Consider the following 115,343-nt stretch of genomic DNA (forward strand, 5'->3'; position numbering starts at 1 on the left):
TCGCCGTCTGGCCCGAGAGGTACGCGGCGCGCACCGCGTCCCAGTCCTGCTCGCCGGCGAACGAGTGCTCCGTGATGAGCTCGTCGTAGTAGCCGAACGACTCGACGCACTCAGGGGAGTCGAGCGTGACCGTGCCGTCCTCCTGGACGAGCTCGCAGCCGTTCGCGAGCGCGAGGCCCTGGAAGTCACCCTGTTCCGTCGTGAAGCCGGCGAACGGCGTGACGTCCGTGCCCTGCAGGGACTCGGCCGCCGCCATGATGCTGTCGTAGTCCGTCGGTGCGTCCAGGCCCGCCGCCTCGAAGAGGTCCGTGCGGTAGAACAGGACCGTCGGGTAGGAGTCGCTGGGGACGGCCAGGAGCGTGTCGTCCACCGTCGCCAGATCGAGCGCGGCGGGGTTGAAGGTCTCCGCGCCCAGCCCGTCGACGATCTCCCGGGGCGCCTCGGTGTCCAGCAGCTCGTTCGCCGCCATCGCGCCGACGCCGTCGAGGCCGAGCGCGGCCATCACGTCCGGCAGGTCGCCCGACGCCGCCGACGAGACGAGCAGCGCGTTGAACTGGGCCGCGTCGACCGGGACGACCTCGGTCTCGACGCCGGCGTCGGCGCCGAAGTCGGCCGCGATGTCCTCGAGGATCGCGACGCGGTCCGGGTTGTCCTCGAGCGTCCAGACGGTGAGGGTGCCGTCGCCCTCCGCGCCGTTCTCAGCCCCGCCGCCGCAGGCGGCGAGACCCGCCGCCGCGAGCGCGACCACCCCCGCTACACCAACAGTTCGAAAAGATCTCATCACGTCACACTCCCCCTAGAGTTACGGATGCCCCTTCCGAGGGTAGACGGCCTTGGGTGAATCGGGAGGTATGACACCCGTGCACGCGTGACCGGGGCAAGCAGAAGGCGGGTGCCCGACGCCGGGCACCCGCCTTCGCACTCCATGTCGCCGGGGCGTCGGTCGGTACTGTCTGTCGCCTGAGCCTGCGGTTCTCCGGGCGAGAGACCTCGTTCCTCGGCCCTCACCCTGCGCTGCACCTACGGCTCAGTCGGGGATCGCGCACACCCCGTCGACGCACGCCGGGCCGTCCTCGCCGACCAGCTTCAGGTGCGGCACGTCCGCGTGAGGCGCGGCGGCCTCCGCGGCGCTCATGCTCACCAGCTGGGTCCGGCGGGGGTTGGCGATCGAGCGGTACTGGCTCTCATGGACGTCCGTCATGGTGCCCTCCTCCGGGGGTAACGGTCTCGGCTGCGATGCTCGTAGAAGCCACAACGCTGTGGATGGTCTGCAAGTTTCCGTGATACCCCGTCGCAAAGTCCACGGATCAAGATGTGAGATGTGTCCCACTCGGGCATTTCGCCCGGCAGGCCACCCTCGCTCAGACCGCGGCACGCTCCGCGAGCGCCTGGTCCAGCGCCTGCACGAAGAGAGCCGGGTCCTGCGCCCCCGAGATCCCGTACTTCTCGTCCAGGACGAAGAACGGCACGCCGTTGATCCCGTAGGCACGCGCCTGCGCGATGTCCGCGGCGACGTCGTCGGCGTACCGGCCGTCCTCCAGCGCCGCGAGCACCTCGTCCCGGTCGAGACCCACCTCGGCGGCGAGGTCGGCGAGCTCCTCGGCGTGACCGACGTGGCGGCCGTCCGTGAAGTACGCCTTGAGCAGCCGCTCCTTCATCTCGTACTGCTTGCCGTGCGCCTTGGCGTGGTGCAGCAGCTCGTGCGCCTTGAGGGTCTTGGTGTGGCGGACGTCGTCGGTACGGAACTCCACGCCCTCCGCGGCAGCGAGCGCCGCCACGTGGTCCTGCATCTGCCGTGCCTGCGCGAGCGGGATGCGCTTGTGGCCGGCGAGGAAGTCGGTGACGGTGCCCTCGAAGTCGACCGGCGTGTCCGGCGAGAGCTCGAACGAGTGGTATTCGATCTCGACCTTCGGCGCCGAGCCGTCGCGTTCCGCGATCTGCTCCAGCGCGGACTCGAAGCGGCGCTTGCCGATGTAGCACCAGGGGCACGCGACGTCGGACCAGATGTCGACCTTCAGGGTTTCGCTCACGGGGAAGCCAACCACGGGCGCAACGCCAGGATTCCCGGCACTCGCCACGTTCTGGACGGGCGAATCACAAACGTGATGGAACGTTTCACGCCCGGTGCTCGTGGAGGCGATTGGCGGCACATGCCGCTCGCACCCCGACGAAGGGATGAACCGATGCGCACCAGAGCAGGTGCTGCAGCAGCGATCGCCACAGCGATCGTGCTGGGCGGAGGGACGTGGAGCGCCGTCGCGGCGCCGGACACGGGCCAGGAGCCCGCGCCCGGCCACACGGCGACCAGGACGACGGCGACGACCGCGACCGTCACGTTGCTGACCGGCGACCGGGTCACGGTCACCGAGCAGGCGGACGGGCGGACGGCGGTCGCGGTTCTCCGGGGGCCGGGCCGCGAGGGAATCGCGTTCCAGCAGTACACCGACGGCGACCACCTGTACGTGGTGCCCCTCGACGTGGCAGACCTCGTCCCCACGCGGCTCGACCGGGCGCTGTTCGACGTGACCGGGCTCGTCGCGGCCGGGTACGACGACGCCTCGCGGTCCACCCTGCCCGTCATCGTCCAGTCGGCCGGGACGCCGTCCGGCAGCGTCGCCGACGGCGCCCGGGCCGGGGGCTCCGGCGGCAAGGCCGACTGGGCCGCGGCGGGCCTCTCGCCGGACCGGACACTGGAGTCGGTCGGCGCGGTCGCGGACGGCCTGCCGAAGGGCCGGGCGACGAAGCTGCTGGCGGCGCTGGAGGCGCCGGCGGCCGCGGGCACGGCGCCCGCGATCGACCGCGTGTGGCTCGACGCCCCCGTCCGCTCGCTCGACGCCGACTCCATGCCGCAGATCGGCGCGCCCGAGGCGTGGGCGGCCGGGTACACGGGCGAGGGCGTCACGGTGGCCGTGCTCGACACCGGCATCGATGCCACGCACCCCGACCTGGACGACGTCGTCGTGGGCGAGCGCGACTTCACGGGCAAGGGCAGTGTCGTGGACGGCCAGGGGCACGGCTCGCACGTCGCCTCGATCCTCGCGGGCTCCGGCGACGCGTCGGACGGGGTGAACCAGGGTGTCGCCCCGGACGCCGGCCTCTTGGTCGGCAAGGTCCTGGACGACGGCGGGTCCGGCGAGATGTCGTGGGTCATCGAGGGGATGGAGTGGGCCGCGTCGTCGGGTGCGGACATCGTGAGCATGTCGCTCGGCGCCTCGGAGTACACGGACGGCACCGACCCTGCAGCCCGCGCGGTCGACGCCCTCAGCGCCGAGTACGGCACGCTCTTCGTCATCGCGGCCGGCAACGCCTCCGAGCACGGCACCATCGGAACGCCCGGATCCGCGTCGTCAGCGCTGACCGTCGGCGCGGTGGACGACGCGGACCAGGTCACGGACTTCTCGAGCCGGGGCCCGCGCGCCGGGGACCACGCGATCAAGCCGGACGTCACCGCCCCCGGTGACGGCATCGTCGCGGCCCGGGCCGCGGGCACCACGCTCGGCGACGTCGTGGACGACTCCTACGTCGCCGCGAGCGGCACCTCGATGGCGACGCCGCACGTCGCGGGCGCGGCCGCCGTGCTCAGGCAGGCTCGCCCCGAGCTGACCGGCCCGGAGCTGAAGGCCGTCCTCATGGGATCTGCGCAGCCCACCGGCGGCACGGTCTGGGACGAGGGCGCCGGGCGGATCCTCCTCCCGTCCGCGCTCGCTCATCAGGTCACCACGAACCCCGCCTCGCTGTCGCTCGGCGCGTTCACGTTCCCGCACGAGAGCGTCTCCGCGGGCACAGTCACGTACACCAACCCGACGGCCGACGACGTCACGCTCGCGCTCTCGATCGACGTCACCGACCAGGAGGGCGCGCCGCTCGAGGGCGCCGTCACGCTGTCCGCGGACTCCGTGACGATCCCGGCCGGCGGCACCGCCACGGTCGACGTCACGGTCGACCAGGGTCCGGGCGCTCTCGGCCGGTACAGCGGCGCACTCGTCGCGACGGGCGCGGACGGCTCAACGGTGCGCACCGCCGTCGGCTGGTACAAGGAGCCGGAACTGTTCGACCTGACCCTGCGGGCGACGGGTCGCGACGGGCAGCCGCACACGGGCGTGTCCTTGGCCACCGTGATGAACGCTGACGACGCCGGCGCGTACGGCGAGTTCCTCTTCCTCGAGGGCAGCGAGACCACGGTCCGCGTCCCTGCCGGGACATACTCCGTCGCGGGCTACCTCCTGACGGAGGGGGAGGAGCTCGGCCTCACAGAGGCGACCGCGGCGCTCGAGCCCGAGCTCACGGTCACGGACGACACCACCGTGGAGCTCGACGCGCGCCAGGCGCTGCCCGTCTCGGTGACCACGCCGCGACGGACGGACCAGCTGGCCGTCAGCCTCACCGACCAGCGAGGCGACACGCTCGGCAACAGCGTCGGCAGCACGATCATGCTCGAAGGCGAGCTGCCCGTCTTCGTCACGCCCACCGAACCTGTGACGACGGGCACCTTCTCCTTCGTCAACCAGTTCACCCTCGCCGAGCCCGTCGGTGCGGGCGAAGTCCCCTCCTACACCTACGACCTGCTCTTCCACCAGGAGACCGCCATGCAGCGCACGAGGTTCCGCGCCGACGCGTCCAACACCGCGGTGGCGACGGTCCGGTACTCGGCCCCGGGGCCGGAGGCCCAGCTGGACACCGTGCGGCCGGGCTGGGCGCCCGGCCACTTCTTCGCCATCGCGCTGGGCTACCCGGTCGAGCCGGGGACCGAGCGGACCGAGTACCTCAGCACCGGCGGCGTCCTGTGGGGTCACGACGTCGCGGTCATGGACGACGTTGACCTGCAGGGCTTCCTCGTCGGCGAGACGGTCGTCCCCCTTCCCCGGGAGAGGCTCGCCGAGAGGTTCGGCGGCGCGGTGCTCAGCACCCGGCTGGGCACGGGCGGCGTGGTCGTCCAAGCCGGCAGCACCCTCTTCGCGGGCATGAGCGCGTGGTCCGACGGCGGGGGCAACGGGTGGCTCGGCTTCGAGCCCGAAACCCGCCTCGACGTCTGGCAGGACGGCGAGCACGTCGGGGAGAGCGCCGAGGGCTACGTCGAGCTCGCCGTGCCCGACGGCGGTGCCCACTACCGCCTCGCCGTCGCCGGGGAGCGCGAGACCCCCTGGTGGGCGTTGTCCACCGGCGTGAGCACGGAGTGGGAGTTCACCGCCGCGCCCGTCGCCGAGGAAGAATTCTCCTACCTCCCGCTCCTGGACGTCGCCTACGAGATCGAGGACCTGACACTCGACAGCACGGCGCCCCGGAACGCCGAGGTCACGCTCCGCGTCTCGCACCAGACGGACCCTGCGTCCGACGGCGCGGCCGGTGCGGCGGTCGAGGGGGCCCGCCTCTGGTGGTCCGCCGACGACGGCGCCACGTGGCACGCCGCCGCGGTGTCCGCCACGGGTGACGGCACCTACACCGCGAAGGTCGCGGCACCGAAGGGCACGTCGCACGTCTCGCTCAAGGTCGAGGCCCGGGACGCCGCCGGTAGCACCATCAAGCAGACGGTGGTCCGGGCGTACAAGGTGGGCTGACGCTCTACCAACGGACGCCGGGCGGCGCCGAATGAGGACGTGCCGAGGATGTTGTGGCGCCAGGCTTGATGGGCCTGGCGGGAGGCCGCGAGGAACGAGCGGCCGGATGGTCGCCTGGCGCCACGACATCCTCGGGACGTCCTGTACCCGGCCCGTGGCGCCGGCCAGGCGACTCCGCCATGCTCGGACCATGCCGTTGACCCCCACCGCGGATCCCCAGCTCGTCCTGCTCCGCCACGGCGAGACCGAGTGGAGCGCGTCCGGGCAGCACACCGGGCGCACCGACATCCCCCTGACCGCAGCGGGCGAGGTGCAGGCCCGCGCGGCCGGTGCGACGCTCGCCGGATACGACTTCGCCGCCGTGCTCACCAGCCCCCTCGGCCGGGCGCGGCGGACCGCCGAGCTTGCCGGGCATCCGGGCGCCGTCGTGGACGAGGACCTCGCGGAGTGGGACTACGGGCCTGTCGACGGGCGCACCGCGCGTGAGGTCAGCGAGACCCTCGGGCGCGAGTTCCTCATCTTCGAGGACGGGGTGCGGATCCTGCCGCCCACCCCCGAGCACGGCGGCGGACGCCAGGGCGAGACGCTCGACGAGGTCGCGGCTCGCGCGGCGCGCGTCGTGCAGCGGGCCGAGGACACGCTGCGGCAGGGCGGGAATGTGCTCGTCGTGTCGCACGGGCACCTGCTGCGCGTGCTCGTCACGGCCTGGCTCGACGTCGACCCCCGGCTCGGCTCGCGGTTCGAGCTCGGCACCGCCGCGATCTCCCTGCTCGGGTACGGGCACCACCTGCGGACCGTGGAGGGCTGGAACCTCCCGCCGGACCACGCCCGCCCCGCCTGACGCGCGCCTCCCGCGAGGGTCCAGGCAGACCGGGGCGGCGGAAGCCGTACGAACCCTGACGCGCGCCTCCCGCGAGGGTCCAGGCAGACCAAGGTGGCGGAAGCTGTAAGAACCCTGACGCGCGCCTCCCGCGAGGGTCCAGGCAGACCGAGGTGGCGGAAGCTGTAAGAACCCTGAAGACACTGCCCGACCCGTCCCCGAAATTCCTGCGGCGGCATGGCAGCATGCACGCATGGCCATGCGGGAAGAGCACCTCGCCGACGGCGAGACCGTCGTGATGTCGCTGCGCACCCACCCCAAGGCGGTGCTACGCCCGGTGTTCCTGCTGGTGCTGCTGGTCGCCGTCGTGGTGGCGGTGTGGAACGTGCCCCTCGGGCTGCCCGCGATGCTGCTCTGGTTCGTGACCGCCGTCGTGGTGGTGCTCCTGCTCGCCGCCGTGCTGCCGCCGTACCTGCGCTGGCTCACCACCACGTACGTGATCACCAACCAGCGGGTCGCGCTGCGCACCGGCGTGCTCACGCAGTCGGGGCGGGACATCCCGCTCTACCGCATCAACAACGTCACCTTCGAGAAGCAGCTCAGCGACCGCTTCTTCGGCTGCGGCACGCTCGTCGTCTCGGACGGCACAGACCAGCCGGGCATGGTGCTGCACGACGTTCCCGACGTCGAGCGGGTGCAGCGCCGGCTCCAGGAGCTGGTGCACCGCGGCGACGACGGGTCCGACAACGGCGAGTTCCCGCCGAACGAGCCGCGCCGGATCTGATCAGTCGACATTGTCGATCGCCCGAGCCTGCGGTTCCGCTGCGGGCGAGTGCCTCGTTCCTCGGCCCTCACCCTGCACTGCACCTCGGGCTCAGTCGACGTTGTCGATCGCCGGAGCCTGCGGTTCCGCTCCGGGCGAGTGCCTCGTTCCTCGGCCCTCACCCTGCACTGCACCTCCGGCTCAGTCGACGTTGTCGATCGCCGGAGCCTGCGGTTCCGCTCCGGGCGAGTGCCTCGTTCCTCGGCCCTCACCCTGCACTGCACCTCCGGCTCAGTCGACGACCGAGCGGCCCGCGGCCTGCTCGGCGCGCCGCAGCATGTCGCTGCTCAGGGTGATGTCGCCCGTCGCGTGCGCCGACAGGAGCCGCTTCGCCAGGACCTCCAGGGCGTCCACGTCGGCGAGGCCGCGATCGTCCGGGCCCGGGTCGGCGCTGCCGCGCGCCAGACCGAAGCGCGCCGCGAACCAGTCGCGCACCGTGACGCCGTGCTCGGGGCGCACCAGTACCTCGACCGCGTCGCCTGCACCGATCTCGCCGCTGCGGACCACACGCAGGTAGGCGCCCGTGCGGTTCGCGCGCGTGAATCGGAGCACCCACTGCTTCTCGCCGAGGCGCCGGGCGAATGTCTGGCAGGGGACGCGCGGCTGGGTCACCTCGAGCACTGCCGTGCCGACCGACCACCGCTCGCCGATCACCGCGCCGTCGACGTCCACGCCGCTCGTGCGGAGGTTCTCCCCGAACAGGCCCGGCGTGACCTCATGTCCGAGCTCGGCGGCCCAGAAGTCCGCGTCCTCCTGTGCGTAGGCGTAGACCGCCTGGTCGGTGCCGCCGTGGTTCGCACGGTCGGCCTGCACGTCCGCGTACAGGCCGAGCGGCAGGACCTTGACGCGGCCGTCGACCGGCCGCTTGTCGATCGCGGTGATCCCGACCGTCCCGGCGTCGGCGTGCAGCTGATGAACCCGGCAGACCGCAACAAGCTCTCCCATGACTCCATCCTGCCAGGGTGAGGCGGACCACTGACATCAGGTCAGCAAGTGGAGCCCGGTTCCCGTTATCGTTGGACCTGGTCGCGGTCGACGCCCGCGTACCGGACGGGCCCGCCGCGCAGACCGGAACAGCTCCATCCGAAGCGCACCAGGAGGCCTCGCAGCCGTGACTGAGCCGACCGCCACCACCGGACCTCGCGATGTGACCAACGACGACGAGTTCTGCATCGAGCTCGACTCCCTGCCCCGGGAGGACGGCGCCCTGCCCCACGTGGTCGTGGTGGGCGGCGGGTTCGCGGGCATGGCCGTCGTGAAGGCCCTCGCGAAGGCGCCGGTGCGGGTGACCCTCATCGACCGCCGCGTCTACAACACGTTCCAGCCGCTGCTCTACCAGGTGGCGACCGGAGGCCTCAACCCGGGCGACGTCACGTACTTCCTGCGCGGGCTGCGCCTGTGGCAGAAGAACGTCAACGTGGTGCACGAGCACCTGGTGAGCGCCGACCACGTCGCCAAGAAGATCCGGCTCCTCAACGACCAGTGGATCTCCTACGACTACCTGGTGGTCGCGGCGGGCGTGACCACGAACTTCTTCGGCACGCCCGGCGCCAAGGAGTACGCGTTCCCGATGTACTCGCGGTCGCAGGCGCTCAAGATCCGCGACAACCTGTTCATCCGCCTGGAGAAGGCGACCAAGTCGCGCCGCACCGACGACGGCCTGCGGGTCGTGGTGGTGGGCGGCGGCGCCACGGGCGTCGAGGTCGCGGGCGCCCTGGCCGAGCTCCGCACGACGGGCCTCGCGCCCGCCTACCCCGAGATCCACGGCGACGCGTTCGAGGTGAAGATCGTCCAGCGCGGGCAGGAGATCCTCAAGGCCTTCGCGCCGAAGCTGCGCGAGTACGCGGCGGCCGAGCTCAAGCGCCGCGGGGTGTCGCTGCACCTCGGCGCAGGCGTGGCCGCCGTGGAGGAGGACGGCGTCGTCCTCACCGACGGCACCCGGATCCATGCGGACCTCACCGTGTGGTCGGCAGGCGTGCACCCGCACGAGGAGGTGTCCGGCTGGGACCTGCCGCTCGGCGAGGGCGGCCGGATCGTCGTGGGCGACGACCTCCAGGTCGAGGGCATGCCCGGTGTCTTCGCGGCGGGCGACATCGCGATCTCCCCGTCGGACCTGCAGCAGCTCGCACAGCCGGCGATCCAGGCCGGCAAGCAGGTGGCGCGCAACATCCGCGCCCTGATTGAGGGCCGACCGACCGCCCCGCTGCGCTACGTCGACAAGGGCACGATGGCGGTGATCGGTCGCCGCGCTGCCATCGCCGAGGTCAACGGCCCGGGCGGCCGCGGCCAGATCCGCCTGACGGCCGGCACCGCGTGGCTGGCCTGGCTGTTCGTGCACATCATGTCGCTGGTCGGGCCGCGCAACCGGATCACGACGCTCGCCGGCCTCGTGACCCGCTACGGCTTCCCGTTCCACCGTCACCCGATCCCGATCGTGGGCGACGTCCCGACGGTCCGCCCGCCCAAGAGGGCGGCTCCGTCGCCCGACGGCGAGGCTCGCCGCGAGCGGTCGGCGCAGGTCTCGTAGGGGGCTTAAGCGTTTAAGCCTCTTGCGCCGCCCTTCTGCGCGCGCGAGCGTGCGGCCGGAGGTGCGCGGGACGTCGTCGGGCAACGGGCCTGGCGCCGCGCGGACCCGGGAACGAGGACGTTTCATGAGACCCACCCTCGCCAGACCCGCACGGAAGGACGTCGCCGCGGCGCTGGGCGGCGTTGCCGCGACCGCCGCCGTCGCGGCGCTCCTCGTGGCGTCGCCCGGCGCGACCAGCCCCGCCGAGGCTGCGGCCACCGGCATCCACGTGAGCAACGGGAAGATCGTCGAGGCGGACGGGACTCCCCTGCTGCTGCGTGGCACCAGCCACGCCCACACCTGGTACGCCTCACAGACCCGCGCCTTCGCCGACATCTCCGCCGCCGGGGCCAACGCCGTCCGCGTCGTGCTCAGCGACGGCACCCGCTGGACCGAGAACGGGCCGGCCGACGTCGCCAACGTCGTCGACCTGTGCTGGGACAACCAGCTCGTCTGCATGCTCGAGGACCACGACACCACGGGGTACGGCGAGCAGGCCGGCGCCTCCACGCTCGCCACGGCCACCGACTACTGGATCTCGCTGCTGCCCACGCTGGAGGGCACCGAGGACCACGTCATGATCAACATCGGCAACGAGCCCTACGGCAACGACGCGGCCACCAACGCCCGCTGGGCGGCCGACACCACCTCGGCGATCCAACGTCTGCGCGCCGCGGGCTTCGACCACACGATCGTCGTGGACGCGCCCGCCTGGGGCCAGGACTGGCAGGGAGTCATGCGGGACAACGCGGCGCAGGTCTTCGCCGCCGACCCGGACCGCAACACGATCTTCTCCGTGCACATGTACGGCGTGTACGACACGGCCGCCGAGGTCCGCGCCTACCTCGACGCGTTCACGAGCGCCGGGTTGCCGATCATCGTGGGTGAGTTCGGGCACAACCACTCGGACGGGAACCCCGACGAGGACACGATCATGTCCTACACCCGCGCCCAGGGGATCGGCTGGTTCTCCTGGTCGTGGAGCGGCAACGGCGGCGGCGTGGAGTACCTCGACATGGTGACGTCGTTCGACCCGGCGCAGCGGACCTCGTGGGGGACGCGCGTCATCACCGGCACGGACGGGTTCTCGCAGACCTCCGTCCGGGCGGCGGTGTTCGGGGGTGGCGGTCCGACGCCGACCCCCACGCCGACGCCGACCCCCACGCCCACGCCCACCCCGACCCCTACGCCGACGCCGACGACCGGCTCCTGCAGCGCGACGCTCCGCGTCGTGAACGCCTGGCAGGGCGGGTTCCAGGCCGAGGTGATCGTGACGTCGTCGAGTGCGCGCACCGCGTGGTCGACCTCGTTCACGCTGCCGGCCGGCACGAGCATCTCCAACCTGTGGAGCGGGACGTTGACCACGTCCGGGACCCAGCACACGGTCGGTAACGCGGCCTGGAACGGCACGCTCGGCGCAGGGGCGTCGACGACGTACGGGTTCGTCGCGAACGGTCCGGCGCCGTCGACCGCGCCGGCGGTCACCTGCACCTGAGGCGCGCCTCCCGCGAGGGTCCAGGCGAACCAAGGTCGGCGGAAGCCAAGAAGGCCCTGAGGCGCGCCTCCCGCGAGGGTCCAGGCGAACCAAGGTCGGCGGAAGCCAAGAAGGCCCTGAGGCGCGCCTCCCGCGAGGGTCCAGGCGAACCAAGGTCGGCGGAAGCCAAGAAGGCCCTGACGACCACCCGGATGCCCTGCCCGCCCCGTGGCGGGCAGGGCATCCGCTTGCGCGCTTGCATCGATGGATGTCAACATAGAAACATGTCGATGCAGAGCGATTCCCTCGCCGCGTCGAACGCCGAGTCCCACGCGATCGGCCTCGACGCCGCGACCGCCGTGGCCGGCACCCTCAAGGCGCTGGCCGACCCGCTGCGCCTGCGGATGCTCTCCGCGATCGCCACCAGCTCCGGTGGCGAGGCCACCGTCGGCGACCTCGCCACGCTGACCGAGGTCTCCCAGCCCACGGTGTCCCACCACCTCAAGGTCCTCCGGGACGTCGGGCTGCTCACCGCGGAGCGGCGCGGCACCTGGGTCTGGTACCGGATCGAGCCCGCCTACCGCGGTGCCGTCACCACCCTCCTCGACCGCTTCGCGCCCGCCACGATCGACCTGCGACCCGACGAGCACCACCTACCGGGCCTGAAGAACGTCGACCACGAGCTCGACAGCCTGGCCACGTCCCTCGCCGAGCGCATCCCGGGCACGACGCTCGAGGAGTGCCTGCAGGTCGTGCGGGAGTCGTACGCGGCGCTCGCCCGGCGCGGCGGCCTCGCGACGCACCTCGTGCCCCTCACCGAGCACTTCGCGCGCCAGCGGCTCGTCGACGTCGTGAAGGCGCGCGAGACGGACGAGCACGTTCCGCAGGTGCTGTTCGTCTGCGTCGCGAACGCCGGGCGGTCGCAGCTCGCGGCGGCGTTGATGCACCACTACGCCGGGGACCGCGTGGTGGTCCGGTCGGCAGGATCGACGCCCGCCGCCGACGTGCACGCGACCATCCGCGGCCTCCTCGCCGAGCTGGGCGACCCGGACTCGGCGGACGACGTGCCCTATCCCAAGCCCCTGACCGACGACGCGGTCCGCGCCGCCGACATCGTCATCACGATGGGCTGCGGCGACGCGTGCCCCGTGCTGCCCGGCAAGCGCTACGAGGACTGGGCGGTGGGCGACCCCGCCCTCGCCTCACCCTCCGGCGTCGCCGCGATCCGTGACGAGCTCGACGCGCGGGTGCGCGCCCTGCTCGCCGACCTGCTGCCCGTCTGAACCACGACCACCCGCACCGGACCCCGCACCAGAGGAACCCCGATGACCGAGACCAAGCCGTCCGTACTGTTCGTCTGCGTGCACAACGCCGGCCGCTCCCAGATGGCCGCAGGCTTCCTGCGCGAGCTGTCCGGCGGCGCCGTCGAGGTGCGCTCGGCAGGCTCGATGCCGGCCCAGATGATCAACCCCGTCGCGGTGGAGGCGATGCTCGAGAAGGGCATCGACATCCGCGCCGAGCAGCCCAAGATCCTCACGAACGAGGCCGTCCAGGCGTCCGACGCCGTCATCACGATGGGCTGCGGTGACGCGTGCCCGTACTACCCCGGCAAGCGCTACGAGGACTGGGTGCTCCAGGACCCGGCTGGTCAGGGCATCGAGGCGGTGCGCCCCATCCGCGACGAGATCGAGAAGCGGATCCGCGGCCTCCTCGCCGAGCTCGACGTCGTGGCCGTCGCGTGACGGCGGCCGCGGCCGCGGAGGTGGACGCGGCAACGGCCTCGACGACCGGCCCCGCCGCCCCGGCGACCGCGGCACCCGTGCGGCTCTGGCGGCGCGCAGTCGCGGAGCTGCTCGGCACGGGCCTCCTCGTCGCGGTCGTCGTCGGCTCCGGGATCGCGGCACAGGAGCTCTCCCCCGGCGACACCGGGCTCCAGCTGCTGGAGAACAGCTTCGCGACCGGCCTCGGGCTCGCCGTGCTGATCCTCGTGCTCGGTCCCGTGAGCGGGGCACACCTCAACCCGGTGGTCACGCTCGCCGGCTGGCTGCTCGGCCGGTCGTCCGGCACCGGACCCCACCTCGCCGAGGCGGGCTTCTACGTCGCGGCACAGGTGGTGGGCGCGATCGGCGGGAGCCTGCTCGCGAACGCGATGTTCGGCGTTCCCTCACAGATCTCGGGCACGGACCGGGCGAGCGGGGGTCACCTCCTCGGGGAGGTCGTCGCGACCGCCGGGCTGGTGCTGCTGATCCTCACGCTGATCCGCACCGGCCGGGAGAACCTGGCCGCGCCGGCTGTCGGCGCCTATGTCGGCGCGGCCTACTGGTTCACGTCGTCCACGTCGTTCGCCAACCCTGCCGTCACCGTCGGACGCGTCTTCACGGACACGTTCGCGGGGATCTCACCGGAGTCGGTGGCGCCGTTCGTGCTGGCGCAGCTCGTCGGCGGCGCCCTCGGCGTGCTGCTCGCAGGAGTGCTGTACCCGACCGCCGCCCGTCGCGCCTGACGCCGCCCGGGCCGCCTGACCCAGCAGCCCAGGCGGCCCGGGCAGTCTCCCGGTCTCGGTATGTGACAGCCGGGTAGCGGCAGCGCTCCCGCTCCGCCACCATGGTGCGACTGAAGCCGACGCCGGCGCGACCCTCGCACCGGCCGCATCGGCGAGGAGCATCGTGAACCCCGACGAGCTACGTCGTGCACAGACCCGCACGATGGCGGACCCGGACCGGCTCCGCCTGTTCGCCGCCGTGCTCACGGCACCCTCCGGGCGACCGACCGCCGACGACCTCACGGCGCCCGGCGAAGACGTCGCCGTGGCACGCTCCCACCTGCAGGCGATGTCCGACGTCGGACTGGTCGCCCTGGTCGGCAGCGTCGCCCCGGGCGACGAGGTGGCCGGGCCGTCCGTGGCGCCGGAGGTGCCCGAGCCGCGCTACCGGGTCACGCCGCGCGGCATCGTCCGGTTCGGCGGGTCAGCGCTGGCACAGCCGCGCTTCCCCGACGACCCGGCCCTCGACGAGCACGATCACCCCGCCCTCTTGCGCCGGGTCACGGAGATCCTGTCCGAGTCGTTTGCGGACAGCGCGGGGCCGGGGACCGTCGACCGGCTCGTCCGCGAGAGCTACACCATGCTCGACGCGCAGACCGGCGGCGTCGGGCACCTGCCCGCCATCACGGCGTGGCTCGCGACCGACCGGCTCGCCGCGCTGAAGGCGCCCCTCGCGCCGCACCGATCTCTCGACGTGCTCTTCGTGTGCGTCCACAACCAGGGGCGGTCGCAGATCGCGGCCGCGCTCACCCGGCGGCTCGTCGGTGACCGGATCCGGGTGCGGACGGCGGGGACCCGACCCGCCGCCACCGCCGACCCGGTCGTGCGCGCCGTGCTCGCCCGGCGCGGGCTCGACGGGCTCGTGGAGTTCCCCCGCCCCCTCACGGACGAGCTCGTCCGCGCGTCCGGGTTCATCGTGACCATGGGCTGCGGCGACGCGTGCCCCGTCCTGCCCGGTCGCCGCTACCTCGACTGGCCGCTCGACGACCCGGCGGGGCGCTCCGTCGCCGAGGTGGAACAGATCGTGGACGACATCGCCGGCCGCGTGCGGGGGCTCGTCGCGGAGATCGAGGCGACGGCACCGGTCACCGCCGGGGCGGGGCCGGCCGGCGGGCAGTCGTCGTCGCAGAGCGAGGCCGCGGCGATCGCCGCGCTGGAGCTGCGGCTCGCGAAGTAGGGCGCCGCACGGAGAGGGCGCCGGCCGTGGCCGCCGTCAGCGGTGGACGATCGCCGGATGGCGCGGGTCGTCCACGCGGACCACGAGGTCCGCCGTGTCCTCGGGCGCGACCTCGTCGCGGTAGCGCTCGTAGGCGGGCAGCGTCCAACGCTCCCCCGGCGGGGTGCGGCGGACCTCCGTCGCAGGACGCAGGGCGAGGTGCACCGTGTGGTCGAGGTCAAGCCACCGGCCCAGCAGGAGCGACCCGTCGAGCACGAGGACCAGGCCCGGCATCGCTCGCACCGGGGCGGCGCGCGTCGCGCGGTCCGTGGACGGGTCCCGCAGGCTCGGCAGGTAGGACCCGGTCCCGTCCGGCCCGACGGCGGACAGCGCCTCCCGGTTCATGCCTGCCACGTCGATCCACGCGTCCAGCAGCGCGTCCGGGTCCTCGTGCCCGTGCTCGAGCCGCAGCGACCGCGGCCGCAGGAAGTCCCGGGCGTGCAGCCGCCCCACCGGCCGGCCCGCCGCCTGCAACGGCGTGACCAGCGCGTCCGCGAGCGCCTCGGGCCGCGTCGCAGGGTGGCCGTCCACCGCCAGGCGGACCGCCGAACCCGGGCTCTGCGCGGCCCGGTCCAGGACGAGGGCGACGACCCGGTCGACGAGAACCTTCTCGGACACGGGTTCGACGCGCACGGGGACATGCTGCCATCCCGGGTGAATGTCGGTGGTCCGGGGCAGGCTTGGGGGTGACCGTGATCGCAGAGAGGGGATCCCCATGAGCACCACGAAGACGGCGCCCGGCGTCGGCAAGCTCGACGCCGTCGTCCTCGACGTCCCGGACATCCGGGCCGCCGCAGCCTTCTGGACCGGTCTGACCGGCGCCAGGACCGAGCAGGACGAGGGCGACGACTGGCTCACGCTGGGCACGCCCGACGGGTGGTCGGTCGCCCTGCAGGCCGCGCCGGACCTCGTGCCACCGCAGTGGCCGGGCCAGGAGCACCCGCAGCAGCTCCACCTGGACCTGCAGGTCCCGGACCTCGCGGCGGCCACGGTCCACGCCGTCGAGCTCGGCGCGACGCTCCTGCGCGAGAACGACGAGTGGAACACGCTCGCCGATCCTGCGGGACACCCGTTCGACCTGTGCTACGCCGAGGGCAACCCCGGCACCACGATCATGGGCATCACGCTCGACTGCCCCGACGCGTCCGCGCTCGCGCAGTTCTGGGCGTCCCTGCTCGGCGAGCCCGTCGTGTACGACTCCGACGGCATCGCGATGCTCGGCGGCGACAAGCCGGTCCTGTTCCAGCAGGTCGAGAACTACACGCCGCCTGACTGGCCAGACCCGGAGCGGCCGCAGCAGCTCCACCTCGACCTGCTGGTGCGGGACCTCGACGCCGCGGAGGCCGCCGCGCTCGAGCTGGGGGCGACCAGGCTGCCCGGCGGCAGCGAGACCTTCCGGGTGTTCGCGGACCCGGCCGGCCACCCGTTCTGCCTCTGCCGCTGAGCCGCTACGCCGGCGCGAACGCCGGATAGCCCGCGATCTCCGCGTCGGGCCCCCACGTCTCGGACGCCCAGGCCGCCGCGCCGCCCAGCGCGGCGGCGAGCGCCGGGAAGTCGTCGCGGAGGTTGAGCGCGCCCCAGCGCCACCGGTACCCGAGGATCTGGCGGTACGACGGCGAACGACCCGCCGGGCCGACGTCGGCCCTGCCCTCCCGAGCGCTGTCGAGGAACCAGAACCCCGCGAGCACCGAGTAGACCGCGCACGCCTGCCGCACCTGCAAGGGCCACGCGGGGTCCCCGGCGAGCTGCGGCGCGTGGACGGCGAGACCCTCGGTGAACGCGGCGAGCAGGTCGTCGGTGAGCCCGGCGGGCGGGTCGAACACGCACCAGCAGGACGCGAACGGCAGCACCGTGTAGGCAGCGACGGCGGAGGCGTGCTCCACGCCCGTGCCCTCCAGGTCGAGGAAGAGCCAGCCGTCGGTCCCGACAACTGCGTTGTCGGGACAGGTGTCGCCGGGCCACACGACGGCCGCCTCGCCCGGGTCGGTGAGCCCTCCGATCGACGCCAGCTCCGCCTCCACCGCGGGCCGGTCCAGCCGGTCGCCGGCGGCCTCCGCGAGCTTGTCGAGACCGAGGCCGATGACGGTCTGCAGGTCCCAGAGCTCCTCCGCTGCGAGGTCGGCGGCGAGGCGTTCGCGGGCGTCGCCGACCGCGGACCGCGAGCGCCCGACGAGCTCGCCGAGCGCACGGGCCCAGGCGTGCGCGCCCTGCCACGCGCGTTCGCGGTCGTCCCCGAGGAGCAGGTCGGCGAGCGTGGGCAGGTCACCCAGGTCGGACATGACGAGCAGGTGGTTCGCCGGGTCGCGCGCGTACAGCTCCGGCGTGCGGTCCAGCACGTCGAGACCGACGGACTCGCGGCTGAACTCCGGTGCCGCGTCGAGGAACTGCTTGACCACCACCGTCGTCGTGCCGTCGGGCAGCGCGGCCCCGGTGGCCCCCGGCTGCACCTCGCCGACGGCGCAGCGCAGCACCCGCGAGCGCCGGGACCCGCCGAGGTCCACGGGGTCGGTCAGGCGCCGGCCCAGGGCGGCCGCGGCCAGGGCGACGGTCTCTTCGGGGGTCATCCGCTCATCCTCCTGGCCCCACCCGCCCGTGACCAGCATTTTCGCTACGGGCTGCACCACCCGGCGGAGCTCAGGGCCTCGGCGCGAGCTCCCGGCCCGCGGGCGCCCGCCGCGCCTCCGAGCGGCGCAGCTTCTCGCTGCGCTTGCGCAGTCGCCGCAGCACGCGCCGGTAGGCACCGGGCCGCACGGGGAGCGCCCACTCGCGCAGACGGCTCGCCCAGCCGACGGGCGCGTGCAGGTCGCGCAGCAGCTCGTCGATGTTGTGCATGGAGAACGGGATGATGTTGGTGCCGCGCGCGTGCCGCCCGTCGGTGCGCTCCTCCATCCACACGAGCCGCCGATCGATGGCGTTGTCCATGAGGATGTCGGGCGGCAGGCGGAGCAGACCGGTGAGAGTCCCGGCGATCCACGCGGCCCCCACCTCGGCGGACAGCGGGCTGAACAGCGACGAGTTGTACCCGGCGAACGACAGCCCGCTGACCCGCACGGGGTGGATCTGCCGGTACAGCCGGAAGTTGCCGCGCCGGTCGGTGACCAGCTCCTGCACGTCGGCCGGGAGGAAGGGCACCGTCTGGCGGAACCCGGTCCCGCAGACCACGACGTCGGCCGGGAGCACGGACCCGTCGTCGAGCTCGACGCACGGCCCGTCCTTGTCGAGCAGACGCGCGACGGCCCGGTCGCGTACGACACCGATCCGCCCCGAGGCCACGCGCTCGAAGAACCCCTCGGTCACGAGCGACACGTTGGCCCGTGCGATGTTCTCGAACCGGCCGGGCGGCACCAGCCCCAGCTCCTCCAGACGCAGCTGGTCGGTCACCATCGCCTGCACCTGGTCGAGCACGGCGTCGCGCGTCCCGACCAGCGGGCCGTGGATCAGCCGCTCGATGCCGACCGGGTCGACGTACCGGAACAGCCCCTCGCCCAGCCGCGTGAGCAGGAGGTACTTGTAGTTCAGGCGGCCGCCGAGCCGCGCCGGCATCTTCCACAGCAGGTTCCGGGCGACGACGGTGGTCGACGACGCGACGTCGGACACCGGCACGGCGACGTCGCACGCCGACTTGCCGTAGCCGACGACGACCACCCGGCGGCCCTCCGCCTCGGGCAGCGTGTGCAGCTCGGTGGTGTCGAGCAGGCGGCCGCCCGCGGCCTCGAACTCCTCCCGCCCCGGGAAGTCGGGGACGTAGGGCTCGCAGAAGATGCCGTTGGCGACCACGAGGTGGTCGACGCGCTCCGTCGCGATCTCGCCCGTGGCGACGTCGTGGGTCGTGACGTCCCAGCCCAGGACGACCACCGCGTCGTCGTCCACGGGGAGGCCCGTGGGGAGCGGCGGCAGACCCCGCACCGGCTCGGCGACGACGACCTCGGAGCCCAGGCGCAGCACGTCGCCCAGCGCGAAGCGGTCGACGTAGCTCTCGAGGTAGGCCTGGACCTGCTCGCCGGAGGGCCACTCGGGGTAGTCCCGCGGCATCGGGTGGTCGGAGAACGCGTAGGTGCCCTTGTCGTTCTGGGTGGTGAGGCCCGGGTAGCGACGGGTCGCGCTCCACACCCCGCCGACGTCGGGCGCCTTCTCGTGCACCACCACGTCGAAGCCATGCTCGCGCAGCACCTTCGCGGTGCAGAGTCCGGCGAAGCCGGCGCCGATGATGGCGATGCGCATGAAACCGACCGCTTCCGACGTGGATGACCGACATGTATGACAATTGCCCTGGCCATCGAGGCTATCGGTGCAACTTCTCCGCGTCGACCCCAGGTCGTGGTGAATTCTTACAGATGGCGGTGCGCCCAGCGGCCCGCGACGAGCGTGGCGGCCACTTCCACCCCTCGCAGGGCGTCGCTCCCGACCCCCAGGGTGGCGAGGTCCGCGTCCAGCACGGCGAGGTCTGCGGGCGCTCCGACCTGCGGCGCGACCCCCCGTCCGCCCGTCGAGGCGGCGAGCGCCTGCTCGAGCGTCAGGGCCTGCTCCGCGTGCCACGGCTCGCGGCCGTCGCGACTGCGGGTGACGGCCGACGCGATCGCGAACCAGGGGTCGAGCGGCGCGACCGGCGCGTCCGACCCGAAGGCGAGCGTGACCCCGGCGGCCACGAGCTCGGCAAGAGGGAACGCCCGGTCCGTGCGGCCCGGCCAGAGTTCGTCGGCGACGTCGCGGTCGTCCATCGCATGCTCCGGCTGGACGCTCGCCGTGATCCCGGCCGCGGCGAACCGGGACACGTCCTGCCGCCGCAGGAGCTGGGCGTGCTCCACCGAGCCGTGCGCGCGGCTCGCCTCGAACGCATCCAGGGCGAGCGCGTTCGCGCGGTCGCCGATGGCATGGATCGCGCAGTCGAGGCCCGCCGCGGCGGCTCGTTCCATGAGCGGCACTAGCTCGTCGGTGGGGACGTTGAGGAGGCCGTGCTCGTGCGTCCCCGCGTACGGCTCGAAGCAGTAGGCGGTGCGCGTGTTGAGGGAGCCGTCGGAGATCACCTTGAGCGGGCCCTGCGTGAGCAGCGGGTTCCCGGCGAGCACGTCGCCCGTGCGCAGGCCCTCGGCGAGGACGGCGTCGAGGTGCTCCGGCCACACGCCCGCCCGCACCCGCAGCCCGTCCCAGCCGAGCGCGGCGCGGCGCCGCCACACCGCGAGGTTGTCCGCCACCTCGAAGTCCGTGACGCCCACGACTCCCCGGCGTGCCGCGGCCCGGGAGGCCTCGACGACCAGGGCGTCCGTGACGTCGTCGGGCACCTGGACGATGCGCGGGCTCGCCGGGATCCACTCGTCCTCGCGCAGGAGCCCTGTGGGGTGCTCGATCCCCAGGAACCGCAGGCCGGCCGTGCTCGCCCACGCGGTGTGCAGGTCGCCCGAGAGGAGCACCACCGGGGTGTCGCCGGCGACGGCGTCGAGGTGGGCCGCGGAGGGCGGCTGGGCCCAGGTAGCCCAGCGGAACCCGAACCCGACCAGCGGCCGGCCCGGGGGCGGCGCCGTCGCGGGGTCCGTGAGGGCGTCCCGGACCAGCCGCGCGGCGTGCGCGGCCGAGGTCGCCGCCGCGACGTCGAGCCGACGGCGGACCAGCGCCCACTGCGTGAGGTGCGTATGGGCGTCCCAGAGGCCCGGGACCACGCTGCGGCCGTCGAGGTCGACGCGCTCGGGGACGGCGCCGGTTCCGGCGTCGGCCGGCGTGCCGGAGTCGGCCGGCGTGCCGGCGGGCGCGACGCGGGCGACGACGCCGTCCCGCACGAGGAGGTCGACAGGCTCACGGACCCCGGCGACGCGGGCGTTCGCCAGGAGGAGGTGGCTCACGGCGCCGGCCCTACTTCACCGCGAGCGTGCGCAGCGCCTCCACTGCGAGCGCATGGTCGTCCTCCTGCTCGAGGCCCGAGACCGTCACGACGCCGACGATGCCCACGCCCGCGACGCGGACGGGGAACGCGCCACCGTGGGCGGAGTACTCCTGGAACGGCAGCCCGTGGTCGGCGTTGAAGTCCGAGCCCTTGGCACGGGCGCGCAGCCCGACGAGGTACGACGAGGCCCCGAACCGGTGGACGACCCGCACCTTCCGCTCGATCCACGAGTCGTTGTCGGGGGTGGTGCCGGGCCGCGCGGCGTGGAACACCTGCTGCGTGCCCTTGCGGATGTCGATGGTGATGGGCAGGTCCCGCTCGGTGGCGAGCTCCACGAGCAGCGCGCCGAGGCGCCAGGCGTCCTCGTGCGTGAACGCGCTCAGCACGAGCTCGCGCTCCTGGTCCTCCACCTCGGCGACGATCGTCGCGACGTCAGTCATGCGCCCCATCGTCACACGCCCGCCCGGGGCGCCCGGCCGCCGGACGTCGCACGGACCGTCCGGTGGGTGGCCCGGCCGAGCCGGCGCGCGACGCGCGCTCACAACCGTTCTCGCAGGTCCGACCCGCCACCCGGCAACTGGACGAGTGTCCACCTAACCCGGGTGATTTCTCTAGCCGCCCCTGGACCAGCCGACCGCGGAGCGACCAGACTCGGCATGCACCACACGCCCTAAGGTTGGCCCCGCATGCACGATGACCTGGTATTCCACTCGACCCCCCGCTGGGTCGACGCCTTCCCGTGGCTCCGCGGCACCGACGCCGACGCCGCCTGGGAACGTCCGGCCGACGCCGCCGCCGGCCCGGACCTTGACGAGCGCATCGCGACCGTCGCGCACCTCGCCATCGAGACTCAGGCGTCCCGCACGCTGCACGAGGTCTTCCCGCTGCTCGCGCCCGGCCTGCTGCTGAAGAACCTCCCGCTCACGCCCCGGCTGCACAACGTGCTGCGCCGGCACCAGCTGCACACCGGCGCGGACCTGGAGTCGATCACGGTCGGCGACCTCCTGGCGTCGATGCAGGTGGGCCCGTGGACGGTGGACTCGATCTTCCGCACGCTCGCCGAGGTCTCGATCAGCCCGCCGGAGCCGGAGGCTCCTGCTCCGGAGCCCGAGGAGGAGGCCGACCTGACGCCGTCCGAGGCGCTGGAGCGCTCGGTCGCGTCGCTCGAGCCGCGGATGCGAGCGATCCTGCTGCGCCGGCTCTTCGCGCCGGTCCCGGCCACCCTGGCCGACCTCGGCGAGGAGTTCGGCGTCACCCGGGAGCGGGTCCGCCAGCTGGAGAAGAAGACGCTGGCCGTGCTGGGGGAGCCGCTGGGCCTGGCCCGCCCGACGGTCACGGCGATCTTCGACGCGTACCGCGACCGGGGTGTCGACGCCGCGGCGGTGCTGGGCGTCGAGACGCCGCCCCGCCCCACGACGGCCCCCGCACCGCCCCCGCCGCGATCACAGCGCCCGCTGTACCGGCACTTCTGACCCTCCCGCCGGTAGCATCCCCCGGGCGGGATGCCACGAGGCGGGAGAACCATGGCGAGCAGGACGATCGAGGACGTCGACATCGACGTGGACGCGGAGGTCCTCGCGTCGCTCGGCTGGACGTCCGCGTCCGTGCGCGCCCGCCTCGTCACCACGACGTTCGCGCGCTCGGACCACGCCCAGGAGGTCGTCCTCTCGGGCGAGCTCCACTTCAGCCCGCCCGGCGCGTTCGAGCGGTTCGACGACGGCGTCCGCGCCCCCGCCCTGGTGCTGGCCCTGAACCGGCGTGACTCGACGCTCCCGCCGATGCTGTCGCGGATCTCGTTCGCCCGGTCTCGCACGGCGGCGAAGCGCGCGGTGCGGGTGTCCACGTCGGAGGCGTGGACCTGCCGCTCTCCCGTGACGCCCGACCTGCTCACGGTCCGGCTCCTCGCGTACGACCTGGAGGACCTGGACGGCGAGGTCGTGGCGCCCCTGCGGCGAGCCCGCCGCGTCCCGGTGCGGGTCGTGGACGACACCGACCTGCTGTCCGTCTCGGCCCGGGTCGCCACGGCGTCCGCGTTCGTCTTCCCGACCGAGGACGTGGAGCGGCTACGGGTCCACCTCGACGGGTGGTACCGGTTCGGCACGTTCGAGGAGCTGAAGACGGACCACCTCGTCGGGCAGCTCCGGGAGGGGTCGTCGCCGGGCCGCGACGCCGCCGACGTCGCGTTCGAGGTCGCCCTGCCGGGTTTCGAGGTGGAGGTGCTCGACGCGACGGGCTTCATCCTGGTCTCGCGCAGCATCGAGCTGCACGGCCGTGTCCCGGTGGGCCGCGACACCACGCTGCCGACGCGGCTGCCCCGCTGGGTGGTCCAGGACGAGTGGGACGTCACCGAGCTGGCCGGCTCGCCGGCCCGCGTGACGGTCCGCGTGGTGGACGCCGACGACCTCTAGCTGACCTCGCTGCCCCTCCGGCTCATGGACAAACAGCACCTCAGGCGACAGATTGTGCCGCGCGCGAAGGATGCGATATATCTAGAGTTGGACATGCCATACCGGTATGAACAAGGACGAAGGGCACATCGCCTGTGCAGGGGCTCGTTTTCGACGATCGCTATCCCGACCGACCCGTCAGCCTGACCCGCTGGCTCTACCCCGAGCTACCCAGCACCCCGCGTTACGAGCACGCCGCGCTGCTCGCTCTCGTCACCCGGGACGCGGGGCGGCAGCGCCCCGGTCGTGTCACGGCCGACGTCGCCCGGGAGGGCAGCGCGCTCGCCGTCTGGGAGAGCCCCGACTCGCCCGGCGACGACACGCTCCTCTCCCGTGCCGCCGCCCGTCTCGACGACTGGGAGGGTCGCGGTCTGCAGCTCGTGAGCGTGCTGGACCGTGACTACCCGGCACGCCTGCGCTCGGCGCCCGAACCGCCGCCCTTCCTCTTCCACGCCGGGCAGTTCCCCGTCGGCGACGGGATGTCCGTCGTCGGGGCACGCGGCGCGTCCGCCTGGGCGCTGGAGATCGCCAGGGCGATCGCGCGGATCCTCGCGCGCGCCGGCCTCGCCGTGATCGGCGGCCTCGCCGCAGGCATCGAGGCCACGGCGCGGCGCGCCGCCCTCGACGAGGGCGGCCGCACGGTCCAGATCCTCGCCTCGGGCACGGACGCTGCGGGGTCCGATGGCGAACCCGCGGGCGAGCGGGAGCTCGTGCTCTCGCCCTTCCTGCCCGACGTGGCCCCGACGCGGGACTCCGTGCTGCGCCAGCGGGAGACGATCACGCAGCTCGCGGTCGGCACGATCGTCGTCGAGGCGACCGAGCGGAGCGAGGCCCGCGTTCATGCCGAGCTCGCCGGAGCCCACGGCCGGCCACTGATTCTCACGTCCGTGGTCGCCGAGTCGACCACCTGGGGAGCCGCGCTGCGGGGGCAGCCGGGCGTCCGCGTGGTCGACGACCTGCACGAGCTCGTCGCAGCGGTGCACGCGATCCAGGGGCTGGCGACCGTCAGGCGGGGCGCCGGGCCGCTCGCGGGCGACGGCGCGCGAAGCCCAGCCTGAACACCACCAGGGCACCGGCCGCGAGCACCGCACCGGTCATGTCGACCGCACCGGGGCCGAGGGTGAGCGCACGCGCGCCGACCACCGGCGCGAGGGCGATGCCGACGTACATCACCGTGGAGTACCAGGACAGGGCGATCCCCGCGGAGGCCGGGTCGACGTCGGCCAGACGGTGCTGCACGGCAACGAGCGCCACGTACGTCACCGCGCCCCAGACGGCGAAGGCGACGGCGGTCGCCGCGAGGGATCCGTCCGCCGGGACGAGGGCGGCCAGGACGACCACCTCGACCAGGAGCGCGCCGACGGCCGTGGTCCGGCTCCCGATCCGGTCCGTGAGGTGCCCACCGAGCCACGTGCCGACGATCCCGCCGGCCCCGTAGACGAGCAGGAGCGCCGCGAGGGCGGTGCCGTCGCCATGGGTCGCCCCTTGGGTGACGGCCGAGCTGAACAGGTAGACCACGTTGAACGCCGCGAAGAGCAGCAGCGTCGCACCGAGCGCCAGGGCGATGCGACCGTCGCGGAGCACCGCCAGGCGGGCCGAGAGGCCCGTGGCGACAGCAGTCGGCAAGCCGCGCACGGTGAGGCCGACAACGAGGGCAAGGACGGTCGCGACCGCGGCGAGCGCGGCCAGGGCGAGGCGCCACCCTCCGACGTCGGCGAGCGCTGTGCCGAGCGGTGACCCGAGGGCGGTGGCCATCGTGAAACCGAGGCCGACCACCGCGAGCGCCCGTCCCCGCTGCTCGGGGGGCACGAGGGCGGGCGCGGCCGCGGTGGCGGTGGGGACGAGGCCGGCCCCGCCGAGCGCAGCCACGACCCGGCCGGCCATGAACCACACCAGGGTGGGTGCGGCGACCGCGAGGAACGTGCCCACGGCGATGAGGACGAGGCCGGTCGCCATGAGCGTGGTCCGCGACGTGCGGGCGAAGACCACGGACACGACCGGGGAGGCGACCGCGACGACGACCGCGTACCAGGTGATCGAGTAGGAGACGGCGCCCGACGTGACGCCGAGGTCCGCGGCGATCTGCGGGAGGACTCCAGCGATGACGAAGGCGTTGGTGCCGACGACGAACAGGGCTGCCGCGAGGATCCCGAGGCGGACGTATCCGGTCCGGGCTGCATATGATTGTTCGACGATCGTCACACAGTTGAGGGTAGATGACTGTTCGATACTTGCCGAACCATGGATGAGGTGACGTGACCGGCTATCCGAGCCCCGACATGTCCGACGTCGAGCTGGTCGACGTGCTCAGGGCACTGGCTGACCCGGTCCGGCTGCATGTCGTGCGCCTCCTCGCGAACGGGGAGCCGCGGGCCAAGGCCCTCGATGAGTGGGGTCTCGACCTGACGAAGTCGACGATGGCTCACCACTTCCGGATCCTGCGCGAGTCCGGCCTGACGAACACGATCGTCGACGGGCGCACCCACGCCGTCCAGCTGCGCCGGGCCGAGCTGGACGAACGCTTCCCCGGCCTCATGGCGTCCGTCATCGGGGACGGCCGGTCGTAGACCCGGAATCTCGTCCCCGATCTGTCCGGGGCGCACCGACGGCGGCGTGCGGGACCGAGGTCGACCACATGCGCCAGCGCCCTCGACCTGTGCACAGCGGGCCTCCGGAGGTCTGCGGCCGCCGGCCGGCGCGGCAAAGACTCGTCTCGTCAGCACCGACGACGAGGAGATCCCATGACCGACGTGACCGGACCGAGTGTGGCGAGCGCCCGGCGTCGGGCGCCTGTGCCGCTGCACCCCGACCTGGAGAGCGCCTGGCTCGCCGAGCTCGCGAGCGCGCCCGGACCTGGCCTCCCGCACCAGCTGCACGTGCGCGGCACCGGACGCCACGGGTGGCTGCACGAGTGCGGGGCCGTGGCGGCGCTCGCGCCGCTGTTCCGGACGCCCGTCCACCTCGACGGCGGGATCACAGGCTTCCGCAATCTCGGCGGGCCGGTCGCGGCCCGGCTGCTCGAGGTGCTCCCCGAGGAGTTTCTCGCCACGGAGCGCCAGAACGACGGCCCGACGATCGGCGCCGCGCTGCGCACCGTCGCCGCCCACGCCGACGACGTCGTTGCCCACGGCTACCTCGTGTCACCGCGCCGCTGCGACGAGCGCGTCACGGTCGAGGGCGTCCTGGTGCGCGCGCCTCGCGACCTGCGGGTGTTCCGCACGCACGACGACGGGTGCGAGTGCGACGAGCTGGTCGCGCACGCCGAGGCCCTCGGCATCGACGACGCGCGCTGCCGCCCGCACGAGATCACGCCGTGGTTCAAGACAGGCGGCGAGGACCCGTGGTGGCGCCTGTGGTGGGACTGAGCGTGCCGTCCGCATCACGCCGGTGCGCGCTCGCCGCGCCGCCAGCGGTGGGGCGTCGTGCCGTACCGGTCGCGGAAGCGTCGCACAAGGTAGCCCGCATCCCTCAGGCCCGCGCGGCCGGCGATGACCCCCAGGGGCAGGTCCGTCTCCAGGAGGAGGCGCCGGACCTCGGTCAGGCGTCGCTCGGTGATCCACTCGAGGAGCGTGCGACCGGTCCGCTCGCGGACGAGCGTGGTCAGGTGGCCTGTGGTGTACCCGAGCTCCCCGGCGACGTCCGCCGAGGAGATCGGCTCCGCGAACCGCCGCTCGACGACCTCGAACACCCGGGCGACAAGCGGGTCCGCCGTCCGGCTGCCAGCGCCCAGGACGTCCGCGGCCAGCCGGGCCGTGGCCACGAGGAGCCGCGTGAGCGCGGCCGCGGCGGCGTCCGGCGCCCCGAGCCGCGCTGGGTCGGCGGTCTCCTCGGCGAGCTCCGCGAACCAGGCCGACCAGCGGCCGCGATCGGCAGGCGGTACGACCAGCCGGCCGTGGTCCGGCCCGTCCGCGGCATCCGGCGCGAACGGCCGCAGCAGCGGGTGATAGGCCCAGCCGAGCGGCGAGACGGCGGCGAGGGCGGGCACCGCCGTCGGCAGGAAGAAGGCGCTCCACCCCACGCAGTGCTGGAGTCCCGTCAACGTGCCCGACTCCATCACCCGACCGGACGCCACGGCGTAGACGTCGCCGGGGCGGACGGCGTGGTCCGTACCGTCGAACCGGACCGTGCCTCCGCCGGACTCGATGTGGACCAGCACCAGGAAGTCGTGCACGTGGCGCCCGCCGCCTGGGAGACCACCCGGATGGTGCGCGCCGTCGAACCGGACGACGGACACCGGCGGCACGCCCGGCCGCACGGCGTACCCGTAGACCGGCGTGCCGTCCCGGCGCCGCGTCCGCAGGCGGGCCGGGTGCGGACGGCCGTCGGGGGTGCGGTTGACGTCGGCCGCGACCGAAGAACGTCCCATCGCCACCGTCATCCGTCCCTTCCGCGTCTCCGCCACCGTCCGATCCTGGAGGTGACCGCCCTCCCGACGGTCTACCACGCTCCCCCGACGAAGGACAGGCCATGACCCCGCACGACGGCTCCGTACGGATCCTCGACGATCTCGCACCTGGCTCCGAACCCCGGCCGTTCCTTCCCGCGGCGGCACGGGACTGGCTCCTCCCCCTGTACGACCCCCTCACGCGCCTCGCCGGCGTGCGCCGCCGCCACGATCGCCTGGTGGACCTCGCCGCGATCTCGGCGGGGCAGTCGGTGCTCGACGTCGGTTGCGGCACCGGCAACCTCGCCCTCGCGGTGCTGCGCGCGGTGCCGGGCGCCCTGGTCACCGGCCTCGACCCCGACCCCAAGGCACTGCGTACCGCGGCCCGGAAGCTGACCCGGACCCGGGCGTCGGCCACGCTGGTGCGCGGATACGCCGACCACCTGCCCGCACCGGACGGGAGCCTCGACCATGTGGTGTCCGCGCTCGCGCTCCATCACATCGACGACAAGGAGTCGTTCGCCGCCGAGGCGTTCCGCGTGCTCGCCCCGGGCGGGCGCGTCACGATCCTGGACTTCGCCGGGGATCCCGGGGACGACGCCGACCACCGCCACGGCGGCTCCCGCGGTGGCCACCGCCACCGCCACGGCCTCGGCCGCCGCGCCGTCGAGCAGCGGTCCCGCGCGAATGCCGGCGATGCCCTGGCAACACTGCTGAGCGCGGCCGGGTTCGCCGACGCGCGCGAGGTCGCGCACGAGGACTCGCGGATCGGCTCGCTCACCTACGTCCAGGCGAACCGCCCCTGACAGGCTGGGAGCCGCGCCTCCGGAGACGACGCGGCCCGACGCCCGGCTTGCCATCCGTACGGAAGGCGAGCCCCGGCGTCGGGCAGCGTGAGCGATCTGCTACTGGGCCGCGCCCTGCAGGCTCGCGGTGACCGGCTCTTCCGTCACGATGACGCACTGGATCACGCGGTCGGAACCGATGGTCCAGCCGTCCGAGGTCGGGGTGAACGGGAAGTACTGGTAGATCGACTCGTCGTAGGTGAGCCCGACGAAGTCCGTGAAGGCGGGCAGGCAGAACTCCTCGGCCGCCGCGTCGACGGCCTCCTCGCCGGGGTAGTCACCGTCCGGGAGCGTCGTCTCGCCGAACACCTCGCCGGTGTGCGGGTCCGCGCAGGGGACCACGGGGACGGCGTCGAGCTCCGCCGAGTCGCCCTCGTACATCGCCTCCAGCGCGTCCATGTCGATGCAGTCGCCGACCTTGAGGGAGAAGATGTCTGCCTCCGCGGAGGCCGTCACCTCGCCGCCCGGCTCGTCGCGGGGCGCCTCCTGGGGCGTGCCCAGCTCGTCAAGGATCGCGCCGCAGCCGGAGAGCAGGAGGAGCGAGAGCGTAGCGGCGACAGCGCCCAGGGCGCGGCCACGACGCGTGGAGAGTGCAGAAACCACATTGACCCTTCGTCAGGTGCCGGTCGGGCGGCACACGGTTTTGAGAGGTGATTCGGCGGCCGCCGGGCAACCGCCCGGCCGACCCTACCGAAGGCTGAGCGTCCGCTGGGCGTGCCGCGGGCAACGATTCGATACCGGTTCTGACCAGCCTGAACATCCGGTAGGCATGGCCTGGACGTGCGTCACGGCAGCTCGCAGCCTGCGACGCCCGAGCGCACGAGGGCGCTCGACACGGCGAGCTCGGTCCGGGCCTTGAACCTCAGCTGCAGCACCGCCCCCGCATCGTCCTCGGCCTGGACGACGAGCCAGCCACCCACGGCGGGACCGTCCTCGACCACCTCGAACCCGTGGTCCGCGAGGACGGGGCCGACCGCCGCGACGACGTCGTCCCACTGCGCTCCGGTGGCCGCTACGTCCAGCTTCTCGACCGCCTCCCGTGTGGGGGACGAGTACGTGCACAACCCGTCCGGGGCCGCCTCGGCCAGGCCTGGCCCGTCCGCCGTCCAGTCGACGTCGCCCACGACGCCGGCGAATGCCGCCGCAACGTCGTCGAGCGCCGCCTCGTAGTGCGCAGGCGCCTCGTCGAGCGTGCGGCTCGCCTCGGGCCCCGGGGAGCACGCGGCGACCAGCAGCGAGCAGGTCGCGGCGGCGACCACTGCTCGCAAGCCCACGGCGGGACCGACGGTGCGCACAGACTCCCCTCTCGACGGCGGACGGAGCCAGGGTAGCCACCCGGACAGCCCCGGGGTATGGGGAGTACTCCCCTTGGCGATACCGCTGACCTGCCACTACGGTCGGGTCTGACGTGGGAGGTAAGCACAAATGTCCGGGATGTACGGCGCCGACGTGGCGCAGCTCAGGGCACTCGGCGAGACCATGGCGCGAGGCGCCGAGACGCTCGAGTCGATGCTCGGACAGGTGGGCTCCCAGGTCGTCGCAGCTCCGTGGTTCGGCCCGAGCGGGGACCAGTTCGTCGAGGAGTGGCACTCGCAGCACGCCAGTTCCCTGCGGGGCGCGATCGCCGCGCTGGAGGACGCCGGCCGGAAGGCAATCGCCAACGCCGACGCCCAGGAACGCACGAGCAACGAGCTCGACGGCGGGGGCGGGGGCCGAGGCGACGGCGGCTACGTGAGCCCGGACCCCAGCCGCGGTTCCGGCGGCGACCCGTCCGGGGGCCCGGGCAACAAGGAGAAGGAGCCGGAGGGCGGCGGCGATCTCGGCAAGCCCGAGGACATCGGCCAGGTCCCCACCGACGACGCCGCGATCAACCCGAACCAGATCGATCAGGGCAGCCTCGCCGACTGCTGGTTCCTCGCCTCCGCCGGTGCCGTCGCGAAGCAGGACCCGGAGTGGCTGCGCGAGCACATGCGGTACAACGCCCAGGACGGCACCTACACCGTCACGTTCTACCGCGACGGCGAGCCCGTGGAGATCACGGTCGAGGCGAACGTCATGAGCGACGCCGCGGGCGACCCCAGCGGCAACCCCTCGTGGATCTCCGTCTACGAGAAGGCGGCAGCCGTGTTCATGGGCGGCGAATACGGCGACATCGAGTACGACGACCCCGCCACGGCCCTCGAGATGATCACCGGCAAGGAGACGGACAGCGCGGACACCGACCCGTTCCTGCCGTGGTCCGACCCGCCGAGCTTCTCGTCCATCCAGGACCAGCTCGACTCGGGCAAGCCGGTGGTGGCGTCGTCGAAGGACGGCGGCGGGTGGTTCGGCGACGGCCCGTCCGACGACGAGGTCGTGGCCAACCACGTCTACGTCGTCGACGGCGTGTCGGCGGACGGGAAGACGATCACGCTCATCAACCCGTGGGGTCCCAGCGGGGGCACCGGCTCCGACGGCAACACCAAGCCGGGCACCATCACGATGACGGCCGACGAGTTCTACGAGAACTTCGGCTCCGTGACGACCGGGTCGTCGACCCGCGACTGACGCACCATGGACGAGAGGAGGTCACGCATGTCTGACGAGATCCGGGTCAAGCAGAGCGCGCAGCTGCGCATCGGTTCCACGCGGGTGGGAGTGATGATCGCCGGTCTGCGCGACGGCGTCCCCACCGCACGGCTCCTGGTCAGGTCCGACGACGGCCGCCGCGCGCGGGTCGACGTCGAGGCCGGCGGAACGGTGGACCTCTTCGACGAGGGCGAGCTCGAGCTCGTCGCCGTCGAAGGTGGCACCGTGCGGGGCGAGCGGAGCGCGGTGGTAGTGCGCCAGACGGTCGTCGGGAAGACGGTTCGATAGCTGCCGGCGGCCCGCCGACCCGGCAGCATGGGGGCTCTCCCCCTTGGTGACGCCCCTGACCTGCGTATACGGTCGGCGCGGACGGGATGGGAGCACAAGCATGTCCGGGATGTATGGCGCCGACGTGGCGCAGCTCAGGGCACTCGGCGAGACCATGGCGCGAGGCGCCGAGACGCTCGAGTCGATGCTCGGACAGGTGGGCCCGCCGAGCCTCTCGTCCATCCAGGACCAGATCGACTCGGGCAAGCCCGTCGTGGCGTCGACGAAGACCACCGGCGACGACGGATGGAAGGCCGACGACGACGTCGTGGCCAACCACACCTACATCGTCGACAGCGTCTCGGCCGACGGGGAGAAGATCACGCTCATCAACCCGTGGGGCCCCGACGGGGGCACCGGCAGGGACGGAGAACACAAGCCGGGCCACGATCACGCTGACGGCCGACGAGTTCTACAAGAACTTCGGCTCCGTGACGACCGGGTCGTCGACTCGCTGACGCACCGCGTGGCTGGCTCTCCGGGATAGGCTCAAGGCCTCCTCGTGAAATCGATTCGATAGGTGTCGGCGGCCCGGGGATACTGTCCACGGGCCGGCCTCCGACGGCGCAGCCGCCCGCCTCCGGGTGTCGATCGCGTGCCGCGCCGTTCGTCGTCCGGACGCCAGACCGAGCGACTCACCGACGGAGGCCCCGCATGACAACGTTGACCGACCAGGCCCGCCCGCCCGCCCCGGCGGAGCCGTCGCCGGCCGACCGGCGCCGCGCCCTGGTGGCCCTCGTCGCGCTGTCGGTGTCCGCGTTCACCTTCGTGACCGCCGAGAACCTGCCTGGCGGGCTGCTCACGCTCATCGCGCCGGACCTCGGTCGCACGACGTCCGAGATCGGGCTCCTGGTCACCGGGTACGCGGCCGTCGTCGTGGCCGCCTCCGTGCCGCTCGCCCGGCTCACCCGCTCCATCCCGCGCCGGACCGTCCTGGCGGCCACCACCGCGGTCTGCACCGTGGGCACGCTGTGGTCCGCGCTCGCCGTCGGCTACTGGGACCAGATGGCCGCCCGCCTGGTCACCGCCCTCGGCCAGGCGCTGTTCTGGGCCGTGGTGATCCCTGCCGCCGCGGCGCTGTTCACACCAGAGGTCCGCGGCAAGATGATCGCGCGCCTCACGATCGGCAACTCGCTGGGCCCGGTGCTCGGCGTCCCGTTCGGCACGTGGCTCGGTCAGCAGGCCGGCTGGCGCGTCTCGTTCCTCGCGATGTCCGCCGTCAGCCTGGCGGCGTGCCTCGCCGTCGTGGCGTTCATGCCGCGGGCCGAGGGGACGGCCAGCGACACGTCGCGCGGCTCGCACCCCAGCATGCGCCGCTTCGTCGTGCTGATGGTGGTCACGGCGCTGCTGGTCACGGGCTCGTTCGGGATGATCACGTTCGTCACCCAGTTCCTGCTCGACGTCAGCGGCTTCGCCGACGGCTACCTGGGCCCGCTGCTCCTCGGCCAGGGCCTGGCCGGCGTCGCCGCCACGCTCGTCGTCGGGCAGCTCCTCGACCGGCGGCCCTGGTCCGCGCTCGCCGTCGCCCTCGGGGCCTTGATCCTGGCGCTCCTCGTCCTGTGGGCGCTCGGCCAGGTCCCTGGCGTCGCCGTGGCCGGCCTGGCCCTGTTCGGCTTCGCGTTCAGCGCGATCCCGCCCGCGATCTCGCACCTCACGCTGCAGGTCGCGCCCGGCGCGACCGAGATGGCGACCGCGACGTCGAGCTCCGTCTTCAACGTCGGCATCGCGTGCGGCTCCGCGCTCGGCGCCGGCGTGGTCGCAGGGATCGGGGTCCAGGCGGTGCCGGTCGTGGGATCGGCGTTCGTGCTGCTGGCCCTCGCGGTCCTCGCCTGGGACCTGCGCGCGGCGCGCAGCGACGCTCGGGCCTGAGGGCTTTGCCCCGAAACGTCGAGTTTGGCGCCACGTCACCGGCCGTTCACCCACGGGCGGGTGGACGGGCCTACGGTGTCCTCGCACCAAGCCTGTTGTCCACAGTGATGTCCGCAGAGCTGTCCACGCCGAGGAGCACCCATGCCCCGCACCGCAGTCCTCCGCACCACCGGTCTGGTCCTCGCCGCCGCCCTCCTCGGCGGTGGAACGGCCGCCGCGAGCACGCCCGTCACCGCCGGGGACGCCGACCCGGCCGGGCTGTCCGACGCCGGCAGGTCGCCCTCCACGTCCGGCTCGTCCCGCGGGTCGCTCCGGGTCGCGACATACAACCTGTCCCTGAACCGCGCGGCCGCCGGGCAGCTCGTGGCCGACCTGTCGACCGGCACGAACGCCCAGGCACGCACCGTCGCCCAGGTGATCCAGCGGGCCCGGCCTGACGTCGTGCTCCTGAACGAGTTCGACTACGTCGAGGGCGGCGTCGCGGCCGACCTCTTCCGGACCAACTACCTCGAGGTGTCCCAGGACGGCGCCGCCCCGGTCGAGTACCCGTACGCGTTCGTCGCGCCGTCGAACACTGGCATCCCGAGCGGCTTCGACCTGAACAACAACGGGACCGTGGGCGGCGGAGACGACGCGTTCGGCTTCGGCGTCTTCCCAGGCCAGTACGGGATGGTCGTGCTGTCCCGGTACCCGATCGAGCTCGACGACGCGCGCACGTTCCAGCACCTCCTGTGGAAGGACCTGCCGGGAGCGGTGCTGCCGGACGACGCCGCCACCCCCGCGCCTGCCGACTGGTACTCGGCCGAGGAGCTCGCCGTCCTGCCGCTCTCCTCGAAGTCGCACTGGGACGTGCCCGTCCGGGTCGGCCGCGAGACGGTCCACATCCTGGCCGCGCACCCGACCCCGCCGACGTTCGACGGCGCGGAGGACCGCAACGGTCGCCGCAACCATGACGAGATCCGGTTCTGGGCGGACTACGTGACGCCGGGCCGCTCCGGCTACGTGTACGACGACGAGGGCGGGCGCGGCGGGCTGAAGCCGGGCGAGAGCTTCGTGATCGTCGGCGACTACAACGCCGACCCGCTCGACGGCGACTCGTACGACGGCGCGATCCACCAGCTCCTCGACAGCCGCCGGCTCCGCGACCCGCTGCCGACGTCGGACGGCGCGGTCGAGGCGAGCGCGCTCCAGGGCGGCGCCAACCTGACCCACGCCGGCGACCCCGTGTACGACACGGCCGACTTCGCCGACACGGCGCCGGGCAACCTGCGTGCCGACTACGTGCTGCCGTCGCGCGACCTGCGGGTCATTGGTGCGGGCGTGTTCTGGCCGGTCGCGGCCGACCCGCTGTCCCGCCTGACCGGCGTCTTCCCGTTCCCGTCGAGCGACCACCGGCTCGTGTGGGCGGACATCCTCGCGAAGTAGTAATGCCGTCCGACGGACCTACTACCTCGGAATCATCACGATGCCGAGGTAGTAGGTCCGTCGGACGGCGTTACTACTTCGCGGGAAGCCTGGGGATCAGCCCGCCTTCTCGACGTCCTCCGCCAGCGTGCCCAGGTACAGCGAGATCACCTTCGGGTCGGCCTGCAGCTCGCGGCCCGTGCCCGTGTACGCGTCCTTGCCCTGGTCGAGGACGTAGCCGCGGTCGCAGATCTGCAGGCAGCGCCGGGCGTTCTGCTCGACCATGATCACCGACACGCCCGCCTTGTTGATCATGCGGGTGCGCAGGAACGTCTCGTCCTGGCGCACCGGCGACAGGCCGGCGGACGGCTCGTCGAGCAGCAGCACCGACGGGTTCATCATGAGCGCGCGCGCCATGGCGACCATCTGCCGCTCGCCGCCCGACATCGCGCCGGCCCGCTGGGCGCGGCGGTCCCCGAGGGTCGGGAACAGGTCGGTGATGAACGAGAACCGCTCCTCGAACGTCTTGGGCCGCAGGAACACGCCCATCCGCATGTTCTCCTCGACGGTGAGCGAGGGGAACACGTTGTTCGTCTGCGGTACGAAGCCGACTCCGCGGGCCACGAGGGCGTTCGCCTTCATGCCCGTGATGTCGTCGCCGTTCAGCGTGACGGAGCCGGACCGGACGTGCACGAGACCGAACAGGGCCTTGAGCAGCGTGGACTTGCCGGCACCGTTGGGGCCGATGATGCCCACGAGCTCGCCCTTGCCGACCTGGATGGAGCACCCGTTGAGGATGTTCACGCCGGGCAGGTAGCCGGCCACGACGTCCTTCGCCTCGAGCAGCAGCTCACGGCCGCTCGTGGCAGACGACGTCGCGGTCGCCTCGGGTGCGTCGGTCGCCGTGTCCGGCGCCCCGGTCGTGACGTCGCTCATCGCTTCTCCTCCTCGGCCTCGAGCCGTGCGAGCACCGCGGGGTCGAGCAGCGCGTCGTCCCCGAGGTCGGTGTCGTGGTGCGCGCCGAGGTAGGCGTCCACCACGGCCTGGTCCTGCATCACGCTGTGGGGCGGGCCTTCGGCCACGACCCGGCCCTCGGCCATGACGACCACCCAGTCGGAGATGTGGCGCACGGCGTGCATGTCGTGCTCGACGAACAGCACGGTCATGCCCTCGTCCCGCAGGGCCTGGATGTGCCCGAGGAGCGACTGCACCAGGGCCGGGTTCACGCCGGCCATGGGCTCGTCGAGCATGATCATCGTCGGATCCGTCATGAGGGCGCGCGCCATCTCGAGGAGCTTGCGCTGGCCGCCCGAGAGCGAGCCGGCGAAGTCGTCCTTCTTGGTGTCGAGCTTGAAGCGCGCCAGGATCTCCAGCGCCTTCTCCGTGTTCTCCCGCTCCGCCCTGGCCCACAGCGGCTTCACGAGCGAGCCGAACAGGTTCTCCCCCGGGTTGCCGCGCGCGGCGAGGAGCATGTTGTCCAGCACGGTGAGGCGGGAGAGCGCCTTCGTGAGCTGGAACGTGCGCACCATGCCGGACTTCGCGACCTTGGCGGCCGCCATGCCTGCGATCGGCTTGCCGTCGAACATCCAATGGCCGTGGTTGGGCTTGTCGAAGCCGGTCAGCAGGTTGAAGAACGTCGTCTTGCCGGCGCCGTTGGGTCCGATCAGCGCGGTGATGGCGCCGCGCTGGACCTCCAGGTGCTCGACGTCGACGGCGGTCATGCCGCCGAACCGGCGCTGCACGCCGTCGGCCACGAGGATCGTGTCGGGCTTGCTGACGCCGACGCGCGGCTCGACGCTCGCCAGGGTGCGGGCCACCGTGTCGGTCGCCGGGTCGATCGCGTGCACCGCGGGCGCGGCCTCGGCGACCGCGACGTCCTCCGGGGTCACCGTCGTGTCATCGGACATTGAACGCCAGCTCCCTCTTGTTCCCCAGGATTCCTTGTGGCCGGAAGATCACCAGGATCATGAGCGTCACTCCCACGAGCAGACCGCCGAACTGCTCGACGAACGTGCTCGACACGACACCCTCGAGGCCGGTGCGCATGCCCGCACGGAGCAGCATGTAGACCGCGAAGAACAGCATCGAGCCGAGGACCGGGCCGAACAGGGTCGCGGCACCGCCGAGCAGCATGACCGTCCACACGAAGAACGTGACGGTTCGGCCCAGGCCGTCCGGGGCGATGGAGCGTGGTAGCACGAACACCAGGCCTGCGAGCGCGCCGAGCACGCCACCCAGGACCAGCGCCTGCATCTTGTAGGAGAAGACACTCTTGCCCAGCGCGCGCACCGCGTCCTCGTCCTCACGGATGCCCCGCAGGACTCGACCCCACGGGCTGCGCGTGATCAGCCAGACGAAGAGCACGGCGACGAGTACGAGGCCCCAGGCGAACAGGCGGGTCCACCACGAGTCGGAGCCCGTGTTGATGTACTCGAGCGGTCCGAGCGCCATCCGCCCGTCAGGCAGCGGCGACAGTGCCTGGAACGTCTCCTTGAACTGGTTGCCCTTGAGGCCGGAGGCACCACCGGTCCACTCCTGGAACACGGTGGAGCGGCCGAGCATGCGGATGATCTCCGCGGCCGAGATGGTCACGATCGCGAGATAGTCGCCCCGGAGCGTCAGCGTCGGCAGGCCCAGGATCAGGGCGAACAGCGCGCCCGCGGCCATCGCGATCAGGAAGGCCAGCCAGAAGGGGGCCCCTGCGATGGTCGCGATGCCGAAGCCGTAGGCCCCGAGCAGCATGAACCCTGCCTGGCCCATGTTCAGCAGGCCCGTATAGCCGAAGTGCAGGTTGAGGCCGATCGCCGCGAGCGCGTAGGCGGCCGTGGTCGGCGCGATGAGCTCGGCAAGCGCCTGGGTGAGGACTCGAGTCAGCTCGTCCATGGCGGTTCTCCTTTCAGCCGATCCGCTCGCGGCGACCGAGCAGGCCCTGAGGCCTGACCAGCAGCACGAGGATGAGGATGACGAGCGCCGACGCGTACCGCAGGTCGCTCGGCATGACGAGGTTGGACAGCTCGACGACGAGGCCGATGATGATCGAGCCGGCGAGGGCACCGAACGCGGTGCCGAGGCCGCCGAGCGTCACCGCGGCGAACATGAGCAGCAGGAGCTGCAGGCCGAGCGCCCAGTTGAACGAACCGAACGACATGCCGATGAGCATTCCGGCCAGGCCCGCGAAGCCCGTGGACATGATCCACACGATGCGGATGATCGTGTCGGGGTTGATGCCGGTCGCGGCGGCGAGGGCCGGGTTGTCGGACACCGCACGGGTCGCACGGCCGATCCGGGTCCGCGTGAGGAACCAGGCGATGAAGAGGATCACCACGACGGCGACGGCCATCGCCATCCAGGACGCGGTGCTCAGCGTGATCCCGAGGAGCTTCAGCGGGACCGGGTTCTGCGGCAGGACCCGCACCGAGCGCCCGCCGATCTGGGGCACCATCTGGATCGCGTACTGCATCGCCATCGACAGGCCGATCGTGACGATCATGAGCTGCATGACCGGCGTCCCGCGCTTGCGCAAGGGCCCCCAGAGCATCTTGTCCTGGAGCCACCCGGTACCCGCGCAGAGCGCGAGCACGAGCGGGACGGCGAGGACGATCGGCACGTTCCAGACGTTGATCGACAGGAAGCCGAGGACGGCACCGAGCGTGACCTGCTCGCCGTGCGAGAAGCTCGACATGCCGGTGGTGCCGTAGATGAGGCTGATGCCGACCGACGCGAGAGCCAGCAGGAGGCCGAACCGGATGCCGGAACCGAACTGCTGCCAGAACTGACCGAACGAGACCCCCTTCGCCGAGACGTCGCCGCCTTCCGCGCCGAGCGGCGCACCGGCGTCGCCCGCCGCGCCGGTCGCCGCCGGGCTGGACGCGTCGTCGCTCTCGCTGGCCGAAGCGCTCGGCGTGGACGCGGCCCCCACGGCGATCCGGAACGCGGCGCGGGCGGTCGACCCGGACTGGGCCGTGACCTGCCGCTCGGTCACGTCGGGGCTCATGCCCTCGGGCACCGTCGCCGGGTCGATGGCGACCGTGTAGCCGCCGACGGACGGGACGGCCACCGAGACGGGACCGTCCGCCGTGGAGGTGACGTCCACCTCGAAGTCGGCACCCGTGATCGTCCCGGAGACCCCGGGGACGAACGCGTTGTCGGCGTCGAGGACGATCATCGCGACGCAGGCGGTCTGGTCGTCAGGTGTGCAGGGTGGGGCCACGTCGGCGGCCGCCGGGGCCAGGGCGAGCGCCGCGGGGGCGACCAGGGTCGCCAGCGCCGCGGCAAGTACCGCAAGGAGCCGTCGCCCGGCGGGCGCGCGGGTCGGTCGGTCGGCTGTCATCGGCCGGGTCCTCCGTCAGGTCAGGGGGCAGGTCCCCGAGGAGTGCTCGGTGAGCTGCCCGATCTCCCCGGCGATGTAGCGACACTAAACAGGTCGTGTATCGCCGAGGTTTCACAAGCGTGCGGGAAGTGTAGCCGCGCCCCGTGTCGTGGCCCACGTCCGCCGGTCACATTCCTCCGTCGATGCCAGCCTTTGCCCGGCTATCACCCAGGTCTTCGTGTGCAAAGCGTCACTCCGGGCCTCGCGCGTACGCTGGCCCGGTGCCCGACGCCGTAGCCAGCCAGACCACGCAGCCCGCCGACGCCCCGGTCACCCCACCGGTGGCCGAGCGCCGGCCCGTCACGCGCACCCACCACGGCGACGTGGTGAGTGACGACTACGAGTGGCTGCGCGCCAAGGACGACCCGGACGTCGTCGGCCACCTGGTGGCGGAGAACGCCTGGACGCACGCTCAGCTGGCCCACCTGGCGCCGCTGCGTCAGCAGCTCTTCGAAGAGATCAAGGCCCGCACCCTCGAGACGGACCTCTCGCTCCCCAGCCGCGACGGGGGCTTCTGGTACTACGCGCGCACCGTGGAGGGCAAGCAGTACCCGATCCACGCCCGGTACGCCGTGAGCGGGCCGGACGACTGGACGCCGCGGGTCCTCGACCCGGGCGTCCCCGTCCCGGGCGAGGAGGTCCTGCTCGACCAGAACGTCGAGGCCGAGGGCCACGACTTCTTCTCCCTCGGCTCCCTCGACGTGTCCGACGACGGCACGCTGCTGCTGTACGCCACGGACACCGAGGGCGACGAGCGCTTCACGCTGCGGGTCCGCGACCTCGCGACCGGCCGCGACCTCGGCGACGAGGTGCGCAACACCGCCCCCGGCGCGTTCTTCACGCCAGACGGGCAGTTCGTCTTCTACCCGACCGTCGACGAGGCCTGGCGCCCGTACCGGATCTGGCGGCACCGCGTCGGCACGCCGTCCGCGCAGGACGTCCTCGTCTTCGAGGAGCCCGACGAGCGGTTCTGGGTGGGCGCGGCCCTGTCCCGGTCGAAGACGTACATCGAGATCGCGCTCGGCTCCAAGGTCACCAGCGAGTCCTGGCTCCTGGAGGCCGCGGACCCGACGGGCGAGCTCCAGGTCGTCCGGACCCGCCGCGAGGGCGTCGAGTACTCCGTGGAGCACGCCGTCCTGCCCGGCCCCGACGGCGAGCCCCAGGACGTGCTGCTCGTGCTGCACAACGACGGCGCGGAGAACTTCGAGCTCACGGTGCTCCCGGTCGCGGACCTGCCCGCGACGCACTGGGGCCGCGTCGTCGTGCCGCACTCCACCGACGTGCGTCTCGAGGGCGTCAGCGCGAGCGAGCGCTATCTCGTGCTGCACCTCCGGCGCGACGCGATCAGCCGCAGCGGCGTGCTGCGCCTCGGGGACCTGCCGCGCGCCTCCCGCGAGGGTCCCGGCGAACCAGGGCAGGCGAAAGCCAAGAAGACGCAGTCCGCCGCCGGCGAGCAGTGGGCCTTCGAGGAGCTCTCCTTCGGCGAGCCCCTGGAGTCCGTCGGTGCGGGCGTGGGCACGTGGGAGCAGCCGAACCTGCGCGTCGGCTACGCCTCCTTCGTCACGCCGTCGGCCGTGTACGAGTACGACGTCGCCACCGGGACGCGGACCCTGCTCAAGCAGCAGCCGGTGCTCGGCGGCTACGACCCCGCCGAGTACGCGCAGCGCCGCGAGTGGGCGGTAGCGGAGGACGGCACCCGCATCCCGATCTCGCTCGTCTGGCGCCGGGACAAGGTGACCGCCGCCGAGCACCCGGCCGAGCCCGCGCCCCTGATCCTGTACGGGTACGGCGCGTACGAGACCGCGATCGACCCGTACTTCAGCATCCCGCGCCTGTCCCTGCTCGACCGGGGCGCCGTGTTCGCCGTGGCGCACGTGCGCGGCGGCGGCGAGATGGGCCGCCGCTGGTACGACGAGGGCAAGCTGCTGCGCAAGCGCAACAGCTTCACGGACTTCGTCGCCGCGGCGCGGCACCTGGTCGCCACCGGCTGGACGGCACCGGACCGCATGGTGGCCGACGGCGGCTCCGCGGGCGGCCTGCTCGTCGGCGCGGCCGTCAACCTCGCACCCGAGCTGTTCGCGGGCGTGCTCGCGGACGTGCCGTTCGTGGACGCGCTCACCTCGATCCTCGACCCGTCGCTGCCGCTGACGGTCGTCGAGTGGGACGAGTGGGGCGACCCGCTCCACGACCCCGAGGTGTACGCCTACATGAAGTCGTACACGCCGTACGAGAACGTGCCCGCCGACGCGTCGCACTACCCGCGGATCCTCGCCACGACGTCGTTCAACGACACCCGGGTGCTGTACGTGGAGCCCGCGAAGTGGGTGGCCCGGCTACGGGCGGCCGGGGCGCCGGCGCTGCTGAAGATCGAGATGTCGGCCGGGCACGGCGGCGTCTCGGGTCGGTATGCGCGGTGGGAGGAGATCGCGTTCGAGAACGCCTGGACGCTCGACGTCCTCGGCCTCGCGGACTGACTACTTCCCGGCCAGCACCAGGCGGGTCACGTTCGCGGCCGTGCGCTCCAGCTCGGCCAGCACGTCCCGGCCCAGCTCCGCCAGCGTCCGCGGCCCCGGGGCGATCGAGAACGCGGCCGTGATCCCGGCCGCCCGCAGGTCGCCGAGCGGCGCAGCCACCTCCCCGGCGATCACGACGACGGGCACGCCCGCGGGCGTGCTGCGCCGCACCGCGTCGACGACCTTGCCGTGCAGCGACTGCGTGTCGAGCCGGCCCTCCCCGGTGAGCACGAGGTCCGCGCCCGCCAGCACGTCGGCCAGGCCCAGCGTCTCGGCGACGAGCTGCGACCCGGCGACCAGCTCGGCCCCGAGCGCGGCCGTCAGGACGAGCGGCATCCCGCCCGCCGCGCCCGTGCCGGGCAGGTTCCGGGCGTCCACGCCGGTCGCTGCCGCCAGGACGTCCGCCAGCCGGGCGAGGCCCGCGTCCAGGGCGACGACGTCGGCCGGCGTCGCCCCCTTCTGCGGGCCGAACGTCACCGCGGCGCCGGTCGGGCCGAGCAGCGGGTTCGTCACGTCGCACGCCACGCGCCAGCGCACCTTCCGGGCTCGCGGGTCGAGACCGCTCAGGTCGATCCCGTCGAGGGCCGCGAGCGCGCCGCCGCCGTCGGGCAGCCCGGCCCCCGCGGCGTCGAGGAACCGCGCGCCGAGCGAGCGGAGCAGGCCCGCCCCGCCGTCCGTCGTGGCGGACCCGCCGAGGCACAGCACGATCTCCTCGACGCCGGCCTCGAGCACCGCCGTGACCAGCGCGCCGACCCCGAAGGTGGTCGCCTCCAGCGGGCGGAGCGGCACGTCGGACACGGCCGGCAGGCCGTTGGCCTCGGCGGTCTCGACGACGGCGGTGCGCCCGTCCGGGCTGATCCCGTAGCGCGCCGTCACGGGCCGGCCGAGCGCATCCGTCGTCCGGCACTCGCGCGCCGGGACGCCCCAGGCTCCGAGGAACGCGTCGAGCGTGCCCTCGCCGCCGTCGGCGAACGGGAGGGTGCGGACCTCCACACCGGCGGCCGACCCGGCGAACGCCTCCCGGACGCCACGGGCCATCGCCTCGGCGACGGACACTGCGGACGCGGTGCCCTTGAAGGAGTCGGGGACCACGGCGACGCGGAACGGCCGGGCCTGCTGTGCGACGTCGGACATGGCAGGGAGCGTAGTCGTTCCCGTCACAGGCCGGCCTTGGCCTCCAGGACCTGCCGCGCCGCCTCGTCGACGCGGGCCGCGAAGGCGGCGTCCGCGCGGGCGCGTGCGACGAGCGCGTCCGCCATCGCCGGCGCCACCGCCGGGTCCGCCGACGCGAGCACCAGGTCGACGCCTGCCTCCACGGCGAGCACTGCCCGGTCGCCCGGCGACCACGCGGCGACCTGGTCCGCCGCCGAGAGGTCGTCCGTCATGATCACGCCGTCGAAGCCTGTGTCCCGCAGCAGACTCACGACGACCGGGCTGAACACCGCGGGTGCGGCCGCGTCGATCTGCGAGTACACGGCCGACGACATCATGACGAACCCGGCACCGGCGTCGACCCCGCTCGCGAAGACCTGCACCGACGGGTCGTCCGGCCCGGTCACGGTGTCGGTGACGCCCGCCGTGTCGTCCGTGTTGGCGGTGACGCGCCCGAGCCCCGGGAAGTGCTTGATCGCGGTCTCCACGCCCGCCTCCCGCTGCCCCTGGGCGAACGCGTTCGCCGAAGCGGTCACCGACTCCGGCGTGGTCCCGTAGTGCCGGCCGAAATACCCGATCGGTGCGTTGGCGGCCTGGTTGTCCGGCGGGACGAGGTCCATGACGGGCGCCAGGTTCAGGTTCACGCCCACCGCGGCGAGCTCCGCGCCCCAGGTGCGCGCGTCGGCCCGCAGGACCTCCGGCGGCAGCGCCGCCTGGTCCAGGGCGCGCGGCAGCTCCGTGAAGCCGTCGCCGCGCAGGACCTGGACGAGGCCGCCCTCCTGGTCGGTCGCGACGAGCATCGGCTGCCCGTGCGTCGTGTCGGGCCCGACCAGGTCGGTGAAGCTCGTGACCAGGTTCCGCACCGGCTCCTGCCCGGCGCGAGTGCGGCCCGCAAGGAAGACGTTGCCCACGTGGTGCTGGCGCACCGCGTCCCAGCTCGCGGGAGGCAGGTCGTGGACGTCCACGCCGACCATGAGGATCTGGCCCACCTTCTGCTCGAGCGTCCAGCCTGCCAGCGGGTCCGCCGGCGACGGGCTCGGCGTGGGGCTCGGGGTCGGGGTCGGCGACGGGGTGGGCGACGGGCTCGGCGTCCGGCCGGACGAGGGGCTCGCGGTGGGCGTCGGGGTCGGGCTGGGTTCCGGCGACGCCGTCGGCCGCCCCGCCGCCGAGGCCGGCGACTGCGGCGTAGGCCCGGGCTCCCCGGCCCAGCCGCAGCCGGCGAGCAGGAGGACGACGGCGAAGGCCGCGCCGGGCAGCGCGGCGGACGCCGCGCGACGTGGCGTCGTCATACCGGTCATGGCGGTCAGTCTGCCGCGCTCCGCCGGCCAGGTCTGCTCAGAGTGCCTTCTCGATCGCCTCGACGAACCCGTCCACATCGGTCTCGGTCGTGTCCCACGAGCACATCCACCGGACCTCGACACGGTCGGCCGTCTCGCCCGTCGCCCAGTCGTAGAACCGGTAGTCCGCCCGCACCCGGTCGGCGGCCGCGCGCGGCAGGGTCGCGAAGACGGCGTTCGCCTCCGTGGGCCGGGTCACGCGGACGGCGTCACCCAGCCCGGCGCCCTCGACGCCCGCACGCAGCCGCGCGGCCATCGCGTTGGCGTGCGCGGCGTTGCGCAGCCACAGCGGGTCGCCCGCCGACGCCGGCTCGCCCAGCAGGGCCAGGAGCTGCGCCGACACGAACCGCGCCTTCGACGCGAGCTGCATCGTCGCCTTGCGCAGGTACGGCACGGCGTCGGCCGGGCGCGCACTGCCGGTGGCGACCGGTACGACGTCGGACAGCACGACGACGGCCTCCCCGATCATGCCGCCGTTCTTGGCGGCGCCGAGCGAGAGGATGTCGACGCCGACGTCGGTGGTGAGCTCACGCAGGCCGACGCCCAGCGAGGCCGCGGCGTTCGCGAGGCGCGAGCCGTCCACGTGGACGGCCATGCCGTGGGCGTGCGCGGCGTCGGCGAGGAGCTTGACGTCGGCGAGCGGGTAGACCGTCCCGAGCTCGGTGGCCTGCGTCAGCGACAGCACGACGGGCTGGGCGCGGTGCACGTCGCCGGCGTCGGCGGCCCAGCGGTCGAGCGCGTCGACGCCGATCCGGCCGTCCACCGACGGCGACGCGAGGACCTTCAGGCCGCCCACCCGCTCCGGGGCGCCGTTCTCGTCGTTGTTGACGTGTGCGACGTCGCTCGTCACGACGCCGCCCCATCGCGGCGAGACGGCCATCAGCGAGATGACGTTCGCGCCCGTCCCGTTGATCACGGGGAACGCTCGGGCGACGTCGCCGAAGACCTCCCGCACGCGCTCGGCGAGGCGGGCGGTGACGAGGTCGTCGCCGTACGCGACCGCGGGGCCGTCGTTCGCGGCCCCGATCGCGGCGAGGACCTCGGGGTGGACGGGGGCGTAGTTGTCGGAGGCGAAGTGCTGCACGGTCCGATTCTCCTCCGCCCGCGGCGGCCGCCGGCACCGCCGTCGCCGGGCGGGCGTGGCGGTTAGGGTCGGCGTGTGCGAGTGCGGCTGCTGCGTTGGGTGTCCGGGGCCTACGTGGCCGTGGTGCTCACGATCACGATGTGGCCGGCTCCCGCGACCACCGACGCGCCCGAGTGGGCCCAGGCGGTGCTGCTCCTCCTGCACGACGCGGGGGTCCCGATGTCCTTCTGGGCGCTCGAGGCGCTGGCGAACGTGCTGATGTTCGTGCCGTTCGGCATCCTCGGGATGCTGCTGTCCCGGCGCCCGGCCTGGCTGGTCGTCCTCGCCGGCGCCGGGTTCACCACGGCGATCGAGCTCACGCAGCTCCTCGTCCCCGGGCGGGTCGCCACCCTGCAGGACGTCGTCATGAACACGGCGGGCGCCGCGGTCGGCGTAGCCTCGGTCCTGGCCTGGCGGGCGGCGCGCGCCCGCGCCGAGCCGGGACGACGACGGACCGGTCACCTCCCGTACGGGAGATGACCGGTCCGCTGTGTCTACCTCAGACAGTTGTCCGTCGCCTGAGCCTGCGGCTCAGGGTCACTCGATGGAGCCCTCGATGGCACGGGTCCACAGGATCGAGTTGTCGTCCTGGTACTCGTACACGCCGATGAACGCGGACGACGGGTCGTTGTCCTCGTTGATCGGGCCGATGCCGGACTTGCCGACGTACTGGATGTCCTCGCCGGCCTCGAGCGCCTCGACGCCCTCAGCGAAGGTGGTCACCTCGGTGCCGCCCTCGGCGCCGGACACGGCACGGAGGTTGGCGGCGATGGTCGCACCGTCGGTGGCGCCGCCCTTGACGGCGGCGAGCGCGGCCAGGATCACGGCGTCGTACGACTCGGCGGCGTAGGACCAGTCGGTCAGCGGCTCGCCGTTCTCCTCCTCGTACCAGGCCGAGGTGAGCTCCTTGAACTCGTCGTCGGCCTGCGCGCCCGGGATCGTGCCGACGACGCCCTTGAGGGTGCCGGGCTCGAAGTCCTCGGTGTAGGCGGCAGTGTTGCCGTCGCAGAAGTACGTGGTGCCGTCGAAGGTCCACCCCTGCGCGACGAGCTCGGAGACGATGGCCTTGGTCTCCTCGAACGCGATGACCGCGATCGCGTCGGGGCTCGTGGCGAGAGCCGCGGTCACGATGGCGGAGAAGTTCGTCTCACCCGGAGCGAACTCCTGGCCCGCGCCAGTGGCGCCGTAGACGACGGTGCCGCCGCCGGCCTCGACCGCCTTCTGCACGTTGTCGCGCAGGCCGGTGCCGTAGGCCTCGTTCTGGACGATGACCGCCACGTTCGTGTGGCCGTCGTCGAGGATCAGCGAGCCGAGGGCCGAGCCCTGGACCGTGTCCGGCGGGGCGGTACGGGCGTAGAACTCGCCGTAGCCCGAGAGGTCCGTGGCCGTGTTGGCCGGGGAGATCTCGATGACGCCGGCCTCGGCGAACTGGTCGACCACGTTCAGGGACACCGACGAGGACGCGGCACCGATCACGGCGGAGACGCCCTGGCCGATGAGGTCGGTCGCGGTGTTCGTCGAGACGCTCATGTCGGTCGAGTCACCGGAGTCACCCTGGATGACCTCGACGTCGCTGCCCAGGACACCGCCGGCCTCGTTGATCTCCTGCACGGCAAGGCCGACACCCGCGATCTCGGGCGGGCCGAGGAAGGCGAGCGAGCCCGTCACCGGGAGGATCGTGCCGATCTTGAGCGGCTCGGCCGAAGTGCCCTCCTCGCCGCCGTCCTCGGTGGAGGAGCAGGCCGCGAGGCCAAGGCTGAGGACCGCAGCGAGTGCGAGCCCCCGCGCGGCCGTCGAACGTCGAATCATTCTGTTCCCCTTCAAGCGGAGACGCGGCACCTTGCCTCGTCGTGATCGCTGAAAGTAGCCACCTTGTGTGACGTTCGTGTGTCGCGTCCGCCAGCCGGGATCGATCGTTACGATGATGTGACCGTCTCCGCACGCCCTCCCCACGGTCTCCCCACGCTCTTGCCATGTGTCAGTGGCGGAACTGGGTGAAGGCCGTCGTTGCCGGGTCGGACCCGATACGGCCGTCCGGGGAGTCGAGGCGGTCGATCGCCGCCATCTGGTCCGCCGAGAGCTCGAACGAGAACAGGTCGATGTTCGTGGCCTGCCGCTCCGGGTTGACCGACTTCGGGATCACGACGGTGCCCCGCTGCACGTGCCAGCGCAGGATCACCTGGGCCGGCGTCACGCCCAGGTCGACCGCGACCGCGGTCACCGCGGGCGCCTCCAGGTCCTGGCCGCGGCCCAGCGGCGAGTACGCCTCGGCCGCGACCCCCAGGCGCAGACCGGCTTCCCGCGTGGCCTCCTGGCGGTACGTGGGGTGGTGCTCGAACTGGTTGATCGCCGGGACCACCTCGCACTCCCGGACCAGGCGGTCCAGGTGCTCCGGCAGGAAGTTCGACACGCCGATCGCCCGCACGGCGCCTTCCGCGAGGAGCCGCTCGAACGCCCGCCACGTCTCGACGTACAGGTCCTTCGACGGGACGGGCCAGTGGATCAGGTACAGGTCGACGACGTCGAGGCCGAGCGCCGCGCGGCTCGCCTCGAACGCCCGCAGCGCGCTGTCGTACCCCTGCTCGCCGTTGCGCAGCTTGGTCGTGACGAAGACCTCGTCGCGCGGCAGCCCGCTCGCCCGGAGCGCCGCGCCGACGCCCGCCTCGTTGTCATAGGCTGCCGCCGTGTCGACGTGGCGGTAGCCCAGCTCGAGGGCTTTCTCCACCGTGACCTGCGTGCTCTCGTCCGGCACGAGGAACACGCCGAGACCCACCTGGGGGACGGTGACGCCGTTGTTCAGGGTGATCCGTGAGACGGTCATGGTCCCGTTCTAGCACCCGGCGCACATCTCGTCCGGCGCGAGTGTCCGGACTCACCCTGCCTGAGGCGGCAGATGTGGGTAGGGTGGGGTATGCAGTGCATCGATCGTTCTTCCAAGAGTTGACGACGACACCGTGAAATGCGATCCCGAAGGCCGGGGTCGTCGCCTCTTGCAAGGAGCAGTTATGGCATTCGGAACCGTCAAGTGGTTCAACGCGGAGAAGGGCTTCGGCTTCATCGCGCCCGAGGACGGCAGCGCGGACGTGTTCGCGCACTTCAGCGCGATCCAGTCGAACGGCTACCGCACGCTGGAGGAGAACCAGCGCGTGGAGTTCGACGTCAAGCAGGGCCCCAAGGGCCTGCAGGCGGAGAACATCCGCCCGATCTGATCCGCCCGGCGCTGACGCGCCTACGGACCTGAACACCGGCGGCCCGGTCACCTTTCGCAAGGAAGGCGACCGGGCCGTCGTCGTTCCCGGGGCTGCCCGACGGCGGCCCTCCACCCTGGCGGGAACCCCGCGATGACCGCGCTCGTTCCACCACAGGACCGTCCGACTCCTGAAGGGCACGACCATGGGCTTCCTCGACCGGCTTTTCGGGCGCGAGCCGCGCAACGACCGCAACAACCCGTACCAGGCGCCTGGCGCGGCGGACCGCTACCAGCCGCAGGATGCCCCCGCCTACGGGACGCCCGGCCCCGCGTACGGCTCGGCCGGTCACTCCGGGCGCAGCGAGGACGAGGTCGCCGTCGAGCGGTACAAGTACCTGCTGCGCACCGCGCCGCCGGATGCCGTCGAGCAGGCGCACACCGAGGCGTTCGCCCAGCTCACGCCTGAGCAGCGCCGCCAGGTGCTGACGCAGCTCAGCAACGACCTCCCGCCGTCCGAGCGCGCCACGTCCGACGACCCGCGGTCCCTCGCCCGGATGGCGACGCGGGCCGAGCTGCGGCGTCCCGGCACCCTCGTGCAGAACTTCGGCGGCGGCGTCGGCGGGGCCGGCTACGGCGGCCCGGGCGTCGGCGCGATGCTCGGCTCGAGCCTGCTCGGCACGATCGCCGGCGTGGTCATCGGCTCGGCGATCGCCGACGCGATGTTCGGGTCGGAGTTCGGCGACCCGAGCCAGGACTTCGCCGGCGACTCCGGCGAGGCCGACCCGGGTGCGGGTGCCGAGGCGGACCCAGGCGCCGACGCAGGCGCCGAGGGCGACTTCGGCGGAGACTTCGGGGGCGACTTCGGCGGCGACTTCGGCGGCGGCGACTTCTGACCGGCGGCGTCAGGGTGACGTCAGCGCGAGAAAGGCGCCGAGCTCCAGGACCTGGCGCACGCCGTCGGCCGCCATGTCGCCGGGCAGGTAGTCGGTCAGGCGCGGCGAGCTGATCACGACGGCGCGCCACTGAGCGCGGGAGACGGCCACGTTCACGCGGTGCCGCGACAGCAGGAAGCCCATGCCGCGCGGCACGTCGTCGGGCGTGGACGCCGCCGTCGTGAGGATGGCGACCGGTGCCTCCCGCCCCTGGAACAGGTCGACCGTGCCGACGGGCACGTCGCCGAGCCCGGCGTCGTGCAGGGCACGCCGCACCTCGTGCACCTGGGCGTTGTACGCCGCGACGACCACCACGTCCGCGGCAGTCAGCGGGCGCGGCACCGCCCCCGGCCCGGCGACCCACAGGCGCCCGACGACGGAGCTCACCTCGCGCACGACCTGCGCCGCCTCCTCGGGTGAGGCCTGCCGCCGGCCGGTGTGCGCGACGGGAACGTGGACCACGCCCGGCGGGACGCCGTCGAGCGACCGCTCGGCGGCGACGGGATGCGCCTCCAGGCGGTCCTCGTAGGCCAGCCGGGAGATGCGTGCGCACAGCTCGGGGTGCATGCGCCAGGAGCGGTCGAGGAAGTAGCCGAGCTCGCCGGGCAGCACGTCGTGCCCGTCGGCGAGCCAGCCGAGCGCCGAGCCCGCCACGGCCGGCTCCGGGTGCCGGCCCTGCGACACCTGCGGGAGCTGCTGCGGGTCACCGAGGAGCAGCAGCCGGCGTGCCGAGCGTGCCACGGCGACGGTGTCCGCCAGCGAGAACTGGCCCGCCTCGTCGACGACGAGCAGGTCGAGCCCTTCCTCCGGCCAGCGCGGGTGCGCGAAGTCCCACGCCGTGCCGCCCACGACGCTCCCCGGAACCGCCGCCCCGGCGAGCTCGTCGGCGGAGAGCTCGCGCCACGGAGCGGCTGCCCGCCCCGGCCGGTCCTGCCGCTTCTTCGCGACGGCATCGACGGGCACACCGGCCTTCTCCACGGCCGCGCGGAGCACGTTCTCCACGGCGGCGTGCGACTGCGCCACGACGCCGACCCGCCAGCCCGCGGCCACGAGCCGGCCGATCACCTGCGACCCGACGTGCGTCTTACCCGTTCCGGGCGGCCCCTGCACGGCGAGGTACGACCGGTCGAGCAGCGTCACTGCCTCATGGATCGCGTCCGCCGGGTCCTCGCTCGGCGCCGGCAGGGCCTCTCCTCCCACCAGGCGGGGCGGGCGGCGCAGCAGGAGGTCGACCGCAGGCCCGGCAGGCAGCGCCTCCTCGACGTCCCACACCGCGAGCGCGGCGGCGGCCGCGTCCTCGACGGCCCGCTCCTGCGCGTCGCGCGCCGGGCCGCGCTGCGGCGCGAGCGCGAGCGGCACCTGGTCGTGCGCGGGGGCTCCGCCGCCGAGCCGTTCGCGAAGCACGACGATGTCCAGCTCGCCGTCCTCGGGCGTCCGGACCTCGACGATCTCCCCGCCGCCGTGCAAGCCGCGCACGGCCCGCGCTTCCGGCTCGCCGACGACGGGCGGCAGCGGCGGGTCGTACAGCACGTGCACGGCGCTGCCGACCCCGAGCTCCCCGCCGTCGGCCCGCGAGCCGTCCAGCATGCGGCCGGTGAGCTCGACCAGCCGCGACGGGGCGCGCTTGCCTTGCTCGACCTCCCAACCGGACACGACGCGCGCCTGCTCCACGTGGAACGTCGCCCGCCGACCGGGCCACTCCTCGAGCGGCAGCTCGAGACGCGCGTAGTGCTCGTGCCAGAAGGGCTTCTCCTCGCGCTGGTAGTAGCCCACCGCGGCGCCGAGGATCGCGAGCCCCTGCTCGTCCGGCGTCCGCCGGCTCGCCGCGTCGGGCACCCGCTCCCGGATCGCCGCGGCCAGTGCTTCGCGCCGCTCGCGTGTCTCGCGGCGAGCCACCTGCCTCGGCTTCTCGACGGGCGGAGCCTCGTTCGGCACGCCCTCGCTCGGCGCCGCCTCGCTCACGGCGGCCAGGGGTGCCGCCCGGTCGGGCGCCGTGACCGCCAGCGGCCGCACCTCGGCGCCGTCCACGACGCCCCGCGCCCAGCGCAGCCAGTCCAGCAGCTTCAGCGTCGACCGGCAGTCGTACTGGTTGTACGCGAGGATCCGCGCGCGGACCTCCGCCGCTTCCTGCGTGCGGCCCTCCGCGACGGCGCGGACGTACTCGGCGTACTCGATCACGGACGACGCCGCGTCCTTGACGCCCTCGCGCGACGGGTCGTCCTGCATGTAGAGCGGCTCGAGCCGCTTGATGGACTTCGACCGGTGCGAGATGCGCAGGCTCGAACGGACGACGGCGTACAGGTCGACGAGCACGCCGTCACGCAGGAGCTGGTCGACGCGGTCCTCGCACACCCCGTGCCGGGCCGCGATCGACAGCAGGTGCGTCTTCTCGTACGGGGCGTAGTGGTAGACGTGCAGGCCGGGGTACGTGCGCCGACGGGCCTCGAGATCGTCGAGGAACGCGACGAGCGCCTCCCGCTCCCCCGCGAGACTGTCGCCCCAGTACGCGGTGAACCCCTCCGCGGGGTCGTCGTCGGGCCCGGGCACCCGGAACGGCGGCGTGCCGGGACGCACGACCAGCCCGAACAGGTAGTCGAGACCCGCCGACCTCGACTCCCCCACGGGGGGACCGCCCGGATCCTCCCAGAGCGGGTCGCCCTCGAAGTCGAAGAACACGTCTCCCGGACTCGGGTCGGGCAGGCCCTCGATCGCAGTGCTCCCGACGAGCATCCAGCGCAGCCGCCCGTCGGCGCCCGCGTCGACCCCCGCCCCGTCGGTCTCGCCGTCGTGCGGGTCCTCCAGCTCCACCGACCCGTGACCGGGCACGGTGCCGAGCTGTAGCCCCGCCTGGAGCCGCAGCCCGTCGAACGTCCCGGCCGCCATCCCGTCGGGCGGCTCGGCCGCGACGGCGAGGTCGTCGATCGTGCGGACCCCGGCGGCGTACAGCCGCTCCCGCTGCCGCCCGTACACCCCGCCGACGAGCAGCACGTCACGGTGCGCCTCAGCGGCCTGCGCGCAGTCCTCGCAGACGGCCAGGCGACCGCAGGCGACGTACCGGTCGTCGCCCCAGGAGAGCGGGCCGTCGTCGGCCCCGTGCTCCGCGAGGATCTGGAGCAGGCGGCCCCGGCGGGCGCGGAAGACCGGCAGCAGGTCGGCGAGGCGGTGGGTGGTGGTGACGCGGGTGCCCAGCACGAGGTGCACATGGTCGGTAGGGTCCACCCGAGCCGACTCGAGCTGGTCCGCGTACGCGGCGAGCTGCAGCAGCGCCGTCACCTTGGCCCGGCGGGCCAGCTTCGTGTCGTGCACCGCATACCGCGGCTGCCCGATCCCGGGGTCCCCGCGGAGGCCCGCAGCGGAGCGAGGACCTCCGGGTGGTGGGGCGCCGGACCGGTCGCCGGGGTGCACCACCCCGTCCCGGGCGGTGCGCACCAGGAAGTCCGCCCGGCCGTGGAAGCGGCCGTCGAAGAAGGACGCCTGGTAGACGACGTCGGCACCTGCCTCCATCGCGGCGAGCGTGCGGGAGTGGGCCGCCAGCAGCTCGTCGGCCGACATGCGCCGCGCCGGCGCGACCTCGACCACCCCGCCCGGCCCACCACCGTCGGCCGAGCCGAATGCTGCCACGTGCTCGGCCAGGACTCGACGCTCGTGCGCCTCGCCGAGGGCTGCGGTGCGGGCCAGCATCGCGTCCTCCGCGCGCTCCCGCCGCGGGATGCGCCCCAGCACCTCGTCGAGCCGGCGAAGCAGGCGGAACTCGCACTCGCCGGCGACCACCAGGTCGCTCGCCGAGTGCACGAGAGTCCGCGGATCTCCGCGCTCGAGCAGGAACATGACCCAGGTCTACCAGCGACCTCTGACACACTGCTCCCCGAACACGCGGCGGAATGTCCGTTTTCATCTGGTGGCCCTGGCGCGGAGGGCCCCGGATGGCCGATAGTTGGCCCCGCACCGATGTGAAGGAGTGACCATGGCTGTGCGCTTCAACCCGCCGCCGGGTTGGCAAGTGCCCCCAGGCTTCCGTCCCGACGCAAGCTGGGCGCCTGACCCGGCGTGGCCCCCGGCGCCCCCCGGATGGGAGTACTGGATCGAGGAGCAGGTGCCCGCCGCTCCCCCGGCCCCTCCGGCCCCGCCGCCGCCCCCGGGCTATACCGGCGCGCCGACTGCCACCGGCTCGCCCTACGGCGCGGCGCAGGCGACCGCGGTCCACGCGCCGGCCCCCCAGCCTGCCGAGACCGGACGGCGCGAGGAGACCCGGACCCAGTCCATCCAGCTCGTGCCGCAGGGCGGCTACCCCTCGGCCGCGCCCTCGCAGGTCGACGCGACCCAGATGATGGCGCCGCTGTCCCTGCCGCCTGCCGCGCCTCCCGGCGCCGGGCCGGCGCCGGGCCCGTACGGACCTGGCCACCCCGGCGCACCGCATCCTGGCGCACCGCATCCTGGCGCACCCCACCCCGGCGGGCCGCACCCCGGCGCGCCGCACCCCGGCGCGCCGCACCCCGGCGCGCCGCACCCCGGTGCACAGCACCCTGGCGCCGGCTACCCAGGTCAGGGAATGCCCCCGCAACGCGGGATCGCAGCAGCGGGTCAGGGCGTCCTGCGGGCGCTGCGAGGCGCGGCGGCCGGCGTCGGCGGCCCCGGCGGTCCCGGCGGCGGCCCGCGCCCGAGCGGCCCCGGTGGCCCCGGCCGACCCCCGGCGGCCAAGCCCGGCGGTGGCCTCCTGGCCGGCGTCGGGATCTCGGGCGTCGCGCTCGGCGTCATCATCGCGATGGTGGTGACCGCGGGCGCCCAGTCGGAGGCCGCCCAGAAGGAGCACGACGCCCAGGCGATCTCTCAGCAGATGGACGAGCGGGAGGCCGAGCTCGAGGCGCTCCAGGTGGAGCTGGACCAGAAGCAGGCCGACGTCGCCGCGCGCGAGCAGGCCCTCACCGAGCGCCAGAACCAGCTCACCGCCGCTGAGACCGCGCTCACGCAGAAGCAGCAGGAGCTCGAGCAGCAGCAGAACAACAACCAGCAGAACAACAACCAGCAGGTGTTCTACTGGAACTGCGAGCAGGCTCGTCAGGCCGGCGCCTCGCTGCCGCTGCGGACGAGCGACCCGGGCTACCGCCCGGCGCTCGACCCGGACAACGATGGCAGGGCCTGCGAGGGCGACGAGTTCTAGCCGCAGGGGACTCACCGGTGCCCGACGACGGCGGCTGCGCTACGGGACACGCCCGGGCGACGACGTTCCCGCCGTTGCACTGTTTCGATCGAGGCCGCTCACTGTGCGTTGACGTTGTCAACGCACAGTGAGCGGCCTCGTTCAGCATCGTCCGACGCCTGCGTCACGTGCGATGGTTGCACGCCCCGTCACGTCGATGGGCCCCGGCTCAGACCGCCAGCAGCCGCTCCACGTAGCCTCCGCGCATCCGGCCGGCCGGATCCAGGTGTCCGGCGAGCTTCCGGAAGTCGGCGAACCGCGGGTAGTCAGCGGCGACGTCGGCCAACGGGACCGTCGAGAGCTTGCCCCAGTGCGCCCGGGCGCCGAGCGGGAGGAGCGCGTCCTCGAGGCGGGGCAGCACGGCCCGCACCGCCTGCCCGTCCGCGACCCAGGTGAAGTGGAAGCCGATGCGGTCCTCGTCGAACGGGCTGAGCCACAGGTCGTCGGCGGCGACGGTGCGGATCTCGCTGGTCAGCAGCAGCGGCGCCACGACAGGCCCGAGGCGCCGCAGTGCCTCGATCGCCTCCACGGCCCGCGCCCGCGGCACCAGGTACTCCGACTGCAGCTCGTCGCCCACCGACGGCGTGAAGTCGAGGCGGAAGTGCGGCAGGCGCTCGTGCCACGGACCCGGCACACCGAGCTGCGCGGTGCAGGCGGCGGGGTCCACGCCGGGGATGGGGTGGTGCGGCCCCGTGGCGGGCTTCGCGCCCAGGGCAACCAGGACGTCGTCCGGCCCGACGGCGGCCGGGGTCGCCTCACCCGGGACGGCGAGCGCCTTGCGCCACACCTCGCGCACCGTGGGCTCGTCCCAGCTCGTGAACAGGCTGACCGAGTAGGCGCTGCCCGTCACGGCGTCGAGGTTCTCGGCGAGGGCGTCCCAGGGAAGCCCGGTCAGGACGTCCTGGCGCACGTCGAACGTGGGCCGGGTCGCGAGTTCCACGCGCGTGACGACGCCGAGGGCGCCCAGCGCGACGACAGCCCCGGGGAAGTCGGCGTCGCCGCGGCGCAGCGTCAGCAGGTCGCCGGACGCGGTGACGAGCTCGAGGCCGACGACGTCGCCCGCCAGGCACTGGTTCCCGTTCCCGGAGCCGTGCGTCGCGGTCGCCACCGCCCCCGCCACGGAGATGTGCGGGAGCGAGGCGAGGTTGCTCAGGGCACGCCCGCTCGCCTGCAGCGCCGTGGCGACCACGCCGTGGCGCAGGCCCCCGTTCACCGAGACGACGCCGGTCGCGGCGTCGAGCTCGACCGGCGGGCGGCCGTCGTCGATCGCGTCGACCTCGACGTGGACCCCGGTCGTGTCGGCGACGTCGCTGAACGAGTGCCGGGAGCCCAGCGCCCGCACGGGGTCCGTGCCCGCCATCAGCTCCTGGAGCTGCTCCAGCGTCTCAGGGCGCTCGACCCGCTGCGACGAGTAGGTGAGGTTGCCTGCCCAGTTCACGGTCACGGCACCCAGCCTGCCACGGCCCCTACGGTGGTCCTTGCCCCGTCCCGGCCGGTGGGCTCAGCCCGCCAGGTGGGCGGCGAGGGCCGCCCGGGCCGACTCCAGCCCGTCGAGCAGCGCCTGTCCGGGGTCGCGGAGCCACTGCACGTCCAGTGCGGCCGCGTCCTCCGGGCCGCCCGTGGGCCAGCGCCACCGTCCGACGACCCGCCCGTCCGCCACCACGAGGTGCACGTACGCGCCGGGCCGGACAAGGGGAGCCGCCGCGGGGTCGACGGCGACGAAGCGGGACTCCGTGTAGGACAGGAACAGCTCGTCGTACGCCTGCAGGAGATCCACCCCGCCCGGTGCGGCGAGGTCCGGGTCCCGCGGGTCGGCGTCCAGCAGGTGCCAGAACGTCAGCCCCTCCAGGTCGCCCGTGCCGTGGACCGGCACGACGTCGTCGGACACAGCGGCCAGCCCGCGACGCACCTGGGTGAGCGTGAGGCTCGACCACGCCGCCAGGTCCTTGACCGTGGCCGCGGCCCGCGTCGCGAGGTACCGCCGCACGAGCTCGGCGAGCGCGGCCTCCTCGTCGTACGTCGCGCCGAGCGGGCCGTAGCCGGCCGGTACGCGCTCGTCGAACGGCGCGTACGTCTGGTTCCTGCCCTGCAGGGGGCCGCTGATCACCACGCCGTCGAGCTCGGCGCGCATGAGCAGGAGGCCCAGCGTGATGCCGGGCCCCGCGCCAAGACGGCCGGGCTCGGGCGGGGGGGCCGTCGTGTCGATGCCCCGCTCCGCCAGGCCTTGTCCGAGCTCGGCACGCGTCCGGGGCCGCTCCGCGACGAGCTCGGCGACGACGTCCACCGCCTTCGCCACCTCGGGCACGTCGAACCGGCGGTACATGGTCCCGTTGGTGCGGTGCACCCGCGGGCCGGTGAGCGCGAGGAGCCACCGGGCGTCGTCGGGTGCCATGAGGTGCCACGTGGGGCGCAGGGCGTGGGTGCGCAGGAAGGCGCCGTCGTCGAACAGGGCGAGGGACTCGGACGCACCGGGCCGGCGTTGTCCGGCGGGCAGTGCCTCGCCCGGCGGCGCGCTCGTGGAGGCGCACCGCCGGGCGAGGCCCCACAGGGCCGGCCGGAACTCCTGGCCCTGGACCGCGCCGAAGGTACGGACGACGTCGGCGACGCCGGCCAGCCCGGCACCACTCAGGTGCTGGGCCCGCAAGCGGGCGCGGAGAAGGGCAGATCCGTCAAGACCGGTCATCACACCATCGTGACAGCGTCGGCCCTGACGTGCGGGCAGTACAGGGAAGGATCAGGCGGGGATCGCAGCGGCTGGGACCACGGGCAGGCGCTCGCTGATGCCCACCATGTCGAGGACCTCCATCACGGCCCGCGACGGCTCGCGCAGCAGCACGGGCGAGCCCGTCTCCTGGCCGAGGACGAAGACCTGCAGGATGAAGGCGACCCCGGAGGAGTCGATGAAGGTGACGTCGCGCGCGTCGACGATGACGGGCGCCGCGGCCGGCCTGGCCGCCAGGGAGGACATTGCCTGGCTCGCCGCCTCGCGCAGGAGGGCGTCCACGTCGCCCCAGAGCGTGAGGATCGAGCCCTCGTACGTGTGCCGGCAGGAGATTCCGGAGCCGGTCCGGGTGTTGGGTGTGTCTGACGGAAGAGGGTCCATGTTGTTGTTCTCTCCGTATTCCGTAGTCGGTGGATGCGTGTCGGACCACGTCATATCGAATCTTTGTCGATCTGCGACCTCATCTTGCCTTTGCTCGGCAAGAAATGCCTACCTGTCTGAGTGTTCCTCCTGTACGCCCGTTCCGTCCACCCCCGCACCGTTACGGTCAGGTTGCACGAAAGCAAGCAGGACGTGACACGTTCACAGCGGCTCGGTGACGTCGGCGACCGTCGCCGACAGCGCCGCCACGAGGTCCGCGGCGTCCACCGTAGCGCCCACGCCGTGAGCGCCACCACCGATGGACACCTGTCCCGGCTCCCCGAGCCGGGCGTCGGCGACGACCGGCCATGCGTGAAACGACCCGAACGGCGTGATGGTTCCCCGTTCGTACCCGGTGACCTCGCGAGCGACGTCCTTGTCCGGCATCGACAGCCGCGACACGCCGAGCAGCGCGCGCAGCTTCGGCCACGAGATCTGCCGATCGCCCGGCACCAGCACGAAGAGAAAGTCACCCTCGCCGCGCCGCACCACGATCGTCTTGATCATCCGCGCCGGGTCCACACCCCGCGCCGCCGCGGCCTCCTCGAGCGAACCGACGCGGCCGTGCCGCTTGATCTCGAACGGGATGCCCGCCGCTTCCAGCGCGGCGACGGCACGCTCCTCGCTCATCGCGTCTCCCCCTTCGACCTCGGCTCGCGGTGCTCGCGCACGTTCATCGCGTCGTCCTCCGGCGCCGGCTCGCCCAGGCGCACCACGTCACCCGCGATGCGGCCCACGTCGGGCACGAACACGTCGGGGTCGTACTCGGTGCGCTCGGTGCGCCAGTACTCGGCACCGTCGCGGGTGCGCTGCACGATGCCCTGGTCCACCATGGCACGCCGGAGGCCGACCGGGTCCTGCGCGACCTGCGCCAGCCGGGCGGTGAGCTCGCGCTCCGCGACCGGCTCGAGGAGGTCCGGGAGCACCTGAGCCGCCAGATAGCGCGTCACCGCGATCTTGTCCCGCCACCGGCGCGGCATGGCCTCCAGGCGGCCGGAGCGCAGGAAGCGGCGCGGGTCGCCTGCGGCAGGTTCGGTGGTCACGGTTCGTCAGGCTAGCCGCAGGCCGCCGCTCACGGGAGGGGCGTGTCCGACGGCGTCGGCTCGGGCTCGGGCTCGGGCTCGGGAGGAACCGCGTCCCCTCCGTCGACCGTCACGGTCTCCTCCTCCTTCGCCGGCGAGGGCTCCGGCGTCGGGTCGCCCGTCGATTCATCCGGCGGGGTCGTCGTCTGGTCACCGTCGCTGGGCGTCGGCGTCGGCGTCGGCGTCGGGTCGGACGGAGTCGGCGTCGGGGTCGGCTCCTCCGACGGCGTCGGGGACGGCGTGGGCGACGGCGTCGGCGTGGGCGTGGGTGTCGGCGTCGGCGTGGGTGTCGGCGTGGGCGTGGGTGTCGGCGTCGACGACGGCTCGCACTTCGGCAGCGGCTCGGCAGTCTTGGTCGCCGGAGCCGAGCCGTCGGCCGACGGTGTGGGCGACACGGACGGCTGCGGGACCTCGGTCACGCTCGGCTCGCACGTCGGCGACGGGGCCGGCTGCGGCGGCGTGGGCGACGGCGCCGAGGAGGGGACCGGCAGCGGGTCGGCGGGCCTCGGCGCGACCGGCTTCGAGGCTTCCTCGGCGTCCTTGTCGGGGCTCGCCGCGCGGGTGTACGGGGTGGGCCAGCGGTCGACGTCGTCCGCGTCGATCGCCCGGTTGGGGATCGCACCGCCGGCGAAGAACTCGAAGTGCCACGGCTCGGGCTTCGAGCCGCCCTTGCGAGCCCAGGACGGGTTGTCCCAGCCGTAGTCCGGGCCGTTCACGCGCAGCCACGCGTACTCGTCGGACGCCCCGCCCGCGATGGGGTTGCCCAGGTCGACCGCGAGGCCCCAGCCGTGGTTCGACGTGCCCGGGATCGCCGCGAGGTGACCCTTGGTCCCGCGCACCGCGACCTGCTGGTCGTACGAGCGGTACGAGTCGGTGATCGGGATCGAGCGCCCGAACTCCTGCTCGTATGCGACGTTCAGGGCTTCGAGGCGCTCGGCGGCGTCGCAGCGCAGGCGGTGGAACGACGCGAAGTCGAGGTCGCACAGCACGTCGGCCGGGATGCGGCCGTTGCGGTATCCCGTCGTGGACGCTCCGTACAGGCCGACCGACTCCCGCAGCGCGGTGAGCAGGTCCGCCGCGGCCGCTTCGGGAGTGCCTGGCGCCGGGACGATCTCGACGAGCGCGTTCGGCGACCACGGGTCGAGCAGCGACGCCACCCGCATCGCCGCGACGACGACGACCTCGAAGCTGACGAGCTCCGTGCCCTCTTCGGCCTCCGCCGACTCTTCCTCGGCCACGGCGTGCTGGTCCTCGCCAGGGTCGGCCACACCGACCACGCTCAGGGACGCTTGCTCGGCGTCGGCGTCGGCGTCGGCCCCCGGCTCGGGCTTGGCGCCGACCTTGCCACCGGCTCCCGGTTCGGCGTCGGCGTCGGCCCCCGGCTCGGCCTCGGCCTCGGGGTCCTCGGCGAGCGCACCGACGTCGGGCCCCCCGACGAGGAGCCAGCCGGCGCGCGGGCCTTCGACCGGGAGACCCTGGTTGGCCTCGACCAGGCTTGCCTGCTGCGCCTCGTACGTGGCGTAGAGCATGCCGAGCTCGGCCGCAGCCTGGGCGACCTCCGCATCGACGAAGACTCCCCGCTCGTCGATGAACTGCTGCGCCCGGGTGAGGACCTCGCGGACCTGGGCGGCGGTGACACCCGCGATCGGGCTGATGCCGGACCCCGCGGAGGAGGACTCGTCGATCACGCCGGTGAGGCGGATCTGCACGCTCTGGGCGGCGGCCAGGCCGATCGGCGACTGCGGTGCGCTCGCGCCCGCGGTCAGGAGCACCGTCGCGGCGACCGTCGCGGCGAGGGCGCTCGAGCCTGCCAGACGAAGCGTGCGCAGGGCGCGGCTCCGAGCGGCCACGGAGTCCGCGGGCTCCACGGGCGCACCCGGAGGCGCGTCAGGAACGGCGACGGCCGGTCGCTCGTCGACACGGTCGTCGCCGTCATCGCTCGGACGCGGTTCCACCAGATGAGCCCCCGTCTGTTCGGTGCCGAGATGCCTGCCGAGCGCGCATCCTTGCACACCGACCTGACGCGCGGGTGAAGACCCGCTCACTTCAGGGTGCTCGCACGGCAGGCGCCACGCCAGTGTTCCGCCGATAATCACCCCGGTCCGTCCGTTCGCTGCCCAGCGAGGTGGAACGGCCGCCGGAACAGCCGCTCCACCGCGCCGGCCGCGCGTCAGTGCAGCGCGCCCACCCTCTCGCCCGCTGCCGCGACGAGCTCGCCCGACACGACGAGCCGCCTCACGGCCTCGATCTCGGGCGTGAGGAACCGGTCCGGCCCCGGGCCTGCGACGACGCCGCGGACGACCCGGAGCACGGCACCGGTTCCCGGGGCGCTGCCGCGGGCACCGCCGTCGGCCGCGGCGAGCTGTTCAAGCCGCAGGTCGAGCGCCCGGCAGGCGGTGAGCACCTCGATCGCGACCACGCGCGCGAGGCCGTCGACCGCCCGCCGCAGCTTGCGTGCGGCGGACCAGCCCATCGACACGTGGTCCTCCTGCATCGCCGACGAGGGGATCGAGTCCACGCTCGCGGGCACTGCGAGCCGCTTGAGCTCGGAGACGATCCCGGCCGCCGTGTACTGGGCGATCATCAGCCCGGAGTCGACCCCCACCTCGTGCGCCAGGAACGGCGGCAGCCCCTCGTTGCGCGCCTTGTCGAGGAACCGGTCGGTGCGGCGCTCGGAGATCGACGCGACGTCGGCGACAGCGATCGCAAGGAAGTCGAGCGCGTACCCGACGGGCGCGCCGTGGAAGTTCCCGCAGGACTCGACGCGCCCGTCGGGGGTCACCACGGGGTTGTCGATGGCCGACGCGAGCTCCCGCTCGGCCACCGCGGTGGCGTGAGCGAGGGTGTCCCGCGCGGCGCCGTGCACCTGAGGCGCGCAGCGCAGCGAGTAGGCGTCCTGGACGCGGGTGCACACCGGCGAGCCGTCCGGGTACGTCTCGCGGTGGCTGGCCATGACGGGCGAGCCCGCCAGCAGGGCCCGCAGGTTCGCGGCGGACGCCGCCTGCCCCGGGTGCGGCCGCAGCGCGATCAGGTCCTCGGCGAACGGCGCGTCCGACCCGAGCAGCGCCTCGACGGAGAGCGCGGCAGCGACGTCGGCGGCGGCGAAGAGTCCACGCAGGTCGTGCAGCGCGAGGACGAGCATGCCCAGCATGCCGTCGGTTCCGTTGATGAGTGCCAGGCCCTCCTTCTCGCTGAGGATCGCCGGGGCGATGCCGGCCGCGGCCAGGGCCTCGGCCGCGGGCCTCTTCTGCCCGACGGCGTCCCGCACCTCGCCTTCGCCCGTGGCGGCCAGGGCGACGTGTGCGAGCGGCGCGAGGTCGCCGGAGCAGCCGAGCGAGCCGTACTCGTAGACCACGGGCGTGAGGCGCGCGTTGAGCAGGTCGGCGTAGACCTGGGCGGTGGCGGGCCGCACGCCGGTCCGGCCCGTGGTCAGGGTGTTGAGGCGCAGAAGCTGCAGGGCGCGGACCACCTCGGTCTCGACCTCCGGCCCCGAGCCCGCGGCGTGCGAGCGGACGAGGCTGCGCTGCAGGTCGGCGCGGCGTTCTGCCGGGATGTGGGTCCTGGCGAGGGCACCGAAGCCGGTGGAGATGCCGTAGTGCGGGCGGACGTCGCCGGCGAGCTCGTCGACGACCGCCCGGCCCGCCGCCATCCGGCGGAGCGCCTCGTCGCTGAGGTGGACGAGGGCGCCGCTGCGGGCGACAGCGACGACCTGCTCGACGGTGAGGGGGTCGCCCGTGAGGTCCACGCTGCTCGGGGTGAGGGTCGCCCTTGTGTGGCGGTCGCCGTGGGCGAGGTCCGCCGTCGGGCCGAAGGGTGCACTGGTGCTCATGCGACCAGTGTCACCTGTGTGCCAGGTGGCGTGACCCGGCGAATCTATGGAACGGCCTTTTCAGATTTGCACAGATACTTCACACTAAGCCGGGTAATACGGGCGTGTCGCAAAAACGCCCGCACGCACGGGCCATCGCGCCCGCGACCCAGGGAGCATCACCAGAATGTCCGAGACCCCCGCCGCACCGCAGTCCAACGAGGTCGTCGCCGACCCGCAGAGCAACACCCTGTCGATCGTCGGCTTCATCCTCGCGTTCATCGCGCCGGTGATCGGCATCATCCTCAGCGCCATCGCCCTGAAGAAGTCGGGCGAGGCAGGCTTCGACAACAAGCTCGCCAAGTGGGGCCTGGGCCTGTCGATCGCGTTCACCGTGCTCTACGGCGTCCTCACCGCCATCTGGATCGTGGCGGCCCTCGCGCTCGCCAGCACGGGCCAGCTCGACACGATGTGATCCACCTCGGCGGGCGGGTCGGCTGTACCACTCCGAGTTCGCCCGCCTAGGTCTGGTCATCCCTATGGGGATACATCACAATATGGCGGAACAAACGGGCCAAACACGAGGAGCACCACTCACCATGACCGCCGAGACCGACACCCAGGCCGCCGAGAAGCTGTCCGAGGCCGTCACCGAGAACCTCGCCGAGCCCGTCACGGCCGTCGAGGCCACCGCCGAGACCACCGAGGTCGTCGAGGCAACAAAGGCCCTCGAGACGACCGGGGCGGTCGAGGCCACCGAGGCCGTCGCGATCGAGGAGGAGGACCCGCAGAGCAACGTCTTCTCCATCGTGGGCTTCCTGCTTGCCTACATCCCGATCGTGGGCGTGATCGTCAACGTGATCGCGCTGCGGAAGTCGGGCAAGGAAGGCTTCGACCACTGGGTCGCAGGCTGGGCCCTCGGCATCTCCATCCTGACGACGCTCGGCACGCTGGCGCTCGTCGGCCTGGGCTTCTGGCTGGGCGTCGAGTCCGCCCAGGCGGGCTTCAGCTTCTGACGGTCGCACCGACCGCGAGTCGGGGCCTCCGCCCCCTCGTCCGGCCCGCGTCCTCGGACAGCGGCCCGACGGGGAGGCGGGGGCCCTTTCTCGTGCCCCGAGCCCTTACTGAGGCTGCCGCTGTTCCAGAATTTCATCGCAGCACCCCGATGACGCGGGAATTTCATCACCTCGTCATCCGGGCGTCATCGAACCTGGCCAAAATGGGCAACTCGGTCAAACTCCATACTTGGAAGGGTTGCCCCATGTCACTGTCCTGGTCATCCGCCATCCCACGGAACGCCGTGCGCGCGCTCGTCGCCGCACTCGCCGCGTTCCTGCTCGTCGCCCTCGCCGGCACACCGTCCCAGGCGTACCCGCCCGACGTCCCCGGCAAGGCGCAGGTCCAGTCGGAGCTCAACGCGCTCACCGTCGCCGCCGAGGGGTCGATGACGGGCTACTCGCGCGACCTCTTCCCGCACTGGACCTCGGTGAACGGCTGCAGCACGCGCGAGACCGTCCTCAAGCGCGACGGCACCAACGTGACCGTCGGGTCCGACTGCTACCCCACCTCGGGCTCCTGGTACAGCCAGTACGACGGCGTCACGCGTACCAGCCCCTCGGACATCTCGATCGACCACGTCGTCGCGCTCGCCGAGGCGTGGCGGTCGGGGGCCAGCTCCTGGACCACGTCCAGGCGCCAGGCCTTCGCCAACGACCTCACCGGCCCGCAGCTCATCGCCGTCACGATCTCGGTCAACTCCTCCAAGGGGGACAAGGACCCGTCCACCTGGAAGCCGCCGCTCACCAGCAAGTGGTGCGCCTACTCGAAGTTCTGGATCCACACCAAGTACCGCTGGGGCCTGACGCTGCAGCAGTCGGAGAAGACGGCCCTGCAGTCGATGCTCAACGGCTGCAGCTTCTGACGTCGCTCCCGTCGCGGGGCGGAGCGCACGACGAGGGTGCGCGCTCCGCGCCGCGACGGGGGTCGCGGCAAATTCACTTGCCTGGGCTTGCGACAATGGGGGTTTTGTCGCCGCCACGGCGCACGGCAGGCGTAGAGGCCCGGAATCTTGCGGATTCCGGGCCTCCTTGCTTTCGTTGTGAGGGTCCGACCCAGCGGATTCCCAGCGCAATCCCTCGCCGAACCGCTTCACGATCACCCCGGAGTTCGAGGCCCGAGGTCGGGCGTGGCGTCAGTCAGGGTCGGGACCGGTGTCCAACGACTCGTAGACCCTCCCGATGGGCCGTCCGACGTTCTCCTCCCACGCTTATGGCGGGCTGTCCGAGGCCTGGAGCCGGGAGCCGTCGAGGGTGAAGAACCGCAGATCGGCGTTGAACCGGACGACGTCGTATGCCCTCAGCCCAAGATCGCGCATCCACAGCTCCATCCGCATCTGCCCGTGCTCCGCCTAGTTGATTGACTCCTGCGTGCGCAGAGCACTCGAGGCGAGCGTCCGGGTCCAGGAAAGGGACTTCTCCCCCCCTCGGCGGACGATCAGCGCCTCTCCGGAACGGAGGTTCCCTGGTAGTCCTCATGATCGCCGGGCTTCTGGGCATCCCTGTCGTCGGCGGGCTGGGCCGTTGAAGACTTGACGACCTGCGCAGCAACCGTGCAAGGTCTGGCCTGAAGCCGAGGGCGGCGCGTCCTTCCGGCCCCCTCTTCGCCTCACGAGAGGGAAAGAGACCCCGTGGCATCATTCCTGAGCCGCCTGCGTCCCCGGTGGCTCGTGCCGGTCGTCGTCGGCCTCGCGGTCGTCCTCGGTGGCGCCGCCGCTCTCGCGCCGACCATCTCCGGCAACATCGCGGGCAACGACGCGTCGGTCGATCCCAGGTTTGACGGCCCCCTGATCAGCTCGTCGCCGGAGGCGAGCGCCAGCGCCAGCGCGTCCGCGACCGCCAGCCCGAGCCCGACCCCGAGCCCCAGCCCCTCGGACACCGCCGCGGCCGAGGCCGCCGAGGCGGAGGCAGCCGAGGCGGAGGCAGCCGCCGCGGCCGAGGCGGCAGCAGCAGCCGAGGCTCAAGCGGCGGCGGAGGCGGCCGCGGTGTCCGTGGCCCCGCCGCCCAGCGCAGGAACGCCGGTCGCGCCTCCGGCGCAGGCCGAGGTCTACTCCTCGTGCAACACGTTCGGGGAGTACACCCAGAGTGACTGGACGATCTACAACAACGTCTGGGGCAACCAGGGCAACAACTCGCAGTGCCTGCACGTCAACAGCATGAACTCGTGGTACGTCGACTCGACCCAGTCCGGCGGCGGCATCAAGTCGTACCCGAACACCTCGGTCAGGCCGCGGACCCCCCTGTCACAGATGGCGAACGCGGGGTTCACGTACAACACTTCGTCAGCCCCCGCCGCCGGCGGAGACTGGTGGAACTGGACGGCGGACGTCTGGTCCACCGGCAACCAGGACGAGGTCATGATCTTCACCAGCTGGTACCCGAGCGCAAACGGCTGGGGCACGAAGATCGCGAGCAACGTGACGATCGGCGGCATCCTCTACTCGGGGGTCTACCAGGCCGACCCTGGCTGGAACGTCCTACAGTTCATCCCCGCCAACCAGAACCATGACGGTCATGTGGACGTCCTGGCGACCTGGCGATGGGCCGCGGACCGAGGCCTCCTGCGCAACACCACCTTCGACACGATGCAGTTCGGCCTCGAGATCACCTCGACCAGCGGTCAGCAGAAGAGGTACTCGCTGAACGAATACCACGCCTCGTGGACCAACACGTCCGGCGGCGGGTCGGGCATCTAGTCCGGCGGCGGTACTGGCGAGCTGCGCGGGACCGGCTCGGGCCGGTGTCTCGAGGTTCCGTCGTCTGATCGGTAGTTCGTCGCGTGATCGGCAGCTCGAACTGCCGATCACGCCCCCCCCCCCCCCCCCCCCCCCGGCCGCCCCCCGGCCCCCCCCCCCCCCCCCCCCCCCCCCCCCCCCCCCCCAACTACCGATCACGGTTCCCGTCCGGACCGGCGCTGAAGGCGGACGACAGAGGCCGGGCAGAAGCGGGCGGGGGACCGCCGTCAGCCACCGTAAGGTTGGCGCGTGCTCCTCGTCGGCAGCGGCTCCAGGGCACGGATTGAGAGGCGTCGAGACCCAGCGGAAAAAGGACGAGACCGCCACTTCTAGAATGGGGGGTTGTGAGTTCCGATCCCCGCACCACGCCTGAGTCCGACGGCGGAGCCCGCTCGGGCACAGCAGGCGGCGCCCGGTCCGGGGCGGGTTCGCGGCGGGCCGGCCGGAGCCGGGGCCGCGCCCCGGTCGAGGGGCGTACGCGAGGCGGGCGGCCGGCGTCGGGCAGCGCACGTGGTCAGGTGAGCCGCGAGCAGCTCGCCCGGGCCGCCGAACGGCGCGAGGCCGCCGCCCTCCCCCCGATCACCTTTCCCGAGCAGCTTCCCGTCTCTGCGCGCCGCGCGGACATCGCGCGGGCAATCGCCGAGAACCAGGTCGTGATCGTCGCGGGCGAGACGGGGTCCGGCAAGACGACCCAGCTCCCGAAGATCCTCCTCGAGCTGGGCCGGGGGCGGCAGGGTCAGATCGGGCACACGCAGCCGCGCCGGATCGCGGCCCGCACGGTCGCCGAGCGCATCAACGAAGAACTCAGTGGAGATCGGCCGCTCCCGATGGGCCAGATCGTCGGCTACCAGGTGCGGTTCACCGACCAGTCGAGCGAGGAAACGCTCGTCAAGGTCATGACGGACGGCATCCTGCTCGCCCAGATCCAGCGCGACCCCCAGCTCCTCGCCTACGACACGATCATCATCGACGAGGCGCACGAGCGGTCGCTCAACATCGACTTCCTTCTCGGCTACCTGAGCCGCCTCCTGCCGCAGCGGCCGGACCTCAAGCTGATCATCACGTCGGCCACGATCGACTCCGAGCGGTTCGCGCGGCACTTCTCCCCCGCCGCCCTCGCCGAGCGCGGCGGCGCACCCTCGTACGTGACGGACCTCCTGCCCGAGCAGGCGCCCATCATCGAGGTCACGGGCCGCACGTACCCGGTCGAGATCCGGTACCGGCCTCTCGTCCCCGACGCCGACGAGACCGGCGGCCGGGCAGACGCTCAGGGCGAAGGGACCGCCCGGGGCGAGCGGCCGACGTCGGGCCGCGGCGGGAAGCCCAAGGCGACAAAGACTTCCAGGGCCGAGGAGAAGGACCTCGTCACCGGCATCGTCGACGCGTGCGACGAGCTCATGCGCGAGGGCCACGGCGACATCCTCGTGTTCCTCTCCGGCGAACGCGAGATCCACGACGCCGCCGACGCCCTCGAGGGTCACCTGCGCGAACGGGTCCGGGACCCGCGGCACCCGCAGCACGTGGAGATCCTGCCGCTGTACGCACGTCTGTCGAGCCACGAGCAGCATCGCGTCTTCGAGGCCCACTCGGGCCGGCGCATCGTCCTCGCGACGAACGTCGCCGAGACGTCGCTGACGGTCCCCGGCATCCACTACGTCGTCGACCCCGGCACCGCCCGCATCAGCCGCTACTCGAAGGCGACGAAGGTCCAGCGGCTGCCGATCGAGCCTGTCTCGCAGGCGAGCGCGAACCAGCGGTCGGGCCGCTCCGGCCGCGTCGCCGACGGCATCGCGATCCGCCTGTACTCGCCGGAGGACTTCGAGGGCCGGCCCGAGTTCACCGAGCCCGAGATCCTGCGCACCTCGCTCGCGTCGGTGCTGCTCCAGATGATCTCCGTGGGCGTCGTCGAGACACCCGACGACGTCGCGCGCTTCCCCTTCGTCGAACCCCCGGACACCCGCGCCGTGCGCGACGGCGTCCAGCTCCTCACCGAGCTCGGCGCCCTGACCACGGCCGACGGCCGCACGACCCTCACCGAGACCGGTCGCACCCTCGCGCAGCTCCCCATGGACCCGCGCCTGGCCCGCATGATCATCGAGGGCGCGCGGCTCGGCGTCGCGCGCGAGGTCGCGATCATCGCCGCCGTGCTGTCCATCCAGGACCCGCGCGAGCGCCCCGCCGAGGAGCGCGCCCAGGCCGACCAGCTCCACGCCCGCTTCACCGACCCACGCTCCGACTTCCTCACCTACCTCAACCTGTGGGAGTACCTGCGCGAGCAGCAGCGCCTGCTCTCGGGCAGCGCGTTCCGGCGCCTGTGCAAGTCGGAGTACCTCAACTTCCTGCGGATCCGCGAGTGGCAGGACGTGGTGGCGCAGCTCCGCGAGATGAGCAAGCCGCTCGGGATCGACATGGCGTTCCGGGCGCGGCGTACGGGTGACGCCACGGCGGGGTCCGGACCGGTGTCGGGAGATGTCTCGGACGGCGAGGGTGAGGGGACGGGGTACCGGTGGGTGTGGGACGACCAGACCGTTCACCGGGCTCTGCTCGCCGGGCTGCTGTCGCGGATCGGCATGCAGGACACCGGGGAGATCAAGGCGTCCTCCGTCGCGCACCTCAAGGGGGCCGCGCGGGAGCAGGCGATCCGCCGGGCGCGCAAGCAGGCGCGGAACGAGTACCTGGGGGCGCGCGGGGCGCGGTTCGCGATCTTCCCGGGCTCGCCGCTGAGCAAGAAGCCGCCGGCGTGGGTCATGGCCGGTGAGCTCGTCGAGACGTCCCGGCTGTGGGCGCGCGACGTCGCCCGCATCGAGCCCGACTGGGCGGAGGAGCTCGCCGGGTCGCTGGCGAAGCGCACCTACTCCGACCCGCACTGGTCGTCGAAGCACGGCGCCGCGATGGCGACCGAGAAGGTGCTGCTCTACGGCGTGCCGATCGTGGAGGGCCGCAAGGTCCTGTTCGCGAAGGTGGACCCCGTGGCCGCGCGCGAGATGTTCGTGCGCCACGCCCTGGTGGAGGGCGAGTGGACCACGCACCACCGCTTCTTCCACGAGAACCGCAAGCTCCTGGAGGAGGCGGAGGAGCTGGAGGCGCGGTCGCGGCAGCGCGGCCTCGTCGCGTCGGAGGACGACCTGTTCGCCTTCTACGACGAGCGCGTCCCGGCCGACGTCGTCTCCGCCCGCCACTTCGACCGCTGGTGGACCGGCGCCCGGCGCGACGACCCGGAGCGGCTGTCGTTCACCCTGGAGCAGCTCGTCGGGTCGGCCTCCGTGGACACGGAGGGCTTCCCCCAGACCTGGCAGCAGGGCGAGCTCACGCTGCCGCTGACGTACCAGTTCCAGCCAGGCGCCGATGCGGACGGCGTGACGGTGCACGTCCCGGTGTCGGTGCTGCCGCGACTGGCGCCCGACGGCTTCGACTGGATGGTGCCCGGCCTCCTCGAGGAGCTGACGGTCGCGACCATCAGGTCGCTGCCAAAGGCGGTGCGCGTGCAGCTCGTGCCGGCACCGGACGTGGCGCGCGCCGTCGTCGGCTGGCTGCACGAGAACACCCCGACGTGGGCGGACATGACGCGCGCGGGCGACATGGCCGAGCCGTACCACGTGGCGTTCACGCGGGCCGTCCGGGCGCTACGCGACGTCGTGATCCCGCCTGAGGTGTGGGACGCGGAGCGCGTCGAGCGCCTGCCCGCGCACCTGCGGATGACGTTCCGCGTCTTCGAGCAGCGCGGGTCGGGCAGGAATGCCGGCGAGGTCGTGCTCGACGAGTCGAAGGACCTCCTCGCACTCCAGCGCCGCCTCGCGTCGCGCGCGGAGGCGGCGGTGCGGTCCGCGGTCAAGGGCGCGGTCGGGCAGGCCTTGCGGGAGGCGGCGCGGTCCGGGGCGGCTGGATCGGGTCCGGCGGGGTCGGCGGCAGAGCCCGGGCGACCATCCGCGTCGCTCGTTCCTCGCGACGCTCCCGCCAGGCCCATCCAGCCCGGGCCCACCGGCTCTGCCGCCACCCCCACCTCTGCGTCCGGCTCGCCTTCCGGCGCTGGGGTGCCCGACGGCGGAGTGATCGCCGAGGCGACCGCGCTGACAACCTGGCCCGAGGCCGTGCCCGAGCTGCCCGGGTCGGTGTCGACCGACATGGGTGCGGGCGTGGTGGTGCGCGGGTATCCCGCGCTCGTCGAGGAGCGCGGGCCACGCGGGGAAGACACCGTCTCGCTGCGGGTGCTCGCGGACGCGAACGCGCGCGACGCCGCCCACGTGGCCGGTGTGCGGCGGCTGCTGCTCGCGGAGACGGCACTGGCGCCGGGGCGCATCTCCTCGCGCTGGTCCGGAAACCAGGCGCTCACGCTCGCCGCTTCGCCGTACCGGAACACCGAGGCGCTGGTAGCGGACCTGCAGCTCGCGGCGGTGATCTCGTTGACCACGCCCGCCGACCAGGCTCGGTACGACGCGCCGTCGGGCGGGACGCCCGCCGGAGCGGTGCGCTCGCGCGCCGCCTACCTGGAGGCTCGCGACTTCGTGCGAACGCACCTGGAGGACGAGGTGCACCGGATCGTCGGGCACGTCGTCGCCGCGCTCACCGCCTACCGGACGCTCGAGGGCTCGGTACGGTCGCTGTCCAGCCTGGCGCTGCTCAGCACCCTGCAGGACATCCGCGACCATGCCGCCGGGCTGGTCCACGCGGGATTCGTGTCCGCGACGCCGCCGCGGCGGCTCCCGCACCTCGTGCGGTACCTGCGGGCGGCGCAGTACCGGCTCGAGAAGGCGTCGGCGAACGTGACGCGCGACGCTGAGCTGGCGTGGCGGGTGTCCGACGTCGTCGGCGCGTACGAGAAGGCGCGCGCCGCGTACGCCGCCGGACCCCGCGATCCCGCGCGCGAGGCCGAGCTCGCCGACGTGCGGTGGCAGATCGAGGAGCTGCGCGTGTCGCTGTTCGCGCAGCAGCTCGGGACCGACGGGCCGGTCAGCGAGAAGCGGATCCGGAAGGTTCTGGCGCCGGGCGGGTGGTGATCCTCCAAAGAGTCCGAGCTCACGCCCGCCCTCCTAGCTGCTCCAATGATTGGAGCAACTTGGAGCACATTGGGAGCACGTTGCTGGTGTCGCTGACGCCCGGAGCTGTCTACCGCTCGTCCGCGTCCTCCAGGCCCTCCTCGCGGATCTCCTCGAGCTCTTCGACGTCGCTGAACGACGTGACGCGGTGCCGCACCCAGCGGTTGACCGCCCACGTGAGCGCCCAGAGCACCACGCCGACCGCGAGAAGCGCGCCCGCGATGGGGTACTGGCCCTGCTGCGCCTCGCTGCGCGCCCACGGGCCCGCGAGGAACAGGCAGGCCACGGCCCCGAGGATCGGGAGTGGCAGCCACGTGCGGAAGTGCTTGTGCTCGACCGGCTGTCGCCGGAGCACCAGCAGCGCGACGTTCACGACCGCGAAGACGCACAGGAGGAGCAGGGCCGTGGTGCCGCCGAGGAGGCTGACCGCGCTCGCGCCCGCCTCCGTGGCGTTCGCCCGCACCACGTACGAGATGAGCCCGAACGCGATGCCGGTGGTCACGAGGATCGACACCCAGGGCGTGCGGCGGAAGGGGTGCACGTTCGCGAAGAAGTGCGGCAGCACGTCCTGCTTGGCCATGCCGTAGAGCAGCCGCGAAGCCATGAGCATGTTGATCAGCGCAGAGTTGGCGACGGCGAACATGCCGATGAACGGGAAGATCGTGTCGAACGGCAGGCCCGGCGCGCCGGCCGCGACCACCTGCGTGAGCGCCGAGCCCTTGTCCGGGTCGGTGAGGTCACCGACCGGGACGAGCGCGACGGCGGTGATCGCGACGAGCACGTAGATGACGCCCGTGATCCCGAGGCCCGTGAGCATCACGCGGGGGAAGTGCCGCACCGGGTCCTTGCACTCCTCCGCCATGTTCACGGAGTCCTCGAAGCCGACCATGGCGAAGAACGCGAGGCTCGTCGCCGCGGTGATGGCGAAGAACGTGCTCTTGTCGTCCGGGCTCTCGAAGATGACGACGCGCGAGAAGTCGGCGTTGCCCTGCGTGGCCGCCCACAGGCCCACGAAGATCACGAGCAGCAGGCCCGAGAGCTCCACGAGCGTGAGGACCACGTTGGCCTTGACACTCTCGCCCACGCCGCGGAAGTTGACCGCCGCGACCAGGGCCATGAAGCCGAGCGCCACGGCGAGCAGGCCGCCGCTGCCGGCGTCGAGCCCGAGGTCGAAGGCGTCGTTGACGAAGCCGGCGAACGCGTTCGAGGCCGTCGACGCCGACGTGATTCCCGAGCACATCACCGTGAACGCCACGATGAACGTGACGAAGTGGATGCCGAAAGCCTTGTGCGTGTACAGGGCGGCGCCCGCCGCCTGCGGGTACTTGGTGACCAGCTCGAGGTACGACAGCGCCGTCAGGGTCGCCACCACGAAGGCGACGAGGAACGGCGCCCACGCCGCCCCGCCCACCTCGCCCGCGACCTGACCCGTCAGGGCGTACACGCCCGTACCGAGGATGTCGCCCACGATGAACAGGAGCAGGAGCTTTGAGCCCATGACCCGCTTGAGGCCCGGCTGCTCCTCGTGCTGCTCGACCACCTGGCTCATGGCGCCACCCCCGGTTCGGTTGTCCTACCGGGCTCCCGCCCGGGATTCCATGGAACCCCCACTCTCACCCGGTGTCACGGACGGTCGCGGCGTGGCGGGGCGGTTCGTCGCGGACCCGTGGCCCGCGACTCAGGGTCGGGACCCCGAGGTTCCGGGTCCGAACCCGGGACCTCACGGATGCCGAGGCGACCGGGCCGGACGTAGCGTCGAGGCATGAGCACACAGACTCTCTCCCGCCCGCGTCAGGGTCGCATGATCGCCGGGGTGTGCGCGGGCATCGCCCGCCGCTTCGGCTGGGACCCGACCCTGGTCCGCATCCTCGCGGTGGTCTCGCTGTTCCTGCCCGGGCCGCAGATCATCGCCTACCTGGTGTTCTGGCTGCTGATGCCGAACGACCCGGCGTGACGCGGCGCTGAGCCGCGTCCGCCGGGTCGGCCGGTCAGCAGGTCTGGACCTGCGGGGTCACCCTGCCTGTCCGGATGGGAGGTGGGAAGCCCGCCCCGGCCCACTGCGAGTACGTGATCGGGAAGTACCCGAGGATGCCGTAGTAGTAAATCGTCGAGCTGTTGGTCCACAGAAGGAACCTGTCGTCCCGGCCCGAGGCGACCACCTGCGGCGTCGGGAAGTCCAACCCCGCCCACTGGGCGTACGAGATCGCAGGGCACTGGAACGAGAGACCGGACGGCGGCTGCGTCGTGCCAGGGCCGATCTTGTCCGGCGTCACCACGACGATCCGGCCGTCCCACGGCAGCTTGTAGACTCCGAGGTAGCTCACATACGGGGCGGGATTGCCGAGGGCGTTCCACTCCTCGAACGTGAGCTTGTGGACCGGGTCGCTCTGGGTGCTGAGGAACAGCTCCTCGGTGTTCGCCCACCTCCACGTATTGCACAGCATCACGTCGCAGAGGTCATACGTCCGGACCGGCGCTGGCCTCCCCAGGGTCACCCACTCGTCGTAGGTCAGCGCGTGCTCTTCGGGCCAGGTGTTGTTCGGCCAGAAGGTGAGCGCGTGGATCACGGGGCTCCACGGGAGGCTCTCGTAGTCGGTGGGCTCATACACGTCCGGAGTGGGTCGACCGGCGGCGACCCACTCCTCGTACGAGATCGCCGTCCGCGTCGTGTACGTCCAGTCTCCCGCGTCGACCCGGTAGATCGTGTCGGAGAACCGCGTCTTGACGTACTCGTACGTGGCGGCGGTGGCCGGCCCTGTACCACCGACGATCGTCGTCACGACCAGGGCGACGGCCGCAAGGATGCTGGGGAGACGTTTCATGTGTGACCTCGGACTTGCTCGCTGGGACGGCCAACGCGGACATTATCAGCGCGGATGGCGGGCTCCGGCCCGCACCGTGACGCGAGCAGGCAACGTGCAGGTCAGCGAGTCACGATTCACCCGGTGACCGGTGTCACCACTTCACGAGCTTCGGCGTCGGGGAGTCCTGCCGACGCCACTCGTCGTACGTGATCGGCGTCATCTGAGGCACGGAGAGGTCCGGCATCCAGAAGATGGTCGGGTTGCCGGACCGCTGGACGAAGCCCTCGTTCCACCGCTGCTCCGGCGGCATGAAGCCGCTCACCTCCCACTCGGCAAAGGTGAGCTTGTGGATCACGTCGTCCTGGCCCTGGACGAACACCTCGGCCGACGTACCCCACTGGTAGTAGTACGAGCCCGCGATCCAGCCTGCGATCCTCGCAGGCGGGCTACCGGCCCGCGACCACTGCTCGAACGTGAGCGTCGCCCACAGCCACTCTTGCCGCTCGTCGCCGAAGAATGTCACGGCGTACACCGTGGGCGACCACGGGTACTTGACGAAGCTGGTCTGGGACGGCTTCGGAGCGGGGAAGCCCAGCGCCGCCCACTCCGCGTAGCTGAGCGGCCAGAACGCGTCCGACGCGCTGTCCACCCGCCACAGCTCGTCGGAGTAGGGCAGCGAGAACACGCCGTCCTCGTACCAGTCGGCATCCGCCGGCGTGGCGGTGGCCACCGCAAGCGACCCGCTCAGGACGAGTGTGGCGACAGCCGCCAGCGCCCTCTTCAGGATCGACATGGGATTCTCCTTCGGTCTCGGCCCCGGCCAGATGTGCGCGGCACGACACTCAGAGGCACATGTTTCACCCCCTGAATATCAGACTGGCGCCAGATCCGCTCCGGCGCGTTGTCACCGCGAAACTTCACCCGCTGGGATGACAGTGGCCGGTCCCGTAGGAGCGGGACCGGCCACGTCACCATCACCGGGACGGGTTCGTCACCAGTTCACGACCAGCGGCGTCGGGAAGTCCCAATAGCGCCAGTCCTCATAGGTGAGCGGACCATAGGCAGAACGCGCGCCAAGGTCGTCGCTGTAGTAGATGTTCGCGTTACCCGAGACCTTGACGAAACCTTCGTTCGCAATGCGCTCCGCGGGCATGAAGCCGCTGGCCTGCCACTGCGAGTACGTGAGCTTGTGCACCACGTCGTCGGCAGGGGTCCAGACGAAGAGCTCGCTGGACGTGCCCCACTGGAAGTACTCCGAGCCCTCGATCCACCCGGCGTTGCGCGGTGACGGGTAGCCCGCACGCGACCACTGCTCGAAGGTGATGGCCTCCCAGTGCCACTCGTCGCGCTCGTTGCCGAAGAACGTCACGGCGTAGACCGTGGGCGACCACGGGTACTTGACGTAGTCCGTCTGCGCCGGCTTCGGCGTGGGGAAGCCCAGCGCCTGCCACTCCTCGTAGGTGAGCGGCCAGGCGGAGTCCGAGGCGCTGTCCACCCGCCAGATGCTGTCGGTGTAGCGCAGCGAGAACACACCGTCCTCGTACCAGTCTGCGGCCGCCGGCGTGGCGGTGGCGACCGCCATCGAGCCCGCCACCGCGACCGTGGCGACCGCCGCCAGGGCCTTCTTCAAGATCGACACGTCGTTGTCCTCTTTCTGTGGCCGAACGGTTCCGGCCAACGGGCAGAAGTATCGAGTACCGAGCGATAACAAAACAACGACGTTTCAGATAGATCGCAAATTTCACCCGACCAAGGTTGCGTGGGCCGGCCCCGCCCTTTCGCGGGACCGGCCCACTGGCAACGGCAGCGATCTGGGAAGCCGCTCGCAGACGATGTGGTCGCCGTCCCGTCAAGCCCCAGACGTCGCCCGGTCGCCCGTCCTAGTTGATGGGCTCGCTCGGCGCGGGGCGGACCTCTGGCTCCCGGAAGTCCAGGGCGGCCCACTCCTCGTACGTGAGCGCGTGGAGGACATGCAGTCCGTCGAACCAGATCGTCGGATCTCCCTCGTAGCGGTACAGCATGTCGCCCCTGAGCCAGATCACCACGGACGGTGTCGGGAAGGCCAGGTCACGCCACTGCTCGTACGTCAAGGGCTCTCCCCAGGGACGGAGAAAGTCGGTGGTGATCATGATGATCGTCGGGTCGAACGAGTACTTGACGAACGCGGGGTAGTAGTAGGCGCGGTTCCGCATTCCGGAGGCGACCCACTCTGAATAGGTGAGCTTGTGGACGACGCCGTCCGGGCCGGTGACGAAGATATCGTCGCTCAGCCTGTACTGGTGGAACTGCGACCCCTCGATCCAGCCCGCATTGCGCGGCGCGGGGAACCCGGCGCTCTGCCACTCCGCGTGGTCCAGGGTGTCCCAGACCCACTCGCTCTCGAAGCTGCCGAGGAAGGTCACCGCGTAGAGAGTCGGAGACCACGCGTACTTGACGACGTCCGTGGGGGCCGGCTCCGGCGTCGGATAGCCGAGGGCGGCCCACTCCTCGTACGTCAGGAGGCGGACGCTCCCCGCCTCCACGTTCGTCTCCCAGATCTGCCCGTTGTACCCGATCCGGAAGTAGCCGTCCGCATACGGGGTGGCCGACGCCGGAGCCACCGCACCCAGCACGATCGACCCGGCCGCCACGGCCGCGGTGATCGCGGCCACCGCCTTCCTGACGAGAGAATTCACAGCGTCCTTCCCTCCTGACGACGGCGGGTCCGCTCTGACCACGCGCGTTCCGTCCCGACGCTACGCCCGCCGATTCCAGGGCGATAGGGGCGATCGGGCAAAGACGGGCGGAGTTCTACTGGTCGACGGGCTCGCTCGGCGCGGGACGAATGACCGGCTGGTCAGCCACCGCGGAGGTGGCCGTGGCCGGCCCCGTGCATGCGGGACCGGCCATGGGGCAACTGCAGCGATCAGGGAAGCCACTCGCAGACGATGTGGTCTCCGTCTCCGTCAAGGGCCCAGACGTCGCCGTAGGCCTCGAAGTAGTAGTTGTACTCCGCCTGCGCCTGGGCCTGCGTCGCGAAGTCGGCGCAGTCCTTGTCGGCCGGTCGCGGTGGCACGCCGTACACCGTGGGCGCCGGGAAGCCCATCGCCTGCCACTCTGCGCCCGTGATCGGCCGGTTCAGACCGGGACCGGCGTACCAGATGGTCGGATTGCCGTAGTAGCGGTAGACCTGGTCACCGGCGACCCGCGTTACCGCCTGCGGCGTCGGGAAAGCCTCGCTGCGCCACTCGTCGTAACCGATGGCGTAACCCTGGCCCCACCCGAAGTTGGTCATCCGGACGATCGTGGAGTCCCACGTGTACTTCACGAAGCCTTCGTTCGAGCGATCCGCCGGCGGCATGAAGCCGCTGGCCTGCCACTCGGCGTGGCTGAGCTTGTGGTTCACGCCGTCGGGGCCCTCGACGAACAGCTCGCTGGAGGTGCCCCACTTGTAGAAGTAGGACCCCTCGATCCAGCCTGCGTTCCACGGCGACGGGTAGCCGGCACGCGACCACTGACCGAAGCTGATCTGCTCCCACAGCCACTCGTCGCGCTCGTCGCCGAAGAAGGTGACGGCGTACACCGTGGGAGACCAGGAGTACTTGACATAGCTGGTCGGGGCCGGCTGCGGCGTCGGGAAGCCCAGCGCCGCCCACTCGTCGAAGGTGAGTTGACGGGCGGTGTCGGACGCGCTGTCGACCCGCCACAGCTCGTCCGTGTACTGCAGGGCGAAGACGCCGTCCTGATACCAGTCCGCGGCGGCCGGTGCGGCGGTGGACACAGCCAGAGAACCGGTCATTGCAGCCATGGCGATCGTTGCCATCGACTTCCTCACGACAGAGAACACAGCATTCCTCCTGGGAGGGGCCGGACATTCCGGCCCGTCCCTGGAGTCTGCTGCCGCTTTGCGCCCTGAGCACCAGTTCGCGCGGATATCACCCGACACATCGCCGCATTTCATCTAGTGGTCGCGAGAGGGCGGCAGTGGAACCCTCAGCTGCTCGGCGGAGAGGTCTGCGAGCAGTTGGACGTGATCGTCCCTCCGTCGACGATGGGTGCAGGAGAGCCGACGCTCTGCCAGCCGGCCAGCGTGAGCTTCTGCGCACCGGCCGGGCCCGAGTACCAGATGTCGGATCTGGTCGCGACTCGGGTGTATCTGTCGGCCGCCGTCGGCCTCGTCAAGACCTGCGGCGGCGGGAACCCGTAGTACCGCCACCACTCGTACGACTGCCCGTTGCAGCCGAAGAAGTAGCCGGCGGGCACTGGGGTCGCGGGGTCGAGGTACTTGGCCTCGAGGGTGAAGATCGTGTCCGAGAAGGGCATCTTGTAGAAGCCCACTCCCTGGTTGACCACTGCCTGGAAACCGAGCTGTGCCCACTCGCCGTACGAGATCTGCCGGAACCCTGCACTGGAGTTCCGCTGCTCCTGAAGGAACACCTGGTCGCCGGACGCCCACTTGTGCAGGTGGCAGTACGCGGCCTCGCAGAAGGTGAGGTCGACCACCGGCTGCGGCCTGCCGACCGAGTCCCACTGCGCGAAGGAGAGGGCCTCGACCTGAAGCACGTCGTCCCAGGTGAGCTGGGCGTCGTACGGGTTGGGCTCGAAGACGTACCCGTAGACCGTCGTGCTGTGCGGGAGCGCCGCGTAGTGCGCCTCGAGCACCTCGGGCGTAGGCGACCCGAGCGCTGCCCACTCCTCGTACGACAGGCGGCGTGGCTGCTTGTACGGGTCGTTCCACCCCACGTCCGTACTGGGGACGAGGTAGATGTCGTTGCTGAACCACGCCTTGACGACGCGGCCCCCCGTCTCGGCGGCGCTCGCCACGACGGGAACCATGCCCGTCACGGCGGCGGCCGCGAGAAGTGCCGCTGCTCCGCGGCGCCATGCCTTCATGCCGTCTTCTTTCTCTTGACTCGTCGTGCTGTCCACTTGCGTCCCAGCACGAGCGGACGGAGCGTATCGCCCGAGATGAGGTTGCTCGGACCGCTCTCAGACCGTCAGCGGGTGAACTCTCCGGCGCGCTTCGCCGACGTCGTCGCCGCCTTCAGCGCGTGATTGGGCCCCGCACCGGCGCTGTCAGCACGCGCGCCGTGGGCGGCCCTCGTTCAGCCCCAGCCGAACAGCTGCGTCCAGACCTGGTCGACCTCACCCACGCCGATCTCGCGGAAGTCGCAGTTCAGGATGTTCTCCCGGTGCCCGGGCGAGTCCATCCACGCCCGCACGACCGCTTCGGCATCTGGCTGTCCCGCCGCGATGTTCTCGCCCGACGGGTTCGTGTACCCCTGTGCCTTCGCACGGTCCCACGGAGTGCGCCCGTCCAGGCTCGTGTGGTCGAAGTACCCCTGCGCCACCATGTCCTCGCTGTGCAGCCGCGCCGCGGCGGTGAGCCGTTCGTCGACGGTCAGCGCCGGGCAGCCCGCCGCAGCCCGCTCCGCGTTGGTCAGCTCGACGACGGCCGCCGCCTCGGGCGTGAGCACCTCGGGACCGCCCTCGGCCGCCGCGGCGGAAGCGCTCGCCGATGGTTCGGGAGATGCCGACGGCTCGGCGGGCACCACGATCACCGGGGCACCCAGGTCGCCCAGCATGGCCTCCGTGCCGTCCCCTGAGGTGGTAGGACTCACCACCGTGTCACCGGCAGTTCCGTCGTCGGCACGAGCCGGGTCCTGCGCATCCGGCTCCACCACCGGACCGGCCACGTCCCCCAGAGCGGCAGCGCCAGCGTCACGCCCACCGTCGTCGAACACCGGCAGCGCCGCGACGACCGGGCCGAGCGGGCCGGCCTGCTCTGGCGTGACGGCGCCCGTGAGGGCGGCGACCGCTGCCCCGGTCGGGAGGCTCACGACCAGGAAGACCACCGTGGCAGCGACAGCCGACGTCCGCGGGAGCGTCCTGGCGTGGCGAACGCCGCTTGCCGCTCGGGTCGGCAATGACGAGACGATCGGGGCCCGCGCCGGGACACGTGGTCCCGCGCGATGCCTGGGCGTCCGGGGGGCGGACATGCGGCGAGGCTAGCAGGCTCGCCGTGCCGCGTCCGCCCCCTTCGTGACGTTTGTCGCGGTGAGGGCCGGGAAGAGGTCGGTACTTCAGTGCCGTGGTGAGCGCTGGTTGAAGGCTCGGTTACTTTGGCATCGGGACCCGGACACCCCGCTCCTCCGCAACCTCCACCGCCCGCTCGTACCCCGCATCGACGTGGCGGATCACGCCCATCGCGGGGTCGTTGGACAGAACCCGCGCGAGCTTGTCTGCGGCGAGCGGCGTCCCGTCCGCCACGGACACCTGCCCCGCGTGGATCGACCGCCCGATCCCCACGCCGCCGCCATGGTGGATCGACACCCAGGTCGCCCCGGAGGACGCAGCCGTGAGCGCGTTGAGCAGCGGCCAGTCGGCGATGGCGTCGCTGCCGTCGAGCATCGACTCCGTCTCGCGGTACGGGGAGGCGACGGAGCCGGCGTCGAGGTGGTCGCGGCCGATCACGATCGGCGCGCGAACCTCCCCCGACGCGAGGAGCTCGTTGAACGCCAGCCCCGCACGGTCCCGCTCCCCGTACCCGAGCCAGCAGATCCGCGCGGGCAGGCCCTGGAACGCGATGCGCTCCTGGGCGCCGCGGATCCAGCGGTGGAGGTGGTCGTCGTCGGGGAAGAGCCGCAGCACTGCGGCGTCCGTCGCGGCGATGTCGCGCGGGTCACCCGAGAGCGCCGCCCAGCGGAACGGGCCCTTGCCCTCGCAGAACAACGGCCGGATGTACGCGGGGACGAAGCCCGGGAAGTCGAAAGCACGCTCGAACCCGCCGAGCCGCGCCTCCTCGCGGATGGAGTTGCCGTAGTCGAACACCTCGGCTCCCGCGTCGAGGAAGCCGACCATCGCCTCCACGTGCCGGGCCATCGACTCTCGCGCCCGGTCGGTGAACCCGGCGGGGTCCTTCGCGGCGAGGTCCGCCCAGTCCTCGAGCGCGACCCCGAGCGGCAGGTAGGACAGCGGGTCGTGAGCCGAGGTCTGGTCCGTGACGATGTCGATCTCCACGCCACGCCGCAGCAGCTCGGGGAACACCTCGGCCGCATTCCCGACGACGCCCACCGAGTAAGCCCGGCCCTCCTTCTTGGCGGCCAGCGCGAGGGCGACCGCCTCGTCCAGGTCGCCCGCGACGGCGTCGAGGTACCGGTGCCCGACGCGCCGGGCCAGCCGCGCCGGGTCGACGTCGACGATGAGGCATACGCCGCCGTTCAGCGTGACCGCGAGCGGCTGCGCGCCGCCCATGCCGCCACACCCGCCGGTCAGCGTGAGGGTCCCCGTCAGGGTGCCCCCACCGAGCCCATGCCCGCCCTGGCGGGCGGCGAGCTTCTCGGCCACCGCGCCGAACGTCTCGTACGTGCCCTGCACGATGCCCTGCGTGCCGATGTAGATCCACGACCCGGCAGTCATCTGCCCGTACATCGTCAGCCCGAGCGCCTCGAGCCGGCGGAACTCGGGCCACGTCGCCCAGTCGCCCACCAGGTTCGAGTTCGCGATGAGCACTCGCGGCGCCCACCCGTGCGTCTGGAGCACACCCACAGGCTTGCCCGACTGCACCAGCAGCGTCTCGTCCTCGCGCAGGTCCGTGAGGGTGCGGACGATCGCGTCGAAAGCGCCCCACGAGCGGGCCGCGCGGCCGGTGCCGCCGTAGACCACGAGGTCGTCGGGACGCTCGGCCACCTCGGGGTCGAGGTTGTTCATGAGCATCCGCAGCGGGGCCTCGGTCTGCCAGCTGCGGGCGGTGAGCGCGGTGCCGCGGGGTGCGCGGACGGTGCGGGAGCCCTCCATTCTGGAAGGCTACCTGCGCCCCCGATCGGGGGCGGGGATGAGCCCGGCGTCGGATCCCGTCAGCTCCGCGGCAGCAGCGTCCCGCGGGCCAGCCGGTCGACGCGGTGCAGCGCCTCGGGAAGCCGGGCGCCCCCGGACATCGCGGCGATCTGCGCGGCCGCATCCTCCCGTGACATCCCCACGGCGGTGACCCACAGCGGCCGCGCTGACGTCCCGCGCACCACGGCGACGGCGTGCGTCGCCGCGCGGAACGCCGTCTTGGCGACCCCGATCACGACCGGCGCCATGCCGGCCCCGTGCACGTGGAGGCCGAGCCCCGGCCGACCCGCGGGGTCGAGGTCGACGTACCCGTCGACGACGAGCAGGTCGAGCGGCTCCACGCCGTCGAGCAGCGCTCGCAGCGGCGGCAGCTCGCGCTCGTAGAAGCGGCCGGGCCGGTAGGGGGCGGCCTCGTCCAGCCAGACGGTCCGCTCGTCGACCACCTCGGCGAACGTCGCCTCCATCGCGACGACGAGGGCGGCTCGCGCCCCGCCCTCGACCGGGTAGTGCACATCGACCGCCCCGAATCGCGCCATGCCGGACATCCTCGCAGCCCAGCGCAAGCCTCGGGCACCGCGAATGGGTCCTGACCGCCGCGGGGGACGCACATGGCGGGCATTCCGGCCGGAAACGACACGCGGTCCTCGCCGAGAGGACTGGCGTGTCGCGCAACGTTCTCTGTAACCTCTTGCAGCAAGATCCGGAAAGGCCGTGCAACGACGTACGCGCCGCGCCGGGACCAGCAATGGAGCCGCAATGACGCGACGATGGACACAACCCGCTCACCGCCTGAGCCGGGCACTGACCGCCCTGGCGACGGCGACCGCCCTCGCTCTCCCGCTCGGCCTCGCGGCCGCCACCCTGGCGGCCACAGCCCCCGCGAGCGCCTCGACCCCGGTCCCCAGCCCGGTGGTGCCGTCACCGAACGGCCGGGGCAACGTGATCCTGAACCTGTTCCAGTGGACCTGGGACTCGGTCGCTGCCGAGTGCACGAGCACCATCGGCCCGGCCGGCTTCGGGTACGTGCAGGTGTCGCCGCCCCAGGAGCACGTCCAGGGGTCCCAGTGGTGGACCTCGTACCAGCCGGTGAGCTACCAGATCGAGTCGAAGCTCGGCACGCGCGCGGAGTTCCAGAACATGGTCCAGACCTGCCGCACCGCGGGCGTGGGCGTGATCGCGGACGCCGTCGTCAACCACATGGCCGCCGCCTCCTCGACCGCCACGGGCGTCGCGGGCAGCACCTACGGCCCTGACTCGTTCCCGGGCACGTACGGCTACAACGACTTCAACGACTGCCGGACGAACATCTCGAACTACCAGGACCGCTACCAGGTGCAGAACTGCCGGCTCGTCAGCCTGCAGGACCTGCGGACCGGCTCCGACTACGTGCGCGACCGTCTCGCGGCCTACCTCAACGACCTCCTGTCGCTGGGTGTCGCCGGCTTCCGCATCGACGCAGCGAAGCACATCCCGGCCGCCGACCTCGAGGCCGTCAAGTCGCGCCTGACCAACCCGAACGTGTTCTGGGTGCACGAGGTGATCGGCGCGTCGGGCGAGCCCATCCAGCCGTCCGAGTACCTCGGCAGCGGCGACTCGCACGAGTTCCAGTACGCGCGCGACCTGAAGTCCCGGTTCGACGGCCAGATCAAGGACCTGCGCTACATCGGCGACAACAAGCTGCCCTCGGACCGCGCCCAGGTGTTCGTGGACAACCACGACACCGAGCGCAACGGCGAGACGATGAACTACAACTGGGGCGCGAAGTACACGCTGGCGAACGCGTTCCTGCTCTCGTGGCCGTACGGGTCGCCCACCGTGTACTCGGGGTACCGCTGGTCCGGCACGGACACCGGCGCGCCGGGCGCGACGTCGACCACCGTGCCCGACGCGAGCTGCAGCAACAGCCAGTGGGTGTGCACCCAGCGCTGGACCGAGGTCCGCGGCATGGTCGGCTTCCACAACGCCGTCGACGGCACCGCGGTGACGAACTGGTGGGACGACGGCAACAACCACATCGCGTACGGCCGCGGCGCCACGGGCTACGTGACGATCAACAACACGGGGTCCGCGGTGACGCGCACCTACCAGACGTCGCTCCCGGCGGGGGTGTACTGCGACGTCGTCGCCGCCTCCGACTGCTCCGTGACCCGGACGGTGAGCTCCGCCGGCCAGTTCACTGCGACCGTCCCCGCGTACGGCGCCCTCGCGATCCACGTCGGGGCGCTCTCGGGCTCGACACCGCCGCCGACCGAGCTGGGCGACGTCTCCTTCGCGGTGAACGCGACCACCGTGTGGGGGCAGAACGTGTACGTCGTCGGGAACCTGGCACAGCTCGGCTCGTGGAACCCGGCCTCGGGCGTGGCGCTCTCGTCGGCGTCGTACCCGGTGTGGACCGGCACGGTGGACCTGCCCGCGGGCACCACCTTCGAGTACAAGTACGTCAAGCGTGACGGCTCCGGCAACGTCACCTGGGAGTCGGGCGCCAACCGTGTGGCCACGGTCGGCGCGAACGGCGCCCTGACGCTCAGCGACACCTGGCGGTCATAACCGCCGTCCGACGCCGGACGGGTCGCGCGGGTGCACCGCGGCCCGTCCGTGCGCCGTCGCCGGCCACCGCACGACCTGCGACACCCAGGTACAGGAAGGGCGGCGGGTCGTGCAGGTGGCCGCGACGGCTGGTGCGACTCTGGAGGAATGAGCCGCGCTGCGCGTTTCGCCGTGCCAATCGTCCTTGCTGTCTGCCTGCTCGCACTGGCCGCGTGCGCGCCGGGTGTGAACGAAGCCGTGGACGTCCCGGCGCCGGGTGGCGAGCGCCCCGCCGGGTTCTGGCTCGGGGTATGGCATGGCTTCATCGTCCTGGTCACGTTCGTGATCTCGCTGTTCACCGACAGCGTGTCGATCTACGAGGTGCACAACACCGGCGGCTGGTACGACGTCGGCTTCCTGCTCGGGCTCGGCGTCTCGATCGGCGGCGGCTACGGTGCGGGGCGTGCCAGGAGCTGACTCCGCGACGCTACGAGGCGGCGCTGACGAAGCCGAACTTCGAGCTCATCATGTCCAGGTCGTCGTACCCGCCCTGGCTGAGCTTGATCCGGCACCAGACGCTGTGATCGGCCGTCTCCGCCGGCAGCTTGGCCGTCGGGCTGTTAGTCCCGAACACCACCTTCGTCGCCACGCCGTCCTTCCACTCGCCACGGAGCCACTGGAAGGTCCGCTGCGCCGCTGGGTACTTCTCCAGGCCGGGGACGTTGCAGGTCACGGTGGATCCCACGGTCGCCTTGCCGCTCACGGTCAGCCCGTCGACGGCGAACACCGCCCGGACGACGGTCGCGCTCTTCGGCGAAGGCACCTCGGTGCTCTCATAGCCGGGGTGCGCCGCGACGAGCGTCGCGCCGATCATGTGACCGACGTCGCCAGGAGCGACGATGTACGAGCAGGTCCCGTCGGTCTGGAGCCTGTTGCTCCCCTTGTACCAGGCGCACGTCGTCAGGGCGGGGTCGGGAGCGGGGCTCCAGAAGCCGTCGGCCGCGACGGTCAGCGTCTGGCCGACGACGGCATTCCCCGCCAGGGTCACCCCGCCTGCGGTGAAGAGGCTCGGCCCCACAGGGGCGGGCGTCGCGGGCTCGGTCTCGACCACAGGTGTGGACGGCACGGGCTCGGCGCTGGGTTCGGCCGACGACGTCGGCTCGACCGCGACCGCGGTGGCCGGGGCCGAGGTCTCCGTTGCCGGTACTGACACGACGACCGACGGGGCCCCCTCCGTGAGCGGTTTGGCCTGTTGCTGCATCACCAGCGCCGTGGCAACGCCGGCGCCGAGAAGGACCACCCCTGCCGCGATCGCCCCCGCGATCACGAGCCGGCGACGTCGGGGACCGGTGGGCGGCGCCGCTGGCGCCGGGCTGACCGGGTTCGGGTTCACCGGGGTGCGGAAGCCCGTGGCCGCGAGGTGCGTCGCGGCGCCCGTGAGCTCCGGGTCCCCGGCGACGAACGGCGGGTCCGTCGGTGCGGCGCCGGACCCGCTCGCCGTCGGCCCGCTGGAAACCGCGGGCCGCGTGCCCGGCCGGACCGCGGCCAGGATCGCGGCGGCGGACGGCCGCGCGGCCGGGTCCTTCGCGAGGCACGCGGCGATCAGGGGACGCAGGCCGGCGGGGCAGCCGGAGAGGTCGGGCTCCGTGTGAACCACCCGGTAGAGGACTGCGCTCGGCTGCCCCGCGCCGAACAGGCGGTCACCGGTGGCGGCGAAGTACGCGAGCCCGCCGAGCGCCCAGATGTCGGCGGCCGGGGTCACGACGTCGCCGCGCGCCTGCTCCGGCGCCATGAACATCGGGGTGCCGATCTGCAGACCCGTGGTGGTGAGCGTCGTCGCCTCGCTCGTGCGGACGACGCCGAGGTCGATCACGCACGGCCCGTCGGGTCCGAGCAGGACGTTGGACGGCTTGAGGTCCCGGTGCACGAGGCCCGTGTTGTGGATGGCCCACAGCGCCTCGGCGACCCCCGCGACAAGGTCCCGGACCGCCGCCTCGGGCAGCGGTCCGCGGTCGCTCACCGCCTCGGTGAGCGTCGGCCCCGGCACGTACTGCGTGGCGAGCCAGGGCTCCGGAGCGTCAGCTTCCGCGGCGATGAGGTCCGCGGTGAACCGGCTGCGGACCCGGGCCGCGGCGGCGACCTCGCGGCGGAAGCGCTGCCGGAAGGTGTCGTCACCGAGGTGGTCGGAACGGACGACCTTGACCGCGGCGAACCGCCCCGCCGCGTCGGCGCCGAGGTAGACGGTGCCCATGCCGCCCGCACCCAGACGTGCCTGGATCCGATAGGGACCGACCTGCGCGGGGTCATGCGGGAGCAGTTGCCGGGTTGTCGGCCGCCCAGAGGGCGGGGGAACCGGAGGACCTGTCAGCACCACGTATCTCCTGCTGCTCGCCCGGACAACTTGGACAACACGGGGCAGACCCCCTGCCAGATCGACGAGGCTATCGCAGGTTCCCCCGCCCGGTCCCGGCGACCCGGGTTCTCCGCGGTGTGTCGACGGTCACCCGCCGATCCGCGACGGGCGCTGGGCCTAGGGTGAGCGCGTGGGCGTCCTCTCCGAGCTCCGCGAGCTCCTCCGCCTCGACGGGTTCCGCAAGCTCTTCACGGTGCGGCTCGTCTCGCAGGCGGGCGACGGCATGTTCCAGGTCGGGCTCGCGAACCTGCTGTTCTTCTCGCCCGAGTCGCAGGGCAGCGCCCAGGCGATCGCGGCGGCGTTCGCGACGATGCTCGCCCCGTTCACGATCGTCGGGCCGTTCGCGGGCGTCTTCCTCGACCGGTGGTCGCGCCGGCAGGTCCTCGTGCTCGGCAACGCCGTGCGCGTCCTCATCACCGGCACCATGGCCGTGCTCATGCTGACGCAGGGCGTCACGCCGACGATCTACATGCTCGGCCTGGCGGCCCTGAGCGTGAACCGGTTCCTCCTGGCGGGCCTGAGCGCCGGCCTGCCGCGGGTCGCCCCGCGCGAGCTGCTGCTCACCGCCAACTCGGTGACCCCGACCCTCGGCGCCGGCGCAGCCTTCCTCGGGGGCGGCGTCGGTCTCCTGCTCGGCCTCGGGCTGCCCGAGGGCCGGGCGCGCGACTCCGCCGCCCTCGCCTGCGCCGCGGTGGTGATGGGCCTCGCCGCCCTGCTGGGGCTGCGCATGAGGCGAGACCTGCTGGGACCGGAGCGACCGGCATCGGGCACGATCCGCGGTGAGGTGGCGCGCGTGGCGCGTGGCCTGGCCGACGGCGCTCGCTACCTGGCCGCCCGCCGCACCCCCGGCCAGGCGCTGCTGGTCATGGCCGTGCACCGCTTCCTGTACGGGGTCGTGTTCATCGCCTCCATCCTGATGTCGCGGAACCTGCTGCCGGGCAACGGCCTCGAGAACTTCGCGACCGTCATCGCCATGATTGGCGTGGGCGGCGGTCTCGCGATCGTGCTCACCGCGTGGCTCGCGCGGCGCATGGCGTCGCAGACCTGGATCGCGATCATGCTGCTCGCCGCCGCCGCGGCTCAGCTCCTGCTGCTGCCCGAGCCCGGCCGGGCCGCGGTCCTCGCGGCCGCGCTGACGCTCGGGCTCGCGGCGCAGGGGGCCAAGATCGCGGTCGACACGATCGTGCAGCGCGACTCCGTCGACGCCTTCCGCGGCCGCGCCTTCGCGTTCTACGACGTCCTCTACAACGCGGCCTTCGTGGGGGCCGCGGCGCTCGCAGCCTTCCTGGTGCCCGACGCCGGCTGGTCGCCCTGGCTCTTCGCCGCACTCTCCCTCGCGTACCTCGCGGCGGGGATGGTGCTGTGGCGGTTCGGCGCACGGGTGGCGGCCGGGGACCCGGCCGGGCCTCCGGCATGGGAGCCGGCCGGGGCGTCGTGAGGGTGCCCGACGGCGTCACGTCGGCCCCCGGGTGGAACCGGTACGTCCTGCGCGCGGCGCTCGTGTCGGTCGGGCTCTGTGGCGCGTCTTTGCTGGTCATGGTTGTGACCGACGGCTGGGCGTTTCTGGTGCCGATGCTGCTGGTCGCGCTCGTCGGCGGGACCGTCCTCGTGGTGGACCTGGCCGAGCACCGGATCCCGACGCCGCTCGTGTGGACCCTGGCCGCTCTGTGCGGCGCGTGGGCGACCTGGCAGGCCGTCGCCGACGGGACCTTGTGGCCGCTCGGGCGGGCGCTGCTGGCGGGGGCCGCGGTAGCGGGCGTGTTCTGGGTCAAGTGGTGGTGGGGCGGGACCGGCCGGGGCGACCTGCGCCTTGCGGCCGTCCTGGCGGGTCTTGCCGGCTGGCTCGGCTGGGCGCCTGCGGTGGGCGCCCTCGTCATCCCGTACCTGCTCGTCTTCCCGGTCGGTGTCTGGAAGCTTGCGCGAGGCGCCCGCGGCGAGCGCATCCCCTTCGGCCCCGCGCTGGTGCTCGGCTGGTTCGTCGCGGTCACGCTCCACCTGTGGGCGTCCTGAGCCGCCTCGGATACTCCCCCGGGGTATAGTCGGAGCGACCGCAGCACCTCACCTCGGAGGCTCCCCGATGAAGCGCATCCTGGCGACGGCCGTCGCCATCACGTCCGCCGCCCTGCTCACCGCATGCTCCGGCGACGACTCGGGCATGGGCAACCACGGCATGGACGGCACCTCGGCCGACGCCAACTCGGCCGACGTGATGTTCGCCCAGATGATGGTGCCGCACCACGAGCAGGCCATCGAGATGTCGGACGTGCTCCTCGCGAAGGACGGCGTGGACCCGGAGGTCGTCGATCTGGCCGAGCAGATCAAGGCCGCGCAGGGTCCTGAGATCGAGCAGATGAACGAGTGGCTCGACGAGTGGGGCGCCGACATGGCCGGCGGCATGGACCACGGCGACGGGATGATGAGCGAGGCCGACATGGAGGCCCTCGCCGACGCCGACGGCGCCTCTGCGGGCGACCTCTACCTCGAGCAGATGATCGAGCACCACGAGGGCGCGATCGACATGGCCGAGAGCGAGGTGTCCGACGGAAAGCACGAGGGTGCCGTCGCGATGGCGGAGTCGATCGTCGAGACGCAGACCGCCGAGATCGCGACGATGCAGGACATGCTCGCCGGCTGACCTGCTGGGATGCGAGGGCGAAGCGGGACTGTCCGCGACGTCGGCCGAGCACTAGCCTCGCCACGTGGCCGACCTCCTCACTGCGATCGCCGCCCTCTTGTGGCCGCTGCTCGTGCTCACGGTGCTCCTGCTGTTCCGCGCGCAGCTCAAGGCGCTGCTCGGCGGGTCCGAGGTGACGCTCGAGCTCGGCGGCCAGAAGGTGACCGTGAAGCAGCTCAGCGACCAGCAGGCTGCGCTCATCGACGACCTGCAGCGCCAGGTGGTCGGGCTGCGGGCGGACCTCGCCGGCCTGCGTCCGCCGTCGTATCCGGAGCCGCCGTACCCGGAGTGGCCGCCGCCCTGGCTCGACGAGGACCGCGGGCTCGAGAAGCGGGGCGACACGGTGCCCGGGGCGCCGGTGCCGGGTGGGCCCGTGCCGGGCGGGCCGCCGCTGCCGCCCTGGCAGGGCGGGCCGGGCTCCCCCGGGCGTGGTCCGGCGGCGCCGGAGGAACCCTACGCGGATGCGGACGACGACGATTCCGAACCCGTGGACCGGCGCACGGCGCCCGGTGCCCCGTGGACGCAGCCGGAGCCGCCGACGAGGCGGCCGCGCTCGGTCCTCTGGGTGGACGACACCCCGCAGGACAACGCCTTGATGCTCGACTCGCTGCGCCGGCAGGGAGTCACCGTGGATCTTGCGTCGACCACGGAGTCGGCGATGGGACTGATGCAGGACCGGTCGTACGGGGCGGTGATCTCCGGGATGTCGCGGAGCGAGCTGGGCCACGACCTGCCTGACGCCGGCCTGCGCCTTCTTGCCCGTGTTCGCGAGGTGGACCGGGCGATGCCGGTGGTTCTGGTGGGGTCGGGCGGTCCGGCGGAGCGGGTGCAGGCGCTGGCCGCGGGCGCGACCGACCTGACGGGGTCGCCGGTGCGGATCCTGGAGATCCTGCGGGAGTATGGCGTCGTTGACGCCTGAGTCGCGGGGAAATGTGGGCGCGCGGGTGGGGCCGGCGGCGCGGGGACGCGTCGCTGCTCCCCCGCGAGCGCCCCTATCCGCTACCCGACGACGTCGCGCGCACCGTGGGCGCGAACCTCGCCTGAGGCGGCGCAGTGCTCAGGCCGGGGACGCGCCCTCCACGAGGCGTGCCTGCTGGGGCGCCTGCCGCAGGCGGCGGGCCGCGAGGAACGCGAGGACTGCCGCCATCAGGACGAGCGCCCCACGGGCGACGTCGCCGACGACCCACACGATCATGTACTCGTCTAGTTCCCACCCCCAGGGCAGGCCTACGAGGAGCAAGACCGTGATCGCGACCAGCACGCCGGCCGCGGTGTACCGCGCCCAGGGACGCGCCAGGCCAACGAGTCCGGCGGCCAGCACCACAGCGATGCCGCCCGCGAGCCCGGGAAGCATGAGCGGCAGGTAGGAGATGTCGTCCACCGGGTATCGGATCAGATCGGGGAGGATGCTCAGCGCGGCGGCGGCTGTGACGAGGCCGAGGGCGACCCACCGCTGCGTCGTCGGGCCGCGGAGCGACGCCGACCGGGAGACGACAAGACCGGCGAGAGCGAGCCCCAGGACGAAGACCTCCATGCCTGTGCCCACCGTCAGCGGGACGCGGGCGCCCAGAATGAGCTGCACTGCTCCGATGACCACCTCGAGCAGGAGGTGGGCGCCGGTCACGATCAGGGCGGCGAGGTGCAACCCGCGCAGGCCGAGCGTCGTCCCACCGGCCGCGAGGACGAGAGTGGCGGGCAGCGCCACCTGCCCGACCACGTATGCCACGTTGTTCTGGGTGAACCCGAGGTCCAGGTCAGGCACGTGCCACAGCGAGAGTGGGACCGCGAGCCACGCGCCGACCGCGACGAGCAGGATGCCGACCAGCGCGATGGTGCGGCCGGGGTCCGTCATTGGGGTGAGTGTTTCGGGGGTCGCGGGCAGCCCCTCGGGCTGTGATGGGGCGTCTGCGGTTCCGCCGAGGGACCCCGGGCCGTACGGGGGCCGCGGCCCCGCGGCGGACGGTGACCCGTAGGCGGACGCTCCATCGGTGGTCGAAGTGGCTTCGGTCTCGGCGGGTTTGTCCGTCATGCGGCCTACTGTGGCAGAAGCCCCGATGGATCGCCCGCGCCTCGGACCGGCGTCAGGCAGGCTTGGTCGCCTTCCCGTCGAGCCACAGCGTCTCCGACTCGTCGCGGTGCGAACCCTCCGAGCCGACGTGCTTGGTGCTGATCGTCGGCCCGTTCTTGATGACGTGCACGAGCGCCATCCCGTGCCCTCGGCCGAGCCCGTAGTCCTCCTTGAGCCACTCGAGGATGGGCGTGGCCTTCGTGTCGGCGTCGAAGCCGCGCTCGTGCGCGAGCTCGATCAGGCGACGCGGCGTGAGCCCGGTCTTGTCCTCGACGGCGTCGAGATAAGCCTGGAACGACATGGGAACCTCCCTGGTCAGACCCTGTTTGGGTGTCTGGAAGGTTCGACGGCGGGGGCGGCGGGAACTCATCGGCGGTCACGGGTACAGGTCCTCGACCAGTCGGGTTCTGGCCTCGTGTACCTCGATCGGGCCTGACGACGACTGGGTCACCGCCGTCCCCGGGACATCTGTCCACGTGGTCTCGCCTGCGACCCGGAACTGGCCGCGCCAGCTGGTCGTCAACGACACCGTCGCACTGCCCGGCGCCGCGTACGCGTGGCTGATCGTGTGACGGGGGTACGGTGCGCCCGGGTCGATCGTGACCAGCGCGGGCGTGCCGTCGCCGTAGTCCCAGGTGAACTCCGTCGGTACCGCGCGGATCGTCACCGGCGTTCCCAGCAGCACGACGTCGAACTCCTGCGCACCGCCCTGCGTGTAGGTGATCGTGTCGATGTTGACCAGCGTCCAGCCGTCCGGCGGTTGCACGTTGATGCCGGGCGGCGCGATCTGCAGTGCGCCCCACGCACGGGCGGCCTCGGCGCTCAGGTCTGCCGGTGCTCGACACTCCTCGCCGGCCACCAGCTCTGGCTCGCCCCAGCCGGTGCTCGTCTGGACCTGCCTGAACAGCGCCGCGCTGTACTCCTCGCCCTCCGCACACTCCAGGGGGATGCCTCCGAGCTCGATCCCCTCGGCGCACGACGTTGCGATGTCGTAGCGGATGCCCCGCACGTTGCCGGCGATGTCGAGGTCCAGGAGTGCGCAGAGGTCGGGCGTGGCGCGGTAGTAGCGGGCGGTGTCAGGGGGCGCGTCGGCGGGGGCGAATTCTGTTGATTCAGGAACTCGCGCCTCAACATTCACGGAGTGCTCGTCAGCCCTAGTATTCCCGGACAGATAGACCGGTCGATCGTCAGCCATGGTCGACGGTCCAGCTGGCAAAACAAGCCCGGCTGCGATCAGCGCAACACCACCGATGTGTTTGCCCGTTCGGCTCACGCCGCTCACCCGCCCGCCAGGAGGGAAGCGACTTCGACGACTACCCACTCGCCATCGATCTGGCCCATCTCGACGCGGTTCACTTCGACGCTTCGGTCGCTCCGGAATATCTCTTGCCCGGAATGGTCCACAATCGAGGTCACCGACTCGTCCATCTCGACGTCGAGCGGTGTGACTCCGGTGAGGCTGTCACGCGCGTATACCTCGACGACCGTTGCCAGGATCCGTCCGCCAGAGAACGAGTCGCCGCGTTCGTGGATTTGACGGGCCTGCTCGAGGTCTCCACTGCAGAACCCACAGGACTCGTGCGACATCGCCTCCCACTCGGCGGTGTCCCCGCTCACCATCATGTATGACCGCAGCGAGAGAAAGTAGATCGCTGCAGCAGCCGCGCCCTCGGCATCGTCGCGGTCCATCGCCTCCGGCCGTTCTGGCTTTACCACTTCAGGCTCCGAGGCCGATGGCGAGGGACTTGCGACGGTCGGCGTCGGCTCCGGCGTCGGGCCTGATTCACCGCCATCCGTGCAGGCCCCCGCAAGCCCGAGAACCACGAGCGCCACAACTCCTGGGCCGAACAAACCACGGACCACGGCAACCCCCTGCCTCGACGGAACAACCCCCGCCGAACACCGTAGCGAGTACGCAACACAAGCGCAGGGGACCCTGTGGAAAAGTCCCCGTCTACTCCAGGCGCGAGGCCTCTTTGAGGGCGAGTCGACTTCTAGCTCGGCTCGCGGGCCCCGTGGTCAAACCGGCAGAGCTGTCGATGTCAGGCAAGGACGCCGAATTGCTCGTAACGCCAGGCAAGCAGTTCTCGGCCGGGATGGTCGGCCCGCCGCTTCGGTAGCTGGATCTGTCGGCCATGCATCTCCTGGAGCCCGTGCTTCAGCATCGGACCGTCGATCTCTTCGAGAAGATCATGGGCAATCCGTACGACGTAGTCCGGCGTGACACCCAGCATGTTCTGGTCGTAGGCGGCGTGGTGGATCTTGCACAGCGAGAGCCCGTTGTTCACCGTCGGCACCCCACGCTCATGGGTGTCGGGAACGATGTGTGCCGCGTCGAGGAGCGATCCGTGCTTGAGCTCGCACACCGCGCACCGCGTCTCGTAGGCAACGAGCACTCGAGTACGGAATGCCGGCTGGTGGAGCCGCGACTTTGCGAGCCGTCGAGCGTACTGGCGCTGCGGCTCGGACAGGTGCCTGACGTCGCTCACGAACGTGAAGGCCTCGTCGAGCGCGATGATGAAGGTACGGTCCTCGGGGTAGTCCTCGACGACATACACCGGTGTCACTGGGGTGTAGATGTTCGGGACTTCCTTCCGAAACAAGATGAGCGGCATGCCCGTGCTCATCGCGTTGCGGAGCTTTCTGTTGTCCCCGCTCCAGGGGTCGCCGTCCCGATATGCGTAGTGGAGCAGTCCGTCCTCCGACTCGACGTCGTCGTACGGACCATCGGCCGCACTCACGATCGACAGAGTCGACTCGAACACAGCTGGATTACGGATGCCGCGGGAGTAGTCGATGACGGGCAGCTTCTGCCCGTCGATCCGGAAGTCGAGCAGTTCATCGCGATGGAGGAACCCGCCGTTAGCCTCAGCTCGCTCCTTGACCCAAGAGATGATGCGCGCGCGGAGGGCTGCTTCGACCGGCGAATCCATGGGCATAGCTCACCAGACCACTCGTTACCTTGGCCACGCGACGCGGGTGAAGTTGGCGATTCGTCGCCGCTAGGATCCGGTGAGGCGGCCGATGTCTTCGGGATCATCGTCCGGGGGACGCCTGCCGATGCCGCCGGCTGACCGGCGTCTCAGTGGGAGAGCAAGACCTGGAGCTCTCCGATGGTCACCGGCACGCGGTTCGTCTGCGGCGGCACGTTGATCGTTCCCGACTGGCCAGCGCCCTGCCACTCCACCGTCCAATAGGCCGTCGCAGTCAGGGTGAAGCGGCCGGCGTACAGGTTCAGATCCGCAGGGATGCCGCAGGTCGGAGACGGGGACGCGTTGTCCCGACCGTCATACGGCGTGCCGGCGGCATTCTCGCCGCGGCAGGTGACGGTGGCCCGCGCGACGCCAGTGTCGGCTTCCGTGACGGTCCACGTGATGCGGTCCAACGTTCCGGTCGCCGAGACCGAAAGGCCTCCGTCTGCCGCGGTGCGCGTAATTGGGCCGGTCGTGTTTTCAGCCCGGTTTGCGACCCACAGCCACATCGGGAGTCCGATGACTCCCATTGCGGCTGGCTTCGTGGCAGTTGTCGGAGGCGTGCTGCCGATCTCGCCCATCCGCAGGTTCATCTGTGCAACTGCCCGCTCAGCGAGCTGGCGAGGGGTAGGACCGGCATCGGGTGGGTCTGCGGCCCAGTAGTACGAGTGGCCAAGGCATGTCTCGACGTCACCGCCAGCCACTACGCAGGGGTAGGGGGTGCACTCAAGGATCACGCCATCCGCATTGTCTTCCCAGACAGCGGCATCCGAAGGCGGCTGTGGATCAGCCACGCGGAGGTAACAGCGTCCGTCCCACGTGCCGTAAGGGCTCGAGCACGGAACCTCAGTTCCGTTGAACCGACATGTCGGTTGGCCGCCACCACCGCCATCACCAGGTTCACCACCGCCGGGATCGCCCTCACAGATGATTGTGACCGTCCCGTCTGGGTTGAGGACTTCAGTACAGCCTGTAGGCGCCGCCGACGCCGGACTGGCGTAGCCACCGAACATCAGTGCGGTGACGACAGAAATTGGGCCCGTCGCTCGCCGAAGCCAGCGCGCTGCGCTCAGCATGGCTGCTCCACATGCCGCTGTTCATCGTTGACCGTCCACTCGGTCTCAGGACCTTGGTGTCGCATGAGGTAGGACAACACGTACCGTGTTGGCGTGGCGGCATCGCGAGGTTTTTCGACACCGTCACGCCCGAAGGTCTGGACGGCACCAAAGTCCACGCAAACGTCGAGGCCAACGCTCTCGAACCCTGAGTCATCGGGACTGTAATCGGTGACAGTCATGGTCTGGACGACGGCTTGGCCGCTGGTGTAGTACCCCGACTCAGCAAATGATGCATAGGTCTGCGACATCGAGCGCGCAATCGTTGGATGCCCCCAGAATGGGGACAGATTCGCCTCCCAGTCTCCGAACCCAGCGTTGGAGACGGCGGCGATCGCCTCGTAGTACCGAACGATCTGCTGCTTCGCCTCGGCGATGTTCTTCGCCTTCAGCTCCTCCGGCGTCGTCGGCGACGGGCTCGGCCCGGCTTCCGCAGCAGAGGAAGAAGCGGAAGGCGACAGCGAAGGACTACCGGTCCCCGGCCCCGGGATCGCTCCCGTCCCCGGAGCCCCATCACGCACGAGGTACACCACCCCGACCGTCGCGGCAGCCGCCACGGCGAGGCCCGCGAGCACGCCAACCACACGCAAGGGCGTACCGGTCGGGGACGGCATGGTGGCTCCTTCTGGGGTCACGTCGCAGCGGTCAGGGTCGGAACGCTAGTCCAAGCGTCTGTGGAGATGACAAGTCAGGCAAGGGCTCGCTGTGATAATTCACAACATCTCGCCAAGAGCGGACGCATTGGACCTGCTCAGAGGCCGGACCAACGCGGCCCCGAGCCGCCCAGCCCCACGAGCCAAGCAGGTCAGCGCTCTCGCGTCCTCTTCCCCGCCAGCACGTGGACCTTCGAGATCAGGTCCTCGGTCTCCGGCTCCGGCTCCAGCTCCAGCTGCTCCAGGTGGTCCCGCAGCCGGTCGACGAGCCGCACCACCGCGTCGGGCTTCCGGTCTGCCCACTCGGCCTTGATCCCGTTGCGCCACGATCGCTCGTCCACCGGGTCCACGGTCCGCCCCACCTTGGACGCCTCGCGGGCCAGCGCGATGTCACCGACAACCAGCGCCCTGCGCGCCACCTCGTGCGCCACGTCCACCACGCCGGCCGTGATCTCCTGCAGCAGCGTCTCCGCCCACACGTACTTGCGGGCGGGGGCGTCCTCGAACGGCCGCCCGCGCACCAAGGTCAGAGCGGAACGCAGATCCTCGAGCGGCGCAGACGTCACGTCCGGCCCGACGAGCTCGCAGAACTGGTCCCAGTCGGTGGTGACACCACGCAGCCGGTACCCGGCGGACTCCTGGTCCACCTGCGAGCCGTCGTCCGACGACCAGTAACGCGGCAGGTACTCGTATCCGTACGCGTCCACACCCAGCCAGCGCCGCGCCCGCGACACCGCCGACCGCCGCGTCGCCAGATTCGGCTCGCGCGACGGCCACAGGGCCTTCGAGATGTCCGCCCCACGCGCCCCCGGGTTGAACGCCAGGAACGACACGAGCTCGAGCGCCTGCCGCTGGTGCGACGCCGGGAGCGGAGTCCCGGTCATCCCGGCCAGCTCGACCGGTCCGAGCACCCGCACCACGGGCGTCCGCGCCGGCTTGGGCGCGGTCGGCTCCACCCACGGGTTGCCTGCGCGCGGCACCGCGAGAGGCTCGACGGGAGCCGCAGCGCCCGGCTCACCGTCCGCCGTCGGGCCGCCCGGGAGGGACGGCCGTTCCACCACGCCCACGCCGCCGCCGAAGGCGCGACGTGCCGCCGCACCCACCGGAACCACCTGCGGACGGATCTCCTCGACGGCCGGCTCCGGGGCCGGCGGCAGGTTCCGCGCCCACTCCGGGCCGGGCACCTGCTCCGGGTCCCCGAGCAGGTCGAGCGCGCGCGAGTACGTCTCCGCGTCGAGCTGCTGCGGCCGCACCGCGATGTAGGCCGGCACCAGGACGCCACGTGACGTGTCGCCCCCGGTCAGCTCACCGGTCAGATCCAATACCCATTCCCCCAGGTCGGCACTCGACGTCACGGCAGCGATCCCCACGCCCGGCACCCTGTCGACCAGGGCCTCGAGCGCGGTCCTCTCGGCGGTCCCGAGCCGCTCCCCCACCAGCAGGATCTCGGGCGTCCACGCGTCCATCGCAAGGCCGCGGCCCCGCGCGTCGGCCACGGACGAGGCACCGACCTGGCCGAGCGTCCGCTCGACGTCGGCGGCGCGCGCCTCCAGCTCGCGCACGATCCCGGCCAGGCTCGGCACGTGCCGCACCCGTCCGGTGTCGACGGCGCCGGGCAGGTCGCCGAGCGCACCTACGACCGTGACCTGCAGGTCGTCCGCCCACAGGGACGTCGCGAGCTCGATCGCGAGCGCCGCGAGCGTCGCCTGCGCGCTCTCGTCCGTGCCGCGGATGTCGAGGCACGCGACGTTCTCCAGGTCGAGCATCAGGTGCGCGTCCTCGTCGTCGTGCCCGATCGTCACCAGCGACGGGTACGGCGCGTCGCCCCGGGCGTCGTCCAGCACGCCGTCCAGGTCCGCCGCAGACAGCTGCCACACATAACGGTCCGTCGTCGAGGCCCACGGGTGCGGAAGCTGCGCCGGCCGGTCCAGGTAGAGCTCGACGAAGTCGCCGCTCTTCAGACGCGCGACCCGCACCCCCGGCAGCGGGAGCGCCCGCTCCCGGTGCCAGTTCGCGAGACTCCGCAGCGCGAGGTCCACCTGCTCGCGCCCGAACGTGTCCTCCACGGCGCGTAGCTGCTGCTCCAGGACGCCAGGCGGGCTGCTCGGGGCCGGGATCGCGATGCGCTCGCCGGCCTTGCGCCGACGGCGGGCGTTCGCACGCTTCGCCGCGATCAGGGCGAGGATGCCCGCCGCGAGCAGGCCACCCACGCCGGTGACCGTCCGCACGTCGAGGCTCTCGTCGAGCTCCTCGGCCAGGTCCGCGTCCGCGAGCGCCGCCGCGACCTCCGGGTCGGTCGCCTCTGCGACCGGCTCCGGGGCAGCGGTCGCCTCAGGGGCGGCCGTCATCTCCGTGGCGCCGTCCGCGGCCAGGTCCTCGGGCCTCACCTCGTCGCCCACGCTGCCCGACGGCGGAGCCGTGGTCACCTCCGGCAGCAGCGTCGCCCCCGCCTGGGGTGCGCCCGCTTCGGGCGCCGCCGTGTCGGCCGCCGCGTCGGGAACTGTCGTGTCCGGGCTCGCCGCGGTGTCCTCGGCCGCGCCGCCCGCCTCCGTCGTCTCGGGCGCAGCGGTCTCGGCCTGCGCCTCCGGCGCTCCCTCAGCCTCCACGGGAGCGCTCGTCGGAGACGTGGCCTGCTCCGGTGCCGGGGCGGTCAGCTCGGGTGCAAGCACGCCGTCGTCGAACGGGTCGATGCCTGTCGAGCCCTGCTCGGGCGTCTGCTCGAGGGTCGGGTCGGCGACGAGGTCGTCGGGCGTGACCGCCTGGAACTGCGAGGCGATCGGGGTGTCCGCGGGTGCGGCCGCCGGGTTCGGGACCGGGAGCGACTCGTCCTCCGGGGCGCCGATCGACGCCCCCTCCGGGAAGGGCGTCGCCGGCGCGGTGGACTCCGCCTCGGGAGCGGGCTGAGCCGGGGCGGCCTGCTCAGCCGGCCGCTCGGGCACCGGCTGTTCGGCGGCCGGCGCGGACTCGGCGATCTCAGGAGTCGACAGGTCCTCGGACGTGACGGCGTCACCCACCGGGGCCTCAGCGGCGGGCGCCGGGTTCGGCTCGGGAGCAGGTTGCTCGGCCGCGGGTGCGGTCGGCTCGGCGACCGCCTCGGGAGCCGCGGCGGCATCGCTCGCCTCGCCCGCCGCGTCGGTCCCGCCCTCGACCGTGCCCTCGCCCTGCGCGCTCCCGCTCTCCCCCGTCGACTCGCCTGGCTGCGCCGGGGCCGGGGCCTCGGGTGCAGGCGCGCTGGTCTGGGCGGCCGTCGGGGTCGCGCCCGGGACGGTGATGTTCCAGCCGGGAAGGATCAGGTCGGGGTCCGACAGGTGGGCGCCGCCAGGCTGCACCGTGTCCTTGGACGCCTCGTACAGCTCGGGGTACTTCGTGCCGTCGCCGAGCTCGTCCTCCGCGATCTCCCACAGCGTGTCGCCGGGCACGACCGTATGGGTCCCTCCCGCCGAAGTAGTGAGCTCGTCCGGCTCACCCTCCACAGTTCCGGCTGTCACGACGGACGAGCTCACTACTTCGGCGGCGTCGGAAGGAAGCGTCAGCACCCAGCCCGGCTCGATCCAGTGCGAGGCGTCGAGCGTGCCGCCACCCGGCTGCGCCACCCCGTAGTTGAGGTTTGCGATCTCCTTGAACCGTGCACCGTCACCGAGGGTCTGCGCGGCGATGCGCCAGAGGCTGTCGCCGGCCTTCACCGTGTAGGTCGCGGGCGGTGCCGGCGTCTCCGCCGTCGTCGGGATCGCCGCCGCTGCTTCCGTCGTCGTCCCACCCGACTGCGTTGCCTCCGCGGACACGCTCACGCCCGACGTCGGGCTCGCGAGGTCCGCCGTCGGGCCGGCTGCCGTGGCTGCGAAGGCCGGGCCGGCGCCGGGGGCGGAGACGAGCATCGTCACGACCGCGCCAACGAGCGCGGCCGCGGCGCGCTGCTGCAGGCCCAGGCCGTGCAGCCGCGGGGACCGCACGCCGCGTGCGGCCGCGACCACCTCGATGAGCACCGCCACCGCGAACGTGGCCCACGCGAGCCAGCCCACCACCTTGACGAGGCCGAGCAGCACGCTGCCCGTCACGTCGGGGGTGCTCAGCGTGGTGAGGACGCTGTCCCACGTGATCTCGCCGGTGACGATCGGGCCGCCGAAGAACCACAAGCCGACGGGGATGCCGACGACCAGGAGGAGGAGCGCGAGCGCTGCGCCGAGGCCGCGCGCCACACGGACGGCGATCCCCGGACCGGTTGGCTCTGGCGCGCCGGGCCTTGCCGCCCGGACCCGCCCGGTCGCCCGGTGCTGTGTCGAGGTGCTCATCATGGGGCCTCCTCCCCGATACCGCGGACTGCGCGGGCCTCGGCGGTCGCCGTGGCCGTCAGCTCGTGGATGCCGATCAGCGGCAGGAACTTGGTGCGGTACGTGACCTCGGTGCTCACGCGCACGGTCGCGCCGTTCACGGCGTCGACCGCGCCCACGACGCCGGCGGCGTCGAGCGTCTGCTGGGCGGCCGTCACGGCCGCAACCGGGTCGATCACCGGAGCATCGCCTCGCTGCAGGGCCGCGATGCCGACCTGCTGCGCGGCCGCTCGCGCGGCCTGCTCGGCCACGTACTCGGCCTCGTCCTCGGCCTGCAGCTTCCCGCCCCCGTCGACGACGAGACCGATCGCGATGATCAGCGCGGGCACGAGGCCCGCGGCGAGGATCGAGACCTCGCCGCGATCGTCCCGTGCCCGACGCCGGCCGGCGCCCGCCACTGCCGCTACCGGCACGTGCGGGCCGCGCGACCACCACCTGGTCCCCTGCCTCATTGCCGCCCCCTGTACGCGTCCAGGACCGACGTCCCGGTTGCGCTGATCGTCCGGCTGCCCGGTGCTCCGGGCATCCCGAGGTCTGCGAGTGGCACCACGCACGACACCGTCACCGTGATCGTCCCGGTCTCCCCGAGGGGCAGGCCGAACGCCTCGGTCGACGGCGCCACAGAGGTGCTCGCGCACTTCACGTTCGAGTTGGAGAGCGTCGTGGTCGCCGTGCTCGTCGCCTGGACCGCCGCGACCTGCTGGTTCCGGCTGATCGACGCCGCCCGCGCCGCTTCGTTCGCCGCGGACTGCACCACACCCTGGGCCAGCACGATCCGCCCGGCCATGATGAGCAGCAACCCGACGAGCAGCAGCACGGGAAAGATGACGGCGGTGTTCACAGCGACGTTGCCCTCATCACTCCGCCCACGGAGGTGAGCGAGCGAACCACGGCGGAGCCGGAGGTCGTGCGCGCGGGCGTGGACGGGCCTGGCGGGAGCGCGCGAGGAACGAGCGCGCGGATGGTTGCCCGCGCGCACGACCTCCGGCTCCGCCGCCCCGACCGACGACACCCAGGCCCCCCTCACGGCGCACCCTCCGAGGTGAACCGCTCCACGGGACCGGTCGCCGTCTGCTCGATCAGCAGCCCGCGCAGCCCCGGCACGATCGACGGGGCCAGCCCCGTCACCGTCGCGGTCGCGGTCGTGGCCCCCCGGTCCACCGCGATCCGCACGTCGGCGAAGACGCCCTCCCCCGCGCGCTCCAGCCGCGCCGCCGCCTCCTGGTAGCCGGCCTCGACGCTCCCGCCCTCGACCCGCGCCGCCTGCACGGCGCCGTTCGCGATCGCCTGGGCGGTGTTCTGCGCGTGGAAGTACAGGACTCCCTGGACCATGCCGAAGATCAGCAGCAGCACGATCGGGTACACGATGACGGTCTGGATCGACGCGGCCCCGGCGTCGTCGGCCTCAGGGCGCGGGCGCACACCGGTGAGGACGCTCACGTTCACGGTGCGACCTCCCTGGTGTGCGACGGGCAGTACGTGCGGTCCTGTCAGCCGAGCCCTTCCATGTAGCGGTCCACGAGGGCCTTGATGGCCGCGCCGAGCGCGATGACGATGCCCAGACCGACGACGGACAGGACGACGACCTCGATCGACTCGAGCCCTTCGTCGTCCGGAGACCCGGCGCGCCGTGCGGCGCGGCGGGCGCGCAGCTCAGCGCGACGTGCGGCGAAGACCTCGCCGAACGCCGCCGACGCGCCGGCGGCCCGCGCGGAGACCCGTGCGGCAGCCCGGACGGCCGGGGAGTGGTTGGTGCTGGGGGTGGTTGACATCGCGACTCCCGGTGGTGCTGTCAGATTCGACAAATGGCTGGTATGCGGTTCGTGTGACACGAGTGTTCCCCGGATGCCCGATTCGCGACAGGGCAGACTGTGATGTCAGCATCGTGGTTCACGGACCGCGTAACCACGTCGGTCACGGCGCCTGCTGGAACATCGTCACGCCGATCGGGTAAATCAGCATCAAGAAATAGACAAAGACGGTCAAAGTTCCTGGGACGGTCATACGGACCGTCGCGTCGTGCGCGATCTGCTGCTCCACGTCCAGCTGCGCGTCCCGCATGGCCGACGCCTTCGACTGGAGCTGGTCGTGGATCGCCGACCCTTGCGTGCCCGCCAGCTCGATGATCGACGCGACCTCGCCGAGCGAGTCCACACCGACTTCCGCCCCCAGCTCCCGCAGCGAGGTCCACGGCGGCCGCCCCTCCCAGCGCCCGCGCTCGAGCGCCTCCGCGATCCGCCGGAACGGCCAGCTGCGCGCCACCTCGGCCGCGGCGAACGTCGCCTGGGTGGCGCCGGCCCCGGAGATCCGCTCGATCGCGATGAGCTCCAGGTACGTCGACACGGCCCGGGCGAACTCCTGCCGGGCGCGCCGGGACTTGGACCGGGCGTCGAGGTCGGGCAGGTACCAGGCGCCGAGGGCGAAGACCAGCGAGGCCCCGAACGGTACCGACACCGGCAGCCCGAGGTTGAGCAGGCTGGCGGACAGCCCGAGGAACGGCACTGCGACGAGCGCGATCACGGCGCCGAGCGCCTTCTCGCCGTAGTGCTCGGTCGCCGTCTTGCCGATCAGATCGAGGTCCGCCGCCGTCGGCCCCAGCGGCCGCAGCACCGACGACGGCAGCCGCCGCTGCGCCCAGGCCCCGAAGACCTGCGTGTAGTGCTGCGTCCGGGTGACCTCCTCGTCGTCGGACACCACGACCGGGCCTACCTGGTCGTCCCCGCTGAGCCGGTCCAGCGCCGAGCGCAGGCGAGGCAGCGACGGGACGAACTCCCGCACTATCAGGAGCAGGCCGAGCCCGCCGACGACGCCTGCCGCCACCGCGTAGGTCCACATCGGTTAAGCACCCCTCTCGGACGCGGGGAGGAACCGCGGGATCGGCCGGCCCAGGGAGATGCGGCGCATCCACAGCAGGCACCCGCAGTAGGCGACGAACAGCGCGACGGCGACCACCTGGCCGGTCGGGCTCGCGTACCCCCTGAGGTACCCCGTCATCGAGGTCCCCGCCAGGACGAGCAGGGTCACGATCGTCACCCAGCGCACCGTCGCCCGGCCCGTGGACCGCTCCGTCTCGATCTCACGACGGGCCCGGGCCTGCGCCGACAGCGACTCCGCGAGCTGCCGCAGCGCCTGCGCGACCGCACCCGTCCGGTTCTCCGACTCCAGGATCAGGGCGGAGGCGATCATGTCGGCGGAGTAGTCGTCCATCTCGTCGGCCCAGCGGTACAGCGCCGGCTTGATCGGCTGGCGCGCCTCCAGGCGCGCCACCAGCCGGGCAAGAGACGGACGGATCGAAGGCGCCGCGCCGTGCAGCGTCGCGGCGATGCCCTGCTCGAGGCCCACGGCCCCGCCGGACAGCACGCCGATGAGGGACCGCACCCAGGCCGTCAGGTCGGTCAGCTTCTCGACGTCCGCCGACGACGTCGTGGTCCGGAACAGCGACGGCAGCCCGACGATCAGGACCGGCAGGATGAGGGCGAGCGACCACCAGCCGGTGAAGATGCCCGCCACCGCGCCGACGGCCGCGCCGACGAACAGCAGCCGGCGCTGCGGGTACAGCGGACCGCCCTTGTCGAGGCCGACGAGCCGCACCAGGCCCGCGAACGGCGGCTCGGTGCGGACCGGCCGCGGCACGGGCTCGGACTTCTGCGCGCCCACGACCATGAACCACAGGCCGAGCCCCAGACCCAGCCCGGAGAAGATGGCGATGAGCGTGGTCACGGCGAGTTCCCCCACAGCCCGGAGCGGTAGTTGAGCAACGACGCGTCGAAGCCGGACCGCTCGAGGTCCGTCAGGAACGACGGCGAGTGCGCCGGGACGGCCCGCCCGTCGTCGCCCGGCGCGAACAGGTCCGTCACCGCGACCGGGTTGCCCTGCTCGCCACGCGTCACCTCGATCACCTCGGAGACGTAGCGGACGCGGCGGCCCGTCACGCGGTCGATGTCGACGTTGAGGAACACGATGAGGTCGATCGACTGCGCCACCTGCCGGTACGCGTACGTCTCGCTCAGGGTCGAGTCCTGGACGGCCATGCCGACCAGACGCTCGACGACGTCCCGCGCGCCGTCCGCGTGCACCGTCGAGAGCGACCCGTTGCCCATCTGCATCGCCTGGAACATCGACACGATCTCTGGCCCGCGCACCTCGCCCACGATGACGCGGGAGATGTTGTGGCGCAGCGACTCGTACACGTTGATGTTGGTGTCGATCTCGCCGACGCGGCGGCCCGACACGTTCATCTCGCCCGAGCCCTCGCGCGTGCGCAGCGCCACGACGCGGCGGTGCTTCTCGGGTTCGAGGTGCAGGTAGAGCTCGTAGTCGGTCTCGATCGTGGCGACCGACTCCCAGGGATCCAGGCCGGCGCACAGCGCCCGCAGCATCGTCGTCTTGCCCGAGCCCTGGCCCTGGCCCGAGACCACGATCGACTTGCGGGCCCGCACCGCCGCCCCGAGGAACTCCTCCAGCACGGCGTCGACCGTGCCCGTGCCGCGCAGCATCGCCAGGTCGACGGACTGGAGCCGCTGCAGCCGGATCGTCACCCGCGGCCACGGCACGACCCAGCCCACGGCCGCGAGGCGCACGCGGCCCGGCAGGTCGAGGTTGAGGAACGGGTTCGCGCGGGTGAACGACCGCTCGTTCGCGGGGTCGCGCGCCGCGAGGAACTGGAGGAAGTCGATCAGCTCGGCGTCCGAGTCCGCGATCGGTTCGGCGTACCGGCGCGAGCCGTCGCCCATGAGCATGAGGACGGGCTGCGTCCCTGTGATCTCGATGTTCTCCACGTCGGGCGTGTCGATCAGCGGCTGCAGCCGGCCGAGCCGGAACAGCGCGTCGAAGAGCGCCCGCGTGATCTCGACCTGGTACTCGGGCGTCCAGGGCCGCTGCCCGGCGTTGAGCAACGCGTCGTTGTGGTCGCGCACGACCTGCTGGATGAGCTCCTGGCCGAGCGCCTCGCGGGTGTCCTCGTCGAGCTCGCGCGCCGCGAGCGCCGTCGTCAGGCGCTGCGACACCTCGCCACGCAGGCCGTTGACCTGCGCCCAGAACTCGGCGTCCCGGGTCCGCGACGCGGTGTCGGCCCCGGCGGCGGCCTCGGTCCACGCAGCGGCCCCCCGCCCAGGCTGCCCGACGTCGGAGCCCGCCCTGGTCTGTGCGCCCACCCAGGGCGAGTGGCCGCCCGGGCCGGGTGCCGCACCGGCGGGCGGGACGCCCGGGGCGACCGGTCCGGCGTCGGGCACCGTGCCGGGGTGGACGCCCGTGTGCGCGTCCTGGAAGAGGGGAAGGCCCCCGAGCTCGGGGAGCTCCGCGGGCTGCTTGGCCATCAGTTCTCCTCCCCCGTCGCGAAGCGGGCGCGCCGCTGCTCGATCCGCTCGGTGACCGCGTCGATGATCGGGGCGGCGGACCGGACCAGGGCGGAGCCGCTCCAGCGGCGCCCCGGCGGGGCGCCCACCGCCAGGACCTCGGCGTTCACCGGGTCCCAGGCGATCGCGCCGACCGAGGCCAGGCCGAGGGTCGAGGCGATCTCGCTCGCCTGGTACGGACGGCCCGGGCCGACCGTGAGGGCGGAGAGATTGGTGAGGTCGCGCGCGGCCGCGTCGACCACCGAGGTGCGCGCGCGGACCAGCTCGCGGGTCACCGCGATGTCCGGGAGGCGGGAACCGGTCGTGACGAGCACCTGGTCGGCCAGCCGGAGGATCGGCTCGCGGTCCTCGCGGGTGGCGCCGCCGCCGACCGGGCCGATGCGACCCAGGTCGACGAGGACGTCCATGCCGCCACGCTCGAGCGCGAGGAGCTGGTTCGCCAGCGCGGCCCACAGGTTCGCGACGGCGGGTGCCACGTGCGGCCCGGTGATCCCCGGTAGCAGCTTCTTGTCCTGACTGCCTTCGGCGAGCGGCAGGGTCTGCGCCCAGAGGCTGCCCTCCAGGTCACCGTGGCTGTGCGCCAGGGCAAGCCGGCTCAGGCCGCGGTCGTGCGCGAGCTGGCCACGGAAGTAGCCGGCCAGGATGGAGGAACCCGCGAGGTCGGCCTCGACGAGCAGCACCGGACGCGGCCACTGCAGGGCCAGTACCAGTGCCGTCGTCGTGGTCCCCGGTGAGCCCTTGGCGTTGACGAGCGCAACGAGGGCCACGGGTCACCCGTTCCCGTCGGCGAGCGAGTCCAGGATGAGCGCGACGCGGCCTGTCGCCGCACGGGCGGCGAGGGCGGCGGCGTCCGCCCTGTCGACCTCGAGGTCTATGACGGTCTGGTCACCCAGGTCCGACGGGGCGACGCTCCGGACGATCGCGTCGATGGCGAACGGATCCTCCACCGGCGGCTCGCCGCCCGCGACCGGCGTCTCGACGATCCGGACGCGGTCTCCCGACGTCAAGGGCGTCCTGGTGGGCATCTGGTTGTCGGCGAGGGAGACGCCGACGACGGACATGCCCTCGGCGGGCCCGACTTCCTCGGCGTAGCTGGTGGGTGTGAGGAGCTGGCCCGCCAGCAGGTCGACGGTGGCGCGCTTGCCGTCCACCGTCTTGGCCAGGCCCTCCGCGACGGGCGTCAGGTCGCTCGGGCTGAGGGGCAGGTCGGCGACGCGCAGGTCGGCGGACGTGATCTCCTCGCCGCGCGCGACGTCGTTGACCAGCACGAGCACCTTCTGCGTCTCGCCCAGCGTCGTCGTCAGGTACACCGTAGCGAGGACGCTGAGCGCGACGAGCGCGAGGCCGAGCGCCACGAGCGCCGGCCGACGGCGCGCCCGCGTGGGCTTCGCCGGGGCGGGCGGACGTGGACGCGCGGCAGGGACCTGGCCGCTCACCGGGCGCTGCTGCCCCGTGACGGCCGGCCACTGCCCGGTGCTCGGTTGTCTCCCGTGTCTCTCGCCGACACTCGTGGTCACCACGTCCCCTTCGGTCTCCGCATCCACCGTGCGCCCCCTGCACTGCATCGATCGCCGTGGCGGTCCCCGGTGGGAACCGCCGCAGGCCATCTTGATGCAGACGGGCGAACCCGGCAGGTCGAACGGTAACGACCGAGCCGGGCGGACCGATAGGTCAAGGCCGGGTCAAAAGATGTGGAGATGGCTTGAAGGAATGGTGACTGACGACAGAAGTGGCGAGACAGGGCTGGCGGAGGGGTCCTCCCTTCCCCAGAGGACCCCTCCGCGACGGGACTCCGGCGGGTACGCCCACCGGCTCTCCGCCCCGTCCTGTCTCAGCCCGGCGACCCCCCAGACATGCCGCCGGACTGGACAGCCTCCGCCAGGCGGCGTACCGCCCGGCTCGCACGCTGGCGCAACGCAGCGTGCGAGATCCCAAGTTCCTGTGCGACCCGCTTCTGGTAGTTCCCGCGCCCGGAGGCGAGCTCCGCGTACTCGGGCAGGTCAGGGTCCGGCGCGTACAGGCGGGCGAGGAGCGCCGCCTCCTCGCGCGTCAGGACGTCACGACCGAGCCCCCAGGCGATGACGTCGAGCACCTCGCCCGTCGGGCCGAGGGTGAGGCTCGCCGGCGAGAAGCACGCCTCGGGAGCGTCCTCCGGCGCCACCGGCCGCTCGAGGTAGGTGAGGACCTCGGTCTCCGTCGGGATCTCCTCGACCTGCGGGCCGCGGCTCGCGCGGGACCCGTGGGCGAACGGAGCCCGGTCGCCCACGACGCGCGTCAGCGTGTGGCCCTGCAGGCGCATCGCCACCCGGTCGGCGCGCGCCAGGTCGTACGAGGTGATGGCGTCCCACATCGCGGCCGCGGTCTCCTGCTCCAGGTCCTGGACGTCCGGGTAGTGGCGACGGGAGCGGCGCACGATCGTCCGCACCGCGGGGAGCATGCACTGGAGCACGGCGCGGCCGGCGGCGAAGCTGCCGTCCGCGTGCTCGGCGAGGAGGGCGTGGAGCACCGGGTCGGCGTCGCCCGACTCCAGGCGCACCGACCGCCCGTTCCGCAGTCCCGCGAGCTGCGGGAAGCGGGCGACCAGGCGGTCGAGCTCCGCCGCGAAGGATCGCGTGCCGCACAGGTCGGCCCAGTCGTGGTCGAGCTCCGTCATGAGCGTGCCCGGTCCGGGCCCGCGTGTCGGCATGCGTGTGGGCATGGCGATCCCCCCTTCTTCGCCTTGACTCTTTCGAGGGGGTGTTGCCCGGCACTGTTGCCCGTTCGCCGCGCCACGAGATGCAGTGTGTGATCTGGGTCACATCGCTTGCGTGTCGTTTCACGCGTGTCGTCACACGAGAGCAAAGGCCGCCATTTGTCGGTAGGTGCAGGAGGGCGGGCACGGACGCGAGCAGAGCGGACGAGGGAGAGGCGAGATGAGCGAGCACGAGCTGGACCCGGGCGCAGCGAACATCGACACCGCACGCGGGAGCATGAGCGGGAACCTGCAGGTCGATCCCCGCGTCGACACCGCCGTCGACATCGTGGCCGACCAGACGTGGTCCCTGCTGCGGGACACCGCCGTGGTGCATGCGGCGCGGATCGAGCTGGGCCCCGAGGTGAACGCCCTCGTCGACTCCCTGCACGAGGACCCGCTCGGCGAGGAGGACACCGCGGCCCGCCTGGGCGCCCTCCTCGACAACGACCGCGCGCGCAAGGCGCGCGCCGCTCGCGCCCGCATCGACGCGAAGCTGCAGCGGGAGGTGCGCGCCCGATGAGCTCAGTCCTCGACCGCCGCCGCGACCGGCGCGCCGCACCGGCCACGCTGCCCGCTGGCGCGGAGGCCGGGGCGACGCGCGCGCCCGGGGCGTCCGGTCCGACGTCGGGCAGCCCGGTCGCTCCCGGCGAGGAGCCGCCGCAGGTGCTCGAGTGGACCCAGGGTCCCGCGCTCGTGACGAAGGCCTGGGCGATCGGGCTGGCCCTCGCGATCGCGGCCGGACCGATCGCGCTCGCCTGGGTGCTGCTGCGGCCCGCCACGACCGGGCCCGCGACGACCGGAGGCGGCGCCGACTACGCCGCGAGCGCCGCGGCGGGTGAGCGCGCCACCGAGCTCGTGGAGACGTGGCTGCGCGCGGACCGCGACGACCAGCAGCTCGTCGACTCGCTGACGTCGGCCCCCGTGGGGCAGCTGCCCGACACGGGGCTGACGATCCGGGACTCGTCCGTGGCGTCGGTCGCGCAGACGGGCGACCAGAACTGGTCGGTGACGGTCGGCGTGGACGTGGCCGAGCCGGCGCCCGGGGCCGCGCCGCCCGCCGAGGGCCAGGCACCCGCGCTCGTCTGGGTGCGCCGCTACTTCCGTGTGCCCGTTCACGTCGCGGTCTCCGAGGAGGCCCTCGCCGTGGAGGCGCTCGCGCTCCCCGCGCCCGTGCCCGCCCCGGCCACCGCCGAGGCGCCCGACCTCGACTACCCCCACACCATCTCGCCCACGAGCGCCGCCGGCGAGTCGGTCGCGAGCTTCCTGGCCGCGATGGTCGCCGGTCAGGGCGAGATCTCCCGCTACACGCGGCCCGGCGCAGCGATCGCCGCCGTGACCCCGGCCCCGTACACGGCCGTCGCGGTCAAGGGCCTGGTCGGCTCGCACGAGATCTCCGACGACCCGGCCGACGGCGACGGCTCGTACGTGCTCGCCACAGTCGACCTCACCCGGCCGGACGGCCAGAAGACGACCGCCCAGTACGCCGTCACGCTCATCGCGCGTGACGGCCGCTGGGAGGTGGCCGGCCTGGACCAGGCCGTGCGGACCCAGACCCCCGTGTCCGGCAGTGCCGGGCAGGAGAACGAAGGAGAGAACTGATGATGCTCGAGCTGATGAACCTCGCCGTCGCCGCCGCCCCCGCGCCCGCGGGGATGGTCAGCGCGGACGGCTTCCTGGACCTGATCACCGTGAAGTCGGAGGAGGTCAAGAGCGCGATCGAGTCCGTTGCCTTCGTCGTGGTGATCCTCATGGTGGTCATCACCGCGGTGAAGACCAAGATGTCGATCGCGGCCATCGTCATGTCCGCGATCGTGGGTGGCGTGGTGCTGTGGCTGGTCAACGGCGGCATCAACGTCACCAAGGACCTCACGGACCAGGAGTTCGGCAGCTCGGCGCCGCCCGTGGTGTCGGTGCAGACCCTGGTCTGACGCGCGGAGTCGGTCGCCCGTCGGACGGCGGGGGTGGGCCTGCGGGCGACCCGGTCGCACCCGACGGGCGTAGTGCGAGGTGAGGAGGTTGCGGCATGGAGACCGCGAAGTTCTACACGAAGGCGCGGCGCATCCCCATGCTCGTGGGGAAGATGCCGAGCGGCGCGCGCATCTGGGGCGGGCCGTACACGCTCACCCAGATCGGCGCGGGCGCGCTCGTCGCCTTCGCGCTGTGGAAGACAGCCTCGTTGTGGGCCCGCTTCGGCGGCTTCATGAACCTCTTGGTGGCCGTGGGCCTCGTCGTGGGCGCGGTCTGGGCCACCGGGAAGATCCCGAACACGGGGCGCAACCCCGTCGGCTGGATCATGGACGCCTTCAACCTCACCTCGACGCCCGGCCGGCTCTCGGGCCGGCAGCTCACTTTGCCCAAGCCGCGGCTGGTCACCCACCGGGTCGCGTTCGCGGCCAGGGTCCCCGCACGGGTGCCCGACGCCGGTCGCGCGCCCTCGGCGGTCGCCTCGCCCTGGCCGTCGGTCGTCCCGGCCGGACCGGTGCTCCACGCCGACCCCGTACCGCCCGCCCTGCCACCGCTGACGCCGGGGGACGTGCCGTCCTCTGTCGGCGGGCCCTCGCCCGAGGCACCCGAGTCCGAGGCGAGACGACGGGAGGCGCGGCTGACCGGAGTCGGACAGCTCCTGGCCGGATCCCTGGTCAAGGGGCCCGGCACGGGACCTGACCTTCCACCTGACCTGCGACCTGACCCGCGCCACGAAGGGGACAACTGATGCTGAGCCAGATCTCCTCCTTGACCGACGGCCTCATGTGGACCCGTTCCGGAACCGTGTGGGCCGTCTGGCGGGTGTCGCCCATCCCCTACGCGTTCCAGCCGGACGACAAGAAGCACGCGGCGCGGCGGCACCACACGGCCCTGTACCGTGCGCTGCGGGGCGAGTCCCTGCACCTCGGGCTCGTCGCGGCGACCGACCCGGCGTCGGTTGTCGAGGCCATGATCGAGGGCGTCGACCTGGAGCAGCACGTCGCCTGGGCGGAGGAGTGCGAGGCGACCCTCGACTTCCTCGAGCAGATCGAGATCGGGCGCCGGGCGTACTGGATCGCGGCGCCGCTCGCGAACCCCGGGGCGTCCGCCGTGATGGAGCCGCTGCAGGCGAGCTGGGCGTCGCTCAAGGACGCGCTGATGATGCCGCGGGCCACGCCGTCGAAGCACGCGATCGCGGTGCGAGCGGCGCAGGCCGAGGGGCTGCGCAAGGAGATGCCGTCGGCGTTCGACCCGCGGCCGGCGTCCGTCGCGGAGATGGCGTGGGTCTTCGGCCACTCGATGAAGCGCGGGCTGGGGCTGGACACCGCGGTGCCCGTCGACGGGTCGCTCGACGCTGAGCTCCACCTCTCCGGGCCGTCGTTGCTGCCCACCGCCTTGATCGACCCCGCGGGTCAGACCGACTCCCCGAAGCGCCTCGGGCCCCTCGCCATCCTCAAGCGCCCGTTCGTCAAGGTGCTCGACCCGACCGCGCCGGACCTCGCCTCCTACCAGACCACCCTCGTCGTCGCCGACACGCCGTCCGGCGGGATCACGTTCCCCGAGTGCGAGTGGATCGGCCGGCTCGACGAGAGTGGCGTCGAGGCCGACTGGGCCATCCGCATGACCGTCCGGTCGCGCGACGAGGTGACGAACCGCAACCGTCGCGCCGTGCGCACCCTGAACGACCAGTTCGACCAGCGCGAGGAGGAGGAGCGCGCCGGCTCGTCGCTCGACATCACGGCGCGCGCCCTCGGCGAGTACCAGGCCGTCATGGACGCCGACGAGCTCGAGGTCGAGGTCGACGCCACCACGATGTTCGTGGTGTCGGGGTCCTCGCCCGACGAGGTGGCCGACGACGCCCGCTCGCTCACCAAGTACTTCGCGTCCATGCAGTTCGCGCTGCGGACCGACCCCACGATCCAGCCCATGCTGTTCGAGGCGACGATGCCCGGCGTGCCCACCACGCGGGTGGTCCGCGAGTACTCGCAGATCACCACGGCGCGGTCGTTCGCCGTGGCCGTGCCCTTTGCGACGACGGAGCTCGGCGACCGCGCCGGGTCGCTGTTCGCGCTCGAGATCTCGAACGGGGCGTCGCGGCCGAACCCGGTGTTCGTCGACCTCGCAGGGGCGTCGGACAAGCTGGACGTCGCGCTCGCCATGGGCTTCGTGGGCGAGCTCGGAGCCGGCAAGAGCGTCTCCATGAAGACGGTCGCCATGGACAACGTCGACCGTGGCGCCACGCTCATGGCGGTGGACCACACCGAGATGGGCGAGTGGGGCATCGCCGTCTCGGGGATCTCCGGGTCGCAGGTGGTCGAGATCTCGGAGGAGGCCACCCTCTCCGTCGACCCGCTGCGGATCCTGCCGCTCGCCCAGGCGCCGCGCGTCGCCCGGTCCTTCCTCTCGGTGCTGCTGTCCGTCCAGACGAAGTCGGACCAGACGGTGCTGCTGTCCAAGGTGCTGCACCCCGAGTACATGTGGCGGCACGAGATCACGAGCTTCGGCTCCCTGGCCCGGCACCTCGAGCACGACTGCGAGTTCGCCGGGGCGCAGCGCCTCGCCGACGAGATGCGGATCTTCTCCGAGCTCGACTTCGGCCGCGCGGTCTTCGACGACACCCTGCCGCCGCTCGACATCGAGGCGCCGGCGATCGTGCTGCACACCCACCGCCTCCAGCTCCCGTCCAGGGCGGACATGGAGCACAGCCACCTGTTCGCCGAGCTCAAGGCCGAGAAGGTGTTCGGGCGCGCCACGTTCGCGCTCATCGCCGCGCTCGCCCGGCAGCGCTGCTTCGCAGACCGCACGCGGCTGGACATCTTCGCCGCCGACGAGGCCGCGAAGACGATGTCGTCGCCCGAGGCGGCCGAGGAGATCGGCATGTTCATCCGTGACGGCCGCAAGCACAAGGCCGCCCTCCTGCTCGGCAGCCACGACGCCGAGGAGGACTTCGGCAACGAGGTCGTGCGCGGCCTGGTCCCGTTCCGCGTGCTCCTGCGTCACCGTGACGCCAACCTCGCCCGCCGCGGGCTGCGGTGGCTGCACGGCCTGGCCGCCGACGCCCCCGTCGACGAGGGTCTCGTCAAGCTCGTCACCGAGAACACGGCACCCGTCATCGACTCGGTGGTCGGCGTCCCGGACGAGCGGCGCGGCGAGTGCCTGCTGCGCGACTTCCAGGCCCGCTACGGGCGCGCCAAGATCATGGCCCCCTTGGTCATGACCCGCTCGGAGACCGTGAAGACGACCCCGACGAGCTCGGCAGGGACGGTGATCGGCGCATGATCAGACTCGAGGACGTCGGCACCGCGGGTGTCGATCTCACCGACACGCACGGCGTGTCCGTCTGGGACTTCGACCTGCAGTTCGACACGGGGTCGTTCCTCGGCGTGCCCGACGTCGGGACCCAGATCTACTCGACGCTCACCGGCCTGTTCTGGGGCTGGTACCGCAACCTCGTGTCCGTGCAGATCTGGGTGCTCGACTGGGTGCTCGGAATGGACTGGCTCGGCTTCATCCTGTCGCCGCTCGCGGGCATCAGCGTCATCGTCCAGTCGATGGTGTCGCAGATCGGCATCCTGTCGCTGACGCTCATCATCCTCGCGTTCGTCGTGGGCTTCTGGCTGATCAGAGGGCGGTACGCCGGCGGCTTCATGGAGCTCCTCATCGGCTGCGCCATCGCCGCCCTCGCCACCGGGTTCCTCGCGAACCCCATGGCGACGATCGGCGGCCCGAACGGCGTGATCATGCAGTCGCGCGACGCCGGCATGTCCATCGCGACCGGGTTCGCCACCGAGGGCGCGTCGTTCGAGCAGGACACCGACGCGATCCGGGACGGTCTCAAGGGGCAGCTCGTGGACACGCTGGTGCGCACGCCGCACCAGATCCTCAACTACGGCGCCATGATCGACGGGACTTCCTGCGAGGGCGTCTACACGGAGAACGTCGGCACCGATGGCGCGGTCGAGGCCATCGGCGGCTGCGATCCGGCGTTGGCCGAAGCGGCCTCGTCGGTCTCCGAGGGCACGGTCGTCGCGGCGATCAGCCTGCTCAGCAGCGCGTTCGTGTTCCTCGTCCTGTCGGTAGTGATCGTGGGCGGCACCATCTTCGCCGTGCTGCTCCTCGGCTGGTCGGCGATCAAGCTCCTGTGGCAGCTGCCCGTCGGTGTCGTCTCGAGCGACACCCGTGGCGCGCTGTTCAAGACCTTCGCGAGCGTGGCCTTCGGCTGCTTCCTCGTCGCGATCGCCACGGTGTTCCTCGTCGCGTGGATGAAGATGCTGCTCGGCTTCTACGGCGCGACGAGCGGGCTGCCGTTCCTCGTCCGGCTCTACCTGTTCAACACCGTGGTCATCGCCGGGGCCGTCGCGTACGTGGTCGCCGGAGCCAGCGTCCGCAAGGGCCTGCGCACCCTCGCGGAGCGCCTGGCCAAGATGGGCGCCAGCCCGTCGAAGATCCCCGCCCCGGCCAAGATCAACTGGGAGGCGCCGGAGAAGTTCGGCAAGAACTACGAGAAGGTGAAGGGCTACCTCGGCGTCGGCCTCGGGC

Annotated in this window: 103 protein-coding genes (2 of these 103 cut by a window edge); 44 read left to right on the forward strand and 59 right to left on the reverse strand. The window is 72.3% G+C overall.

What is annotated here, in order from left to right:
• From L1785_RS04940 to L1785_RS04950, 3 genes are all read right to left on the reverse strand, one after another.
• Positions 1–781, reverse strand: partial view of an ABC transporter substrate-binding protein gene (locus tag L1785_RS04940; RefSeq protein ID WP_236088093.1) — the 5' portion only. Its footprint begins 596 nt before the window's first position; 781 of the gene's 1,377 nt are visible here — the first part of the coding sequence; it begins with the start codon at positions 779–781; its stop codon lies beyond the left edge, outside the window.
• 246 nt (positions 782–1,027) lie between these two features.
• A complete protein-coding gene (locus L1785_RS04945) occupies positions 1,028–1,201 on the reverse strand; it encodes a hypothetical protein (protein WP_236088094.1) in 174 nt (57 codons plus the stop codon).
• 160 nt (positions 1,202–1,361) lie between these two features.
• Positions 1,362–2,030: a DsbA family oxidoreductase gene (locus tag L1785_RS04950; RefSeq protein ID WP_236088095.1), complete on the reverse strand. Its 669-nt coding sequence runs from the start codon at positions 2,028–2,030 to the stop codon at positions 1,362–1,364.
• A gap of 153 nt (positions 2,031–2,183) precedes the next feature.
• Between L1785_RS04950 and L1785_RS04955 the strand changes: the two genes are divergently transcribed.
• The 3 genes from L1785_RS04955 to L1785_RS04965 all read left to right on the forward strand — a co-directional run bounded on the left by L1785_RS04955 (position 2,184) and on the right by L1785_RS04965 (position 7,159).
• A complete protein-coding gene (locus L1785_RS04955; RefSeq protein ID WP_236088096.1) occupies positions 2,184–5,555 on the forward strand; it encodes a S8 family serine peptidase in 3,372 nt (1,123 codons plus the stop codon).
• A gap of 190 nt (positions 5,556–5,745) precedes the next feature.
• Positions 5,746–6,396 carry a histidine phosphatase family protein gene (locus tag L1785_RS04960; protein WP_236088097.1) on the forward strand — a complete coding sequence of 217 codons (651 nt, stop codon included), beginning with the start codon at positions 5,746–5,748 and terminating at the stop codon, positions 6,394–6,396.
• A gap of 232 nt (positions 6,397–6,628) precedes the next feature.
• The gene (locus tag L1785_RS04965) at positions 6,629–7,159 is read left to right on the forward strand and encodes a PH domain-containing protein (protein ID WP_236088098.1); all 531 of its coding nucleotides are present in this window, start codon (positions 6,629–6,631) and stop codon (positions 7,157–7,159) included.
• 270 nt (positions 7,160–7,429) lie between these two features.
• Here the strand turns inward: L1785_RS04965 and L1785_RS04970 are convergent, their stop codons facing one another.
• The gene (locus tag L1785_RS04970) at positions 7,430–8,143 is read right to left on the reverse strand and encodes an MOSC domain-containing protein (protein WP_236088099.1); all 714 of its coding nucleotides are present in this window, start codon (positions 8,141–8,143) and stop codon (positions 7,430–7,432) included.
• A gap of 166 nt (positions 8,144–8,309) precedes the next feature.
• On the opposite strand from L1785_RS04970, the gene L1785_RS04975 reads away from it, so the two are divergent.
• From L1785_RS04975 to L1785_RS23165, 6 genes are all read left to right on the forward strand, one after another.
• A complete protein-coding gene (locus L1785_RS04975) occupies positions 8,310–9,725 on the forward strand; it encodes an NAD(P)/FAD-dependent oxidoreductase (RefSeq protein WP_236088100.1) in 1,416 nt (471 codons plus the stop codon).
• Positions 9,726–9,849: 124 nt separating this feature from the next.
• Complete coding sequence (locus L1785_RS04980; RefSeq protein WP_236088101.1) at positions 9,850–11,259, forward strand: cellulase family glycosylhydrolase; 1,410 nt, start codon at positions 9,850–9,852, stop codon at positions 11,257–11,259.
• A 269-nt stretch (positions 11,260–11,528) separates the two neighbouring features.
• Positions 11,529–12,521, forward strand: coding sequence for a metalloregulator ArsR/SmtB family transcription factor (locus tag L1785_RS04985; protein ID WP_236088102.1), 993 nt, complete (start codon positions 11,529–11,531; stop codon positions 12,519–12,521).
• Between the two features lie 42 nt (positions 12,522–12,563).
• Positions 12,564–12,980 carry an arsenate reductase ArsC gene (locus L1785_RS04990; protein WP_236088103.1) on the forward strand — a complete coding sequence of 139 codons (417 nt, stop codon included), beginning with the start codon at positions 12,564–12,566 and terminating at the stop codon, positions 12,978–12,980.
• 77 nt (positions 12,981–13,057) lie between these two features.
• The gene (locus L1785_RS04995; protein WP_236088208.1) at positions 13,058–13,741 is read left to right on the forward strand and encodes an MIP/aquaporin family protein; all 684 of its coding nucleotides are present in this window, start codon (positions 13,058–13,060) and stop codon (positions 13,739–13,741) included.
• A gap of 163 nt (positions 13,742–13,904) precedes the next feature.
• Positions 13,905–14,957, forward strand: a complete 1,053-nt coding sequence (locus L1785_RS23165) for an arsenate-mycothiol transferase ArsC (protein WP_236088104.1) — start codon at positions 13,905–13,907, stop codon at positions 14,955–14,957.
• Between the two features lie 36 nt (positions 14,958–14,993).
• Here L1785_RS23165 and L1785_RS05005 read toward each other — a convergent pair whose 3' ends face one another.
• Positions 14,994–15,629 carry a nucleoside/nucleotide kinase family protein gene (locus L1785_RS05005; protein ID WP_236088105.1) on the reverse strand — a complete coding sequence of 212 codons (636 nt, stop codon included), beginning with the start codon at positions 15,627–15,629 and terminating at the stop codon, positions 14,994–14,996.
• A gap of 82 nt (positions 15,630–15,711) precedes the next feature.
• Between L1785_RS05005 and L1785_RS05010 the strand changes: the two genes are divergently transcribed.
• Positions 15,712–16,440: a VOC family protein gene (locus L1785_RS05010; RefSeq protein WP_236088106.1), complete on the forward strand. Its 729-nt coding sequence runs from the start codon at positions 15,712–15,714 to the stop codon at positions 16,438–16,440.
• A gap of 4 nt (positions 16,441–16,444) precedes the next feature.
• On the opposite strand, the gene L1785_RS05015 is transcribed toward L1785_RS05010, so the two are convergent.
• The 4 genes from L1785_RS05015 to L1785_RS05030 all read right to left on the reverse strand — a co-directional run bounded on the left by L1785_RS05015 (position 16,445) and on the right by L1785_RS05030 (position 21,311).
• Positions 16,445–17,560 carry a hypothetical protein gene (locus L1785_RS05015; RefSeq protein WP_236088107.1) on the reverse strand — a complete coding sequence of 372 codons (1,116 nt, stop codon included), beginning with the start codon at positions 17,558–17,560 and terminating at the stop codon, positions 16,445–16,447.
• Positions 17,561–17,630: 70 nt separating this feature from the next.
• Positions 17,631–19,217: a flavin-containing monooxygenase gene (locus L1785_RS05020; protein ID WP_236088108.1), complete on the reverse strand. Its 1,587-nt coding sequence runs from the start codon at positions 19,215–19,217 to the stop codon at positions 17,631–17,633.
• A 107-nt stretch (positions 19,218–19,324) separates the two neighbouring features.
• Positions 19,325–20,830: an amidohydrolase gene (locus tag L1785_RS05025; RefSeq protein WP_236088109.1), complete on the reverse strand. Its 1,506-nt coding sequence runs from the start codon at positions 20,828–20,830 to the stop codon at positions 19,325–19,327.
• A 10-nt stretch (positions 20,831–20,840) separates the two neighbouring features.
• Complete coding sequence (locus L1785_RS05030) at positions 20,841–21,311, reverse strand: heme-degrading domain-containing protein (RefSeq protein ID WP_236088110.1); 471 nt, start codon at positions 21,309–21,311, stop codon at positions 20,841–20,843.
• A 246-nt stretch (positions 21,312–21,557) separates the two neighbouring features.
• Here L1785_RS05030 and L1785_RS05035 point away from each other — a divergent pair, with 246 nt between their 5' ends.
• From L1785_RS05035 to L1785_RS05045, 3 genes are all read left to right on the forward strand, one after another.
• Positions 21,558–22,343: a sigma factor-like helix-turn-helix DNA-binding protein gene (locus L1785_RS05035; RefSeq protein WP_236088111.1), complete on the forward strand. Its 786-nt coding sequence runs from the start codon at positions 21,558–21,560 to the stop codon at positions 22,341–22,343.
• Between the two features lie 51 nt (positions 22,344–22,394).
• The gene (locus L1785_RS05040; protein WP_236088112.1) at positions 22,395–23,279 is read left to right on the forward strand and encodes a hypothetical protein; all 885 of its coding nucleotides are present in this window, start codon (positions 22,395–22,397) and stop codon (positions 23,277–23,279) included.
• A 134-nt stretch (positions 23,280–23,413) separates the two neighbouring features.
• The gene (locus tag L1785_RS05045; RefSeq protein WP_236088113.1) at positions 23,414–24,376 is read left to right on the forward strand and encodes a DNA-processing protein DprA; all 963 of its coding nucleotides are present in this window, start codon (positions 23,414–23,416) and stop codon (positions 24,374–24,376) included.
• On the opposite strand, the gene L1785_RS05050 is transcribed toward L1785_RS05045, so the two are convergent.
• Positions 24,324–25,520: an MFS transporter gene (locus L1785_RS05050; protein ID WP_236088114.1), complete on the reverse strand. Its 1,197-nt coding sequence runs from the start codon at positions 25,518–25,520 to the stop codon at positions 24,324–24,326. The two genes, L1785_RS05045 and L1785_RS05050, sit on opposite strands and share 53 nt — an antisense overlap.
• A 53-nt stretch (positions 25,521–25,573) precedes the next feature.
• Here L1785_RS05050 and L1785_RS05055 point away from each other — a divergent pair, with 53 nt between their 5' ends.
• Together L1785_RS05055 and L1785_RS05060 are read left to right on the forward strand one after the other, a co-directional pair.
• The gene (locus tag L1785_RS05055) at positions 25,574–25,885 is read left to right on the forward strand and encodes an ArsR/SmtB family transcription factor (protein WP_236088115.1); all 312 of its coding nucleotides are present in this window, start codon (positions 25,574–25,576) and stop codon (positions 25,883–25,885) included.
• A 174-nt stretch (positions 25,886–26,059) separates the two neighbouring features.
• A complete protein-coding gene (locus tag L1785_RS05060) occupies positions 26,060–26,683 on the forward strand; it encodes a hypothetical protein (RefSeq protein ID WP_236088116.1) in 624 nt (207 codons plus the stop codon).
• Positions 26,684–26,697: 14 nt separating this feature from the next.
• On the opposite strand, the gene L1785_RS05065 is transcribed toward L1785_RS05060, so the two are convergent.
• Positions 26,698–27,720, reverse strand: coding sequence for an AraC family transcriptional regulator (locus L1785_RS05065; RefSeq protein WP_236088117.1), 1,023 nt, complete (start codon positions 27,718–27,720; stop codon positions 26,698–26,700).
• A gap of 65 nt (positions 27,721–27,785) precedes the next feature.
• Between L1785_RS05065 and L1785_RS05070 the strand changes: the two genes are divergently transcribed.
• Positions 27,786–28,508, forward strand: coding sequence for a class I SAM-dependent methyltransferase (locus L1785_RS05070; protein WP_236088118.1), 723 nt, complete (start codon positions 27,786–27,788; stop codon positions 28,506–28,508).
• A gap of 99 nt (positions 28,509–28,607) precedes the next feature.
• Here the strand turns inward: L1785_RS05070 and L1785_RS05075 are convergent, their stop codons facing one another.
• Positions 28,608–29,150, reverse strand: a complete 543-nt coding sequence (locus L1785_RS05075) for a septum formation family protein (protein WP_236088119.1) — start codon at positions 29,148–29,150, stop codon at positions 28,608–28,610.
• A 182-nt stretch (positions 29,151–29,332) separates the two neighbouring features.
• On the reverse strand, positions 29,333–29,842 hold the full coding sequence (locus tag L1785_RS05080; RefSeq protein WP_236088120.1) for an LppA family lipoprotein: 510 nt from the start codon (positions 29,840–29,842) through the stop codon (positions 29,333–29,335).
• 130 nt (positions 29,843–29,972) lie between these two features.
• Between L1785_RS05080 and L1785_RS05085 the strand changes: the two genes are divergently transcribed.
• The 5 genes from L1785_RS05085 (at position 29,973) to L1785_RS05105 (ending at position 34,736) form a co-directional block, all read left to right on the forward strand.
• On the forward strand, positions 29,973–31,094 hold the full coding sequence (locus L1785_RS05085) for a C2 family cysteine protease (protein WP_236088121.1): 1,122 nt from the start codon (positions 29,973–29,975) through the stop codon (positions 31,092–31,094).
• 27 nt (positions 31,095–31,121) lie between these two features.
• A complete protein-coding gene (locus tag L1785_RS05090; protein WP_236088122.1) occupies positions 31,122–31,403 on the forward strand; it encodes a hypothetical protein in 282 nt (93 codons plus the stop codon).
• Positions 31,404–31,503: 100 nt separating this feature from the next.
• On the forward strand, positions 31,504–31,929 hold the full coding sequence (locus L1785_RS05095; RefSeq protein WP_236088123.1) for a hypothetical protein: 426 nt from the start codon (positions 31,504–31,506) through the stop codon (positions 31,927–31,929).
• A 167-nt stretch (positions 31,930–32,096) separates the two neighbouring features.
• Positions 32,097–33,311 (forward strand): MFS transporter, encoded by a 1,215-nt coding sequence (locus L1785_RS05100; protein ID WP_236088124.1) that lies wholly within the window; start codon positions 32,097–32,099, stop codon positions 33,309–33,311.
• Between the two features lie 141 nt (positions 33,312–33,452).
• Complete coding sequence (locus L1785_RS05105) at positions 33,453–34,736, forward strand: endonuclease/exonuclease/phosphatase family protein (protein ID WP_236088125.1); 1,284 nt, start codon at positions 33,453–33,455, stop codon at positions 34,734–34,736.
• Positions 34,737–34,832: 96 nt separating this feature from the next.
• Here the strand turns inward: L1785_RS05105 and L1785_RS05110 are convergent, their stop codons facing one another.
• Genes L1785_RS05110 through L1785_RS05125 form a run of 4 tightly spaced genes read right to left on the reverse strand, consistent with a single transcriptional unit; the run spans position 34,833 to position 39,045 of the window.
• Positions 34,833–35,651: an ABC transporter ATP-binding protein gene (locus L1785_RS05110; protein ID WP_236088126.1), complete on the reverse strand. Its 819-nt coding sequence runs from the start codon at positions 35,649–35,651 to the stop codon at positions 34,833–34,835.
• The gene (locus tag L1785_RS05115) at positions 35,648–36,622 is read right to left on the reverse strand and encodes an ABC transporter ATP-binding protein (RefSeq protein ID WP_236088127.1); all 975 of its coding nucleotides are present in this window, start codon (positions 36,620–36,622) and stop codon (positions 35,648–35,650) included. The genes L1785_RS05110 and L1785_RS05115 overlap by 4 nt, the downstream gene beginning before the upstream one ends.
• Entirely contained in the window at positions 36,612–37,598 is a 987-nt protein-coding gene (locus L1785_RS05120; RefSeq protein WP_236088128.1) for a branched-chain amino acid ABC transporter permease, read from the reverse strand. The genes L1785_RS05115 and L1785_RS05120 overlap by 11 nt, the downstream gene beginning before the upstream one ends.
• A 13-nt stretch (positions 37,599–37,611) precedes the next feature.
• Positions 37,612–39,045, reverse strand: a complete 1,434-nt coding sequence (locus L1785_RS05125) for a branched-chain amino acid ABC transporter permease (RefSeq protein ID WP_236088129.1) — start codon at positions 39,043–39,045, stop codon at positions 37,612–37,614.
• A 260-nt stretch (positions 39,046–39,305) separates the two neighbouring features.
• Between L1785_RS05125 and L1785_RS05130 the strand changes: the two genes are divergently transcribed.
• Complete coding sequence (locus L1785_RS05130; protein WP_236088130.1) at positions 39,306–41,558, forward strand: S9 family peptidase; 2,253 nt, start codon at positions 39,306–39,308, stop codon at positions 41,556–41,558.
• Here the strand turns inward: L1785_RS05130 and L1785_RS05135 are convergent, their stop codons facing one another.
• Genes L1785_RS05135 through L1785_RS05145 form a run of 3 tightly spaced genes read right to left on the reverse strand, consistent with a single transcriptional unit; the run spans position 41,559 to position 45,170 of the window.
• Positions 41,559–42,731 (reverse strand): glycerate kinase, encoded by a 1,173-nt coding sequence (locus L1785_RS05135; RefSeq protein ID WP_236088131.1) that lies wholly within the window; start codon positions 42,729–42,731, stop codon positions 41,559–41,561. It abuts the gene before it with no gap.
• 23 nt (positions 42,732–42,754) lie between these two features.
• Positions 42,755–44,047, reverse strand: a complete 1,293-nt coding sequence (locus L1785_RS05140) for a glycoside hydrolase family 3 N-terminal domain-containing protein (protein ID WP_236088132.1) — start codon at positions 44,045–44,047, stop codon at positions 42,755–42,757.
• Between the two features lie 37 nt (positions 44,048–44,084).
• Positions 44,085–45,170: a threonine aldolase family protein gene (locus L1785_RS05145; RefSeq protein WP_236088133.1), complete on the reverse strand. Its 1,086-nt coding sequence runs from the start codon at positions 45,168–45,170 to the stop codon at positions 44,085–44,087.
• A 75-nt stretch (positions 45,171–45,245) separates the two neighbouring features.
• Between L1785_RS05145 and L1785_RS05150 the strand changes: the two genes are divergently transcribed.
• Positions 45,246–45,689, forward strand: coding sequence for a VanZ family protein (locus tag L1785_RS05150; protein ID WP_236088134.1), 444 nt, complete (start codon positions 45,246–45,248; stop codon positions 45,687–45,689).
• Between the two features lie 57 nt (positions 45,690–45,746).
• Here the strand turns inward: L1785_RS05150 and L1785_RS05155 are convergent, their stop codons facing one another.
• Both L1785_RS05155 and L1785_RS05160 read right to left on the reverse strand, forming a co-directional pair.
• A complete protein-coding gene (locus L1785_RS05155) occupies positions 45,747–47,018 on the reverse strand; it encodes an ABC transporter substrate-binding protein (protein WP_236088135.1) in 1,272 nt (423 codons plus the stop codon).
• A 169-nt stretch (positions 47,019–47,187) separates the two neighbouring features.
• Entirely contained in the window at positions 47,188–48,030 is an 843-nt protein-coding gene (locus L1785_RS05160) for an aldo/keto reductase (RefSeq protein ID WP_236088136.1), read from the reverse strand.
• A gap of 184 nt (positions 48,031–48,214) precedes the next feature.
• Here L1785_RS05160 and L1785_RS05165 point away from each other — a divergent pair, with 184 nt between their 5' ends.
• Positions 48,215–48,418, forward strand: coding sequence for a cold-shock protein (locus L1785_RS05165; RefSeq protein ID WP_236088137.1), 204 nt, complete (start codon positions 48,215–48,217; stop codon positions 48,416–48,418).
• A 184-nt stretch (positions 48,419–48,602) separates the two neighbouring features.
• On the forward strand, positions 48,603–49,292 hold the full coding sequence (locus L1785_RS05170) for a hypothetical protein (protein ID WP_236088138.1): 690 nt from the start codon (positions 48,603–48,605) through the stop codon (positions 49,290–49,292).
• A 9-nt stretch (positions 49,293–49,301) separates the two neighbouring features.
• On the opposite strand, the gene L1785_RS05175 is transcribed toward L1785_RS05170, so the two are convergent.
• On the reverse strand, positions 49,302–53,159 hold the full coding sequence (locus L1785_RS05175; protein WP_236088139.1) for a TM0106 family RecB-like putative nuclease: 3,858 nt from the start codon (positions 53,157–53,159) through the stop codon (positions 49,302–49,304).
• A gap of 136 nt (positions 53,160–53,295) precedes the next feature.
• Between L1785_RS05175 and L1785_RS22735 the strand changes: the two genes are divergently transcribed.
• Positions 53,296–54,489: an excalibur calcium-binding domain-containing protein gene (locus tag L1785_RS22735; protein WP_268914864.1), complete on the forward strand. Its 1,194-nt coding sequence runs from the start codon at positions 53,296–53,298 to the stop codon at positions 54,487–54,489.
• A gap of 208 nt (positions 54,490–54,697) precedes the next feature.
• Here L1785_RS22735 and L1785_RS05190 read toward each other — a convergent pair whose 3' ends face one another.
• From L1785_RS05190 to hutH, 7 genes are all read right to left on the reverse strand, one after another.
• Entirely contained in the window at positions 54,698–55,972 is a 1,275-nt protein-coding gene (locus L1785_RS05190) for an FAD-binding protein (protein ID WP_308113260.1), read from the reverse strand.
• 57 nt (positions 55,973–56,029) lie between these two features.
• On the reverse strand, positions 56,030–57,211 hold the full coding sequence (locus L1785_RS05195; protein WP_236088140.1) for a winged helix DNA-binding domain-containing protein: 1,182 nt from the start codon (positions 57,209–57,211) through the stop codon (positions 56,030–56,032).
• A gap of 51 nt (positions 57,212–57,262) precedes the next feature.
• A complete protein-coding gene (locus L1785_RS05200; RefSeq protein ID WP_236088141.1) occupies positions 57,263–57,631 on the reverse strand; it encodes an STAS domain-containing protein in 369 nt (122 codons plus the stop codon).
• Between the two features lie 201 nt (positions 57,632–57,832).
• The gene (locus L1785_RS05205) at positions 57,833–58,300 is read right to left on the reverse strand and encodes an aminoacyl-tRNA deacylase (protein ID WP_236088142.1); all 468 of its coding nucleotides are present in this window, start codon (positions 58,298–58,300) and stop codon (positions 57,833–57,835) included.
• Entirely contained in the window at positions 58,297–58,713 is a 417-nt protein-coding gene (locus L1785_RS05210) for a DUF2087 domain-containing protein (protein WP_236088143.1), read from the reverse strand. The genes L1785_RS05205 and L1785_RS05210 overlap by 4 nt, the downstream gene beginning before the upstream one ends.
• Positions 58,714–58,742: 29 nt before the next feature.
• Positions 58,743–60,707, reverse strand: coding sequence for a M15 family metallopeptidase (locus L1785_RS23170; protein WP_308113261.1), 1,965 nt, complete (start codon positions 60,705–60,707; stop codon positions 58,743–58,745).
• A gap of 215 nt (positions 60,708–60,922) precedes the next feature.
• A complete protein-coding gene (hutH, locus tag L1785_RS05220) occupies positions 60,923–62,581 on the reverse strand; it encodes a histidine ammonia-lyase (protein WP_236088144.1) in 1,659 nt (552 codons plus the stop codon).
• Between the two features lie 166 nt (positions 62,582–62,747).
• On the opposite strand from hutH, the gene L1785_RS05225 reads away from it, so the two are divergent.
• From L1785_RS05225 to hrpA, 5 genes are all read left to right on the forward strand, one after another.
• A complete protein-coding gene (locus tag L1785_RS05225) occupies positions 62,748–63,035 on the forward strand; it encodes a hypothetical protein (protein ID WP_236088145.1) in 288 nt (95 codons plus the stop codon).
• Between the two features lie 124 nt (positions 63,036–63,159).
• The gene (locus L1785_RS05230) at positions 63,160–63,576 is read left to right on the forward strand and encodes a hypothetical protein (RefSeq protein ID WP_236088146.1); all 417 of its coding nucleotides are present in this window, start codon (positions 63,160–63,162) and stop codon (positions 63,574–63,576) included.
• Between the two features lie 245 nt (positions 63,577–63,821).
• A complete protein-coding gene (locus tag L1785_RS05235) occupies positions 63,822–64,481 on the forward strand; it encodes an HNH endonuclease family protein (RefSeq protein WP_236088147.1) in 660 nt (219 codons plus the stop codon).
• Between the two features lie 765 nt (positions 64,482–65,246).
• Positions 65,247–66,311: a glycoside hydrolase family 12 protein gene (locus L1785_RS05240; RefSeq protein WP_236088148.1), complete on the forward strand. Its 1,065-nt coding sequence runs from the start codon at positions 65,247–65,249 to the stop codon at positions 66,309–66,311.
• Between the two features lie 557 nt (positions 66,312–66,868).
• Positions 66,869–71,344 carry an ATP-dependent RNA helicase HrpA gene (gene hrpA, locus L1785_RS05250; RefSeq protein ID WP_236088149.1) on the forward strand — a complete coding sequence of 1,492 codons (4,476 nt, stop codon included), beginning with the start codon at positions 66,869–66,871 and terminating at the stop codon, positions 71,342–71,344.
• 109 nt (positions 71,345–71,453) lie between these two features.
• Here the strand turns inward: hrpA and L1785_RS05255 are convergent, their stop codons facing one another.
• Positions 71,454–72,932, reverse strand: coding sequence for an APC family permease (locus L1785_RS05255; protein WP_236088150.1), 1,479 nt, complete (start codon positions 72,930–72,932; stop codon positions 71,454–71,456).
• A 213-nt stretch (positions 72,933–73,145) separates the two neighbouring features.
• On the opposite strand from L1785_RS05255, the gene L1785_RS05260 reads away from it, so the two are divergent.
• The gene (locus L1785_RS05260) at positions 73,146–73,337 is read left to right on the forward strand and encodes a PspC domain-containing protein (RefSeq protein ID WP_236088151.1); all 192 of its coding nucleotides are present in this window, start codon (positions 73,146–73,148) and stop codon (positions 73,335–73,337) included.
• A gap of 34 nt (positions 73,338–73,371) precedes the next feature.
• On the opposite strand, the gene L1785_RS05265 is transcribed toward L1785_RS05260, so the two are convergent.
• The 9 genes from L1785_RS05265 to L1785_RS05305 all read right to left on the reverse strand — a co-directional run bounded on the left by L1785_RS05265 (position 73,372) and on the right by L1785_RS05305 (position 82,538).
• Complete coding sequence (locus tag L1785_RS05265) at positions 73,372–74,205, reverse strand: hypothetical protein (protein ID WP_236088152.1); 834 nt, start codon at positions 74,203–74,205, stop codon at positions 73,372–73,374.
• Positions 74,206–74,338: 133 nt separating this feature from the next.
• Positions 74,339–74,980: a hypothetical protein gene (locus tag L1785_RS05270; RefSeq protein ID WP_236088153.1), complete on the reverse strand. Its 642-nt coding sequence runs from the start codon at positions 74,978–74,980 to the stop codon at positions 74,339–74,341.
• Positions 74,981–75,178: 198 nt separating this feature from the next.
• The gene (locus tag L1785_RS05275) at positions 75,179–75,826 is read right to left on the reverse strand and encodes a hypothetical protein (protein ID WP_236088154.1); all 648 of its coding nucleotides are present in this window, start codon (positions 75,824–75,826) and stop codon (positions 75,179–75,181) included.
• 241 nt (positions 75,827–76,067) lie between these two features.
• Entirely contained in the window at positions 76,068–76,862 is a 795-nt protein-coding gene (locus tag L1785_RS05280) for a hypothetical protein (RefSeq protein WP_236088155.1), read from the reverse strand.
• Positions 76,863–77,092: 230 nt separating this feature from the next.
• Positions 77,093–77,974, reverse strand: a complete 882-nt coding sequence (locus tag L1785_RS05285) for an excalibur calcium-binding domain-containing protein (protein ID WP_236088156.1) — start codon at positions 77,972–77,974, stop codon at positions 77,093–77,095.
• Between the two features lie 185 nt (positions 77,975–78,159).
• On the reverse strand, positions 78,160–79,059 hold the full coding sequence (locus L1785_RS05290) for a hypothetical protein (protein WP_236088157.1): 900 nt from the start codon (positions 79,057–79,059) through the stop codon (positions 78,160–78,162).
• A gap of 212 nt (positions 79,060–79,271) precedes the next feature.
• Entirely contained in the window at positions 79,272–80,006 is a 735-nt protein-coding gene (locus tag L1785_RS05295) for a CAP domain-containing protein (protein WP_236088158.1), read from the reverse strand.
• Positions 80,007–80,283: 277 nt separating this feature from the next.
• A complete protein-coding gene (hutU, locus tag L1785_RS05300) occupies positions 80,284–81,963 on the reverse strand; it encodes a urocanate hydratase (RefSeq protein WP_236088159.1) in 1,680 nt (559 codons plus the stop codon).
• A gap of 59 nt (positions 81,964–82,022) precedes the next feature.
• Positions 82,023–82,538, reverse strand: a complete 516-nt coding sequence (locus L1785_RS05305) for an endonuclease V (protein ID WP_236088160.1) — start codon at positions 82,536–82,538, stop codon at positions 82,023–82,025.
• 220 nt (positions 82,539–82,758) lie between these two features.
• Between L1785_RS05305 and L1785_RS05310 the strand changes: the two genes are divergently transcribed.
• The gene (locus tag L1785_RS05310; RefSeq protein ID WP_236088161.1) at positions 82,759–84,549 is read left to right on the forward strand and encodes a carbohydrate-binding module family 20 domain-containing protein; all 1,791 of its coding nucleotides are present in this window, start codon (positions 82,759–82,761) and stop codon (positions 84,547–84,549) included.
• Between the two features lie 147 nt (positions 84,550–84,696).
• The gene (locus L1785_RS05315) at positions 84,697–85,005 is read left to right on the forward strand and encodes a hypothetical protein (RefSeq protein ID WP_236088162.1); all 309 of its coding nucleotides are present in this window, start codon (positions 84,697–84,699) and stop codon (positions 85,003–85,005) included.
• Positions 85,006–85,015: 10 nt separating this feature from the next.
• Here the strand turns inward: L1785_RS05315 and L1785_RS05320 are convergent, their stop codons facing one another.
• The gene (locus L1785_RS05320; RefSeq protein ID WP_308113263.1) at positions 85,016–86,902 is read right to left on the reverse strand and encodes a serine/threonine-protein kinase; all 1,887 of its coding nucleotides are present in this window, start codon (positions 86,900–86,902) and stop codon (positions 85,016–85,018) included.
• A 169-nt stretch (positions 86,903–87,071) separates the two neighbouring features.
• Between L1785_RS05320 and L1785_RS05325 the strand changes: the two genes are divergently transcribed.
• From L1785_RS05325 to L1785_RS05340, 4 genes are all read left to right on the forward strand, one after another.
• The gene (locus tag L1785_RS05325; protein ID WP_236088164.1) at positions 87,072–88,379 is read left to right on the forward strand and encodes an MFS transporter; all 1,308 of its coding nucleotides are present in this window, start codon (positions 87,072–87,074) and stop codon (positions 88,377–88,379) included.
• On the forward strand, positions 88,376–88,951 hold the full coding sequence (locus L1785_RS05330) for an A24 family peptidase (RefSeq protein ID WP_236088165.1): 576 nt from the start codon (positions 88,376–88,378) through the stop codon (positions 88,949–88,951). Before L1785_RS05325 ends, L1785_RS05330 begins: the two co-directional genes overlap by 4 nt.
• A 67-nt stretch (positions 88,952–89,018) precedes the next feature.
• On the forward strand, positions 89,019–89,576 hold the full coding sequence (locus L1785_RS05335; RefSeq protein WP_236088166.1) for a DUF305 domain-containing protein: 558 nt from the start codon (positions 89,019–89,021) through the stop codon (positions 89,574–89,576).
• Between the two features lie 64 nt (positions 89,577–89,640).
• Positions 89,641–90,534: a DNA-binding transcriptional response regulator gene (locus tag L1785_RS05340; protein WP_236088167.1), complete on the forward strand. Its 894-nt coding sequence runs from the start codon at positions 89,641–89,643 to the stop codon at positions 90,532–90,534.
• Positions 90,535–90,672: 138 nt separating this feature from the next.
• Here L1785_RS05340 and L1785_RS05345 read toward each other — a convergent pair whose 3' ends face one another.
• The 18 genes from L1785_RS05345 to L1785_RS05430 form a co-directional block, all read right to left on the reverse strand.
• Positions 90,673–91,467 carry a hypothetical protein gene (locus tag L1785_RS05345; RefSeq protein ID WP_236088168.1) on the reverse strand — a complete coding sequence of 265 codons (795 nt, stop codon included), beginning with the start codon at positions 91,465–91,467 and terminating at the stop codon, positions 90,673–90,675.
• Between the two features lie 229 nt (positions 91,468–91,696).
• Positions 91,697–91,984 (reverse strand): DUF4287 domain-containing protein, encoded by a 288-nt coding sequence (locus L1785_RS05350; protein ID WP_236088169.1) that lies wholly within the window; start codon positions 91,982–91,984, stop codon positions 91,697–91,699.
• Positions 91,985–92,059: 75 nt separating this feature from the next.
• Positions 92,060–92,878, reverse strand: coding sequence for a PKD domain-containing protein (locus L1785_RS05355; protein WP_236088170.1), 819 nt, complete (start codon positions 92,876–92,878; stop codon positions 92,060–92,062).
• Positions 92,879–92,961: 83 nt separating this feature from the next.
• Positions 92,962–93,516 (reverse strand): DUF6318 family protein, encoded by a 555-nt coding sequence (locus tag L1785_RS05360; RefSeq protein ID WP_236088171.1) that lies wholly within the window; start codon positions 93,514–93,516, stop codon positions 92,962–92,964.
• 209 nt (positions 93,517–93,725) lie between these two features.
• Positions 93,726–94,616 carry an HNH endonuclease gene (locus tag L1785_RS05365; RefSeq protein ID WP_236088172.1) on the reverse strand — a complete coding sequence of 297 codons (891 nt, stop codon included), beginning with the start codon at positions 94,614–94,616 and terminating at the stop codon, positions 93,726–93,728.
• A 149-nt stretch (positions 94,617–94,765) separates the two neighbouring features.
• Complete coding sequence (locus tag L1785_RS05370) at positions 94,766–95,248, reverse strand: hypothetical protein (protein ID WP_236088173.1); 483 nt, start codon at positions 95,246–95,248, stop codon at positions 94,766–94,768.
• A 476-nt stretch (positions 95,249–95,724) separates the two neighbouring features.
• On the reverse strand, positions 95,725–96,384 hold the full coding sequence (locus L1785_RS05375; protein ID WP_236088174.1) for a hypothetical protein: 660 nt from the start codon (positions 96,382–96,384) through the stop codon (positions 95,725–95,727).
• Between the two features lie 191 nt (positions 96,385–96,575).
• Positions 96,576–100,712 (reverse strand): LysM peptidoglycan-binding domain-containing protein, encoded by a 4,137-nt coding sequence (locus L1785_RS05380; protein ID WP_236088175.1) that lies wholly within the window; start codon positions 100,710–100,712, stop codon positions 96,576–96,578.
• A complete protein-coding gene (locus L1785_RS05385) occupies positions 100,712–101,203 on the reverse strand; it encodes a pilus assembly protein TadG-related protein (protein ID WP_236088176.1) in 492 nt (163 codons plus the stop codon). The genes L1785_RS05380 and L1785_RS05385 overlap by 1 nt, the downstream gene beginning before the upstream one ends.
• Entirely contained in the window at positions 101,200–101,592 is a 393-nt protein-coding gene (locus L1785_RS05390) for a TadE/TadG family type IV pilus assembly protein (RefSeq protein WP_236088177.1), read from the reverse strand. Before L1785_RS05390 ends, L1785_RS05385 begins: the two co-directional genes overlap by 4 nt.
• A 182-nt stretch (positions 101,593–101,774) precedes the next feature.
• On the reverse strand, positions 101,775–102,197 hold the full coding sequence (locus tag L1785_RS05395) for a TadE/TadG family type IV pilus assembly protein (RefSeq protein ID WP_236088178.1): 423 nt from the start codon (positions 102,195–102,197) through the stop codon (positions 101,775–101,777).
• 44 nt (positions 102,198–102,241) lie between these two features.
• Entirely contained in the window at positions 102,242–102,523 is a 282-nt protein-coding gene (locus L1785_RS05400; protein ID WP_236088179.1) for a hypothetical protein, read from the reverse strand.
• 142 nt (positions 102,524–102,665) lie between these two features.
• Entirely contained in the window at positions 102,666–103,586 is a 921-nt protein-coding gene (locus L1785_RS05405; protein WP_236088180.1) for a type II secretion system F family protein, read from the reverse strand.
• 3 nt (positions 103,587–103,589) lie between these two features.
• Positions 103,590–104,471, reverse strand: coding sequence for a type II secretion system F family protein (locus L1785_RS05410; protein WP_236088181.1), 882 nt, complete (start codon positions 104,469–104,471; stop codon positions 103,590–103,592).
• Positions 104,468–106,066 carry a TadA family conjugal transfer-associated ATPase gene (locus tag L1785_RS05415; protein ID WP_236088182.1) on the reverse strand — a complete coding sequence of 533 codons (1,599 nt, stop codon included), beginning with the start codon at positions 106,064–106,066 and terminating at the stop codon, positions 104,468–104,470. Before L1785_RS05415 ends, L1785_RS05410 begins: the two co-directional genes overlap by 4 nt.
• Positions 106,066–106,872 (reverse strand): CpaE/TadZ family protein, encoded by an 807-nt coding sequence (locus L1785_RS05420; RefSeq protein WP_236088183.1) that lies wholly within the window; start codon positions 106,870–106,872, stop codon positions 106,066–106,068. The genes L1785_RS05415 and L1785_RS05420 overlap by 1 nt, the downstream gene beginning before the upstream one ends.
• Before the next feature lie 3 nt (positions 106,873–106,875).
• Entirely contained in the window at positions 106,876–107,541 is a 666-nt protein-coding gene (locus L1785_RS05425) for an SAF domain-containing protein (RefSeq protein WP_236088184.1), read from the reverse strand.
• 395 nt (positions 107,542–107,936) lie between these two features.
• Positions 107,937–108,803 (reverse strand): sigma-70 family RNA polymerase sigma factor, encoded by an 867-nt coding sequence (locus tag L1785_RS05430; protein WP_236088185.1) that lies wholly within the window; start codon positions 108,801–108,803, stop codon positions 107,937–107,939.
• A gap of 214 nt (positions 108,804–109,017) precedes the next feature.
• Here L1785_RS05430 and L1785_RS05435 point away from each other — a divergent pair, with 214 nt between their 5' ends.
• The 6 genes from L1785_RS05435 to L1785_RS05460 form a co-directional block, all read left to right on the forward strand.
• A complete protein-coding gene (locus tag L1785_RS05435) occupies positions 109,018–109,359 on the forward strand; it encodes a hypothetical protein (protein WP_236088186.1) in 342 nt (113 codons plus the stop codon).
• Positions 109,356–110,438, forward strand: a complete 1,083-nt coding sequence (locus tag L1785_RS05440) for a conjugal transfer protein (protein WP_236088187.1) — start codon at positions 109,356–109,358, stop codon at positions 110,436–110,438. The genes L1785_RS05435 and L1785_RS05440 overlap by 4 nt, the downstream gene beginning before the upstream one ends.
• On the forward strand, positions 110,438–110,767 hold the full coding sequence (locus tag L1785_RS05445; protein ID WP_236088188.1) for a hypothetical protein: 330 nt from the start codon (positions 110,438–110,440) through the stop codon (positions 110,765–110,767). The genes L1785_RS05440 and L1785_RS05445 overlap by 1 nt, the downstream gene beginning before the upstream one ends.
• A gap of 95 nt (positions 110,768–110,862) precedes the next feature.
• Complete coding sequence (locus L1785_RS05450; protein ID WP_236088189.1) at positions 110,863–111,552, forward strand: hypothetical protein; 690 nt, start codon at positions 110,863–110,865, stop codon at positions 111,550–111,552.
• A complete protein-coding gene (locus L1785_RS05455; protein ID WP_236088190.1) occupies positions 111,552–114,083 on the forward strand; it encodes an ATP-binding protein in 2,532 nt (843 codons plus the stop codon). Before L1785_RS05450 ends, L1785_RS05455 begins: the two co-directional genes overlap by 1 nt.
• Positions 114,080–115,343, forward strand: the 5' portion of a protein-coding gene (locus L1785_RS05460; RefSeq protein ID WP_236088191.1) for a hypothetical protein. Its footprint extends 485 nt past the window's final position; 1,264 of the gene's 1,749 nt are visible here — the first part of the coding sequence; its start codon is at positions 114,080–114,082; the stop codon falls past the right edge of the window. The genes L1785_RS05455 and L1785_RS05460 overlap by 4 nt, the downstream gene beginning before the upstream one ends.

This window comes from Antribacter soli (assembly GCF_021568775.1).
GTDB classification, from domain to species: domain Bacteria; phylum Actinomycetota; class Actinomycetes; order Actinomycetales; family Cellulomonadaceae; genus Antribacter; species Antribacter soli.

What these genes read in the sequence shown, in the direction of transcription:
- L1785_RS04945 (WP_236088094.1), bottom strand. Translation starts at nt 1,201, where the DNA reads ATGACGGACGTCCATGAGAGCCAGTACCGCTCGATCGCCAACCCCCGC.
- L1785_RS04955 (WP_236088096.1), top strand. Translation starts at nt 2,184, where the DNA reads ATGCGCACCAGAGCAGGTGCTGCAGCAGCGATCGCCACAGCGATCGTG.
- L1785_RS04960 (WP_236088097.1), top strand. Translation starts at nt 5,746, where the DNA reads ATGCCGTTGACCCCCACCGCGGATCCCCAGCTCGTCCTGCTCCGCCAC.
- L1785_RS04965 (WP_236088098.1), top strand. Translation starts at nt 6,629, where the DNA reads ATGGCCATGCGGGAAGAGCACCTCGCCGACGGCGAGACCGTCGTGATG.
- L1785_RS04970 (WP_236088099.1), bottom strand. Translation starts at nt 8,143, where the DNA reads ATGGGAGAGCTTGTTGCGGTCTGCCGGGTTCATCAGCTGCACGCCGAC.
- L1785_RS04980 (WP_236088101.1), top strand. Translation starts at nt 9,850, where the DNA reads ATGAGACCCACCCTCGCCAGACCCGCACGGAAGGACGTCGCCGCGGCG.
- L1785_RS04985 (WP_236088102.1), top strand. Translation starts at nt 11,529, where the DNA reads ATGCAGAGCGATTCCCTCGCCGCGTCGAACGCCGAGTCCCACGCGATC.
- L1785_RS04990 (WP_236088103.1), top strand. Translation starts at nt 12,564, where the DNA reads ATGACCGAGACCAAGCCGTCCGTACTGTTCGTCTGCGTGCACAACGCC.
- L1785_RS05010 (WP_236088106.1), top strand. Translation starts at nt 15,712, where the DNA reads ATGAGCACCACGAAGACGGCGCCCGGCGTCGGCAAGCTCGACGCCGTC.
- L1785_RS05015 (WP_236088107.1), bottom strand. Translation starts at nt 17,560, where the DNA reads ATGACCCCCGAAGAGACCGTCGCCCTGGCCGCGGCCGCCCTGGGCCGG.
- L1785_RS05020 (WP_236088108.1), bottom strand. Translation starts at nt 19,217, where the DNA reads ATGCGCATCGCCATCATCGGCGCCGGCTTCGCCGGACTCTGCACCGCG.
- L1785_RS05030 (WP_236088110.1), bottom strand. Translation starts at nt 21,311, where the DNA reads ATGACTGACGTCGCGACGATCGTCGCCGAGGTGGAGGACCAGGAGCGC.
- L1785_RS05035 (WP_236088111.1), top strand. Translation starts at nt 21,558, where the DNA reads ATGCACGATGACCTGGTATTCCACTCGACCCCCCGCTGGGTCGACGCC.
- L1785_RS05040 (WP_236088112.1), top strand. Translation starts at nt 22,395, where the DNA reads ATGGCGAGCAGGACGATCGAGGACGTCGACATCGACGTGGACGCGGAG.
- L1785_RS05060 (WP_236088116.1), top strand. Translation starts at nt 26,060, where the DNA reads ATGACCGACGTGACCGGACCGAGTGTGGCGAGCGCCCGGCGTCGGGCG.
- L1785_RS05070 (WP_236088118.1), top strand. Translation starts at nt 27,786, where the DNA reads ATGACCCCGCACGACGGCTCCGTACGGATCCTCGACGATCTCGCACCT.
- L1785_RS05085 (WP_236088121.1), top strand. Translation starts at nt 29,973, where the DNA reads ATGTCCGGGATGTACGGCGCCGACGTGGCGCAGCTCAGGGCACTCGGC.
- L1785_RS05090 (WP_236088122.1), top strand. Translation starts at nt 31,122, where the DNA reads ATGTCTGACGAGATCCGGGTCAAGCAGAGCGCGCAGCTGCGCATCGGT.
- L1785_RS05095 (WP_236088123.1), top strand. Translation starts at nt 31,504, where the DNA reads ATGTCCGGGATGTATGGCGCCGACGTGGCGCAGCTCAGGGCACTCGGC.
- L1785_RS05100 (WP_236088124.1), top strand. Translation starts at nt 32,097, where the DNA reads ATGACAACGTTGACCGACCAGGCCCGCCCGCCCGCCCCGGCGGAGCCG.
- L1785_RS05105 (WP_236088125.1), top strand. Translation starts at nt 33,453, where the DNA reads ATGCCCCGCACCGCAGTCCTCCGCACCACCGGTCTGGTCCTCGCCGCC.
- L1785_RS05110 (WP_236088126.1), bottom strand. Translation starts at nt 35,651, where the DNA reads ATGAGCGACGTCACGACCGGGGCGCCGGACACGGCGACCGACGCACCC.
- L1785_RS05115 (WP_236088127.1), bottom strand. Translation starts at nt 36,622, where the DNA reads ATGTCCGATGACACGACGGTGACCCCGGAGGACGTCGCGGTCGCCGAG.
- L1785_RS05120 (WP_236088128.1), bottom strand. Translation starts at nt 37,598, where the DNA reads ATGGACGAGCTGACTCGAGTCCTCACCCAGGCGCTTGCCGAGCTCATC.
- L1785_RS05125 (WP_236088129.1), bottom strand. Translation starts at nt 39,045, where the DNA reads ATGACAGCCGACCGACCGACCCGCGCGCCCGCCGGGCGACGGCTCCTT.
- L1785_RS05135 (WP_236088131.1), bottom strand. Translation starts at nt 42,731, where the DNA reads ATGTCCGACGTCGCACAGCAGGCCCGGCCGTTCCGCGTCGCCGTGGTC.
- L1785_RS05140 (WP_236088132.1), bottom strand. Translation starts at nt 44,047, where the DNA reads ATGACCGGTATGACGACGCCACGTCGCGCGGCGTCCGCCGCGCTGCCC.
- L1785_RS05155 (WP_236088135.1), bottom strand. Translation starts at nt 47,018, where the DNA reads ATGATTCGACGTTCGACGGCCGCGCGGGGGCTCGCACTCGCTGCGGTC.
- L1785_RS05160 (WP_236088136.1), bottom strand. Translation starts at nt 48,030, where the DNA reads ATGACCGTCTCACGGATCACCCTGAACAACGGCGTCACCGTCCCCCAG.
- L1785_RS05165 (WP_236088137.1), top strand. Translation starts at nt 48,215, where the DNA reads ATGGCATTCGGAACCGTCAAGTGGTTCAACGCGGAGAAGGGCTTCGGC.
- L1785_RS05170 (WP_236088138.1), top strand. Translation starts at nt 48,603, where the DNA reads ATGGGCTTCCTCGACCGGCTTTTCGGGCGCGAGCCGCGCAACGACCGC.
- L1785_RS05175 (WP_236088139.1), bottom strand. Translation starts at nt 53,159, where the DNA reads ATGTTCCTGCTCGAGCGCGGAGATCCGCGGACTCTCGTGCACTCGGCG.
- L1785_RS22735 (WP_268914864.1), top strand. Translation starts at nt 53,296, where the DNA reads ATGGCTGTGCGCTTCAACCCGCCGCCGGGTTGGCAAGTGCCCCCAGGC.
- L1785_RS05195 (WP_236088140.1), bottom strand. Translation starts at nt 57,211, where the DNA reads ATGACCGGTCTTGACGGATCTGCCCTTCTCCGCGCCCGCTTGCGGGCC.
- L1785_RS05200 (WP_236088141.1), bottom strand. Translation starts at nt 57,631, where the DNA reads ATGGACCCTCTTCCGTCAGACACACCCAACACCCGGACCGGCTCCGGA.
- L1785_RS05205 (WP_236088142.1), bottom strand. Translation starts at nt 58,300, where the DNA reads ATGAGCGAGGAGCGTGCCGTCGCCGCGCTGGAAGCGGCGGGCATCCCG.
- hutH (WP_236088144.1), bottom strand. Translation starts at nt 62,581, where the DNA reads ATGAGCACCAGTGCACCCTTCGGCCCGACGGCGGACCTCGCCCACGGC.
- L1785_RS05225 (WP_236088145.1), top strand. Translation starts at nt 62,748, where the DNA reads ATGTCCGAGACCCCCGCCGCACCGCAGTCCAACGAGGTCGTCGCCGAC.
- L1785_RS05230 (WP_236088146.1), top strand. Translation starts at nt 63,160, where the DNA reads ATGACCGCCGAGACCGACACCCAGGCCGCCGAGAAGCTGTCCGAGGCC.
- L1785_RS05235 (WP_236088147.1), top strand. Translation starts at nt 63,822, where the DNA reads ATGTCACTGTCCTGGTCATCCGCCATCCCACGGAACGCCGTGCGCGCG.
- L1785_RS05255 (WP_236088150.1), bottom strand. Translation starts at nt 72,932, where the DNA reads ATGAGCCAGGTGGTCGAGCAGCACGAGGAGCAGCCGGGCCTCAAGCGG.
- L1785_RS05260 (WP_236088151.1), top strand. Translation starts at nt 73,146, where the DNA reads ATGAGCACACAGACTCTCTCCCGCCCGCGTCAGGGTCGCATGATCGCC.
- L1785_RS05265 (WP_236088152.1), bottom strand. Translation starts at nt 74,205, where the DNA reads ATGAAACGTCTCCCCAGCATCCTTGCGGCCGTCGCCCTGGTCGTGACG.
- L1785_RS05270 (WP_236088153.1), bottom strand. Translation starts at nt 74,980, where the DNA reads ATGTCGATCCTGAAGAGGGCGCTGGCGGCTGTCGCCACACTCGTCCTG.
- L1785_RS05285 (WP_236088156.1), bottom strand. Translation starts at nt 77,974, where the DNA reads ATGGCTGCAATGACCGGTTCTCTGGCTGTGTCCACCGCCGCACCGGCC.
- L1785_RS05290 (WP_236088157.1), bottom strand. Translation starts at nt 79,059, where the DNA reads ATGAAGGCATGGCGCCGCGGAGCAGCGGCACTTCTCGCGGCCGCCGCC.
- hutU (WP_236088159.1), bottom strand. Translation starts at nt 81,963, where the DNA reads ATGGAGGGCTCCCGCACCGTCCGCGCACCCCGCGGCACCGCGCTCACC.
- L1785_RS05305 (WP_236088160.1), bottom strand. Translation starts at nt 82,538, where the DNA reads ATGGCGCGATTCGGGGCGGTCGATGTGCACTACCCGGTCGAGGGCGGG.
- L1785_RS05310 (WP_236088161.1), top strand. Translation starts at nt 82,759, where the DNA reads ATGACGCGACGATGGACACAACCCGCTCACCGCCTGAGCCGGGCACTG.
- L1785_RS05315 (WP_236088162.1), top strand. Translation starts at nt 84,697, where the DNA reads ATGAGCCGCGCTGCGCGTTTCGCCGTGCCAATCGTCCTTGCTGTCTGC.
- L1785_RS05335 (WP_236088166.1), top strand. Translation starts at nt 89,019, where the DNA reads ATGAAGCGCATCCTGGCGACGGCCGTCGCCATCACGTCCGCCGCCCTG.
- L1785_RS05345 (WP_236088168.1), bottom strand. Translation starts at nt 91,467, where the DNA reads ATGACGGACCCCGGCCGCACCATCGCGCTGGTCGGCATCCTGCTCGTC.
- L1785_RS05350 (WP_236088169.1), bottom strand. Translation starts at nt 91,984, where the DNA reads ATGTCGTTCCAGGCTTATCTCGACGCCGTCGAGGACAAGACCGGGCTC.
- L1785_RS05355 (WP_236088170.1), bottom strand. Translation starts at nt 92,878, where the DNA reads ATGGCTGACGATCGACCGGTCTATCTGTCCGGGAATACTAGGGCTGAC.
- L1785_RS05365 (WP_236088172.1), bottom strand. Translation starts at nt 94,616, where the DNA reads ATGGATTCGCCGGTCGAAGCAGCCCTCCGCGCGCGCATCATCTCTTGG.
- L1785_RS05370 (WP_236088173.1), bottom strand. Translation starts at nt 95,248, where the DNA reads ATGAACCTGCGGATGGGCGAGATCGGCAGCACGCCTCCGACAACTGCC.
- L1785_RS05375 (WP_236088174.1), bottom strand. Translation starts at nt 96,384, where the DNA reads ATGCCGTCCCCGACCGGTACGCCCTTGCGTGTGGTTGGCGTGCTCGCG.
- L1785_RS05380 (WP_236088175.1), bottom strand. Translation starts at nt 100,712, where the DNA reads ATGAGCACCTCGACACAGCACCGGGCGACCGGGCGGGTCCGGGCGGCA.
- L1785_RS05385 (WP_236088176.1), bottom strand. Translation starts at nt 101,203, where the DNA reads ATGAGGCAGGGGACCAGGTGGTGGTCGCGCGGCCCGCACGTGCCGGTA.
- L1785_RS05400 (WP_236088179.1), bottom strand. Translation starts at nt 102,523, where the DNA reads ATGTCAACCACCCCCAGCACCAACCACTCCCCGGCCGTCCGGGCTGCC.
- L1785_RS05405 (WP_236088180.1), bottom strand. Translation starts at nt 103,586, where the DNA reads ATGTGGACCTACGCGGTGGCGGCAGGCGTCGTCGGCGGGCTCGGCCTG.
- L1785_RS05415 (WP_236088182.1), bottom strand. Translation starts at nt 106,066, where the DNA reads ATGGCCAAGCAGCCCGCGGAGCTCCCCGAGCTCGGGGGCCTTCCCCTC.
- L1785_RS05430 (WP_236088185.1), bottom strand. Translation starts at nt 108,803, where the DNA reads ATGCCCACACGCATGCCGACACGCGGGCCCGGACCGGGCACGCTCATG.
- L1785_RS05435 (WP_236088186.1), top strand. Translation starts at nt 109,018, where the DNA reads ATGAGCGAGCACGAGCTGGACCCGGGCGCAGCGAACATCGACACCGCA.
- L1785_RS05440 (WP_236088187.1), top strand. Translation starts at nt 109,356, where the DNA reads ATGAGCTCAGTCCTCGACCGCCGCCGCGACCGGCGCGCCGCACCGGCC.
- L1785_RS05445 (WP_236088188.1), top strand. Translation starts at nt 110,438, where the DNA reads ATGATGCTCGAGCTGATGAACCTCGCCGTCGCCGCCGCCCCCGCGCCC.
- L1785_RS05450 (WP_236088189.1), top strand. Translation starts at nt 110,863, where the DNA reads ATGGAGACCGCGAAGTTCTACACGAAGGCGCGGCGCATCCCCATGCTC.
- L1785_RS05455 (WP_236088190.1), top strand. Translation starts at nt 111,552, where the DNA reads ATGCTGAGCCAGATCTCCTCCTTGACCGACGGCCTCATGTGGACCCGT.